The sequence below is a fragment of the Azospirillum agricola genome (genome assembly GCF_020005195.1).
GTDB classification, from domain to species: Bacteria; Pseudomonadota; Alphaproteobacteria; order Azospirillales; family Azospirillaceae; genus Azospirillum; species Azospirillum agricola.
Window position 1 is genome coordinate 667,638 of the sequence record NZ_JAIFZR010000005.1, and the last position, 110,913, is coordinate 778,550.

The following is a 110,913-nucleotide window of genomic DNA, read 5'->3' on the forward strand; positions in this document are numbered from 1 at the left end:
TGCAACGGCGGCGCCTATGCTTAACCGGCCATTAACCGTCGGAGCGGTAGATTGCCGCAGGACGGCAACGATCACGGGCGGCAGGGATTTCCGATGTCCAGCACCACCAGCACGGACGCCAACACCGACAGCGCCGACGTCACCGCCCGGCTGACGCAGATCGGTGACCGGACCAGCCTGATGGTGATCGACGCGACGCTGCGCACGGCACACGCCGACGGCGTCAAGCCCCTGCCCGGCCTGACCGCCGCCGGAGCCGCCGACGAGGTGCGCGAACTGGCCCGCCGGATGCTCCAGGCCACCCGCGACTTCCGGGCGGTCCTCCACGAAGCCGCGGAATAACGCCCTTCCGATCTTTGCGGCGCGTCATGACCGGGACAAGCCCGGTCATGACGGACGATGCCGAAAAGCGGCCGTTTCCGCGCCGAGCCCTTACGGATCGATCCCGGCCAGCTCGCAGACCCGCGCCCACTCGTCGTCGGCGACCGGGCACACCGACAGCCGCGACTGGCGCACCAGCGCCATGTTCTGCAACAGCGGGTCGGCCTTCATCTGCTTCAGCGTGACCGGCACCTTCACCGCCTTCACCGGGGCGACGTCGACCATGCCAAAACGGCCCGCCGGGTCGCTGGGGTCGGGGTAGTAGGTGCGGGCGATCTCCACCACGCCGACCACCTCCAGCCCCTCGTTGGAGTGGTAGAAGAAGGCGTGGTCGCCGACCCGCATGGCCTTCAGGTTGTTCGCCGCCTGGTGGTTGCGCACGCCGTCCCAATGGGTGCGCCCGTCGGCAACCATGCGGTCCCACGAATATTTGAACGGTTCCGACTTCAGCAGCCAATGGGCCATCACCGGGGCACTCCCGCTCAGGCCTTCGGGTAGACGCGGCGCCAGGGCCGGATCACCACGCTGTCGAAGAGGCCAGCCTTGGCGTAGGGGTCGTTGTCGGCGAAGGCCCGCGCCTCGGCGGCGTCGGCGCAGTCGAGGATCAGCAGGCTGCCGACCATGCCCTGGCCGTCGTCGGACAGCAGCGGGCCGGCGGCGAACAGGCGCGCCGCGTTGGCCTCCAGATACTCCAGGTGGGCGGCGCGGTTGGACGCGCGGATGTCGGCGGCGCCCGCCTTGTCGGTGCAATGGAACATGTACAGCATCGAGGAACTCCTCCCGTTCGGTCGGGCGCGAGCCTAGCGCAGGCGGCGACCGGGGAAAAGCGTCAGCCGAGGCCGTGCCCGACGCTCCGGCGGGATGTCAGACGCCCTCGCCACGGAAGGGCCGCGCCAGCAGCCCGTCGATGGTCTCGTCCAGCCCGGCGCCCCGGTTGAGGATGGCGTCCACCGCGGCGCAGATCGGCATGTCGACCCCCAGCCGCCCGGCCAGCCCGACCACGGCGGCGGCGGTGTAGACGCCCTCCGCCACCGAGCGACGCTCCGCCAGGATGTCGGCCAGCGCCCTGCCCTCGCCCAGCGCCGCCCCCAGCGACATGTTGCGCGATTGCAGGCTGGAGCAGGTCAGCGTCAGGTCGCCCAGCCCCGACAGCCCCATCAGCGTCTCGGCCCGCCCGCCGAGCGCCAGCGCCAGCCGGGTGATCTCGGCCAGCCCCCGCGTGATCAGCGCCGCCCGCGCGTTGTCGCCCAGCCGGCGGCCCTCGACCACGCCGCAGGCGATGGCCAGCACATTCTTCACCGCCCCGCCGATCTGCGAGCCGACGACGTCGTCCGAACGGTAGGGCCGGAAGGTGCGGCTGCCCAGCGCCGCGACCAGGGCGGCGCCGAGTTGCGCGTCGTCGCAGGCCAGCGTCACCGCCGTCGGCAGCCCGCGCGCGACCTCCGCCGCGAAGGTCGGGCCGGAAAGGATCGCCACCGGCGTCCCGGCCGGCAGCGCCGCCGCCACCGCCTCGCTCATCAGCGCGAAGCTGTCCAGCTCGATGCCCTTGGCGCAGACGATCACCGGCACGCCGGGCCGCAGCAGCGGGGCCAGCCGGGCGCAGACCGCGCGGGCGTGCTGGGCGGGCGACACCAGCAGCAGCGCGTCGCAGGCGCCGGCCTCGGCGAGATCGCCGGTCACCGCCAGCTCGGCCGGCAGCGGCACGCCGGGCAGGTAGTCGCGGTTCTCGCGCTGTCGCGTCATCGCCTCGACCACCGCCGGCTCGCGCGCCCACAGCAGCGCCTCGCGCCCGGCGCGCAGGGACGCCAGCGCCAGGGCGGTGCCCCAGGCGCCGCCGCCGACGACGCCGATGCGGTGGATGGGGGGGAGAGCGGGGGTCGTCATGGAAGACTGTCCTTCGGGATAAGGTCGGTCGGGTGGCGGGTGGGGGGAGCGGGCGACGCCCCTCTCCCACAAGGGGAGAGGGGCTGTTCATCAGCCCTGCGCTTCGGCCGCCAGGGCCTCCTTGACCGCCGGGCGGGCGGCGACACGCTCCACGAAGGCGGCCAGATTCGGCCAGGACGCCAGATCGATCCCGACGCGCGGCGCCCAGCCCAGCACGACGAAGGCGTAGACGTCGGCCACCGTGAACGCCTCGCCGGTCAGGAAGGGCTTGCCGTCGAGCTGGCGGTCGAGCACGCCGAACTTGGCGGCCAGCGTCTGCTTGACGATCTCCTTGTAGGCGTCCGGGGTGTTCGGGCGGAACAGCGGGCTGAAGGTCTTGTGCAGTTCGCTCGACACGAAGTTCAGCCATTCCTGCACGCGGTAGCGCGCGATGGTCCCGGCCGCCGGGATCAGGCCGCTTCCGGGCGCCTTGTCGGCGACGTACTGCACGATCACCGGCCCTTCGGTGAGGATGCCGCCGTCGCCCAAGGCCAGCGTCGGCACCTGTCCCTTGGGGTTGACGGCGAGGAAGTCGCTGCCGTCCTCCAGCACCTTCTTCGCCAGATCGACCTTCACCAGATCGAAGGGCAATCCGGCCTCGCGCAGCACGATGTGGGGCGAGAGGGAGCAGGCGCCGGGCTTGTAATAGAGCTTCATGTCCAGGGTCCCGTGTGGGTGAGGGGCTCAGAACCCCAGAGGTAGCGCGCTCCGCGCCTCCAGGCCAGCCCCCGTCGCGCTCCCCCCCTCAGGCCTCGGCCAGACGGCGCCCGCCGGCGGCGTCGAACAGGTGCAGCGCGCCCGGCTGCGGCGCCACCGTCAGGCGGTCGCCCTCGCGGCAGGCCGGCAGGCCGGCCATGCGGACGACCAGCGACTCGCCGTCGGGCAGGCGGCCATAGACCACGGTGTCGGCGCCCAGCGCCTCCACCAGCTCCACCAGGATCGACGAGGCGCCGGGGGCATCGGCCGCCGCCAACGCCAGATGCTCGGGCCGGATGCCGAGCTTGACGGCGCGGCCGGCGTCGGCGACCCGCGGGGCGGCGAGCGGCAGCCGGGCGCCGCCCGGCATGGCGATGCCCACCCCCTCCGCGTCGATGCGGCCGTCCAGCACGTTCATCGGCGGCGAGCCGATGAAGCCGGCGACGAACAGGCTGGCCGGGCGCTGGTAGACCTCCAGCGGCGTGCCGATCTGCTCGGCGACGCCGTGGTTCATCACCAGGATGCGGTCGGCCAGCGTCATCGCCTCCACCTGGTCGTGGGTGACGTAGAGGCTGGTGATGCCGAGCCGGTCCTGCAACCGCTTGATCTCGACGCGCATCTGGGTGCGCAGCTTGGCGTCGAGGTTGGACAGCGGCTCGTCGAACAGGAAGGCCGAGGGCTCGCGCACGATGGCGCGGCCCATGGCGACGCGCTGGCGCTGGCCGCCGGAAAGCTGGCTCGGCCGGCGGTCGAGGAAGCGGCCGAGTTCCAGGATCTCGGCGGCCCTGGCGACGCGGCTCTGGATCTCCGGCTTGGGGATGCCGCGGATCTTCAGGCCGTAGGCCATGTTGTCGAAGACGCTCATGTGCGGGTAGAGCGCGTAGTTCTGGAACACCATGGCGATGTCGCGGTCCTTGGGGTCGAGCCCGTTGACGACGCGGCCGCCGATGGCGATCTCGCCGCCGGTGATGCCCTCCAGCCCGGCGACCATGCGCAGCAGGGTGGATTTCCCGCAGCCGCTGGGGCCGAGCAGGACGAGGAACTCGCCGTCCTGGACGGCGACGTCGATGCCCTTGATCGCCTCGACCGGGCCATAGGACTTGCGGACGTTTCGGATGTCTACGGTTGCCATTGCTATTTCTCGCTGTCCACGAGGCCCTTGACGAACCAGCGCTGCATGAAGACCACCACGGCGACCGGAGGCAGCATCGCCAGCACGGTCGTCGCCATGATCAGGTTCCAGTCGTTGGCGGCCTCGCCGGTGCCGATCATCTTGGTGATGCCGATGACGATGGTCTCCATGTCCGCGCTGTTGGTGATCAGCAGCGGCCAGAGATACTGGTTCCAGCCATAGATGAAGAGGATGACGAACAGCGCCGCGATGTTGGTCTTCGACAGCGGCAGCACGACGTCGAGGAAGAAGCGCAGCGCCCCCGCCCCGTCGATCCGGGCGGCCTCCACCAGCTCGTCCGGGATGGTCAGGAAGAACTGGCGGAACAGCAGCGTCGCGGTGGCCGACGCGATCAGCGGGATGGTCAGCCCGGCGTAGCTGTCGATCAGCCCGAGGTCGGCGACCACCTTGTAGGTCGGGATGATCCGCACCTCCACCGGCAGCATCAGCGTGATGAAGATCATCCAGAAGAAGGCCATGCGGAAGGGGAAACGAAAGAAGGCCACCGCGTAGGCGGAGAGGATCGAGATGGCGATCTTGCCCAGCGCGATGGTCAGCGCCATCACCAGGCTGTTCAGCACCATCACCCGCACCGGGGTGTAGGAGGCGCGGGCGCCGTGGCTCTCGCTCCAGGCCTGGGAATAGTTGTTGAAGGCCTCGCCGCCCGGGGTCAGCGGCAGGTTGCCGCGCCCGATGGTGGCCGAATCCCAGGTCGAGCCGATCAGCGTCACGTAGATCGGGAAGGCGAAGATCAGAACGCCGACGATCAGCACGACGTGGGGCACGAGGTCGATCAGCCGGCGTCCGCTGCTGTGGGATGGGGTCATGCGTAATGCACCTTGCGCTCGACGAAGCGGAACTGCACCGCGGTCAGCGCGATGACGATGACCATCAGGATCACCGATTGGGCCGAGGAGGCGCCGAGGTCGTTGTTGACCACGCCGTCCTGGTAGACGCGGAAGATCAGCGTCTCGGTCGCCTTGCCGGGGCCGCCGTGGGTCAGGGCGTGGATGGTGCCGAAGGTCTCGAAGAAGGCGTAGACCATGTCGACCACCAGCAGGAAGAAGGTGGTCGGCGACAGCAGCGGGAAGGTGATGGTCCAGAAGCGCCGCACCGGCCCGGCGCCGTCGATGCTGGCCGCCTCCATCACCGAGCGCGGGATGGCCTGGAGCCCGGCCAGGAAGAAGATGAAGTTGTAGGCGACCTGCTTCCAACTCGCCGCCAGGATGACCATGATCATCGCCTGGGTGCCGTTCAGCCGGTAGTCCCAGTCGAGCCCCAGCCGGTTGAGCAGTTGGCCGAGCGAGCCGATCTCCGGGTTGAAGATGAACATCCACAGCACGGCGGCGACGGCCGGCGCCAGCGCGTAGGGCCAGATCAGCAGCGTCTTGTAGGCACGCGCCCCCTTGATCTTCGAATCGGCCAGCACCGCCAGCAGCAGCGCCACGCCGAGCGACAGGACCGTGACCGAGACGCTGAAGATCGCGGTGGTCTTCAGCGTCTCGACGTAGTTCGGGTCACGCAGGATGACCTCGAAATTCTCGAACCAGACGAACTCGCTGCGCAGGCCGAAGGCGTCCTGGATATGGACCGACTGCCAGATCGCCTGGGCCGCCGGCCAGATGAAGAAGATCAGCGTCACCGCCACCTGCGGCGCCAGCAGCAGATAGGGCAGAAGCTTGTTTCCGAAGATCACGCGACGCTGCAAGGGCGGGCCTCGTTCAAGATTTTTCTATTTTACACAGATGAACACAGATAGACACAGATGAACAATATTATAAATACCAGCCATTCTCTTTCACTGATGCTCATAAAAAAACAGAATCGATGATCTAATAAATCTGTGTTCATTAAAAATCTGTGTTTATCTGTGTCTGGAAAAGACCCCGCCCCGGCATGACCGGAACGGGGAAGCAGACACGCCATTCTCAGTTCTTGTTGGCGCGCTCGAAGTTGCGCAGCACCACGTTGCCACGCTGGACGGCGGCGTCGAGCGACTGCTGGACCGGCTGGCCCTGGAAGGCCTTCTCAAGCTCCTCCTGGATGATGTTGCGGATCTCCGGCAGGTTGCCGAGCCGCAGCCCCATCGTGTTCTCGGTCGTCGGCGTGCGGGTGAGCTGCTTCGCCGGCACGTCGGCGCCGGGGTTCTTCTCGTAGAAGCCCTCGGCCTTGGCCAGTTCGAAGCCCTTGAAGGTCACCGGGACGTAGCCGGTGTCCATGTGCCACTTGGCGTCGATCTCCGGCTTGGCGAGGTAGGTGAAGAACTCCGACACCGCCTTGTACTCGGCCGGGGTCCGCTTGGGCGAGGTCATCACCCAGAAGGCGGCGCCGCCGATGATGCCGTTCTTCGGCTCGCCCTTGATCTGGTCCGGCCAGTAGGGCAGCGGGGCGGCGCCCCAGGCGAAGGTCGCCTCCTTGGCGATGCGGCTGCGCAGGCCCGACGAGGCGTGGATGATCGCGCATTCGCCCGACGGGAACAGGCCGTCCGGCTTGTTGTCGCGGCCGCCGTAGCGGAAGGTGCCCTCCTTCTGCATGTCGACCAGCGTCTGGACATGCTTGACGTAGAGCGGCGCGTTGATCTTCAGCTCGGCGTTCAGCCCGCCGAAGCCGTTGGCCTGCGAGGCGAAGGGCGTGTCGTGGATGGCGCCGAGCTGCTCGAACTGCGCCCAGGTCGGCCAGGAGGTGGTGAAGGGGCAGGCGATCCCGGCGACCTTCAGCGTCTTCGCCGCCTCGATCAGCTCCGGCCAGGTCGCCGGCGCCTTGTTCGGGTCGAGGCCCGCCTTCTGGAAGGCGTCCTTGTTGTAGAACATGATGTTGGTGGAGCTGTTGAACGGCAGCGCCATCATCTTCCCGTCCTTGGACGAGTAGTAGCCGCTGACCGCCGGGATGTAGGCCTTGGGGTCGAGCGACGCGCCCGTCTCCTGCATCAGCTGGTGGACCGGCTTCACCGCCGGTCCGGCGGCCAGCATGGTCGCGGTGCCGACCTCGAACATCTGCACGATGTGCGGCGCGTTGCCGGCGCGGAAGGCGGCGATGGCGGCCTGCATCGTCTCCGGGTAGCTGCCCTTGAAGGAGGGGTTGACCTGGACCTTGTCCTGGCTGGCGTTGAAGCCCTTCACGACGTCTTCGAGCTGGCCGCCGAGCGGCTGCGGCAGCCCGTGCCAGAACTCCACGACGGTCTTCTGCTGCGCGAGGGCGGCGCCCGAGGACAGGCCGGCCGCAAGAGCGAGGGCGGCGGTCGCGAGGCCGAGCGTGCGGCGGGTCAACATGCGGTGGATCTCCCTGTCACGATTGAGTTTCGTGGTTGTCTGGATGAGGCTTGCGGGTTGCCGTCCCGCGACGGTTTGGTGAAGTTTCCGTGGCAACCGCATACGGGGATGCTCGCCCACTCACGCCATGCCAACGGCGACGGCCCCGCCGCCGGGCGGCGCGAGGCTGGAAAAGGCACAGGGATGGGCGAACGAATCGGCAGCGCACGGCCGATGCGGCATGACGGAAACCTCCCCAACGCTCTTGCTCGGGACCTTCTGGTTCCCGTTAAGGGAAGCCTGCGCGCGCGGGGGGCATCCTGTCAATCAGCCGTCTGAGATACGCGGGCCAATGAACCCAGGCTGATAAGTCGTCTTGAAAAGCCTCTCTCCTCGGGGGGAAGAGGCTTTTCACGCATGAAACACCGCGTTGCCCACGGGCCGCCCTCACATCACCGGACGGCGCCCGGCGGTCAGGGTGCGCGCCAGCAGCGACTTCAGCAGCGCCGGGTCGCACGGCTTGTGGAGCAGGCGCAGACCCGAACGGTCGACGCTGCGCAGCCGGTCCGGATCGGTGTCGCCGGTGACGATCACCCCCGGCACCCGCCGCCCGCAGCGGGCGCGCACCGCCTGGATGGCGTCGATGCCGGTTTCCGGCCCGGACAGGCGCAGGTCGGACAGCACGAGATCCGGCGGCGCCGCCGCATCCAGCCCGGCGACCGCCTCGTCGATGCCGCGCACCGGAATCACGTCGTATCCCCAGCCGCGCAGCAGCAGCCCGATGCCCTCAAGCTGCATGGCGTCGTCCTCGATCACCAGCACGGTGCCGGTCTCGGCCGAGTCCCCGTCCGCCGCGTCGTCGGCGCCCGGATCGTCCACGTCGGTGCCGGCGTCGGCCAGCGGCACCTCCACCACGAAGACCGAGCCGCGCCCCGGCCTGGAGCGCAGCGTCACCGGGTGGCCGAGCGCCTCCGCCAGCCGCCGCACGATGGCCAGCCCCAGCCCGAGCCCCTGCTTGCGGTCGCGCCCCGGGTTGCCGAGCTGGTGGAAGTCCTCGAAGATCGCCGCGTGGTTGGCCGGGTCGATGCCGATGCCGGTGTCCCACACCTCGATCAGCAGCCGGTCCTTCCGGCGCCGCGCCGCCAGCAGCACCCCGCCGCTCTCGGTGTAGCGGATGGCGTTGGACAGGATCGGGCGCAGCAGCCGCTCCAGCAGGGTCGGGTCGCTGGTGATCTCGACCCCGGCCGGGCGGACGTTGAAGCGCAGCCCCTTGGCCTCGGCCTCCGGCCCGAACTCCTCCAGCATCTGGCCCAGCGTCTCGTCGACGGGGAAGCCGCGCGGCTGCGGCACGACCAGACCGGCCTCCAGCGCCGAGACGTCGAGCAGGGCGCGCAGCAGCGTCTCGCCGCCGATGATCGACTGTTCCAGCTTGTTGCCCAGCTCGACGCTGGCCGGGTCGGTCAGCCGCATCATCAGCAGGTGATGGAACAGGTGCATCGCCTGGAAGGGCTGGCGCAGGTCGTGGCTCGCCGCCGACAGGAACTTGCCCTTGGCCGTGCGCGCCCGCTCGGCGTCGGCGCGGGCGCGGGCCGCCTCCTCCTGCGCCGCCGCCAGCCTCGCGGCGTCGGCGTCGCCGATGGCGGCCACGCCGGTCACCGTGCCGTCGGCGTCGCGCACCGCCGTCAGCGTCAGCGCGCCCGTCGGCAGCACGCCGGCCACCGTCGCCGAGGCCCCGGTCACCGCCACCCGCCGCCGCTGCCCCTCGACGAGCTGGGCGAGCGCCGCCGGCACCCCGGCCTGGGCCAGGGTCTTGCCCTCGACCTCCTCCGGCTGCTGGCCGAGCGCCGCCGCGAAGGCCCGGTTCACCACCAGAAGCCGTCCCTGCGCGTCGAGCAGCGCGTGCGGCGCCCCGTTCGCCGACAGCAGCGCGTCCAGCCAATCCTCGCGTTTCGTCGTATGGCTTCCGTTCAGAGGCATGGCTGTATACTCGGTGAGGATTTTGGAACGGTGGAAGAAGAACGGTGGCAGTACCACTCCTTTATCTTGTCCCTCGATCGATCGTGTCAAATCCGACCTGAGTCGACCCCATGGGAGAAAATTGGCACGAACCCTATAGGCCGTCCGGCAGGGGCATAGGCTTGGCCATGACGAATCGGTGTGGAGATTGGCGTCTCCGGGCGGGCGGGCTATAAGGACGCATGGTGTCCCGCCGCCCCGCCCCGCCGCGCCGACCGAAGCGCTCCGCCGCCCAGAAGCCCAAGCCGCCTCGCGCCTTGGAGGTCGTCGGGCTGCCGGTGCCGCTGGAACTGCGCGAGAGCGCCCGGGCCACCCGGATGACGCTGCGGGTCGATCCCGGACGCGGGCTGGTCCAGGTGGTGATCCCGGTCGGCGTGTCGGAGACCGACGCCCGCCATTTCATCGGCCGCCACGACGGCTGGCTGCGCGCGCGCATCGCCGCCCTGCCGCCCTCGCTGCCCTTCGAGGACGGCGCCTCGATCCCCTATCTCGGGGCCGAGCACGCGATCCGCCACACCCCCGAGCTGCGCGGCGCGACCCGGATCGAGGACGGCGTCCTGCTGGTCGGCGGGCAGGCCGGGCACGTCGCCCGCCGCGTCCGCGACTTCCTGGTCAACGAGGCGCGCCGCGAACTGGCCACCCGCGCGCGGGAGAAGGCCGCGACCATCGGCGCGCGGGTGGCCGCCGTCACCGTGCGCGACACCAAGAGCCGCTGGGGAAGCTGCTCCTCCACCGGCCGGCTGTCCTTCTCCTGGCGGCTGATCCTGACGCCGGAGCCGGTTCTGGATTACGTCGTCGCCCACGAGGTGGCCCATCTGCGCGAAATGAACCATTCCGCCCGCTTCTGGGCGCTGTGCGCCAGCCTCACCACAGGGATGGGGGCCGCCGGGGTGGAGACGCCGCGCGCCTGGCTGAAGGCCAACGGCACGCGCCTGCTGCGCTACGGCTGAGGACGCGCGCTTTTTCCCGCGCGGAATGGTTTCGTCTGATAGAGTGCGGCCGCGCTTCCGCTGCCGGCCCGATTCCCGCCCATGCCACGTCCCGATTCGCTCGTCATCCGCGTCCTGCTGACGGCGCTGGTCGCCTTCGGCCCGTTGTCCACCGACCTCTACCTGCCGTCGCTGCCGACATTGGTGCGGCTGCTCGACACCGACATCGCCACGGTGCAGCTCACGCTGTCGGTGTTCCTGGTCGGCTTCGCGGTGTCGCAGCTCGTCTACGGGCCGATGTCCGACCGCTTCGGGCGGCGGCCGACGCTGCTGGTCGGGATCGTCATCTATCTGGTCGCCAGCGCCGCCTGCGCCCTGACCAATGACATCCACGGGCTGATCGCCGCCCGCTTCTTCCAGGCGCTCGGCGCCTGCTGCGGCCCGGTGGTGGCGCGCGCGGTGGTGCGCGACGTGTTCGGGCGCGACCGGGCGGCCACCGTGCTCGCCTACATGGCGATGGCGATGGCGCTCGCCCCGGCGGTCGGGCCGATCCTCGGCGGCGTGGTGACCGAGCTGTTCGGCTGGCGCGCCAACTTCGTGCTGCTCGCCGGCTTCGCGACCCTCATCCTCGCCGCCGTCTGGAGCCTGCTGGCCGAGACCAACACCCACCGCGACGAGGAGGCGCTGCAACCCGGACGGCTGCTCGCCAACTACGCCCTTCTGCTGCGCAACCGGGCCTTCGTCGGCCATGTGCTGGTGGTCGCCTGCTCCTACAGCGGCATCTTCGCCTTCATCTCCGGCTCCTCCTTCGTGCTGATCGGGCGGCTGCATTTGTCGCCCGCCGAATACGGCATGAGCTTCGGCACGGCGGTGCTCGGCTACATGGCCGGCTCCTTCCTGGCCGGGCGGCTGACCGGCCGGCTCGGCGGGCCGCGGATGGTGCGCATCGGCACGGCGGTGTCGCTCGTCGGCGGGCTGGTGGGCGGCGCGCTGGCGCTGGCCGACGTCCTGCACCTCGCGGCCATCCTGGCGCCGGTCTTCCTCTTCATCCTGGGGGCCGGGCTGACCCTGCCCAACGCCACCGCCAACGCGGTCGGCCCCTACCCGACCATGGCCGGGCTGGCCTCCTCGCTGCTGGGATTCGCCCAGATGACCATCGCCGCCATCGTCGGCATCGGGGTCGGCCACCTGCACGACGGCACCCAGCTGCCGATGATGGGCGCCATCGCCGCCGTCGGGCTGGGCGCGGTGACGGCGCACCGGCTGCTGGTCAGTCCCGCGGACGCGGCGAGGCGATCCGCCTGACCCGGCCATCGCGGCTGCGGGCCCGGTTCCAGGCGCGGCCGCCGTCGCGGTGGCTCTCCTTGTCCATGTCGGGGAACCAGCCCAGCAGCAGGGAGAAGACGATCGTCACCGCCAGGCACAGCCCGAGCCCCATCCCGGCCAGCATGTAGTAGCCGGCGCCGCAGGCGATGCCGAGCGACCCCGCCACCCAGATCACCGCCGCCGTGGTCGCCCCGCGCACGCTGTCGCCCGAGCGGAACATGACGCCGGCGCTGATGAATCCGACCGCCTGCGCCACCCCCTGGATGACGCGGACCGGGTCGCTCCGCCCCTCGTCGCCCGGCGCGGCGAGCCCGCTGTAGAACTCCAGCGCCACCAGCGTGGTGACGGCGGAGCTGATGGCGATCAACGTGTGCGTGCGCAACCCCGCCGCCTTGCCCCGCATCTCGCGGTCCAGCCCGAGCAAAGCCCCGCAGAAGGCCGCCGCCAGCAGCCGCAACCCGATCTCCTCCAGCGTCAAAACATCGGTCAAGCCCATGAAAACGCTCCGGTTTTTGTGACACTCCGGTGACCTGCCACTTTTTTGGGGCGCGTCGCATTTTTCACTTTGAATCCGCGTTCGTTGGATCTATGTAACGCGAACTCGCAAGCGCACGTGCCGCTGGCCCGCCCCTCGATTTCCCGAGATGTGGTTATGCAACGACGTAACGCGTGATCCCCGACCGTCCCTTAAACAAGGCGGCGTCTTGGAGGTTACGATGGTTCATGTTGTTGTGGGCGAGCCCGTGCTCGTCCGTCTCCGATTTTCCAGACTTCTGGTGCAAACCGACAGGACAGGGTCCTGTACGGGGCAATCCAGTATCGGCGGCCTTTACGCCTGACCAGCAAGAACCGCTGCTGGTCCGCTGAGCGTTAGGCCGCTCCGATCCCCCGACTCCGCCTTATCCTATCCATCATCTTGCGTCCCAGGAGACTGAGATGAACCAGAAGATCGCGCGCTTTTTCGATGAGCAGCGCCCGCAGACCCCGTGCCTCGTCGTCGACCTCGACGTCGTCGAGCAGAACTACAACGACCTGCACGATGCGCTGCCCGACGCCCGCATCTTCTACGCGGTGAAGGCCAACCCGGCCGCGGAGATCCTGTCGCTGCTGGCGCGCCTCGGCTCGGCCTTCGACTGCGCCTCGGTCCCGGAAATCCAGATGGCGCTGGCCGCCGGCGCCACGCCCGAGCGCATCTCCTTCGGCAACACCATCAAGAAGGAGGGCGACATCCGCCGCGCCTTCGAGCTGGGCGTCCGCCTGTTCGCCTTCGACAGCGAGCCGGAGCTGGAGAAGATCGAGCGCGCCGCCCCCGGCGCCCGCGTCTTCTGCCGCATCCTGACCTCGGGCGAGGGCGCCGAATGGCCGCTGTCGCGCAAGTTCGGCTGCGATCTGCCGATGGCCCGCGCGCTGTTGCTGAAGGCCCGCGACATGAACGTCCAGCCCTACGGCGTGTCGTTCCACGTCGGCTCGCAGCAGAAGGACCTGATGCAGTGGGACCACGCCATCTTCCAGGTGGCGCAGCTGTTCCGCGAGCTTGAGATCCTCGGCGTCGACCTCGGCATGATCAACCTGGGCGGCGGCTTCCCGACCCGCTACCGCACCGACGTGCCGGAATGCACCGCCTACGGCCAGGCGATCTTCGACTCGCTGCGCACCCACTTCGGCAACCACCTGCCGGAAACCATCGTCGAGCCCGGCCGCGGCATGGTCGGCAGCGCCGGCGTGATCGAGAGCGAGGTCGTCCTGGTGTCGCGCAAGTCGGCCGAGGACACCAAGCGCTGGGTCTATCTCGACATCGGCAAGTTCGGCGGCCTCGCCGAGACGATGGACGAGGCCATCCAGTACCCGATCGAGGTGCTGGGCGACGACCTGACGGGCGAGCGCGAGGGCGTGATCCTGGCCGGTCCGACCTGCGACTCGGCCGACGTGCTGTACGAGCGCGCCGACTACCCGATGCCGATGGACCTGAAGGCCGGCGACCGCGTGCGCATCCACGCCACCGGCGCCTACACGACGACCTATTCGGCCGTCTGCTTCAACGGCTTCGAGCCGCTCAAGCATTACTGCATCTGAGGCCGCGCGGGGCTTCGGCCCCGCCGCTGTTCAGCGTCCGGCGATCCGTCGGCCGTCCATCCCGGCCGGCGGATCGAAGGGCCCCTGGGGAACAGCTGGCAAGACAAAGCAGCGTCCGGACAATGAAAAAGGGCCGCATCCCGATCGGGAGCGGCCCTTTTTGTCGTCTGCCCTGTCGTCCGGGGCGCTCATTCGCGCCAGAACGGCTTGGACATTTCCTGGTCGGCGTCCAGACGGCTGAAGCCGATGTCCTGGAGCATGCGCTCGTCGAGACGGCCGAGCTCGCGGCGGGTCACGATGCGCTGGCGCCACAGGCCGAACATGTTGGAGGCGCTTTCGACGATATGGGCGAAGGACAGGGTGCCGCGGCCGGCATCGGCCGAATGCAGGAGGGTTGCCATGATGGTGATTCCTATTGTCTTGTTTTACGAGGGGTTCGCCGGCGAGGCGATCACGTCCTCTGTGTGTGGAAAGATAATTACGCCGTTTCGAGGCTCATTGCCACCCCCTTCGGCAACATGCCCGCTTTGCAGGCAACGAGTAACTGGCTGTGGAATGTCACCGATCTGTGGCAGAACTGTCATTCCATACACTTATCGTTCGCTCGGCCCACAATGGACGCCCCCTGGACAATAACGCCCGTCTTGGGCCATGCTTTGTTTTACTTACGGAAGATACGACGCTCATCATGATCGACACCATCGGCTTCGACGGCGACGACACGCTGTGGCACAACGAATCGCTCTTCTCGATGACGCAGGAGCGCTTCCGCGCCCTGCTCGCCCACAGCGCCGACCCGGCCGACCTCGACCGCCGGCTGCTGGAGGCGGAACGCGCGAACCTGCGGCTCTACGGCTACGGCATCAAGGGCTTCGTCCTGTCGATGATCGAGACCGCCATCGCCGTCACCGACGGCCGCGTGCCCGCCCGCGACCTGCAAAGCCTCGTCGATTTCGGCAAGGCGATGCTGGAGCATCCGGTGGAGCTGCTGCCCGGCGTCGCCGACACGGTGGTGGCGCTGGCCGGCCGCTACCGGCTGGTCCTGGTCACCAAGGGCGACCTGTTCGACCAGGAGAGCAAGATCGCCCGCTCCGGCCTCGCCGACCGCTTCGACGCGGTGGAGATCGTCAGCGAGAAGGACCCGGCCAGCTACCGCCGGGTGCTGGAGCGCCACGGCGTCGATCCGGCGCGCTTCGTGATGGTCGGCAACTCGGTGCGCTCGGACATCCTGCCGGTGCTGGCCGTCGGCGCCCACGCGGTCCACGTCCCCTACGCCATCACCTGGGCGCACGAGGAGGCCGCACCGCCCGACGAGCATTACCGCCGCATCGACACCGTGCTGGAACTGCCGCCGCTGCTGGCGGCGTGGTGAGGAGGATCCCGTCGTGACCACGCTTTCCCCGCTGCCCACCGACGCGGCGCCGGAGACCGGCGCCCCCGCCGCCGAGCGGCTGCTGTCCGGCGCCCCGGTCTTCACGACCTGGAACGCCTACGAGTCGCCCGACGGCAAGCGCTTCGCCGGGACATGGCGCTCCACGCCCGGCGCTTGGCGGATCGTCTACGACGAGTGGGAGTATTGCGAGATCCTGGAGGGCGAGAGCGTCGTCGCCCACGACGACGGCCGGTCCTGGCGGCTGACGGCCGGCGACCGCTTCGTCATCGAGCCGGGCTTCCAGGGACGCTGGACGGTGGTCGAGACGACGACCAAGCGCTACGTCGTCATCCTGCCGTAGAGACACCGCTCCCTCTCGTCATGCCCGTGCCAGGCACGGGCATGACGTGTCGGAAGAAGAGGAAGCCGAGCGATGCCTCCGCGTCCTCTCAGCCGATGCTGGAACTCGCCGCCGGTGCGCTGGCGTGGTTGAGAACGGTGACCGCCTTGCGGCTCATTTCGACGACGAGCACCGCGAGCATCACCAGCGAGGCGACCAGCATCAGGCGGGCAATGTCGCGAACATGGGCGCGCTTCTTCGCACCGGCGCGGCGTTGCCGCTGCATCAGGCGGGTGCGGGCGGCCTCGCGGCGGCTTTCCAGCCGTTCCTCGATCCAATCGGTCGCCGACATGACGCCCTCCCGCTTCGGTCATCGTATCAATTCGATTGGCTTTTATATAAAATTTTACGCGAATGCGCAAGAGGGCTCCGCAACCCGGCACTCCGCGCCAAAGAAAAAGGCCGCCCCCGAGGGAGCGGCCTTTTTTTTGCGGCGGAAGCCGACCGATCAGCGCGAGTAGAACTCGACGACCAGGTTCGGTTCCATCTGGACCGGGTACGGCACGTCGGCGAGCAGCGGCGCGCGGACGAAACGGCCCTTCAGGTTGCCGCCCTCGACCTCCAGATAGTCGGGGATGTCACGCTCGCCGGAAGCCGAGGCCTCCAGGATCAGCGCCATCTGCTTCGACTTGGCCTTGACCTCGACGACGTCGTTGTCCTTCAGGCGGGCCGAGGCGATGTTCAGGCGGCGGCCGTTGACCAGGATGTGGCCGTGGTTGATGATCTGGCGCGCGGCGAACGGGGTCGGCGCGAACTTCATGCGGTAGACCACCGCGTCCAGACGGCGCTCCAGCAGGCCGATCAGGTTCTCGCCGGTGTCGCCCTTGCGGCGGACGGCCTCGGCGTAGATGCGGCGGAACTGCTTCTCGCCGATGTTGCCGTAGTAGCCCTTCAGCTTCTGCTTGGCCATCAGCTGGAGGCCGTAGTCCGACGGCTTCTTGCGGCGCTGGCCGTGCTGGCCGGGACCGTACTCGCGCTTGTTCAGCGGGCTCTTGGAACGGCCCCAGAGGTTGACGCCGAGGCGGCGGTCGATCTTGTACTTGGACTCTTGACGCTTGCTCATGACTCTCACGTCCTCGTTGGAACACGAGTTGATGTTGTCCCGGTAGTTCCGCCAGCCTTGCGGCAACGGACGGGGCGCGCGCGCGAGGGCGCACACCCGCTTTCCCAGGAGGTGAAGGCGCGCACTATACGCATCCGCGCCCCTGAGTCAAACGCCGCGTCGCGGCAGGGCACGCATCGCCGGGTTCCGCTTGCGCCGCCCTCCGCTTTGCGCTCCCCTGCCGGCGGACGACGTGCGAAGAGGCGGGGCGATGGAACGGGTGGAGTGCGTGGTGGTCGGGGCCGGGGTGGTCGGGCTGGCGATCGCCCGGCGGCTGGCGCGGGCCGGACGCGAGGTGATCGTGCTGGAGGCCGCCGACGCCATCGGCACCGGGACCAGTTCGCGCAACTCCGAGGTCATCCACGCCGGCATCTACTACCCGACCGGCAGCCTGCGCGCCCGGCTCTGCGTCACCGGGCGGGACGCGCTCTATCAATACTGCGCCGAGCATGGGGTGGAGCACCGCCGGCTCGGCAAGCTGATCGTTGCGACCGAGGACGGCCAGCTCGCCCGGCTCGACGCGATCCGCGCCCAGGCCGCCGCCAACGGCGTCACCGACCTGTACGCCATCGACGCCGCCACCGCCCGCCAGTGGGAGCCCAACCTGCGCACCGTCGGCGCGCTGGTCTCGCCCTCCACCGGGATCGTCGACAGCCACGGGCTGATGCTGGCCCTGCTGGGCGACGCCGAGGATTCCGGCGCCATGCTGGCCCTGCTGAGCCCGCTGGAGCGCGTCCACCGTGAGACGGGCGGTTTCGTGCTGGAGGTCGGCGGCGCCGAACCGATGCGGCTGGGCTGCGCGACGCTGGTCAACGCCGCCGGGCTCGGCGCCTGGGCGGTCGCGTCCGGGCTGGAGGGCTTCCCGGCCGGGCATCTGCCGCCGCGCGTGCTGGCCAAGGGCAACTACTACGCGTTGGGCCAGGGCCGCTCGCCCTTCTCGCGCCTCGTCTACCCGGTGCCGGTCGATGGCGGGCTGGGGGTGCACCTGACGCTCGACCTCGCCGGGCAGGCGCGTTTCGGGCCGGACGTCGAATGGCTGGCGGACGCCGACGCCCCCGTCGACTACGCGGTCGATCCGGCGCGGGCCGACGCCTTCTACGACTCGGTGCGCGCCTATTGGCCCGGCCTGCCCGACGGGGCGCTGGTGCCGGCCTATTCCGGCGTGCGCCCCAAGCTGAGCGGCCCCGGCCAGCCGCAGCGGGATTTCGTGATCCAGGGGCATGAAACCCACGGGATTCCGGGGCTGGTCAACCTGTTCGGCATCGAATCGCCGGGTCTGACCTCCTGCCTCGCCATCGCCGACGCGGTCGCCGGGCTGCTCGATCGCTGACGGGATCCTTGACCGGCGGAGCGCGTCCCCCAATCTAGAGGATATGGCAGCGCCGAAAGCCTTTTGGGCTGCCCTTCGCCGGACGCCGGAAACGGGTCCTTGTTCCGTGCAACTCGCTCGCACCAAGAGGAGGATGCGCCCGTGACGACACGCCTGTCGCTCTTCAACAGCCCGCTGTTGCTGGGCTTCGACCAGTTCGAGCGCACGCTCGACCGGATCGCCAAGAATTCCGCCGAGGGCTATCCGCCCTACAACATCGAGCAGATCGGCGACGACGGCCTGCGCATCACCCTCGCGGTGGCCGGCTTCACCTCCGAGGACCTGTCGGTCCAGATCGAGGACAACCAGCTCGTCATCCGCGGCCGCCAGACCGACGACAAGTCGCGCCTGTACCTGCATCGCGGCATCGCCGCCCGCCAGTTCCAACGCAGCTTCGTGCTGGCCGACGGGATCGAGGTGATCGGCTGCTCGCTCGACAACGGGCTGCTGAACATCGACCTGACGCGCCCGATGCCCGAGCCCAAGGTCCGCACGATCAAGATCGAGCAACCCCGCGCCGCCGGCTCGCCGGGGCCGCAGACGATCGACGTCGCCGCCGACCGCCAAGGATCCTGACCATGACCACGACGCACCCCCTGCTCGCCCAGTTGAGCCATCTCTCGCCGCAGGACTTCGCGGCCTTCGGCCTGGGCCACGTCGCCTATGTCCGCCCGGTGGAGGTCGACGGCGAGACCGCCTTCTCCATCCACGCCGCCGACGGCACGCCGCTCAGCGTCATGCCGGAACGCGACGTCGCCTTCGCCGCCGTCCGCCAGAACGACATGGAGCCGCTGAGCGTCCATTGACGCCCGGCGCCCTCCCGCCACCGGCGATGGGCCGGTCCGCCCCCGCCGGGCGGACCGGCCTTTTCCATTGCGGGCGATGGCGTGCCTTTCCTATGGAAATTCCCTATGGGAATCCGGAGGCGGGCGTGGAATCTGGTTTCTTGCCTGGACCGCCACCTGTTGTATGGTGCGTTCGGCGATAACATTCGGACGGCGCCGCGCGCGCGTTGGGAGTGATCGGGGTGGAGGGCGACACAGGTCAGATCGAGACGGATGCGGCGAAGGCCGCCGCCAGCGGCGACGAGGCCAAGCGCAAGACCTGGGACGACGAGGCCCGCGACTCGCTGCACATCCTGCCGCTGTCGAGCATCCCGCTGGAGACCCCCGGACTCCAGCACGCCCGCCTGATCAAGAACGTCCGCCTCCAGACCGTCGTCGAGATGTTCCGCGACGCCCAGACCGGCAGCGGGCAGGTGGTGCCGCGCCACATCCCGGCCTATTTCGAATCCTACAAGGAGGAGGTCGAGCGCGATCTGCTGAAGATCGAGAAGATCGCCACCGCCTCCAGCTTCGACGTCTACTCCTCGCGCATCGAGCTGCGGCGGATGAACATCGACGTCAACAGCGTCGAATCCCTGACCCTGTCGGACCGCAAGAAGGCGGAGCTGACCAGCTACATGCGCGTCTTCACCCGCCCGTTGATGGAGTATGTCTACGGGCAGGAGGAGGTGCAGGTCGCCGACGTCAGCGACATCATCCGCATGTTCGCCACCCCCAACCGCGACGAGGCCCTGCGCAACCTGCGCATGATGGCCGACCGGCTCGACATCGGCCTGACCGAGATCCCCCAGTTCCTGGAGGAATACGGCGACATCTTCCTATCGCTGGCCTATTTCCGCAAATGCCTGGACGAGATCGTCCCCGAGGTCCAGCGCTTCGTCACCTGGATGGGCGAGATCCGCAGCTCCGCCGAGGTGAAGCGCGACCCCCGCCAGATGAAGATGCTGGACGAGATCGCCAACGACCTGACCGACATCTCGACCTCGATCACCGGGCGGTTCGAGAGCTTCGACAACCGGTCGAAGGACTTCTGGAACGACATCAACGCCGACACCTTCCGGGCGATCCGCGAGCTGATCGCCTCCCACCACGTCACCATCGGCGGCGTGCTGTGCGGGCTGGCGGTGAAGATGAACCTGTGGAAGAGCCGCTTCCTGCGCGGCGGCGGCGGTCCCAACCGCCGGATGGAGTTCGTGAAGTCCGAGATCCTGCCCGGCCTGTCGCACATCAAGGCGCTGGAGCAGTCGGCCCGCAGCTCCCACGTCTGAGGCTTTCCGTCGCCGCCCGGCCCGTCGGGCGTCCGGCGCGCGCCATCCGCGGCTCCCGGAACATGAAAGATTTGTCATCCTTCCCCGCTCTGTGAGGCCCCGCCGCGCACCCCCATATGCGCGGCGGCTTCACAGAACGGAGGACTTCCAATGGGCCTGTTCGACAAGTTCAAGGGCGCCGCCCCCCTGGAACTCACCCCCCGCCGCGCGCTGGCGGTGTCGTTGATCCAGTGCATGGGATCGGACGGCGAGATCGACCCGGAGGAGGTGGCCCACCTCGTCTCGGTGCTCGGCCGCAACGCCACCCGCGACGAGTTGGACCGCTGCCTGAAATACGCCCGCAGCACGCCCCCCGCCGCCTTCCTGCAAGAGATCACGCCCCGGCTGGACCAGAAGCAGCGCCTGTGCATCCTGCTGAACATGATCGACAGCGCCATGGCCGACGGCGAGGCCGAACCCGGCGAGCGCGACCTGATCATCCAGTACCAGCAGGCCTTCGGCCTCGACGACGCGACGATGGAGCCCTACTTCAACGCGCTGGTCGCCAAGAACGACCGCAGCGTGCTCGGCGCCTGATCCCGGCAACGGGGAAAGCGGCAAGGAAGACGGAGGGCGGCGGTTGCCATCGGCGCGCCGCCCGATCATCCTGACAGCACGCTGTCAGGAGGGGGTGTGTATAGAAGGGGGCGTGCCGGCGCGAACCCTTCCTCCCCCTCCCCTCTTGTCAGGAGCCTGTTCCATGAGCGCCACCCCCACGGCCATCGCCAACGTCGCCGTCTGGTTCGAAATCCCGGTCGCCGACCTTGCCCGCGCCGTCCACTTCTACGAGACGGTCTTCGCCGTCACGCTGCGCCAGGAAGGCTGCCCCAGCGGCATGGCGACGCCCATGGCGATCTTCCCGGCCGACGACCGGAACGCCGTCACCGGCGCCCTGATCCAGCACGAGAGCTGCACGCCCGGCGCCAGCGGCGCCACGGTCTACCTGAACGGCGGCGACGACCTGTCGGTTCCGCTGGCCCGCGCGCTGGAGGCCGGCGCCACCCTGGTGGTACCGAAGACGATCATCACCCCCGAGATCGGCTGGTTCGCCCAGTTCATCGACAGCGAGGGCAACCGCATCGGGCTGCATTCGCCGCACTGACCGCCGGTCCAAAGCCGCCGATCCGGAAGCCGCCGCCATGCGCCGCGCCGACCGCCTGTTCCAGATCGTCCAACAGCTCCGCAAGGGCCGGCTGGTGACGGCGGCCGAGCTGGCGCGGCGCCTGGAGGTCTCCGAACGCACCGTCTACCGCGACATGCGCGACCTGATCGGGTCGGGCGTGCCGGTGGAGGGGGAGGCCGGCGTCGGCTACCTTCTGCGCGACGGCTACGACCTGCCGCCGCTGATGTTCACCCGCGACGAGGTCGAGGCGCTGGTCGTCGGCGCCCGGCTGGCCCGCGCCTGGACCGGCGGCGAACTGGCCGAGGCCGCCGCCCGCGCCCTGGAGAAGGTCGAGGCGGCGGTGCCCGAGGCCCGGCGGCGCGAGCTGGCCGACAGCCGGCTGTTCGTCCCCGATTTCGGTTTCCCGGTCCCCCTGCGCGAGCGGATGGACACGCTGCGCGCGGCGATCAACGGCCGCCGCGTCGTGCTGTTCGACTACCGGCGCGAGGACGGAACCCATTCCGCCCGCTCGGTCCAGCCGCTCGGGCTGTTCTTCTGGGGCAAGGTGTGGACGCTCGGCGGCTGGTGCGAGCTGCGCGAGGATTTCCGCAGCTTTCGCCTCGACCGCATGGACGCGCTGCACCCGCTGGAGCGCGGCTTCGACGAGACGCCGGGCCGCAGCCTGTCCGACTACATCGCCCTGTGGAGCGGCTGCCACTGACCGGCGCCGGTTGTCGGCGGCCGGCCAGCGGCGGCCCGTTCCGTTACGACTTGGCCGGCAACAGGGCGGCCGCGCGCGCGGCGAGCAGCGCCGCCGCCTGGTCCGCCGCGACACGGGCCCGCGCGTCCTCCAGCCAGGGGCCGGCCGTTTCCGCCGCCGCCCCTTCCAGCTTGCCGAGCACCTCGACCGTCGCCACCAGGTCGCCGGAGGCGATCAGACTGCCGGCCTGTTCCAGCAAGCTGGCCGCGTTGCGCACCTCGCCGCCGCTGAAGCTCGCGGTGCGCAGCAGGTCGGCGGTGCCGGACAGCAGCGACCAGACCTGCTCGTAGAGACCCGGCCCATCGGTGGCCGGCGCGGCGGCCGTTTCGGCGCTTCCCTCGGCCGGGGCCGCCGCCGGAGGCGTGGCGACCTCCGCGGCGGAGGCCGGAGCCGCCTGGGCCGCTTGCGCGGCCTGCGCCGCCTTGGCGGCCTCCTCGGCGGCGGCGCGCAGGTCGGCGGCCAGTGCCTGGGGAACCACCAGCAGGAATCGCTCGGTCAGGTCGCCCGCGGTGGGGATGCCGGTCGCGGCGCGCGGCGCCAGACCGTCCAGCGCGGCCTGCAACGTGGCGTCGGCGACGCCGGAGGCGCGGACGGCGACCAGCTGCGCCGCGAAGGGATCGGAATCCGCCAGGGCGGCGGTGAGCTGCGCGATGGCCAGCGCGCCGAACGCCTTGGCGTCGGGCAGCGCCGCGATCTTGCGGTCGAGCGCGCCGAGGCTGGCCTCCAGCGCCGTCACCCGGTCGGCCAACGGGGCGCCCGCCGCCGCCACCACGCCGAGCCGGCTCTCGACCGTGCCGATCCGTCCGTCCAGAGCCTGGGCGGCGCTGGCCTGCCGGCGGAGGTCGGGCGACCAGTAGGGCAGGCTCGCGGTCGCCGCCAGTCCGGCGGTTCCCAGCAGCGCCGCGACGACCGCCAGCGCGAAGGCGCCCGACGAACGCACCGGAGCCGGAGCGGCGGACGGCAGGGTTTGTCCGGTGGAAGCCGGGCTGGCGGCGGGGGTCGGGGATTCGACCGTTTCACTGGAAGCAGAGGACACGACCGTCTCCATGGCGGAAGGAACTGCGGGATTGGGGGCTGGGCTGGCGGTGCGCTCCGGCTCGACGGCGGCATCCGCGGCAAGCGCCGGGGGCGGTTCGGAAACGGCCGCCGGGCCGGAAGCGGGCTCCGGTTCGGACGGGACGGGAGCCGCCGGGGATTGGCTCACCGCGGCCTCGGCGGGCGGCTCCGCCGCCGGGTCGGCAGCGGCAGCGACGGGCTCGGGATTGGGGGCAAGAGAAGGCTCCGCATCGGCGACCTCCAGGCCGCCGGCGGCCGTTTCCGAAGCGCCCTCCGCCGGCTTCCCATCGGAAGCAGCGTCGGGCGGCGCGCCCGGAGCCTCGCCGGAAGCCTCGGCCGGGGCGATGTTGTCACGCAACGAGGGACGCTTCCTTGAGGCCATCACTTCACCCTTCTGACAATCGCCGCGAGAACCTCGATCTCATCGTGCGCCGCCGAGCGGGGCGCGTAGGCGCCGACCCATTCGCCGGCCGTGAAGGCGTCGACATGGACGGTGCGCTGGCCGATGGCCGGAGCCACCGGCTCCCCGAAATCATGCAGCACCGCCTCGATCTCCTTGCCGGCGGCGGTTCGGCGATCGACCCGCGACGGCACCAGCAGGCAGGCGGGGCGGCGGTCGTCGCGCAGGCTGCGCGCCCGCCGCAGCAGGTCGATCGCCTTGGCCGTCGCCTTCAGGTCGGCGCCGCTGGCGGTCACCGGAACGACGAACAGGTTGGCCCCGACCAGCGCGTTCAGGGTCGCATCGCCCAACTGCGGCGGCAGATCGACGACGACAAAGTCGTGCCCGGCCTTCAGCTCGTCGACCGCCGCGTTCCAGGCCGCCGAACCGGCGCCGCCCGCATCCTCGAAGGGGTGGGAGCGGACGCCGACCCCGAGCCGGCCCTTGGCGCCCCAGTCGGTCGCCGTGCCCTGCCCGTCGGCATCGACGAGGACGACCTTCGCCCTCCCGCCGCTCGCCAGAGCGCAGGCTACATTGACGGCCACCGTGCTTTTGCCGGTTCCGCCTTTCAGGTTGCCGACCGCGACAATCTTTCCAGACATGGAGAAACGGTAACGCAGATATCTTTCGAAAGAAAAGCGCGGACGTGCACAAAAGAGTTAACCCGAGCGCGTTTTCCCGGCACCGCAACAAACCGGCACCGCCCGCCCACACCCCGGCCGAAACCGGGCGCAACCTCGGGCGGTCCTGGATGTTTCATGCCGGCCGGACGCCGGCGCGACGGCACACGAGACCGGCGAGGCGCTTTTTGGAAGGACACGCCAAGCGGGCATCAAGCGTCCCTCAGCGTTCTTCGCAGGCAGACTTTCCCAGGGAATCTGATAGGGGTACCTCTTTTTTTCCTACAAAGATAAAATAATTCTTATCAATGTTTATCGGATTTCTTGGGAAAATCGGAGCACCAAAGGAGTACCGCCGCCTTGCGACCATATGTTGACTTTGTCTCTTCAAAATTCGACCGACCAATTAACCTTGATTTAACCATAAACGGGCTATTCCAAAGCAGCGGCAAGGATGGGCGCAGCACGCGCCGGCCCCGGCCCGCTTCGTGTGGGAGCCTGTCGACGCCATGACCCTTCTGGCACGCCTCTTCGTTCTGGTCCTGCTCGCCGTGCTGCCGGCCATCGGCATCCAGCTCCACGGCGTGCTGACGCTCCGCGCCGAGCGCGAGGCGGAGATCGTGACCCAGGCCGAACGCCTGCTGCATCTGGTCGAAGGCGAACAGGCCCGCATCATCGACAGCGCCCACCTGATGATCACCGCCGTGACCGAGGCGTCCTTCCTGCGCAGCGGCGACACCGCGCGCTGCCAAGCCTACCTGCAACGGCTGGCCAGCCGCTCCGCCGACTACCGGACGATCACCGTGGCCGACGCCGGGGGGCGCGTGCTGTGCAGCGGCAACCTGAACAACCTGGACGCCTCGCTGGCCGAGCAGCCGCATTTCCGCCGCGCCCTGGCCGGGAACAGCTTCGTCGTCGGCGAATGGATGCCGGGCGGCGCGCAGGCCAACGGCGGCGAACTGCCGGTCGCCGCCCCCTTCCACGACGACGAGGGCAACACCGCCGGCGTGGTCACGCTGTCGCTCGACGTGCCTTGGCTGACCGCCAACTTCGCCGCGCGGCCGCTGCCCGAGAACGCCACCCTGACCGTCACCGACCGCGCCGGCACCATCCTGGTCACGCTGCCGGCTGGCGCCGGCCAGCCCGGCCAGCGCCTGCCCGAGTCCCAGATGGCGCTGCTGCGCGCCGACGCGATCGGCGTGACCACGCTGGAGGGGCTGGACGGCGTGCCGCGCGTCACCGCCTTCTCCCCGGCGGACAAGGGCGTTCCCGACCTCTTCATCAGCGTCGGGATCGACCAGCGGACGGCCATGGGCGCCGTGGACAGCGCCACCCGCGACGGCCTGATCCTCACCCTGCTGGGCTTCCTGGTCGCCGCCGCCGCCGCCTGGATCGGCGGCACCCTGTTCATCCGCCGCCCGGTCGGCGCGCTGGTCCGCGCCGCCCGCGACTGGAGCGCCGGGGAGACGGCGACCCGCGCCAACCTGTCCGACCGCTCGTCGGAGATCGGCCAGCTCGGCCACGCCTTCGACGCCATGGCCGACACGGTGGAGGCGCGCGCGGTGGAGCTGCGCCGGTCCGAGCGCCACACCCGCGCCGTGCTCGACGCCCTGCCGGCCTTCATCGGCGTGCTGACCCCCGACGGCGTGATCGCCGAGGTCAACCACGCCGCCGCCGAGGCCGCCGGCCTGCCGGCGTCGCGCATCGTCGGCCGCCCCTTCGAGGAGATGTGCTGGCTGTACCTCAACGAGCCCGGCCGCGACCGGCTGCGCGCGGCGCTGGCCCGCGCGGCGACCGGACGGACGGAGCGCTTCGACGCCGACATCCGGCTGGCCGGCGGCCGCGCCCGCACGCTCGACGTCGGGCTGACGCCGATGTTCGACACCGACGGCCGCATCACCCACCTGATCGCGTCGGGCCTCGACATCACCGAGCGCACGCGCACCGAGGAGGCCCTACGGGTCGCCGAGGAGCGTTTCCGCACCGGCCTGCGCAACTCCGGCGTGGTGGTGTTCAACCAGGACCGCAACCTGCGCTACAGCTGGGCGCACGCCTCGATGCTCGGCCACAGCCCGGAAGCGATGATCGGCCGCACCGACCACGACCTGTTCGAGCACGCCGAGGACGCCGACCGCACCACCGCCCTGAAGCGCCGCGTGCTGGAGACCGGCGAGGGCGCCCGCGCCGAGATCCGCATCCGCTGCAAGGGCGAGGACCGCTTCTTCGACCTGACCGTCGATCCGCTGCGCGTCGGCAACCGGGTGGAGGGCGTGACCTGCGCCGCCGTCGACGTCACCGGCCGCAAGCAGGCCGAGGCCGAGCTGTCCCGCCTGCGGGAGGAGGCCGACCGCGCCAACGAGGCCAAGTCGAAGTTCCTCGCCGCCGCCAGCCACGACCTGCGCCAGCCGGTGCAGTCGCTCTACCTGTTCGCGGCGGCGCTGGCCGACCGGCTGCAAGGCCATCCCGGCCTGCCCATGCTGGAGAACATGCGCCAGGGCCTCGACACGCTGAAGGGTCTGCTCGACGGGCTGCTCGACATGTCGCGGCTGGAATCGGGCAGGATCGTCGCCGCCCCGACCGACGTGCGGCTCAACCAGCTTCTCGGCCGGCTGGTCGCCGAGTACGGCCCGCGCGCGGCGCAGAAGGGGCTGGAGCTGCGCGCCATCCCGACCCGCGCCTGGGTCCGCACCGACCCGGCCCATCTGGAGCGCATCCTGCGCAACCTGATGGAGAACGCCCTGCGCTACACCCACAGCGGCCGCGTGCTGCTCGGCTGCCGCCGCACCGCCGAGGGCGTCCGGGTCGAGGTGTGGGACAGCGGCGTCGGCATTCCGGCCAACCGGCTGGAGGACATCTTCGAGGAGTTCACCCAGCTCGGCGAGCCCAACGCGCGCGGCCTGGGGCTGGGGCTCGCCATCGTGCAGCGGCTGTCGCGGCTGCTCGGCCACCGGGTGACGGTGCGCTCCACCGAGGGCAAGGGCTCGGTCTTCGCGGTCGAGCTGCCGCGCGTCGTGCTCGCCGCCCCGCCGCGCGCCGCCCACCGCCCGGGCCACGCGTCGGGCCACGGGTCGGGCACTGCCGCCGCCGCCGCATCGCTGGCCCTGCGCTCGGTCGCCAACGACGAGCCGTCGAAGGGCGGCGCCTCCACGTCGGGCAAGGGCGTGGTGCTGGTGATCGACGACGAGGCGATCATCCTGCTGGGCCTGAAGGCGATGCTGGAGGGCTGGGGCTACGACGTGCTGACCGCCAAGTCGGGCGACCAGGCGCTGGAGCGCCTGCGCGCCGACGGCCGCCGCCCGCAGATCGTGCTGGCCGACTACCAGCTCCAGCGCGGCCGCACCGGCCCGGAGGCGCTGGTCGCGGTGCAGGATCTGGTGGGCAAGGACGTGCCGGGCATCATCCTGACCGGCGACACCGCGCCGGAACGCCTGCGCGAGGCCGAGCGCAACGGCTTCCGCATCCTGCACAAGCCGGTGTTCCCCAACGACCTGCGCCGCATGATGGCGAGCGCCGGCGCGGCCTGAACGCCGGTTTCCACGGTCGATGCCGCGTCAGGCCGCCGCCCGCGGCCGGCGCGGAGCCTTGCCGCCCTTGCAGGGGCTGTAGCCGCCGGGCGCCAGCTGCCCGAAGGTGATCCCCGTCGCCTTGGCGATCTCCGGCAGGCCGCCCAGCCCCAGCTCCCGCGTCGCCGCCAGGGCGATGCGCCCGCAGGCTTCGGCGTCGCTGCCGGCCCGGTGGTGGTCGAGCGCGATGCCGAGGAAGTCGGCGAGGTGGTTCAGCTTGTGCGCGGTCAGCGCCGGCCAGGCCCGCCGCGCCAGCACCACCGTGCACAAGTAGGAGCAGGCCGGCCAGTCGAGCCCGTAGTCGGTCAGGGTGTGGCGCAGCACGCTGAGGTCGAAGGCGGCGTTGTGGGCCAGCACCAGCCGCCCCTCCATGCGGTCGCGCAGGCGCGCCCACACCGCCGGAAATTCCGGGGCGTCGGCGACGTCCTCGGCGCGGATGCCGTGGATGACGGTGTTGAAGGGGTTGAAGCGCATCTCGCGCGGGCGGATCAGATGCTCCTCGGTCTCCGTCACCCGCCCGTTCTCGATCCAGGCGACGCCGATGGAACAGGCGCTGGTGCGCAGTTCGTTGGCCGTCTCGAAATCGATGGCGACGGCAAGACCCTCGGTCTCGAACAGGGGAAGCGTCGCGCCACGAACGGTCATTGGCATTCTCACAGGCGGATCAGGCGGGCGACGTCGGCGGGCAGCAGCCCCTCCGCCGCCATCAGGCGCACCTTGAACAGGCTGGCCACCGCCATCGAGTCGGTGATCTCGCCACGCATCGCCATGGCGACCGCCTCGGCGAAGGGAACCCGGCGGGTCGCCAGCACCTCAGTGTCGTCGGGGCAGGCGTCGCCCTGCTCCAGCCCCCAGGCGAGGAAGGTGTAGGCCACCTCGTCGGTGATGCAGTTGGACAGGTGAAGGGTCATCAGCGGCAGCCAGTGGCGCGCCGTCTGGCCGGTTTCCTCCAGCAGTTCGCGGGCCGCCGACTCCTGCGGATCGACGCCCTTCGCACCGCCCCCCTCCGGGATCTCCCAGCTGTAGCGTTCCAGCGGGAAGCGGTACTGGCCGACCAGGGTGACGTTCCCGTCATCGTCGATGGGAACCACGCCGGTGGCGAGGCTGCGCGGGCGGACCACCCCGTAGATTCCCGGATTGCCCTTCGGCGTCAGCACTTTGTGCTCGATCACCTCGATCCAGGCGTTCTCGTACTTGGTCGTGCTGGTCAGCACGGTCCAAGGATTGCCGGTGTCGTGCGGCACGCGAAACCCTCCGTCGGTTGCGTTCGGACTATAGGTGGGCGGGCCCGCCGCCGCAACGGGAGCACCGACGATCAAAACTTGGGCAGACTCGCTAAAATTTTCCCAGAATTGGGCTCAATCAAAAGAAAATCGTTAAATATTGGTTTCTTGACAGGCAAGTTCGACCTTCTTACTTCTATATTGCAGGATAGAAAGGGGCAAGCAACGCCCCGCGATGATTCGTCTAAAATTTGTTTTATCTCGGGCTCGATCGGAGGAAGGCAGGGTCTTGGTCCCGCGCGACATCGAACGCTGGCACAACCCGGATTGGCGCACCCGCCTGGAAGCTTGGTGGGAAGGCTACGACCTGTCCAAGCTGCCGCGTCCGGGCAGCCGCCCCGGCGCCCGTTCGGCCCGCGACCACCGCCCGGCCCCGCAGCCGGTCGACAGCCTGGGCACCGCCCTGCCGGTCGCCGGCCCGGCCTCGCCGCTCCCGGCGGCCTCCGTCGACGATGCCGAACTCGACCGCCTGTCGCTGATGCAGCTCGACCGCCACGGCGAGCCGGTGTGGTCGCCGGCCCGCACCGAGGGCGCGCAGTTCCTGTGGGGAGAGGACCAGACCGGACCGGGCGACGCCCAGTGGGTGGTCGATGCGGCGCGCCCCTTCGGGCTGAACGCCGCCAAGAGCGTGCTCGACCTGTCGGCCGGTCTGGGCGGGCCGGCGCGCGCGCTGGCGACCGCCTGCGACACCTGGGTGACCGGGCTGGAGCCGTCGCCGCTGCTGGCAAAGATGGCGATGGACCGTTCGAGGACGCTCGGCCTGTCGAAGAAGGCGCCGATCGCCCATTACGACCCCGAGCATTTCAACCAGGCCGGCAGCTTCGATCTGGTGATGGCCGACCGGATCGTCCACCGGGTCCGCGACAAGGAGATGCTGCTCGACCGCATCGGCGAATGCGTCAAGCCGAAGGGCGGCATCCTGATGTTCGACTACGTCATCGACGGCACACCCGGTTCCTGGGACAACTGGAACGGCTGGCGGGAGGAGGAGCCGCTGGACGTCTATCCCTGGACCGGAACCCGTCTGGCCGACGAGCTGACCCAGCGCAACCTCGACCTCCGCATCACCGAGGACTTGACGCAACTGCACCGCCGCCAGATCGTCGAGCGCGTCCGCAAGCTGGGCGAGGCGCTGAAGACCAGCGTCCCCGGCTCCCGCGTCCTCACCGCCCTGTCGCGCGAGCTGAAGCTGTGGTGGGCCCGGCTCCAGGTGCTGGGCAACGGGCTGCGCTTCTGCCGCTACGTGGCGATGAAGCCGGCCTGAAGGCGCGATCCGAACGCGCGATCCGAACGCGCGAACCGAACTCCTGGCCTGAACCGAAGTTCCGCCCCAATACCCACACCGCGCCTGTTGACACATCCGCCGCGACGACTTGCGGCGGCGCGCTTGTCTTCCAATCCGCTCCGGTACTTCCAAGTGGTCGTACCAGTATGGTCCGAATTCACCACCTTCCGCCATTGTGTTCCCGCGCCCGAAACAGGCCCGCCAGAGCCCGGCCATTCCCTTGCATTCTTGGGATCGCGACTTAGATCCTGTGCGAAATTTGCACGGGACGCCAGCCCGATCCCAAGCCCGATCCCCAAGCGTCGCCTGCGATCACCGGACTCCGTCGCCGAGAACACAAAAGCCAAGGAGGGTTCCCGTGACCACATTCACCGGTCAGGACACGTTGAAGACCCGCCGTTCCATCGCGGTGGGCGGCCACAGCTACGACTATTTCAGCCTGAAGGCCGCCGAGGACTCGGGGCTGGGCGATCTGTCGCGGCTGCCCTTCTCGATGAAGGTGCTGCTGGAGAACCTGCTGCGCTTCGAGGATGGCCGGACGGTCTCCGTGGACGACGTGAAGGCGGTCGCGCAGTGGCTGGTCGACAAGCGGTCCGACCGCGAGATCGCCTACCGCCCGGCCCGCGTGCTGATGCAGGATTTCACCGGCGTGCCGGCGGTCTGCGATCTGGCGGCGATGCGGGAGGCGATGGCGTCGCTCGGCGGCGACCCGGCGAAGATCAACCCGCTGGTCCCGGTCGATCTCGTCATCGACCACTCGGTGATGGTCGATTTCTTCGGCGGCAAGGACGCCTTCCAGAAGAACGTCGACCTTGAGTTCGAGCGCAACCTGGAACGCTACGCCTTCCTGCGCTGGGGCCAGAAGGCCTTCGACAATTTCCGCGTCGTGCCGCCCGGCACCGGCATCTGCCACCAGGTGAACACCGAGTATCTGGCCCAGGTCGTCTGGACCGATTCCGACCCGTCCGGCAAGCCGGTCGCCTACCCCGACACGCTGGTCGGCACCGACAGCCACACCACCATGGTCAACGGCCTCGCGGTGCTCGGCTGGGGCGTCGGCGGCATCGAGGCCGAGGCGGCGATGCTCGGCCAGCCGATCTCCATGCTGATCCCCGAGGTCGTCGGCTTCAAGCTGACCGGCAAGCTGAGGGAGGGCACCACCGCCACCGACCTCGTGCTGACCGTCACCCAGATGCTGCGCAAGAAGGGGGTGGTCGGCAAGTTCGTCGAGTTCTTCGGCCCCGGACTCGACGGGCTGACCCTGCCCGACCGCGCCACCATCGGCAACATGGCGCCCGAATACGGCGCGACCTGCGGCATCTTCCCGATCGACGCCGAGACCATCCGCTACCTGACCTTCACCGGCCGCGACGCCGACCGCGTGGCGCTGGTCGAGGCCTACGCCAAGGCCCAGGGCATGTGGCGCGAGCCGGACAGCCCCGATCCGGTCTTCACCGAGACGCTGGAACTCGACATGGGCACGGTCGAGCCGTCGCTGGCCGGGCCGAAGCGCCCGCAGGACCGCGTGCCGCTGTCGGGTCTGGCGCAGGGCTTCGCCACCGACATGGTCGAGGCGTTCAAGGCCGACGATCCCAAGAAGGCCGTCCCGGTCAAGGGCAGCGACTACAGCCTGGAGCAGGGCGCCGTGGTGATCGCCGCGATCACCTCCTGCACCAACACCTCCAACCCGGCCGTCCTGGTCGCCGCCGGGCTGGTCGCCAAGAAGGCGGTCGAGAAGGGGCTGACGCAGAAGCCCTGGGTGAAGACCTCGCTGGCGCCCGGCTCCCAGGTCGTCACCGACTATCTCGCCAAGGCGGGCTTGCAGCCCTACCTCGACCAGATCGGCTTCAACATCGTCGGCTACGGCTGCACCACCTGCATCGGCAACTCCGGCCCGCTGCCCGACGCCATCGCGGCGGCCGTGGAGGAGGGCAACCTCGTCGTCGGCGCCGTGCTGTCGGGCAACCGCAACTTCGAGGGCCGCGTCAACCCGCACACCCGCGCCAACTACCTCGCCTCGCCGCCGCTCTGCGTCGCCTACGCGCTGGCCGGCAACCTGCTGGTGGATCTGACCAGGGATCCCATCGGCACCGGGTCGGACGGGCAGCCGGTCTACCTCAAGGACATCTGGCCGAGCAACCGCGAGGTCCAGGACGCCATCGCCGCCTCGCTGACCGCCGACATGTTCCGCAGCCGCTATTCCGACGTCTTCAAGGGGCCGGAGCAGTGGCAGGCCATCGCCACGGCCGAGGGCCAGACCTACCAGTGGCAGGACAGCTCGACCTACGTGAAGCTGCCGCCCTTCTTCGCCGACCTCGGCAAGACCCCCGGCGCGGTGTCGGACGTCAAGGGCGCCCGCGCGCTGGCGGTGCTCGGCGACTCGATCACCACCGACCACATCTCCCCGGCCGGCTCGATCAAGAAGACCAGCCCGGCCGGCGAGTATCTGCTGAGCTACCAGGTGCGCCCGCAGGACTTCAACAGCTACGGCGCGCGGCGCGGCAACCACGAGGTTATGATGCGCGGCACCTTCGCCAACATCCGCATCAAGAACGAGCTGGTTCCCGGCGTGGAGGGCGGCGAGACCAGGCACTACCCGTCGGGCGAGCGGCTGCCGATCTACACCGCCGCCATGCGCTACGCCGACGAGGGGGTGCCGCTGGTCGTCGTCGCCGGCAAGGAGTACGGCACCGGCTCGTCGCGCGACTGGGCGGCGAAGGGCACCAAGCTGCTGGGCATCAAGGCGGTCATCGCCGAGAGCTTCGAGCGCATCCACCGCTCCAATCTGGTCGGGATGGGCATCCTGCCCTTGCAGTTCAAGGACGGCATCACCCGCGCCTCGCTGAAGCTGGACGGCTCCGAGAGTTTCGACATCGTCGGCATCGAGAACGGCCTGCGTCCGCGCAAGGACGTCGACCTGACCCTCACCCGCGCCGACGGCAGCAAGGAGTTCTACACGCTGCTGCTGCGCATCGACACGCTGGATGAGGTCGAATATTACAAGAACGGCGGCGTTCTGAACTATGTGCTACGGAACCTGGCCGCGTAATAGTCAAATCGTCACAATCGAGACAAGGGCCGCTTCCGAAAGGAAGCGGCCTTTCTCGTTCGTGAAAACATTCGGAACCCTTCCAGTCGACGACAAGACCGGCCGGACACATGGCTCGCATTCGCGGCCATCATGACGGTTTGGGTTGGCGGGAAAAGCGCCGATGTGCTTTTAAAAGCGGCAACAACGGCAGCGCTTACGATACAATGATTGTCCGAATGTCCGTCTCTCCAATGATAACGAACGCCACGGCGTCACCCCCTGGGCCCGGCCCGAAGCATCCTCCACACGGCGCTTCCTGACCGGAGCCGCCCGTCTTCGATTTTTGCCCAACCGGCGGAACAATCCGACCCCACCGGGCGTCAATGCTCAGCGGAGCCGCCGCACCATCTCCAGCGGCCGAACCGGGAGCCGCCCGGTCGTCTCAAAAAAGGTATGACCACCATGTTTTGCTACGGCATCGTCGCCGCATCGCTCGGCGTCCTCCTGCTGTCGGGCATCGGCTTCAGCCTCCAGCTCCCCTCGGGACTGGACAAGCCCCAGACCGCCGACGACACCAAGAGGCGCGCCCAGACCGAAGACATCATGGGGTGACGGGAGCGCTCATGGTTTTGAGACACGGATGAACACGAATGGAGCCGTCACCTCCGATCCGTGTCCATCCGTGAGCCGGCGCAGCCGGCATCCGTGTTCATCCGTGTCAAACCCTCCCCCCTGACAGAGCGCACGACGGACCATCCGGCCCCTCTTCCCCATGGAGGAGGGGCTTTTTTCATTCAGAGGCTTTGTCCGCAAAAGAAAGCCCCCGCCGGAGAACTCCGGCGGGGGCCAACTTCACAGCGGACCGTAACCGCGCAAGCTTACGCCGCGACGACCTCGACCTTGTCCGCGACGTCCTGAAAGGCCGGGATCTGGTCGAAGTTCATGTAGCGGTAGACCTCGGCGGCCTTCTCGTTCACGACGCCGACCTGGGCCAGATACTCCTCGTTGGTCGGGATCTTGCCCAGCAGCGCCGCGACGGCGGCCAGTTCGGCCGACGACAGGTAGACGCGGGTGTCGATGCCCAGACGGTTCGGGAAGTTGCGGGTCGAGGTCGAGATCGCGGTCGAGCCCTTGCGGATCTGCGCCTGGTTGCCCATGCACAAGCTACAGCCCGGCATCTCCATGCGGGCGCCGGCCTTGCCGAGCGTGGCGTAGTAGCCTTCCTCGGTCAGCATCATCGCGTCCATCTTGGTCGGCGGCGCGATCCACAGGCGGGTCGGGATGTCCGACTTGCCGTTCAGGATCTTACCGGCGGCGCGGAAATGGCCGATGTTGGTCATGCAGGAGCCGATGAACACCTCGTCGATCGTGTCGCCGGCGACCTCGGCCAGCGTCTTCACGTCGTCCGGGTCGTTCGGGCAGGCGAGGATCGGCTCCTTGATGTCGGCCAGATCGATCTCGATCACCGCCGCGTAGTCGGCGTCGGCGTCCGGCTGCAACAGCTCCGGCTTGGCGATCCACGCCTCCATCGCCTTGATGCGGCGCTCCAGGGTGCGCTTCTCGGCGTACCCGTTGGCGATCATCCACTTCATCAGCGTGATGTTGGAGGTCATGTATTCGATGATCGGCGCCTTGTCGAGGTGCACCGTGCAGCCCGCCGCCGAGCGCTCGGCCGAGGCGTCGGACAGCTCGAACGCCTGCTCGACCTTCAGGTCGGGCAGCCCCTCGATCTCCAGGATGCGGCCGGAGAAGATGTTCTTCTTGCCCTTCTTCTCGACCGTCAGCAGGCCGGCCTTGATGGCGTAGAGCGGGATGGCGTTGACGAGGTCGCGCAGCGTGACGCCCGGCTGCATCGTGCCCTTGAAGCGCACCAGCACCGATTCCGGCATGTCGAGCGGCATGACGCCGGTGGCGGCGGCGAAGGCCACCAGACCGGAGCCGGCCGGGAAGGAAATGCCGATGGGGAAGCGGGTGTGGCTGTCACCGCCGGTGCCGACGGTGTCCGGCAGCAGCAGGCGGTTCAGCCAGGAGTGGATCACGCCGTCGCCCGGACGCAGCGCGACGCCGCCGCGGGTCGAGATGAAGTCCGGCAGCTCGTGGTGCATCTTCACGTCCACCAGCTTCGGGTAAGCGGCGGTGTGGCAGAAGGACTGCATCACGAGGTCGGCCGAGAAGCCCAGGCAGGCCAGATCCTTCAGCTCGTCGCGGGTCATCGGGCCGGTGGTGTCCTGCGACCCCACGGTGGTCATCTTCGGCTCGCAGTAGGTGCCGGGGCGCACGCCCTGGCCTTCCGGCAGGCCGCAGGCGCGACCGACCATCTTCTGGGCGAGGCTGAAGCCCTTGCCGCTGTCGGCCGGGGCGGCCGAGTGGCGGAACAGGGTCGAGGCCGGCAGGCCCAGCGCCTCGCGGGCGCGGCCGGTCAGGCCGCGGCCGATGATCAGCGGGATGCGGCCGCCGGCGCGCACCTCGTCGAAGATCACCTCGGACTTGACGGTGAATTCGGCGATGACCTCGCCGTTCTTCAGCGCCTTGCCCTCATAGGGGCGCAGCTCGATCACGTCGCCCATGTCCATCTTGCCGACGTCCAGCTCGATGGGCAGCGCGCCCGCGTCCTCCATGGTGTTGTAGAAGATCGGGGCGATCTTGGTGCCGAGGCAGACGCCGCCGAAGCGCTTGTTGGGGACGAAGGGGATGTCCTCGCCGGTGAACCACAGGACCGAGTTGGTCGCCGACTTGCGCGAGGAGCCGGTGCCCACCACGTCGCCGACATAGGCGATCAGGTTGCCCTTCTTCTGGAGCTCGGCGAGCTGCTTCGTCGGGCCGCGCATGCCCGGCTCGTCGGCCTCGATGCCGGGGCGCGGGTTCTTCAGCATCGCCAGCGCGTGCAGCGGGATGTCCGGGCGCGACCAGGCGTCGGGGGCCGGCGACAGGTCGTCCGTGTTGGTCTCGCCGGTCACCTTGAAGACGGTCAGCGTCAGCGAGGCCGGGACCTCCGGACGCGCGGTGAACCACTCGGCGTCGGCCCAGGATTGCAGAACCGCCTTGGCGTTGCCGTTGCCGGCGTCGGCCAGCGCCTTGACGTCGTGGAAGAAGTCGAAGACCAGCAGGGTCTTCTTCAGCCCCTCGGCCGCCGCGGCGCCGCACTCGGCGTCGGAGAGCAGGTCGATCAGCGGCTGGACGTTGAAACCGCCCAGCATGGTGCCGAGCAGCTCGGTGGCCTTGACGCGCGAGATCAGCGGGCTGCTGTCCAGGCCCTTGGCGACGGCGGCCAGGAAGCCGGCCTTGACGCGGGCGGCGTCGTCGACGCCGGCCGGAACGCGGTGGGTGACGAGGTCGAGGAGGAACGCCTCCTCCCCGGCCGGCGGAGCCTTCAGCAGGTCGATCAGGTCCGACGTCTGCTTGGCGGAGAGCGGCAGGGCCGGAATTCCAAGGGCGGCGCGTTCGGCCGCGTGCTGGCGGTAGGCTTCGAGCACGGCTGGGTTCCTCGCAAATGAAAGGCCGGCCCTTGGACAGGACCCCTGAGACGGCCCGCTTGACTTCAATTCGGCTTTATATCCGCGCGCAAATCAAAGAGCAAGGGGGCGCGTCCACTTCCCCTGATCGGTCACACGATGAAGAAACCGAGAGGTTTGAACTGGTATTACCTGTCCTTGGTATGACCATTCGGACCGACAACCTTACTTTAGACCTGCCGCTTGTTCGGCCGTCAGGATCACGATTCCATCCTCGTCGGCAAACACCACGTCGCCGGGCCGGACCGTGGCGCCGGGCAGTTCGGCGGGCACGTTGGCCAGCCCCTGGTCGCGGCGGGTCGAGGCGCGCGGGGTCGCCGCCAGCGCCTTGACGCCGAGGTCGAGCGCCGCCAGCTCGGCGACATCGCGCACGCAGCCCCAGATGACCACGCCGGCCCAGCCGTTCCGCACCGCCGAGGCGGCGATCATGTCGCCCATCAGCGCGCAGCGCAGGCTGCCGCCGCCGTCCACCACCAGCACCCGCCCCGCGCCGGGGGTGGCCAGCAGCTCCTTGACCCGCGAGTTGTCCTCGAAGCACTTGACGGTGACGGCCGGACCGGAGAAGCGCGTCACCGCGCCGAAATCCCGGAAGCCCGGCAGGACGAACCGGGCGTCGTCCTTGAAGCGGTCGAACAGGTCGCAGGTGGCAACGAAGGTCATCCCGGCAACTCCACGCGGTGAGGATCGATGCCGACGTCTTGCGCCAAGGCCCGGTTCAACGCAAGAGGGCATCGGGACGCGGGGAACGGACACCGCCGCCATGTGTTGAACGGTCGCCATGACCGTGTCCCCGCTCCTCCCCCCGCTCCTCACCACCTCGGCCGGAACGCCGCGCCGCGTCGGGGTCGAGCTTGAATTCGCCGATCTCGACGCTCCGTCGGCCGCCACCGCCGTGCGGACGCTCTACGGCGGCAGCGTCACCATCGAGAATCCGCACCGCTGCGCCGTGACCGGCACCAGCCTCGGCGACTTCACGGTGGAGCTGGACATGCGCTCCGCCCACCCCGGCAAGGGCGGAACGAAGCTGCTCGACCCGCTGCGGCCGCTGTGGGGCAACATCGGCAGCCTGGTGATGCCCTTCGAGATCGCCACCCCGCCCATCCCCTTCGACCGGCTGGGCGAGCTGGAGGCGCTGGTCGCCAGCCTGCGCGATCGCGGGGCGGCGGGGACCGAGGCCAGCCCGCTCTTCGCCTTCGGCCTGCATTTCAACCCGGAGGTGGCGCGGACCGACGGCGACTACATCCTCGACCACCTGAAGGCGTTCCTGATCCTGGCGCCCTGGCTGCGCGGGGAGATCCGCGTCGACCCGACGCGCCGGCTGTCCGGCTTCATCGCCGCCTTCCCGCCGGCCTACGCGGCGATGGTGGCCGATCCCGGCTACCGTCCCGACCGCGAGCGGATGATCGACGAGTATCTCGCCGCCAACCCGACCCGCAACCGCGAGCTGGACCTGTTCCCGCTCTTCGCCCACATCGACCCGGAACGGCTGGCCGCCGCCGGCGTCAGCGACCCGCATGTCCGGCCGCGCCCGACCTTCCATTACCGGCTGCCCAACGCCCGGCTGAGCGACCCCGGCTGGTCGCTGGCCGCCGACTGGAACCGCTGGGTGGCGGTGGAGGAGCTGGCGGCCGACCGCGAGCGGCTCGACCGGCTGGGCGCCGACTACCGCGACTTCGCCGCCCGCAGGGCGCTGGACGACTGGGCGCGGGAGGCCGGCCGCCGCATCGCGCCGCGCCCGGCGGCCGGCTGAGGAACGCACGGCCATGGCTGTCCTGCCCGGCACCGCAAGACCCCTGGTGGGGATCACCGCCTCGGTCCATGGCAGCCGGATCGCCTGGTGGGCGAACCGGCTGGCGCTGCGCCGGGCCGGGGCCTCGGCGGTGCGCATCACGGCGCGCGATCCCTACCCGATCGACCGGCTCGACGCGCTGGTGGTCGGCGGCGGCGACGACATCGACGCCGCCCTCTACGGCGAGACGGCGCGGCCGCACATCCGCATCGATCCGGAGCGCGACCAGCTGGAGATGCGCGCGCTGGATTGCGCCGCCAAGCTGGGGCTGCCGGTGCTCGGCATCTGCCGGGGCTCGCAGATGATCAACGTGCACCGCGGCGGTTCGCTGCACGTCGACATCCACGAGATCTACGAGGAGGCGCCGCACATGCGCACCGTCCTGCCGCGCAAGCGCATCCGCATCGAGCCGGACAGCCACCTCTACCGCATCCTCGGCATCGCCGAATGCCGGGTGAACGCGCTGCACCACCAGTCGGTCGACCGGCTGGGCGACGGCCTGCGCGTCGTCGCCCGCGAACGGGCCGGCGTCGTCCAGGGCATCGAGGCGGCCGCCGAGCCCTTCCTGATCGGCGTGCAGTGGCATCCCGAATATCTGATCACCGACAGCCGCCAGCAGGGGCTGTTCCGCCAGCTCGTGGCGGCCGCCATGGGCGCGCCCGGTCTCGGCGAACCGCTGTCCGGCGCTCTGCACGCCGCCGACTGAGCCGCCAACCCGATTGACGCAAGTCGGATCACTCGCACGACTTGACGCAAGTCGGGTGGACCACACCCGGATCGCTGCGGAAACGGAAACGGGCGCGCCGGATCGTCTCCGGCGCGCCCGTCGTCGCGCGAGGCCCGCCCCACGGGGGAGCGGGCCGAAAGCGGTCCTTACTGGCTGCCGTCCGGGCCGCAGTTCGGGGTGCCCGGCGGGCAGTGGGTGCCGGTGGCGGTCTGGTTGTCGCGCGGGATGTTGCTGCCGGTGTTGTTGCCCATGCCCGACGGCGCGGTGGTGACGCCCGGCATGCTGCTGCCCGACGAGTTGCCCGACCAGCTTCCGCTCGACCCGGCGGTGCCGTTGGGGGTGCCGGGCGCGTTCAGCGGACCGCCGGTGGTCGAGCCGGCCTGCGGGGTGGTCGTGGTCCCCGGATAGTTCGGGCTGGACGGCGACGACGACATCTGGGCCATGGCCGAGCCGGTCATCAGGAGGACCGCCGAAACGGCGCCGATCATCACGTTACGCATGCTCGAATTCTCCTCATCTGGTGACGGCGCCTCACGCTCGGGCGCCTTTTTCCGAAAGAAGCCGGAACTGGTTTCCCGCCCCCGGCGAAGCGGGACGGCCGGGAGGCACCAGCCTCTTGCACCCATCCCCAACAGGCGGAGGCCGACATGGTTGCCCCTCCATCCAGTCTTTTCGACAAAAGCAACGGCGCCGCCGGACCTGCCCCGAAAGCTCCGGGCGGGCGCGTGGAACAGGAGCGGCGGCGGGGGGTTGCATCGGCAGCGCATCACCGCCGAGCCGCCCCGCACCATGCCCGACGATTCCCCCAACCCGCCCTTCCGGACCCGCCCCGGCGCCGATGGCCCGGTCCTGCGCCCCGGCGACACCTGCTGGCGGATCGAGCGGGCCGGGCGGCTGGCCGTCCTTGTCGACGGCGCCGCCTTCTTCGCCGCCGCCCGCGCCGCCATGGAAGCGGCGCAACGGTCGATCCTGCTGGTCGGCTGGGACATCGAGCCGCGCATGCGCCTGGACCCCGACCGGCCGGAAAATCTCGGCCAATTCCTCGCCCGGCTGGTGCGGGAGCGCCCGGAGCTGCGGGTGCGGGCGCTGAAATGGGACATGCCCTTCCCGATCACGCTGGAGCACCCGCACGAGCCGCTGGAGGACCTCGACCACAGCACCGGCCGGCGCCTGAACGCGCGGCTGGACGGCGAGCTTCCGGTGGGCGCCGCCCAGCACCAGAAGATCCTGGCGATCGACGACGCGCTGGCCTTCTGCGGCGGCATCGACCTGGCCGGCGACCGCTGGGACACGCCGGAGCACCGCGACGACGAGCCGCGCCGCCGCTGGCCGACCGGCGAGCCCTACGCCCCGCGCCACGATGTGATGATGATGGTGGACGGCGCGGCCGCCGGGGCGCTGGCCGATCTGGCGCGCGAACGCTGGCGCCGCGCCACCGGCGAGACGCTGGTCCCCTGTCCGCCGCCGGATCCCGATCCCTGGCCGGCGCAGGTCGTTCCCGACCTGACCGGCGCCACCGTCGGCGTGTCGCGCACCGTGCCGGAAGCCGCCGACCATCCGGCGATCCGCGAGAGCGAGGCGCTGATCTTCGCCGCCATCGCCGCGGCGGAACGGACCATCTATCTGGAGAACCAGTATTTCGCCTCGGCCGCCATCGCCGACGCGCTGGCCCGCCGCCTCGCCGAGCCGGACGGGCCGGAGGTCGTGCTGATCCTGCCGATGGAAAGCCCGAGCTGGTTCGACCGCATGGCGATGGATACCACGCGCTCGGTGGCGCTGCGCTGCCTGCGCGAGGCCGACCGCCACGGCCGGCTGCGGGCGATGACCCCGGTCACGCCGGCGGGGACCGGCATCGTCGTGCATTCGAAGATCGTCGCGGTGGACGGGCGGCTTCTGCGGATCGGCTCGTCCAACCTCAACAACCGCTCGATGGGCTACGACACCGAATGCGACCTGACGGTGGAGGCCGCGCCGGGCGACCACGCCATCGCCGAGGCCATCGTCGGCACCCGTGACCGGCTGCTCGCCGAGCATCTCGGGGTGGAGCCCGCCACCCTGTCCGCGACCGTGAAGGAAACCGGCAGCCTGATCGCCGCCATGGACCGGCTGGACAAGCGGACCGGCCGCCGTCTGGTCCCGCTGCCCGCCACCGATCCCAGCCTGACCGAGCAGGCCTTCGCGGCGCTGCGCATCGCCGACCCCGGCACCCCGGACGAGGCGTGGGCGGTGTGGAAGCGGATCCCGCTGCCGGCCCCGGCGCGGCCGGTCCTGAACGCGGCGGCGGCGGCCCTGATGACGGCTGGAATCGCGCTCGGCGTGTGGGGGGCGGTGCGGACGCTGGATGCCGCGGGGATGCAGGAGGGGCCGGAGGAGTGAGCGCCATCCGGCCCTCACCCGTCCCCGCGCCCCCTCCGATCAGGGCCGCGTTTCGGCCACGGTCCCGTCGTCGGAGATGACGATGTCGACCCGGCGGTTCTGCTGGCGGCCGGCGTCGTTGCTGTTGGAGGCCACCGGCTGCGCCTCGCCGAGACCCTGGGTGATGATGCGCGACGGGTTCACGCCGCGCGCGGTCAGGCCGTCGCGCACCGCCTGGGCACGGGCCTCCGACAGGCGCAGGTTGCTGTCGGCGTTGCCGGTGCTGTCGGTGTGCCCCTCGATCCGCACGGTGCGGGCCGGGTAGCGCTGCATGAACTGGGCGAGCCGGTCGATGCGCTCGTAGGCGCTGCTGGTCAGCTCGGCCCGGCCGGTGGCGAACAGGATGTCGCCCAGCGTCATCACCAGCCCGCGCTCGGTCCGCTCGGCCTGAAGGTCGCGGAGCTGCTGCTCCAGCTCGCTGTTGCGGGCCTGGAGGCGGTAGCTGTCGGCGTTGGCGACGACGTTCTGCGCGCCCTTCACCCCCGCCGTCTCCTGCGCGATCTGCACGCGGCGGCTGGTGAGGTAGGCCTGATGATCGACCTCGACCGCGCCGCCGCCCTGGTTGCGCACGGCCTCGGCCTGGCGCAGGGCCTCCTCGGCGCGGCGCAGCTCGAGCGGCGCGTTGGCCGCGACCTGCGGGTTGCTGGCGGCGGCGTTGTAGTCCTGGCGGGCCTGGATCAGGGCCGCGGTGTCCATCGAGCCGGTGGCGCAGCCGGCGACGCCGGCACCCAGCCCGGCCAGAACCAGCAGGGTACGCGTGGCGCTCATCGTCCTCATGGCCGGACCTCCGGATAGGTGTAGGTGCTGCCCCAGCTCGTTCCGTTGTTCATCGGGACCACCCCGTTGGACACGGGCGGCAGCGTGCTGCCGGAGACGGGCGGCGCCGTCACCGCCGGAGGCGGCGTCATGGCGGACTGGGGCGCCGAGCGGGGAATCGCCTGCTGCTGCACGGCGGCGGCGGCCTGCTGGGTGACGGCGCGCTGGGACTTCGCGGTCGCCAGCTCGGCGTCGGCCTGGGCCTGCTCGGCGAGCTGGCGGGCGCGGGTGCGCTCGTCGGCGCGCATCGCGTCGTCGGCGGCGGCCAGCTTGTTGCGGGCGGCCTGAAGCTCGACCGGGGCGTATTGCAGCGCGTTGGCGCGCTCGGCCGCCGCCACGGCCTGCGAGGAGGCGCCGAGCTGGGCGGTCGGCGGCGGGACGTCGGTGGCGCAGGCGGCGAGGCCGAGCGCGGCCGAGAGGGCAGCCACGGCCACGGGCCAGCGGCGCGGGGGTGAGGGGGTCCGGGTCATCGCGTGACGTTCCTTGTTTGCCGAAGGATCATGTCCTTTCGGATGGATCGTCCCGGAAACGTCCGGCGGCGGGGAAAGTTCCGCCCACGCCCGACCGTCCCATTCAACCGCCGCCCGTCAGGCGGGTCTGGCGGCGGTGCAGCACGACGCGCAGGACATAGGCCAGCAGCAGCCCGGCGAACAGCAGCAGAGCCCCCGGCACCATCAGGTCCGCCACCCAGGGAAAGCCGATCCGCACCAGATAGCCGGTGGTCGCCAGCACCAGCGCCCACAGGGCCGACCCGACCGCCGAATAGGCGAGGAACACCGGCATCCGCAGGCCGCAGGCGCCGGCCGGGACCGAGATCAGGGTGCGCAGCCCCGGCAGCGGCTGGCACAGCAGCACCGCCACCCCGCCGCGCCGGGCGAACCATTCGGTGGCGCGGTGGACCTGCTCGGGCCGCACGGTCAGCCAATGGCCGTGGCGGCGCAGGAACGCCTCGAACCGCTCGCGCCCCATCCAATGGGCCGGCAGGTACCAGACCAGTTCGCCGACCGCCGACCCCAGGCCGGCGGCCAGCGCCACCAGCAGCAGGTTGAACTCGCCGCTGGCCGCCCCCATGCCGGCCAGCGGGATCACTGTCTCGGCCGGCACCGGCGGCAGCACGCGGGCCAGGACCAGCATCAGGAAGATGCCGGCGTAGCCGAGCTGCTGCACGATCTGGATGATCCATTCGGTCATGATGGGTACGGGGGCTATCCGGACGGACGGTGATCCTTCGACAACCGGCGGGCGCGCCCGCCGTTCCAAAACCGCCGTTCCGAAATCGTTGGCCCCAACCGGGCAAGGCGTCATGGTGCGGAGACGCGACCCCGCCCGGTTTGATCCCGGTCAAGGCGTTGGACCGGCGGATGCGATGGGATGGGCATCATGACCGCACCGCTGCTTCTCTCCGCCCTGCTCCTGTTCCTCAGCCACGCCGTGCCGTCCTGGCCGGGGGTCCGGCCCGCCCTGATGGCGCGGATGGGCCGCCCCGGCTTCATGGCCCTGCATTCGCTGGGATCGCTGCTGACGCTCGGGCTGTTCGTCCTCGCCTACCGCGCGGCCGACGGCGGCGGCGTGCTGTTCGTGCCGGCCGGCTGGGCGGCGCCGCTGGTGGCGCTGGTCATGCCGCTGGCCTTCCTGCTGCTGGTCGCCCGCGTCACCACCCGGTTCGGAACCCTGGACGCTCCCAACCCGCCGCGCGGGATCTACCGGATCACCCGCTGCCCCGGCAGCCTGGGGCTGCTGCTGTGGGCGCTGGCCCATCTGAACGCCACGGGGGACGAGCGGCGGGTCGTGCTGTTCGCCACCATGGCGGCCATCGCCCTGTTCGCCATCGTCAAGAACGACACGGTTCTGCGCCGTGGCGCCGGTGGGCGGGCCTACCGCGCCGAGACCTCGATCATCCCCTTCCTGGCGCTGCCCGGCGGGCTATGGGCGGCGCTGGCCGAGTTCGGCTGGCTGCGGCTGGCCGGCGGGCTTGCCGCCTACGCCGCCATGCTGGCGGTGCATCCCTGGCTGTTCGGCGTCAGCCCCCTCTATTGGATGAATTGAGCGGGACGCCCGCCGCCCGCGCCTGTTGAAGGCACGGACAACGGAAACAGGGGCGCCTTCCATGAAGATCCGCGAGATCATGACCCACGACGTGCAGACCGTGCGGCCGGACGACAGCATCCGCCGCGCGGCGGCGCTGATGGACGAGTTGAACGTCGGCATCCTGCCGGTGTGCGACGGGCGCACGCTGGTCGGCGTCCTGACCGACCGGGACATCACCATCCGCGCGACCTCCGCCGGGCTGACGCCCGACCGCTGCACCGTCGCCGAGGTGATGACCGCCAGCCCGCGCTACTGCTACGAGGACGATCCGGTCGGCAGCGTCACCGAGCTGATGGCCGGGCAGCAGATCCGCCGCGTTCCGGTGGTGGACCGCAACGACCGGCTGAGCGGCATCGTCTCGCTGGGCGATCTCGCCACCGACGCCAAGAACGACCGCGCGGTCGGCGACGCGCTGGAACGCATCTCCTCCCCCTCGCGGCCCGACCGCGACTGACCTCATTGACCAAGGGAGCCATTGCCATGGACGAGGATTCCCGCATCCGCGCGCGCGCCCACGACCTGTGGGAACGCGACGGACGCCCGGACAACCGCCATCAGGAGCATTGGGCGCAGGCCGAGCGCGAGATCGCGGAGGAGGAGGCCGTCAACGGCCCCGGCGCCGGCATCCAGGTCCCCGACAACGCCAGCACCCGCGTCCTGCGCGAGGCGGCGGAACACATCGCCGGAAAGACGGAAAGCTGACGCCGGCCGTTCGAGCGATCAAAAGATATCGTGCGTGATTCTGACACGGATGAACACGGACAGGCACAGATGAACAATGATGACGCCTCCGCTTTCATGGAAGAGGCCTGACCGGCAGAGCCGAGGCTCTTCCATGTTCATCCGTGTCTGTCTGTGTTCATCCGTGTCCAAACAACAATCGAACGGCCGTCACTCGGCCGTCAGGCTGACCGCTTCCATGCCCTTTTCGCCCTGGCGGACGGTCATCCGCACGCGCTGGCCGTCGTCGAGACCACGCAGACCCGCGCGCTCCAGCGCCCGCGCCGGGATGAACACGTCGCGCCCGCCATCGTCCGGGGCGGCGAAGCCGAAGCCCTTGCTGCTGTTGAACCACTTCACGGTGGCGGTCATCTCGCTCGTCGGGCCGGAATCCCGAGCCCCGCCGCGCTCGCCGCGCGGGGCGAAGTCGCGCGGCGCCCCGCGCCCGCCACGGTCGGGTCCGCCACGGTCGAAGCCACCCCGGTCGCCCCCACGGTCGCCGAAGCCGCGATCGCGCGAGCCGTAATCGCGCGGACCGCCTCGGTCACCCCCGCGATCGCCAAAGCCACGATCACCGAACCCGCGCTCGCCGAAACCACGGTCCGGGCCGCGCGAACGCTCCGGCATGCGCGGGCGCGCGGGCGTGGCGGTCGACAGATCGACGGAATGCAGCGCGCTGACCTGCTTGCCCTTGCGGTCCTCGACGAGGTCGACCACGACGGTGGCGCCCTCCGGCAGGGTCGCGTGGCCGGCCGGCACGACGATGGAGGCGGGAAGCAGGGCGTCCTTGCCCTCCTCGCCAAGCTTGACGAAGCCGAAGCCGCGCTCCGGGTCGAACCATTTGACGGTGGCCGTCACCTGGGTGCCAACGACGTTGGGCTGGCGATAGACATGCTGACGGGGCGGCTGACGGCTCATGGGAAACCCGAACTCCAACGGACTGTAACGGCGCCCACGGACCTCGCGGGCGCGCCTGGAAGACACATCGCCCGCCGAGGCCGGATTGGCAAGGCGCAGTTGCGCGAATCCGGGCGAATCCGGGCGAAAGCCACCCGAAATCACCGACGGGAGCTCAAGCGGACAAGTGCTCGGGCACCGGCGGCGGTTCGCGCGGCGGCACCGGGATGGGGGCCGGCGGCTCGCCCATCGGCGGACGCGACGGGTCGCCCGGCATCGGCAGCGGCGGGGTCGGCAAGGGGGTGTCGCCCGGCGTCGGGGCCGGCGGGTAGGGTCCGAGATGCATCATGCGTGTCGTCTCCAAGAATATCCAGAAGAGGGGATCAGCCGCCGCTGCCGCCGGGGGTCGACAGCGACAGGCGGCGGGCCTCGCCCAGGCTGTCCATGCAGCGGGTCTCGTCGCCGTCCCTGGCGGCGGCGCGGGCGGCGGTGACCAGGGATTCGAGCTGCGCGTTGCGCGCCGCCTGTCCCATCGTGTCGCCGGCCCCGCCGCTGCCGCCGGGCATGGCGCCCTGCGCCGGGTTCGAGCCGGCGTCGGGCCGCACCGCCGGAGCGGTCGGCATGTTGCTGGCGCCCGAACGCGGCGGGTCGATCACCGCGCGGTCGCCGACGGCGGGCGGCGCGATCAGGCCGCCCGACTGCGCCAGCCGCTCCGACGAGGCGGCGCCGCCGCCGCCGCCCGCCGCGTCGCTCCGCGCGCTGGAGCCGGCGCTGCCCGGCGGCGCCGGCACGGCGGTCGGCGGCGGCTGGGTGGACAGGCTGTGGTCGGCGGCAAACTGCTCGACCATCGCCCCGCAAGTCTGCTGGGCCGCCGCCGGCAACGCCGCCAGCATGGCCAAGCCGGCGACCAGCGCCGCCCCGCGTCCCGCCTGTCCCGTCGACGTCGGTTCTGCTCGCATGGTCGGCTCCCTGGTTTGCTGCGGGGGGGTACGATGGGGGGTGAGGACAGCCTCCCTCCATCAACGGCGAAACCGCCATGCCGGTTCCCGGAACACGGGATCCCGCGTCTTCACAGGGCGGACGTGTGAAAAGGCGATCCCGCCATGCGCGTTGCTCATTTCGCGGGCGGATGGCGAGCGTCGTAGAGTGCCGGCCCCCTCAACGATTCGTGCTTTCCCCATCATGATCGCAAACATGGCCGCGCTCGGCGCGGCGCTGTGCTGGGCCGCCGGCGGGCTGATCGCCATCGGGCCGGTGCGGGCGCTGGGCTCGGTCGCGTTCAACCGGCTGCGGCTGACCGTCGTCGCCACCGGCCTGCTGATCGCCACCGGACTGCTCGGCGGATGGCAGACGCTGGACAGCGCCGCGGTCCTGACGCTGGCCCTGTCAGGGGCGATGGGCATCGTGATGGGCGACCTGGCGCTGTTCTGGTCGCTCAGCCGGCTGGGGCCGCGCCGCAACGTGGTGATCTACGCCGCCAACGCGCCGCTGACGGCGCTGCTCGGCTGGATCGTACTGGGCGAGGCGCTGGGCACCTGGACGGCGCTGGGCATTCTGCTGGTCACCGCCGGGGTCATGCTGGCGGTGGCGCTGCGCTCGGGCTCCACCCATTCCTGGGAGGCGGTGCAGGGCAGCCTGCTGGCCGGCGTCTGCGTCTGCCTCGTCGCCGCCTGCGGGCAGGCGGTCGGCTCGGTCATCGCCAAGCCGGTGATGGCGGCCGGCGCCGATCCGGTCGCCTCGGCGGCGGTGCGCGTCACCACGGCGGCGCTGATGCTGACCGCCATCGGGCTGCTGCCGGGGCAGCGGCTGGGCTTCGGCCCCGGCCTGACGCCGCGCATCGCGCTCCAGGTGGTCGGCAACGGCTTCATCGGCGTCGGGCTCGGCATGACGCTTCTGCTGGTCGGGCTGGCCCATGGCAACGCCGGGGTCGTCGCCACCCTGTCGGCGCTGAGCCCGGTGCTGATCCTGCCGATGCTGTGGATGCTGACCGGCCAGCGGCCGGGCCTGGGGGCCTGGGCCGGCGCCCTGGTCGCGGTGGCCGGCGTCGCCCTGATCGTCAACCGCTAGCTTGACCCCCGCGGTCAGATGGCCGCCTCCACGGTGCCCGGCAGGGCGGCGCGGATGGCCTGCGTCGCGCGGTTGAAGGCGTCGCGCAGTTCGCCCTTCAGCGCCGGCGCGTCCTCGCGCTCCTGCTCGCAGGCGTGCTGCACGGCGCGGGCCAGCCGCGACAGCTCGACCATGCCGAGGTTGCCGGCCAGGGACACCATGGCGTGCGCGTCGAAGCCGGCCGCCTTCGCGTCGCCGGTCTCCAGGATGCGGTCGACCCGCTGCGCCAGCTCGCCCAGCGTGCCGGCGACGAAGCGCGGCATCACCTCCGGCCCGAGCGTGTCGGCCAGCGTGTCCAGCGTCGAGCGGTTCAGCACCGGCTCGGCCGGCTCGCTCCCCGCCGTCACCGTCGCCGGAACCTGCGGAGCCGGCCCCAGCCAGCGCTCGACGGCGGCCAGCAGGGTGTCGCGCTCGATCGGCTTGGTGACATGGTCGTTCATCCCGGCGTCGAGGCAGAGCTGGAGCTGGTCGGACAGGGCGTTGGCGGTCAGCGCGATGATCGGGATGGAGCGCCGCGGGTCGTCCAGCCGGCGGATCGCCGCCGTCGCCTGCACCCCGTCCATGCGCGGCATCTGCATGTCCATCAGCACGAGGTCGAACGCGCCGTCGCGCACCGCGGCGACCGCCGCCAGCCCGTCCTCCACCACCTCGACCGTGTGGCCGGCCTTGCACAGGATGGAGGAGGTGACGATCTGGTTCATCGGCACGTCCTCCGCCAGCAGGATGCGGGCGGCGCGGCGGGAGACCTCCGGCGCCGGCCGGTCGGCCGGCCCCAGCACCTCCGCCGCCACCGGCAGCGGCAGCTCGAACCAGAAGGTGCTGCCGACGCCGGGGCTGCTCTGGAAGCCGATGCGCCCGTCCATCAACTCGGACAGCTGCTTGGAGATGATCAGCCCCAGCCCGGTCCCGCCATAGCGCCGGGTGGTGGAGCGGTCGCCCTGGCTGAAGCGCTGGAACAGGTTCGGCTGCTCGGCGAGCGGGATGCCGGCGCCGGTGTCGCTGACCGAGAAGCGCAGCGGCGCCGCCCCGCTCTCCATCCGGTCGGCCGACAGCAGCCCGACCGACAGCAGGATCGAGCCGCGCTCGGTGAACTTCACCGCGTTGCCCAGCAGGTTCAGCAGGATCTGGCGGATGCGCGCCTCGTCGCCGCGCACGAAGCGCGGCACCGACGCGCCGAGCGCCAGTTGCAGCAGCAGCCCCTTCTGGGAGGCGGCGTTGCTCATCAGATCGCGACAGTCGCGCATCAGCCGGTGCAGGTCGAAGGCGCGCTCCTCCAGCTCCAGCTTGCCGGCCTCGATCTTCGAATAGTCCAGGATGTCGCCGATGATCGCCAGCAGCCCGCGCCCGGCCTCGCGCTGGAGCGCCACATACTGGCGCTGCTCCGGCGTCAGCTCGGTGCCCAGCAGCAGGTCGGCGAAGCCGATGACGCCGTTCAGCGGCGTGCGGATCTCGTGGCTCATCGCCGCGAGGAATTCGGACTTCACGCGGTTCGCCGCCTCGGCCTCGGCGCGGGCCTCGTGGAGCTGCTCCTCATGGAGCTTGCGCTCGGTGACGTCGCGGACGGCGGCGATCACCGTGAAGGCGCCGGTGGCGTCCAGCGCCGGGCGCATGCTGGTCTCGACCCACGGGAACCGGCCATCCCGGTGGCGGGCGCGGTGGATGACGGTGAGCGGCGGCGAGCCCGGCTCCAGCCCGGCGAAGGCCGTGGCCGCGTATTCCCGGTCGTCGGGGTGGATCAGCGATCCCGCCAGACGGCCGACCACCTCCTCCGGACCGCGGCCCAGCAGGTCCCGCGCCGACGGCGAGGCGTAGGCGATCTCCCCATCCGCCCGCAGCACCAGGATCATGTCGGTGACGTTGTCGGCCAGCAGCCGGTAGCGCGCCTCGCTCTCCGCCATCCGCAACTCGGCGTCGCGGTGGCGCTGCTCGCGCAGCAGCAGCGCGCCCAGGAACAGCGTGCCGCAGGGCAGCATGGCCAGGAAGGGCAGCGCCGTCTTGGCGAACACGTCGGCCATCAGGTCCCAGCTCGGCAGCAGCAGCAGGGTCGACAGCGACGACCCCGACAGCAGCACGCCGAGCGCCGCCATATGGGACAGGCGCAGCGTCATGCCGCGGCGGCGGACCCAGAAGGCGAAGCCCAGCCCCACCAGCAGCGAGGCCGCGGCGTTGGCGACCCCCGCCGCCATCCCCACCCCACCGAGCCAGGCCCGGTAGCCGCCGGCGACAAGGCTGGTCATCACCGCGGCGAGCGGCCCGCCGAACAGCGCCGTCAACCCGATCAGGGGCGCGCGCGCGTCGATGAAGATTCCCGGCCCGATGTGGATCGGGTGGACCATGGAGAAGATCGCCGTCAGCCCCATGAACAGGCCGAACAGCCCCTGCCGCGCCAGATTCCCCCAGCCCGAGGAGCGGCGGACGATGAATGTGTAGGCGAGAACGACGAAGGCGCTCGCCGCGATGTTCTCGGCGAGGTCGTAGGTCATCGAGGAGAAATCGCCCAGCATCGTCCCGGTGCCCGCCCGTCCGCTTCCGTGGCCAACCACCGACCCCTCGCCGGTCCAGCACGGGAGCGAACGGATCGACCAGTCTTATACCACGCAAGCGGGTGGGAGAACCGTTAAAGCTCGGCGGACCGGCAGGGTGGCGAAGCCGCGGGGGCGGGGGGCGGGGGGCCGCCCCGCCCTTTCCTCACGCCTGGAGCGCCGCCCACATCTCGCGGTCGCGCTCGGCGGTCCAGATGCGCGGGTCGTCGATGCCGCCGGCCTCGTCGTAGGCGCGGGAGACGTCGAAGGGCAGGCAATGCTCGAAGATCACCCACTTGCCGAAACGCGGCTCCAGCGCCGACCGCGTCCGCGCGAAGGCATCCCCCAGCGAGGCGCCGGCCGCGCGCGCCTGCGCGACGGAGCCGTACATGGCGGTCAGGAACGCCTTGGTCTCGGCGATCGCCTCGGCGCAGAGCGCCGGCGTCGTCAGCGCGTTGCCGCGCCCCGGCACCAGCTTCTCCGGCCCGAGCGCCGACAGCCGGTCGAGCGTCGCCGGCCACTCGCGCAGATAGGCGTCGCCGGTGTAGGGGGTGGCGCCGTACTCCACCAGATCGCCGGAGAACAGCACCTTGGCATCGGGCAGCCACGCCACCGTGTCGCCCTTGGTGTGGCCGCGCCCGAGCTGCATGATCTCGACCCGCGTCCTGCCCATCCACAGCGTCATGCGGTTCTCGAAGACGATGGTCGGCCAGGTCAGGCCGGGGATCGAGTCCGCCCCCTGGAACAGGCGTGGGAAGCGGCCGAGCTCGGATTCGTAATCCTGCTGGCCGCGCTCGACGATCAGGTCGTGGGTGTCGCGGCTGGCGATGATGTGGTCGGCGCCGTAGCCCGACGCGCCGAGCACGCGCACCGCGTGGTAGTGGGTCAGCAGGACATACTTGATCGGCTTGTCGGTGACGCTGCGCACCTTGGCGATGACGTCCTCGGCCATGCGCGGGGTCGCCTGGGCATCGATCACCATCACCCCGTCGTCGCCGACGATGATGCCGGTGTTGGGGTCGCCCTCGGCGGTGTAGGCGTAGGCGCCGGGCGCCAGCTCGGCGAAGGTGACGGTCTTCGGCTCCAGGTCGCCGGTGGAGGCGAAGGCCTTGGCCGGCGCGGTGGTGGTGGACATGGTTGGTGCTCCCAGTTCGTGTCGGCGGAGCAAGAAGCGAAAAGCCCTTCTCCCCTTGCGGGAGAAGGGTTGGGATGAGGGGTATCCGCCGCAGGCGGAAGATTTGCGCCCCCTCACCCCCCCTCTCCCACGAGGGGAGAGGGGCTTTCCCGATTGCCCCGTTTCGTGTGTCTTGGCTCGTGTGTCGTTGCTCCTGGCCCTCAAAGCCCCAGATAGGCTTGGCGGACGCGCTCGTTGCTCAGCAGGGCGGCGCCGCTGTCGCTCAACACTATCTCGCCGGTCTCGATGACGTAGCCGCGGTCGGCGATGGCCAGCGCGGCGTGGGCGTTCTGCTCGACCAGCAGGATCGTCGTGCCCTCGCGCTTCAGCCGCTGCACCGCGTCGAAGATCTCGGCGACCAGCAGCGGCGCCAGCCCCATGCTCGGCTCGTCGAGCAGCAGCAGGCGCGGCTTGGCCATCAGCGCGCGGGCGAGCGCGACGATCTGCTGCTGCCCGCCCGACAGGGTGCCGGCCGGCTGGTCGCGCTTGACCTTCAGCATCGGGAACAGCGCGTAGAGCCGCTCCAGATCCTCGGCCGGCCTGCCGCTGCCGCGTCGGAAGGCGCCGAGCCGCAGATTGTCCTCGACCGATTGCGGCCCGAAGAGCTGGCGGCCCTCCGGCACCTGCACCACCCCCTCGGCGACGCGGCGCGACGCCCGCATCCGGGTGATGTCGCAGCCGTCGAACCTGATCGCCCCGCTCGACGCCGGATGGACGCCGGACAGCGTGCGCAGCAGCGTCGTCTTGCCGGCCCCGTTGGCGCCGACCAGCGCCACCAGCTCGCCCTCGCGCACCGTCAGGCTGGCGGATTTCAGCGCGTGGATGCGCCCGTAATGGCTGTTGAGGCCGTCTATTTCGAGAAGCATGGTCTCCGGTCCCCCTACGGCGCCGCGCCGAGATAGGCGGCGACGACCTCCGGGTTCGCCGCCACCTCCGCCGGGGTGCCCTCGGCAAGCTTGCGCCCGTGGTTCAGCGCGGTGATCCGGTGCGAGATGCCCATCACCATCTTCATGTCGTGCTCGACCAGCACGATGGTCACGCCCTCGGCGGCGACCCGCTTGATGACCTCGTCGATCTCGCGGCTCTCGGTGGCGTTCAGCCCGGCGGCCGGCTCGTCGAGCAGCAGCAGCTTCGGCTCCGCCGCCAGCGCGCGGGCGATCTCCAGCCGCTTCAAGGCGCCGTAGGGCATCGAGGCGGCGTCGGCGTCGAGGTATTTCGACAGGCCGACCGCGGCCATCAGCTCGGCGGCGCGGTCGCGCGCCTCCGAATCCTTGCGCACCAGCGAGGGGAAGCGGAACAGCGCCGGCAGCAGCCGGGTGTCCAGATGCAGGTGCCGCCCGACCATGACGTTCTCCAGCGCCGTCATGTTGAAGAAGATCTGGAGGTTCTGGAAGGTGCGCGACATGCCGCGCGCCGCCAGCTTGTAGGGCGCCTGCCCCGACACGTCGGCCCCGTCGAACAGCACCCGCCCGCCCGACGGCTTGTAGACGCCGGTGACAAGGTTGAAGAGGGTCGTCTTGCCCGCCCCGTTCGGCCCAATGATCGAGTGGATGTCGCCCGCCGCGACGGTGAAGCTGAGGTCGCCGATGGCGAGCACGCCGCCGAACTCGCGGCTGAGATGCTCGACCCGCAGCAGCGGCGGGCCGGAGCGGCGGTTCAGCGGCACCGCGTCGGCGGCCAGTTCCGGATCGGTCAGCATGTTCATGCCCGCCTCCGCGTCGGGATCAGAGCGGCCAGGGTGGGCAGCAGCCCCTTGGGCATGAAGACCATCGTCGCCATCAGGATCGCCCCCAGCACGATCTGCTGGTAGTCCTGGAACATCGTCAGCAGCTGCGGCAGCAGGGTCAGCACCACCGCCCCGACCACCGCCCCGAAGGTGGAGGCCATGCCGCCGAACACCACCATCGTCACCAGCTCGATCGACTTGAAGAAGTCGGCCTTGGCCGGGGTGATCAGGCCGGCGTAATGGGCGAACAGGCTGCCCGCCACGCTGGCGAAGACCGCCGACAGCACGAAGACCAGCACCTTGAAGCGCGCGGTGTCGACGCCGACCACCTCGGCCGCGACCTCCGAGCCGTGGACGGCGCGCAGCGCCCGGCCCATCGGGCTGTCGATCAGGTTCAGCGACAGCCAGACCACGCCGAACAGCAGGGCGCCGACCACCCAATACCAGACCTTCTCGCCGTACAGCTCGAAACCGAAGACGCGGAAGGGCTCGACCGTCATGCCGTCGGGGCCGCCGGTCAGGCCGCTCTCCGTGCGCAGCACGATGGAGACGATGATGCCGATGCCGAGCGTCGCCATCGCCAGGTAATGGCCCTTCAGCCGCAGGATCGGCTTGGCGACGACGAAGGCGAGCAGCCCGACGAAGACCGCCCCGGCGAGCAGCGCCAGCACCGGCGGCCAGCCGTAGGTTCCGGCCAGCACGCCCGATGCGTAGGCGCCGATGCCGAAGAAGCCGGCGTGGCCCAGGCTGATCTGCCCGGCGTAGCCGATCAGCAGGTTCAGCCCGACGCAGACCACGGCGTTGAAGCCGGCGAGGATGGCGACGTCGAGGTAGAAGTTGTTGGGCAGGAAGGCCGGCAGGATCGCGATGATGGCGCCCATCGCCAGCAGGCCGGTCAGGCGCCCATGGAGGATGTTCTGCATGAAGGGTGTCCTCGGAGGCACGGGTCGTTACACGCGCTCGGTGCCGCGCTTGCCGAACAGCCCGTTCGGCATGAAGAGCAGGACGGCCAGGATGATGACGAAGGCGACCGCGTCCTTGTAGGCCGACGACAGGTAGCCGGCGCCCAGCGCCTCGGCGACGCCGACGATCAGCCCGCCGGCGACGGCGCCCGGCCCGTGGCCCAGCCCGCCGAGCACGGCGGCGGTGAAGCCCTTCAGCCCCAGCATGATGCCCATCTCGGTGTAGGAGAAGGTGATCGGCGCCACCACCGCGCCGCCGATGGCGCCGAGCGCCGCCGACAGCGCGAAGGAGGCGAGCACCACCCGCTTGACGTCGATGCCGACGAGCTGGGCGGCCAGCCGGTTGTGCGAGGTGGCGAGCATCGCCTTGCCGGTCAGGGTGCGGTTGAAGAACAGCCCGATGGCGACGATCAGCACCGCCGCGCAGCCGACGACCCACAGCGACTGCGGCTGCATCGAGGCGCCGAGGATGTGGATCGGCGTCTCGCCGGAGAAGGCGTCGAGCCGCTTGAAGTCCTTGCCCCAGACCAGTTCCGCCACGCCGCGCAGGAAGATCGAGGCGCCGATGGTGATGATGATCAGGGTGACGGTGGAGGCGTTGCGCGCCCGCTCGACCGCGAATTTGGCGACCAGCACGCCGACCAGCATGGCGCCGCCGCAGCCGATCAGGATGGCGAGCGGCAGCGGCACGCCGGACGCGGTCAGCGTCGCCGAGGCCATGCCGCCGATCATGATGAACTCGCCCTGGGCGAAGTTGATGACGTGGCTGGCGTTGTAGATGATCGAGAATCCGAGGCCGGCCAGCGCGTAGATCGCGCCGATGGTCAGCCCCGACAGCATGTATTGCAGCAGTTCCGCGAACATGGCCGTTCTTCCACGATTAGCGAACGTCCCCCTCCCCCGCCCAGCTCTCGCGCAAACCTATGGTTTGCGCTGACGCGGTAGGCGGACCTCCAGTCCGCTGAGAGCGGGGGAGGGTCGGGGTGGGGGCAAGTAAACCGGTGGGGGCGCGAGGCGGGAGCGCGTGTGCAGGGTGGTGCCGGTCGCGAAAAGCGCACCAAGCCAGGGGGGCCTCGCCCCCACCCCGGCCCTCCCCCGCTGGGCGGGGGAGGGAGCGTGGCAACGCCCCTACTTCAGCAGCGCCCAGTCGCCCTGCTTGACCTCGACCATGTGGAAGGCGTCGAGCGTCAGGCCCATGTGGTCCTTGGGGGTCATCGTCACGGTGCCGCCGGTGCCGACATAGCCCTTGGTCTGCTCGATGGCGTCGCGCAGCTTGGCCTTGTCGGTGCCGCCGGCCCGCTTGACCGCGTCGAGCGCGATCATCAGCCCGTCATAGGCGTGGCCGGCGAAGGTCGACACCTCGGAGCTGAAGGCCTCCTCGTAGACCTTGGTGAACTCGGTCACGACCTTCTTCTGCGGATCCTCCGACGGGAGCTGCGCCGCGACCACCAGGCCGGCGGCCGGCAGCCGCACGCCCTCGGCCGCACCGCCGGCCAGCCGGATGAACTCCTTCGACGCCACGCCATGCGACTGGTAGAGCGGCAGCGCGATGCCAAGCTGGCGGTAGTTCTTGGTCACCACCGCCGGCCCCTGCCCCAGCCCGAACACCAGCACGGCCTGGGCCGCCGCGTTGTTGCGGATCTTGGTGAGCTGCGCGGTGACGTCGGTGTCCTTGGCGCCGTAGGTCTCGTCGGCGACCAGCTCGATCCCGCGCTCCTTGGCGACGGCGACGGTCTGCTCGCGGCCCGACTTGCCGAAACCGGAATCCTCGGAGATCAGCGCCAGCTTGGTCAGCCCGCGCCTCTTCATGTCCTCCATGACCTTCTCGGCGGCCATGCGGTCGGTGTGCGGGGTCTTGAACACCCACTTCTTCACCGGCTCGACGATCACGACGGCGCCGGCCAGCGAGATGAAGGGCACCTCGGCGCGCTCGACCAGCGGCACCGCCGCCATGGTCGCCGCCGTCGTCGTGCCGCCGACGATCACGTCGACCTTGTCGCTCTCGATCAGCCGCTTGGTGAAGGAGGCCGCCTTGTCCGCCGCGCCGCCGTCGTCGTAGACGGTGAGCTGCACCGGCCGGCCGGCGACGCCGCCCGCCTGGTTGATGCGGTCGGCGTACAGCTCCAGCACCTTCTTTTCCGGGTCGCCCAGGAAGGATGCCGGGCCGGTCGCCGAGACGATGGCGCCGACCTTGATCGGGTCGGCGGCCGACGCCGTCCCCGCCATGGCCCCCAGGGTCAGGCCGACGATCGCGGCCATGGTGGAGAGCAAGCGATTGCGCATGGTTTCCTCCCGTCTTGTTGCGCCCTTCGTTGAACCGAAGGACGATTTGCCGAACATAATGTTTCAAACGAAATGATTTCGGAAGAAAAAATTCACTGCCGCCCGGTCACGGATTTTTCCGGATGTTGCGTGCCTCCCCCGATGCGGCGCGGTTCCGATCCGTTCGAGAGGTTCGTTCCGGCCTTCGATTTCGTGACACATTTTTCTTTTGATGAATGCAAACTAGTGTATCACATTATTGATTGTCAAACGGAAAGTCCGGACACCCCCATATCCCGCCGCCCAATGCACGCCCACGGCGCATGGCGCTGGCCCTGACCGGGGCGGGTTGCGTATACAGGGGCGCCCGCACCGTCTCGCAAAAAGGACGCCCCGTCCGCATGGCCCGCCCGCGCCGTCTCGAAGATCTCGCCGCCCAGTTGACCGACGCGGTCGCCCCGCGCGCGAAGTCGTTGATCATCACCGTCTATGGCGACGCGATCCTGCCGCACGGCGGCTCGGCGTGGCTGGGCGGGCTGATCGACCTGATGGCGCTGTTCGGCATGAGCGAGCGGATCGTCCGCACCTCGGTGTTCCGGCTGTGCAAGGACGACTGGCTGACCAACACCCAGATCGGCCGGCGCAGCTTCTACCGGGTCACCGACAGCGGCAAGGAACGCTTCGCGGCGGCGGACCGGCGCATCTACGCGCCGCTCGTCCGCGACTGGGACCGCGGCTGGGACCTGCTGATGGTGCCGCCCAACAGCCTGGACGCCGAGACCCGCGACGCGCTGAAGCGCGAGCTGGTCTGGCAGGGCTTCGGCGCCGCCTCGCCCACCGTCTACGCCCACCCCAACTGCGACGAGGCGGCGATGCGCCGGCTGCTCGCCGAGCTGGGGGTCGCCGACCGCATCGTCCACATGAAGGCGACGCTCGACCGCTCCAGCGGTTTCGGGTCGCTGCGCGATCTGGTGCGCGGCTGCTGGGACGTGGATCAGCTCGAACACGACTACGTCGCCTTCCTGGATCGCTTCCGGCCGCTGTGGGCGGCGCTCGACACGGCCGACCAGCCCGACCCGCGCGCCAGCTTCGTGGCGCGGACGCTGATGATCCATGATTTCCGCCGCATCCTGCTGCGCGACCCGATGCTGCCGCCCGACCTGCTGTCGGCCGACTGGCCGGGGCAGGAATCGCGGATGCTGACGCGCAACCTGTACCGGCGGCTGACCGCCCCGTCGGACGCCTACCTGATGTCGGTCCTGACCACCGCCAACGGCCCGCTGCCGGAGGCGCAGCCCTCCTTCTACGCCCGCTTCGGCGGCCTGCTGGAAGGCGAGCCGGCCGCCGCCATCGGCTGACGCGCCCCGCCCACCCTCACGATTAGCAGACCGCCCCGCGCCTCCCCCGTGCCTGCGCGCGGCGGCGCGGCGACCACCGATTCGATACATCGACCACGCGCCATCCGAAGCCATGGCGATGAATTGATCTGGATCAATTCCGCTCATTTTCGAATTATCTGTTTCTTTTCAATGCAATGACCATAATTCAAGCACGATTCAATACGATACAGATACAATTGATGATCCAGAATTTCTGTGTCATAAAAATCCCCACAAGGCGCCAATGGACAAACGCGAGCGCCCACCGGATTTGAGGAGGAAACGCCCCATGGCCAAGGACTACACCCCCATCGCCAACACGATGGAGTTCCCCCCGGACACCCCGCAGCCGAACGTCTACCCGCTGTCCTGGGAATCCCACACGAAGAAGCTGGAGGAGGTCTACGCCGCCGCCCAGCGCGAGAACTGGGACCCGGCCAAGCTGCCGTGGGACAGCTTCGACGTCACCCGCTACAGCTGGGAGGAGCGCGAGGCCATCGCCTATTGGTGGACGATCCTGTCGGTGTTCGACGCCTCGGCCCCGCCGGTCTTCGCCCACGCGCTGATCAAGACCTATGAGGTGCACGAGGAGGATCCCGTCCGCCGCTGCTTCTTCTCCGTCACCCGCGACGAGCAGAACCACGAGCACATGTGCGGTCTGGCCATCACCAGGCTGCTGGAGGCGACCAGCCCGCTGACCCACGTGCCGAAGACCGACCTCGGCCGCCGGCTCCAGCGCAACGCCCACTGGCTCTACTACAACGGCGGGCGCTACTGGGACGGCTACAAGAAGGCGGTGCCGAAATACTCGCTGGCGGTGCTGTTCAGCTCCTTCCTGATGGGCGAGATCGCGGCGGCGACCATCTTCCACCAGATGGCGGCGGGCTGCACCGAGCCGGTCTTCAAGGAGGCCTTCCGCAACATCGGCCGCGACGAGGGCCGCCACATGGCGATCTGCATGTCGGTGATGGAGCGCGACTACCCGCACCTGCTGGTCGAGGACCGCGCGATCATCACCAAGCAGATCCGCGCCGGCTACCTGTTCCTGTCCGCCGTGCTGTTCGAGCCGCCGCCGCAGTTCTGGGACCTGCCCGACGACTTCATCGCCACCCAGCGCGAGGCCGAGGCGATCGCCCGCAACGCCGGCTTCCACATCCCCGACTACGAGGCCAAGAAGGAGAACTGGCGCAACGCCATGCTGAACCTGAAGGGCGTGCTCGACCGCTACGGCATCCCGTTCCCGGCGATCCCCGAGGTCGGCATCACCGGCGAGGAGGTCCGCGACATCGACATGGACGAGATCATCCCGGTCTTCTGAGGCGCTGCCTTTCCTTTTCCAATCCCGCCCAGACGCCGACGTCGAGCCCTTCTCCCCTTGTGGGGCGCATCCCGGAGGACGCCAGAGGCGTCCGATAGGTGCGCGGGTTGGGATGAGGGGGATTCCGCCGAAGGCGGAAAGATGCGCTTCGCCCCCTCATCCCACCCGCTCTCCCTTATGGAGAGGGGCTCGAACGAGTGTCTCTGGGTGTTCCCACGCTTTCTTTGAGGATTCCCCGGTGAGCCGAATCCGCCTTCACCCCTCGGGCCGCACGGTGGACTGCCGCGACGGCGAGACCGTCCTGTCGGCGCTGGAGCAGGCCGGCTACGCCCTGCCCAACAACTGCCGCGCCGGGGCCTGCGGCGAATGCAAGGTCAAGGTGCTGGAGGGCCAGTTCGACCAGGGCATGGTGCTGGATATGGCGCTGTCGCGGGCCGAGCGGAAGGACGGCTACGGGCTGATGTGCATGGCCAAGCCGATCTCCGACGAGCTGGTCATCGAGTTTGGCACCGCCGACGCCAAGCCCAAGCTGTTCCCCCCGCGCGAGAACGCCCCCTTCGTCGTCACCGACCGCATCCCCCGCACGCCGCGCATCGTCGAGCTGCGCCTGCGCCCGCTCGGCCAGCCGCTGCGCTACTGGCCGGGCCAGTATGTGATGCTGGGCGACGCCTCGGCTGGGGCGCCGCCGCGCTGCTACTCCATCGCCAACGCCCCGCGCCCGGACGGCGAGATCGTCCTCCAGGTCACCCGCGTCGACGGCGGCCCGACCAGCAACTGGATCCACGACAGGCTGGATGTGGGCGCCACGGTCCGGCTGTCCGGCCCCTACGGCACCTTCATCGGTGACCCGTCGGTCGACAGCCCGGTGCTGTGCATGGCCGCCGGGTCGGGCTTGGCGCCGATCCTGGCCTTGACCGACGCGGCGCTGCGCCGGGGCTACCGCCCGCCGGTGACGCTGCTGTTCTCCGCCTCCACCATGGCGGACGTCTACGAACGGGGGCTCCTGTCCTACTGGCAGGCGAGGCACCGCAACTTCAAGGTCCAGGTGACGCTGACCCGCGAGCCGCGGGAAGGCGGGCTGACGGGACGCATCCCGGCGATCCTGCCCGGCCTGTTCCCCGACCTGTCCGGCCACGCGGTCTTCATCGCCGGCAGCCCGGCCTTCGTCGAGGGCTGCGCCGCCGCCGCCCGCGCGCTGGGCGCCCGGGAGGACCAGATCCACAGCGAAGGCTACGTCTCCCAGCACATCCCGGAGGCGCCGCCGCCCGAACGGCTGATGGCCGGCGCGCTGGCTTGAGGCACCCCCGCGACAGGGAAGGCGGACGCCTCATCCACATTGTTCCCAAATATGGAACCTGCTAATCTGCGCCCATGCAGATCATCGCCCGGCGGTCGCTGAAACAGTTCTGGGACCGCCACCCCCAGGCGGAAGCCCCGCTGGAAGCTTGGTACGCCCAAGTGAAGAGCGCGGCTTGGCAATCGCCGGCGGATATCAAGCGCGAGTTCGGCAGGACGGTGGACTTCGTGGGCGACAACCGCGTGATCTTCGATATCGGCGGCAACAAGTACCGCCTGATCGTGCATGTCGCCTACCGCTTCAAACGCGTTCTCGTGAAGTTCGTCGGCACGCACAAGGATTATGACAGCATCGATCCGGAGACCGTCTGACATGGACATCCGCCCGCTGAAGAACGAATCCGACTACGATTGGGCTCTTGCCGAGATCGAGCCCTATTTCGTGACGGAGCCGGAGCCGGGAACTCCCGAGGCCGACCGCTTCGACCTGCTGGCCCTGGTGATCGAGCGGTACGAGGACGAACATTGGCCCATCGACCCGCCGGACGCACCGGACGCGTTGCGCGCCCGCATGGAACAGACCGGAAAGCAGCAGAAGGACTTGGCCGAACTGCTCGGCTCCAAGGCCCGCGCGTCGGAGGTGTTGAACCGGCGCCGTCACCTGACTCTCGAGCAGGCGTGGGTGCTGCACCGGGAATGGCGGATCCCGGCCGAAGCCCTGATCCGCCCCTACCCGCTCCGCCGCCGGCCGGACGCGACACCGACCTGACCCGTCACGGCCCGTCGTAGCGCACCACCTCCTGGTCGATGGCGCCGAAGACGCTGGCGCCGGCTTCGTCGAACAGCTCGATCCGCACGCGGTCGCCGAAGCGCAGGAAGGGCGTCCGCGGCGCGCCGGTCGCGATGGTCTCGATGGTGCGCAGCTCGGCGAGGCAGGAATAGCCGACGCCGCCCTCGGCCACCGGCTTGCCGGGGCCGCCGTCCAGCTTGTTCGACACGGTGCCCGAGCCGACGATGCTGCCCGCCGCCAGATGGCGGGTCTTGGCGGCGTGCGCCACCAGCGTCGGAAAGTCGAAGGTCATGTCGGTGCCGGCGTCGGGGGTGCCGAACAGCGCCCCGTTCAGCCGCGTCACCAGCGGCCGGTTGACCTTGGCGCCGTCCCAGGACCCGCCCAGCTCGTCCGGAGTCACCGCGACGGGGGAGAAGCTCGACGCCGGCTTCGACTGGAAGAAGCCGAAGCCCTTGCCCAGCTCCGCCGGGATCAGGTTGCGCAGGGACACGTCGTTGACCAGCATCAGCAGCCTGATGTGGCCGCCCGCCGCCGCCGCCGGCACGCCCATCGGCACGTCGTCGGTGATCACCGCGATCTCGGCCTCGAAATCGACGCCCCAGGCCTCGGTCGCCGCCGGGATCGGGTCGGTCGGCGCCAGGAAGCCGTCGGAGCAGCCCTGGTACATCAGCGGGTCGGTCCAGAAGCTCGGCGGCATCTCGGCGCCGCGCGCCTTGCGCACCAGTTCCACATGGTTGACGTAGGCCGAGCCGTCCGCCCACTGGTAGGCGCGCGGCAGCGGCGAGGCCGCCAGCGCCGGGTCGAACGCCTCGCCCGCCGCCGGGTCGGCGTTCAGGTCGCGGTAGACCGCCTCCAGCCGCGGCGCCATGGCCGCCCAGTCGTCGAGCGCCGCCTGCAACGTCGCGGCGACGGCGGGCACCGGTTGGGCGCGGGACAGGTCGCGCGACACCACGACCAGGGTTCCGTCGCGCCCGCCCGCCTTCAAACTCGCCAGCTTCATCCTCTGTCTCGCTCCCTGTCGTTGCGTCGGTCACCGGAGCCCCCGTTGCGGGAGCCCCGGCCGTCCGGCTTTCTCACTTCGCCTTCCAACTGTCGACGTAGCCCGCCCATTCCGTCGCCTCCATCGGCTCCAGGACGTCGAGCGGGTCGCGGGTATCGATCATCACCGCGACCTCGTCGGTGTCCTTGCGCTCGTGCTTCTGGGCGACCTCGTAGGCCTTCGGGTGCGGGCCGTGCGGGAAGCCCGAGGGGTGGTAGGTCACCATCCCCGGATGGATGTTGTCGCGCGAGAAGAACTGGCCGCGATGATAGAACAGGACCTCGTCGTAATCCTCGTTGGAATGGTAGTAGGGCAGCTTCAGCGCCTCCGGATCCGATTCGATCGGGCGCGGCACGAAGGTGCAGACGATGAAGCGGTTCGCCACCCAGGTGCTGTGGGCCGAGGGCGGCAGATGGTAGCGGTGGCTCATCAGCGGCCGGATGTCGCGCCAGTTCAGCCGCACCGGCGCCAGATCGCCGTGCCAGCCCACCGCGTCCAGCGGGTTGAACGGGTAGGTCATCGAGCAGACCCGGCCGCGCTTGCGGACGCGCACCTCGGTCTCGCGCTCGCTCTTCTGCGACTGGAAGGCGTCGTCGAGTAGCGGCACGTCGAGCACCGCCGGGTCGAAGATGGCGTGGGTGCCGACGATGCCCTTGGCCGGCAGCCGGTAGGCGTCGCCGGTCGCCTCGATCATCAGGACCATGACCGGGCCGTCGGTCTCCAGCCGCCAGGCGGTGTTGCGCGGCAGGACGACGTAATCGCCCTCGCGGACCTCCAGATGGCCGTAGTCGCAGAACAGGTGCCCGCCGCCCTGGTGGAAGAACAGCAGGTCGTCGCCGTCGGCGTTGCGGACCAGATGCTCCATCCTGCCCTCGAAGCGCCACAGCCGCACCTGCGTCGCGCCGTTGCCCATCAGGCCGGGGGCGGCCAGCGGGCAATCCTGCGCGCGCTCCAGATGGTTCAGGTCGAAGGCGCGCGGCCGCAGCGGTCCGTCGAAGCGGATCCAGCCGGTCGGCGGGTGGGCATGGTGCATCTGGGTCGCCGGGCCGAAAAAGCCCTCGCGCCCCATCTCGCGCTCGTAGGTGCCGACGGGCAGCCGCACATGGGCCTGCCGAGTCGCGGTTCCCTCCAGCTTCGGAAACGAAATCCAGTTCTTCATGGCGTCCTCCCGTCGGGCGTTGGCGGGGCGTTCGGGCACCCCGGATTGTCGGTCCCCATGATTAGTTTCGTTTGAAACTGTTGCAAGCATAAAATTCCCGGGCAGGATGGAATCGGACAACCGCCACGCAGCCGCCACGAAGCCTCCGCCCATGCCGTCCACCCGCCGCCCCGCGCCCGACAGCGCCGCCCCCGACAGCGCCGATCCGGCGGCGCTGCACCTGACGCGCTTCCTGCCCTACCGGCTGTCGGTGCTGGCCAACACGGTCAGCCACACGGTGGCGAAGCTGTACGACAAGCGGTTCGGCATCACGATTCCCGAATGGCGCATCATCGCCGTGCTGGGCGGCGGCGAGACGCTGAGCGCCGGCGAGATCGCCCAGCGCACCGCGATGGACAAGGTGCAGGTCAGCCGGGCCATCAGCCGCATGCTGGATTCGGCGCTGATCCTGCGCGAATCGGGCGACACCGACCGCCGCAAGGCGTTGCTGACCCTGACACCGAAGGCGCTGGCGATCTACGCCGAGATCGTGCCGATGGCGCTCGCCTACGAATCCGACCTGACCGACGCCCTGCCGGAGGAGGAGCGCGCCCTGCTCGACCGGCTGCTGAACCGGTTGCAGGCCCGCGCCGACCAGCTGGCGGCCCCCGCCGCCCGCGCCGCCGCCCCCGCCGGGGCGGCCCTGGAGGCGGCGGAGGACTGACCGCCGCCCCGGCGCCGTTTCCTACGCGCCCTTGACCTGATAGAGCGGCTGGCTGCTGCCGGCGTCCACGCGGGGGCGGTCCGGCTCCACCGCCTCCAGCGGCGCGCAGGCGGTCATGGTCGCCAGCGAACGGATGGCGAGGCGCTGGTACTCCTGTGTCCCCTCGGCCTTCCAGGCGATCTCGTCGTCGCGCAGCGCGCGCACCACCTTGGCCGGCAGCCCGGCGACCAGCGAGCGCGGCGGCACCTGGAAGCCGGCCTTGACGAAGGCCATGGCGGCGACGATGGAGTTCTCGCCGATCACGGCGCCGTCCATGATCACCGCGTTCATGCCGACCAGCGCGCCGCGCTTCACCACGCCGCCATGCAGCACCGCGCCGTGGCCGACATGGCCGTCCACCTCGACCACCGCGTCCTCGCCGGGGAAGGCGTGCAGGGTGCAGTTGTCCTGCACGTTGCAGCCCTCCTCCAGGATGATCCGGCCGAAGTCGCCGCGCAGGCTGGCGCCGGGGCCGACGTAGCAGCCGGGGCCGACCACCACGTCGCCGATCAGCACGGCCGCCGGATGCACGAAGGCGGTCGGGTGGATGACGGGAACCACGCCGTCGATGGCGTAGACGGTGGGACGCGGCAGGCTCATGGACGGGACCTCTCTCCGGTCATCTCTGGCAAGGCGACCGACGCTACACCGGCGTCCCTGTTCGCGATACCGATTTTCCGTCATGGTAACCATGCCGGTATCGCGCCGCCCCCAACCCAGCCCGCACGCCGTGGGAAGGCTTGATTGGTATCAGTTGAAACTGTATCATCAGCAACAATAACAATCAGCCAACAAACCTTCCAAGAACCTTCCAAGGTCATCCCCAGGGGGAAACGCCGATGCACGCCACCTACAGCTACCCGAGCTATCCCTACACACCGTCGGAGGAACAACGCACCGGCACGGTGCGCCGCCACCCGGTGGTGGTCGTCGGCGCCGGCCCCGTCGGGCTGACCGCCGCGCTCGACTTGGCGCGGAAGGGCGTGCCGGTGGTGGTGATCGACGCCGAGGACACCGTCAGCGTCGGCAGCCGCGCCGTCTGCTACGCCAAGCGCGCGCTGGAGGTGTGGGACCGGCTGGGCGCCGGCCGGCGGATGATCGACAAGGGGGTGGTGTGGAAGATCGGCAAGGTCTTCAACGGCGACGGGCTGGTCTACCAGTTCGACCTGCTGCCGGAGCCCGACCACAAGATCCCGGCCTTCATCAACCTCCAGCAATATTACCTGGAGGATTATCTGGTCGCCGAGGCCCGCAAGTCCGATTTGATCGAGCTGCGCTGGCGCTCGCGGGTCGTCTCGCTGCGTCAGGAGGACGACCACACCGTCCTCCAGGTCGAAACTCCGGACGGCATCCACGCGGTCGAGGCCGATTGGGTCATCGCCTGCGACGGCGCGAAATCCACGATCCGCAAGACGCTGGGGCTGGAGTTCCAGGGCGAGGTGTTCAAGGACCGCTTCCTGATCGCCGACGTGGTGATGAAGGCCGACTTTCCGGCGGAACGCTGGTTCTGGTTCGACCCGCCCTTCCACCGCCGGCAGTCGGCCCTGCTGCACATGCAGCCCGACAATGTCTGGCGCATCGACTTCCAGCTCGGCTGGGACGCCGATCCGGAGGAGGAGAAGAAGCCGGAGCGCGTCATCCCCCGCCTGAAGGCGATGCTGGGCGAGGACACGCCGTTCGAGCTGGAATGGGTGTCGGTCTACACCTTCCAGTGCCGACGGCTCGAGCGCTTCCGCCACGGGCGCGTCTTCTTCGCCGGCGACTCGGCGCACCAGGTCTCGCCCTTCGGCGCGCGCGGCGCCAATTCGGGCGTGCCGGACGCCGACAATCTCGGCTGGAAGCTGAAGCTGGTCATCGACGGGCTGGCACCCGACAGCCTGCTCGACAGCTATTCCGACGAGCGGGTGGCGGCGGCCAGGGAGAACCTTCTGAACTCGACCCGCTCCACCGACTTCATCACGCCCAAGAGCGCCATGAGCCGCATCTTCCGCGACGCCGTGCTGGAACTGGCGGCGGAATACCCCTTCGCCCGCTCGCTGGTGAATTCCGGCCGGTTGTCGACCCCGACCACCTACAGCGGCAGCCCGCTGAACACACCGGACAGCGACGCCTTCGCCGGCCGCATGGTGCCGGGCGCCCCGGCGACCGACGCGCCGGTGGAGAGAAGCGACGGGCAGGCCGGCTGGCTGATGGACGCGCTCGACGGGCGCTTCGTCGTGCTCTACGGCGCCGGAACGGAGCCGGTTCCGGCAGAGGCCGCCGAGGTGCTCGACCGGCTGGCCGCCGGGCCGCTGCCGCTGGTCTGGCACGCCGTCACCGACCGCCGGCGCGGCCTCGCCAACGAGTTGGTGGATTGCGCCGGCCGCGTCCGCGAGCGCTACGACCTGTCGCCCGGCACCGTCTACCTGATCCGCCCCGACCAGCATGTCGCCGCCCGCTGGCGCCGCTTCGACGCCGCGGCGCTGATCGCCGCGCTCGACCGCGCCACCGGCCGCCAACCCACCGGCCGCTGACCCACCGGCCGCTGACCTGTTTTTTCCCGAGGAGAGATCCCCCATGGCCACGCTCGCGACCGACAACCGGCTCGCCAACCCCGATGATTTCTACCAGGCCCTGATCGACAGCCACCGCGACCTGACGGCGGAGCAGAGCGCCGCGCTGAACGCCAAACTGGTGCTTCTGCTCGCCAACCACATCGGTGATTCGGAGGTGCTGACGGAGGCGTTGCGGATCGCCCGCAGAGGCGCCCCGTAAGGGGCTTGTTCGGCATCGGAAAAGGATTCTACAACAAGGGGAAGGCCGATTTTTCGCGGAGGAGCGGAGCCCGGACGCGCCCGTCTCCCTCCGCATTTTCGGCCACCCCCGCCGGGCCGCGCCCGGTTTTGTCCGGCGGGGGGCGCGAAGCTCGACCGGAACGAGGATTCCCAGCGATGTCGAACCAACACAAACAAGCCATGGATGCGGTCCTGCAAGCCGCCGCGCACGACATCGTCGCCACCCTGAAAGAGCGCGACGTCGAGGACCGCCACAGCGAGGAGGCCGATCTCGCCGTGCTCGACGTGGCGATCCTGCACGCCTACCGTGTCTTCATGCGGATCTGCGAGGAGAACGGGCTGGAGGTGGACGCCGGCTATTTCGCCGACCTCGCCGCCGACCTCGCCGAGGAGGTCGCCCAGGACGAGGATTGATCGTCACTGGCCGATGCGTGCCCCCACCCCGACCCTCCCTCGCCAACGCAGGGGAGGGTCGGGGTGGGGGCAAGAGACTTCCCGCACCCGAAAGCCCCGCCCTTGTCCGCCCCCCATTTCTCCCCCGACGTCGCGGTGATCGGCGCCGGCCCCGCCGGGCTGATGGCGGCCGAGGTCGCGGCCTCCGCCGGGCTGCGCGTCGTGGTGTTCGACCACATGCCCACCCCGGCGCGCAAGCTGCTGCTGGCCGGGCGCGGCGGCCTCAACCTGACCCATTCCGAGCCGCTCGACCGCTTCCTGCCGCGCTACGGCGCGCAAGCGCCGCTGTTCCGCGACCTGCTGGCCGGATTCTCGCCGGACGACCTGCGCGGCTGGGCCGCCGGGCTCGGCATCGAGACCTTCGTCGGCAGCAGCGGCCGGGTCTTTCCGGTACAGATGAAGGCGTCCACCCTGGTGCGCGCCTGGCTGCGCCGGCTGGGCGGGCTGGGGGTGACGCTGCACGGCCGCCATCGCTGGACCGGCTGGGACGCCGACGGGCGGCTGGCCCTGACCGGCCCGGACGGCGCCGCCGTCACCGCCGCCCCGCGCGCCACGCTGCTGGCGCTGGGCGGGGCGAGCTGGCCGCGCACCGGCTCCGACGGCGGCTGGACCGGCATCCTCGAAGCGCGCGGGGTGGAGATCGCGCCGCTGCGCCCGTCCAACATGGGCTTTGAGGTCCCCTGGTCCGACCATCTGCGCGAGCGATTCGCCGGCCAGCCGGTCAAGAGCGTCGGCCTGTCCTTCGCCGGCCGCCGCCTGAAGGGCGAGTTCGTCATCACCGAAACCGGCATCGAGGGCGGCGCCGTCTACGCGCTGAGCGCTCCCTTGCGCGACGCCATCGAGGCGGAGGGCTGGGCCGGGCTGACGCTCGACCTGCTCCCCGACATGCCCGAGGCGGAACTGCTGAAGCGCCTGCGACGCCGGGGAGCCGAGTCGCTGGCGACCTTCCTGAAGAAATCGCTGTCGCTGTCCGGCCCGCGCGCCGCCCTGCTGCGCGAGTTCGCCCCGGCCGCCGCCCTGTCCGACCCGGCGGCGCTGGCCCGCGCGATCAAGGCGCTGCCGATGGTGCTGACCGGCACCCGTCCCATCGACCGCGCGATCTCCAGCGCGGGCGGCGTGGCGCTCTCGGAACTGGACGAGACGTTGATGCTGAAGCGCTTGCCCGGCACCTTCCTGGCCGGCGAGATGCTGGACTGGGAGGCGCCGACCGGCGGCTATCTGCTGCAAGGCTGCTTCGCGATGGGCGTCGCCGCCGGTCATTCCATCAAAAATTGGATCAATTAGATTTAGTATTTTTATCTAATTTTCCCCGAAGATCACTAAGCTCGGTGAACAGCCTATCAACTGTCTGCCACATAGTCTCGCCGGGATTTTTCTCTTTTTGTACAAATCGATGCGCTGCGTTTCCTACATTTAGGGTAAATCGAGTGCGCGTGGGCACATGAGTCCTAAGAGTTGCCATTGCAAGCTCAACACTTCGCACCCCCACATCTAGAGCATGCGCAATTTGTTCCGCCGAATAACTCTCCCTTGCAAGCTGTCTAACTCGGCTTGCCTGATCTCGAGATAAACCATTGGTAGGCCGCAAATATCTAGTACGGGCTCCTTCTTGAAAAGGTCCCTGTGGCGGAATGCTTTTCACATCGGACAACCTAACCTCCAGACGCAAGAAAGCCATATGTCTAATGACTTAATGTGCCAAAGATTGATTTCCAAGAGAGCAACGTACGGTCATTTGAATTTTTTATCTTTCGAGCAAATTCAAAGAGATACAGAAAGATATTTATTTGCCTTCGAATGAGTTTCTCTATCGCACACCGTTGTGCCCGTAATCATACTGCACCCGCGGCGCGCTGCCGCCGCCGGTCAGCTTGTCGATCAGCGAGCCGATGCCGCTGTCGGCGCGCTGGGCGGGCGCCGTAGGGGTCGGCCCCGCCGGACGGCCCGCCGGAACATCCGCCGAGGCGACCGGCACGGTCCAGGCGGGCGCCCCCTCCACCCCCGGCAGCGGGCGCGGCGGCCGGCCGGCGTGGGCGTCCAGCATGAAGTCGCGCCACAGCTTGGCCGGCAGCGTGCCGCCGGTGACCTTCTTCATCGCCTCGTTGTTGTCGTTGCCGAGCCAGACCCCGGCCACCAGATCGGCGGTGAAGCCGACGAACCAGGCGTCGCGGTACTCCTGCGTCGTGCCCGACTTGGCCGCCGCCGGGCGGTCGAGCCGCGCGCTCTTGCCGGTGCCGAACTCGATCACCCCGGCCATCATGCGGGCGATCTGCACCGCGTGGGCCGGATCGACCACGGCGCCGCCCCCGCCGCCCTGCCGGCGGTAGAGCAGCGTCCCGTCGCGGTCCTTGATCTCGGTGATGGCGTAGCCCCAGACCGGCGCCCCCCGGTTGGCGATCCCGGCGTAGGCGCGCACCAGCTCCAGCAGCGACACCTCGCTGGTGCCGAGCGCCAGCGACAGATCCTTGGTCAGCGGCGAACCGATGCCGAGCGCCGAGGCGACGCGGCGAACCCGCTCGGTGCCGATGCGGTCGACCAGCCGCACCGTCGCGGTGTTGGAGGAATGGGCCAGCGCGGTCGCCAGCGTGATGGTGCCGCGGAACTTGCCGTCGTAGTTGCCGGGGCTCCAGTTGGCGATCTGGACTGGCGCATCCTCGATCAGGCTGTCGGGCGACCAGCCGGCCTCCAGCGCCGCCAGATAGGCGAAGGGCTTGAAGGCGGAGCCGGGCTGGCGCAGCGCCTGGGTGGCGCGGTTGAACTCGCTGCTGTCGTAGTCGCGGCCGCCGACCAGCGCGCGAACCGCACCGTCCGGGGTCATCGCCACCAGGGCGGCCTGACGGGCGTTGGCGGCCGGGCCGGCGGTGGCCAGCAGGGCCTCCAGCCGCTGCTCGGCGGCGCGCTGCATCCTCAGGTCCAGCGTGGTGCGGACGATGACGTCGCCATGCTCGGGGCCGACGAAGCCCGACACCAGATCGGTCACCCAGTCGGCGAAGTAACGCCCGTCGCCGCCCGGCTTGCGGCGCGGCGACGGCGGGGCGTTGCGGGCGGCCTCGACCTCCTGCGCGGTGACGAAGCCGGCGGCGACCATGGCGTTCATGACGATGCGGGCGCGCTCGGCCGACTCGTCGGGGTTGGAGGTCGGGGCGTAGCGCGACGGCGCCTTCAGCAGCGCCGCCAGCACCGCCGATTCGCGCAGATCGACCTGGGTCGCCGGCTTGCCGAAATAGGTGCGCGAGGCCGCGTCCACCCCGAAGGTCCCGGCCCCGAGATAGACGCGGTTCAGGTAGGCGGTGAGGATTTGGTCCTTGGTGAAGCGGTGCTCCAGCCACAGCGCCAGCATCGCCTCCTGGATCTTGCGGCGCAGCGACTTTTCGGGCGTCAGGAACAGGTTCTTGGCGAGCTGCTGGGTGATGGTCGAGCCGCCCTGCGTCGCCCGGCCCGAGCGCCAGTTGACGTAGACGGCGCGCATCAGCCCGATCGGATCGATGCCGAAGTGGCTGTAGAAGCGCCGGTCCTCGATGGCCAGCACGGCGTTGACCAGATGCGGCGGCAGGTCCTTGACGCCCAGCGTCGTGCCGTGCAGATCGCCGAATCGGGCGAACTCGCTGCCGTCGGCGGCCAGCACGGTGATCGAGGCACGCCGCTCGAACTGCGCCACCTTGGAGATGTCCGGCAGATCAAGCGCGAACCAGGCCAGCACGGCGCCCAGCCCGATGCCGCACCAGATCGCCGCGACCAGCCCCCACTGCACCAGCCGGGACAGCCACGACCGGCCGCCACCGCCGTTCGGGCGCGGCGCGGAGCGGCGCGGCGGCGGGGCCGGGGGCTTGCCGGCGACGGGCGGCCGGGGCGGTGGTGGTGCCTTGGGCGGCCGGGCTTTGCCGCGCGGCAGCTTGGGCAGCGACAGCGCCGGCATCGACCGGGCCTTGCCGGCCAGCCGGTCGAGCGGCGTCGGCTCGTCCCGGGTGCGGACGGGGCGCGGTCCCGCGAAAAGCTGATCCGGTCGGTCGGCGGTCACGGTGCGCTCGCTGCCCCTCTGGCGTGGTACGGCGGTGTGGGTGGGATGGATTGTTCAGGCCATATAACGCCCACCCCGGCCGGGCCGGAAGAGCGCGATCGCCACGCCGAAGATTTGTCTCGCGACCGTGGCGAAAGAATGACGGTTTGTGCAATCGGGGGGCGGAAGGGGGAGCGGGCGAACCCAACGGCCTCCGCGCGTGTTGTTCCCGCATCACCGCCTGTTCCGGAGAGCCCCGCGATGCCCAAGCCCCTGACCCTGTCCATTCCCCACTCGCTCGGCCGGGCGGAGGCGAAGCGGCGGCTGGCCGACGGGCTGGGCGACGCGCGGGCGCGGCTGGGCGCCGTCGCCACCAGCATCGACGACCATTGGGAGGGCGACCGGCTGGCCTTCCGCGTCGTCGCCCTGGCCCAGACCGTCACCGGCCGCATCGACGTCGCCGACGACCGGGTCGACGTCGAGGTCGAGCTGCCCTGGGCGCTCGGCATGCTGGCCGACAAGTTGAAGACCAAGCTGACCCGCCAGGGCACCCTGATGCTGGAGAAGAAGTGACAGCCGCCGGCCTCAGCCGATCAGCCCGTGCTTCTTCAGCATGCCGCGAAGCTGGTGGTAGCCGAGGCCGAGCGCCTGCGCGGTCTGGCGCTGGTTGAAGCGGTTGCGCTCCAGCGCGTCGCGCAGCTTGGCCGCCTCGAAGGCGCGCACCTCCTCCAGAATGCCGGACGGCGCCTCGCCGCCTCCCTCCCGCTCTGACGGCGGGCCAACGCCCGGTTCCGCCGGCGGTTCCGGCGCCGGGCGCCGCTCCACCGGCCGCCAGGGCGAGGCGAAGGGGTCGAGGACGATCGTCCCGACCGCCTCGTCCGGGTCGGCGGCGGCGACGGAACGCTCCACCGCGTTGCGCAGTTCGCGCACGTTGCCGGGCCAGGGGTGGCCTTGCAGGGCCGCCAGCGCCTGCGGGGTGAAGCCGGGGAACAGCGGCCGCTCCAGCTCGCGCACCATGCCCAGCGCGAAATGCTCGGCCAGCGGCGGGATGTCCTCCGGCCGGGCGCGCAGCGGCGGCAGCGTCACCACGTCGAAGGCCAGACGGTCGAGCAGGTCGGCGCGGAAGCGGCCGGACTCGGCCAGCGCCGGCAGGTCGGCGTTGGTGGCGCCGACGACGCGCACGTCCACCGTCGCGGTGCGCCCGCCCACCCGCTCGATCTCGCCATACTCCACGGCGCGCAGCAGCTTCTCCTGCACGGCGGGCGAGGCGGTGGCGAGTTCGTCGAGGAACAGGGTGCCGCCGTCGGCCTGCTCGATCCGGCCGATCTGCCGCCGCGTCGCCCCGGTGAAGGCGCCGGCCTCGTGGCCGAACAGCTCCGAGTCGAGCAGCGATTCGGGCAGCGCCGCGCAGTTCACCTTCACGAAGGGCCGGTCCCAGCGCCGCGACAGATAATGCAGGCGGGCGGCGATCAGCTCCTTGCCGGTCCCGCGCTCGCCGATCACCAGCACCGGCCGCTCCAGCGGCGCCACCCGCGAGACATGCTCCAAGGCCTCACGGAAGGAGGGGGATTCGCCCAGCAGGGGTGGCGGCGTGTCCGGCATCGCTCCATTCACCATTGTTTCGCCAATTCAGCGACTCTATCGCCTTATCGACGATGCGGCAACCGGCGGTGGGAATGGACAAACCCAGTCCAGGCAAGGGAAAGCCTGGACCGGAGCCGTTTGGCACGGTGGTTGCGATAGGGGATGCCAACGGAAGGAGATCACCGCATGACCGACTTCAGCGACTTTCGCCGCCGCTACGGCACCGACACCGCCCCGCTGGCCCGCCGCGTGCGCCAGTTCCTGCGCACCCGCCCGGCGGAAAGCTGGCTGTTCTTCTTCGGCGGCATCGTCGTCGGCGCGATTCTCGGCTGACCGGCCGGCGGCCGACCGCCCGGCCTTCATCAAGCCGCTTTGATTGACCATGGCCCGCCGCATGGGCCGACCACAGGGACCCGACCATGAGCATCTTTTCCCGCCTGACCGACATCATCCAGTCGAACCTGAACTCCCTGCTCGACCGCGCCGAGGAGCCGGAGAAGCTGATCCGCCTGATCATCCAGGAGATGGAGGACACGCTGATCGAGGTCCGCTCCTCGACCGTGAAGATCATCGCGGAGAAGAAGGAGATCGAACGCCGGGTCGCCGACCTGCGCCGCGAGCGCGACGAGTGGGAGCGCAAGGCCGAGATCGCCCTGACCCACAACCGCGAGGATCTGGCGAAGGAGTGCCTGCTGGCCAAGTCGAAGATCGCCGAGCAGGCCGACACGCTGACCGAGCAGCTCATCCATGTGGAGGCGGCGCTGGCCAAGGCGAACGACGACCTGGGCCGGCTCCAGGCCAAGCTGACCGACGCCAAGACCCGCGAGAAGGCGCTGGCCGCCCGCGCCCAGACCGCCGCCAACCGGGTCAAGGTGCGCTCCACCCTGCACGACGAGCGCATCAATGAGGCGTTGCAGCGCTTCGAGCAGGTCGAGCGGAACCTCGACGAGCTGGAGGGCCGGGTCGAATCCTACGACCTCGGCCGCGCCCGCAACCTGACCGAGGAGATCGCCGAGCTGGAGGCCACCCACAAGGTGGAAGGCGAGCTGGCCGCCCTGAAGGCCCGCATCGCCGCCCGCCGAGGGAGCTGAGGAGCCGGGCACGGGCGCTGAACGGCCCCTCTCCCCAAAAGGGAGAAGGGCCGATGTCAGCGCCCGCGACTCCACCCGCTCCCCCTCAGCAACGACAAGAAAGGCCAATAAGCCATGGGGTTCTTCGGTTTCGTCATCGCGGTGCTGTTCATGGTGGTGGTGGCGCCGATCTGGATCGTCTTCCACTACATCACCCAATGGCGGTCCCAGCGCGGGCTGACGGCCCAGGACGAACAGATGCTCGCCGAGCTGTGGGAGATCGCCAACCGCCTGGAAGGCCGCATCCAGTCGCTGGAGCGCGTGCTCGACAGCGAGGCGCCGAACTGGCGCAACAAGACCTGACCGCCTGAACACCGTCTCATCAAGGAAGGACCGAGCCGTCATGGACCGCCCGTCCCCCCATCACTCCCCCTACGAATCGCCCAACCCGCACCGGCTCTACCGCAACAAGGAACGCGGCATGCTCGGCGGGGTCTGCGCCGGCGTGGCCGATTATTTCGGCGTGCGGCCGGCCGTGATCCGGCTGGCGGTGTTCATCGGGATGTTCTTCTTCGCGTTTCCGCTGATCGTCGCCTACGTCATCGCGGTGATCGCGCTGCCGGTGCGTCCGCCGCAGCTCTACCGCAACCCGGAGGAGGAGGCGTTCTGGCGCGCGGTTTCGACCAAGCCGGACCGGACGCTCGCCGGGCTGACCCAGCGCTTCCGCGACTTCGAAAAACGAATCACGGGCGCCGAGGCGTACGTCGCCTCGAAGGAGTTCGAACTGAACCGGGCGATCCGCGATCTGGACCGCTGACCGCCGATCACTGACCGTTGACCGCGCCGGGGAAGACCCGACCGGCGCTGCTGGCCTTACCGGCGCTGGCGGCGGCGGTCGCGGATGCGGACCGGCACCGGCTTCGGCGTCGGGAGCGTGGCGATCACCCCGGCCAGAACCGCGGCCATCGCACCACCGAGCAGAATGAGATCCATCATTGGCCCTCCACCATCGATCCCCAGCTTGCCTCCCCCCATCGTGGAGCAAGCTGGTTACAACATGGTAGTGAAAAGAGAGGATGACAACACTCCCCCGATGAGACACCGGACGGGGGGAGAAGGCAATGACCCAGATCACACAATTTGGTCACGAACGGCCGCCTTCCCACCATCCGCCGCCGGCGATCGCCCAGCCCCTACCCCTGGTAGGGCTCGGCGCCGGTGATGGCGAAGCCCTTGTTCTCCGGGTAGCGGGCGTGCAGCTTCTCCCGCGCCTTCTTCTCGTCCAGGCCCCAGACCAGGATGCGGCGCCCGCGCTTCCAGCCCTCCAGCGCCACGGGGTCGAGCTGGGCGTTGACCTTCGCGGCGTACTCGCCGTTCACCACCCGCAGGATCCAGCCGGCATCGGCCCGCGCGCGGCGGTCGTCCAGCACATAGACCCGGCGGTCGTTGGATCCCGCCGCCTTCAGCCGCTGCTCCAGCTCCTCGCAGCCCATGTCGACCGAGTTGCGGCGGCGGCGGGCGTCGCGCAGGTCGCGCGCCTGCTGCAAGGTCGTCCGCGCAACCTTCCTGATGCGCTCCACCTGCGCCTGCTTGCGCGCCACCGCGTTGGCGATGCGCTCCTCCGACGTCTTCAGCCGGCGCATCGCCAGCAGCAGCGACACCGCCAGCGAGGCGAGCCCCACCAGGGCGGCGAACACATAGGGCATGGTGGCTCCTCCCTCGCTTCTCAGCCCGCCTTGGCGACCGGCGCCGCGGCCGCGCCGATGTCCTGCATGCGGGTGACGACGTAGCCGAAGGCCGGCGGGTAGCGCCGCTCGATCTCCGCCCGCGCCTCGGCCATCGACTTGGCCCACACCTCGATGGACTGCGGCTGCGCCCAGCTCGAATCGATCAGGGCGTGTTCCTTCTGCTGGAAGGTCGAGGTGCCGACATATTTGTTGGCCACCATGGCGAGGTAGCAGGGCGTCCCCGCCACCTCCTCGCCGACCAGACGGACGAGGCGCTCGCCGGACTGCTGCGCTTCCTTGATCCGGCGCTCCAGCGACGCCCGGCGGCCCAGCAGCTCCTGGACGGCGCCGTCGGCCTCGCGCAGCTCGCCGACGCGGTCGGCGCGGCGGGCCTCGAACAGCGTCTCCATCTTGGCGCGGCGGGCGATGACGTCGCGCACGCCCGACGTGCCGTGGCGCTTTTCGATCATCCGCTCGCCACAGACGATGACGAGCTGCCCGATGCCGAACCCCAGCCCGGCAAGCCCGAAGGCGGTGATCAGAGCGTTCGTGTAGTCATGCCACATTCAGGTGCGCCCGGTTCGGCCTCAACGCCAACCCTAGGATTATCGCGCGCGAACACGCCGTTCAACGGTGGCGCTGCAACGAATTCCTTCAGAGTCTAACGAAATTGCTTCGGTCCGCCCCTCCGCGCCCCGGCGAAGGATTTTCGCCGCACCCTCCCGCGCCATGGATCGTTGAAAGCGGCTCGGGCGTTTCGCCACTCGGCCCTTGCCTTGCGGACGGGCGACGCATAAGGCTCCAGGAACCGTGAGCCTGGCCTTTCTCCCGGAAAGACGGCCCAGCGGCACGGCCAAGGACGGAAACGGCGATGGAAGCGAGCATGACCGACCGCGAGCATTCGACGAAGCTGCGCGCCCTGACCATGGGCGCGCTTGGCGTCGTCTACGGCGACATCGGCACCAGCCCGCTCTACACCCTGCGCGAATGCCTGACCCAGGGCGGCGGGTTCGACCTGTCGCCCGACGTGATCCTCGGGGTGCTGTCGCTGATCTTCTGGGCGCTGGTGATCACGGTGACGGTGAAGTACGTCATCTTCGTCATGCGCGCCGACAACCAGGGCGAGGGCGGCATCCTGGCGCTGACGGCGCTGGCCCTGCGCGGGATGCGGCCGGGACACCGGCGGACCGCCACCGTGATGGCGATCGGCGTGATGGGGGCGGCGCTGTTCTACGGCGACAGCCTGATCACCCCGGCCATCTCGGTGCTGAGCGCGGTGGAGGGGCTGAAGGTCGTCGCCCCGGTGTTCGAGGACTACGTCATCCCGATCACCGTCACCATCCTGATCCTGCTGTTCGTGCTGCAAAGCTTCGGGACGGAGAAGGTCGGCAAGCTGTTCGGCCCGGTGATGCTGGTGTGGTTCGTCACGCTGGGCGTGCTGGGCATCCGGCAAATCCTGAAATACCCGGACGTGCTGGGCGCCATCTGGCCGGGCCACGCGGTGGAGATGCTGTTCGAGCATGGCTGGAAGGGCTATCTGCTGCTCGGCGCCGTCGTGCTGGCGGTGACGGGGGCCGAGGCGCTCTACGCCGACATGGGGCATTTCGGCCGCAAGCCGATCCGGCTGGCGTGGTTCGGGCTGGTCCTGCCCTCGCTGCTGCTCTGCTATTTCGGCCAGGGCGCGCTGCTGCTGCACGAGCCGGACGCCATCGAGAATCCCTTCTACCATCTGGCGCCGGACTGGGCGCAGGTGCCGCTGCTGGTGCTGGCGACGGCGGCGACGGTCATCGCCGGCCAGGCGGTGATCTCCGGCGCCTATTCGGTCACGCTCCAGGCGATGCATCTGCGCTACCTGCCGCGCATGGAGGTCCGCCACACCTCGGAGCACGAGAAGGGCCAGATCTACATGCCGCAGCTCAACTGGCTGCTGCTGGCCGGGGTGATCGCGCTGGTGCTGAGCTTCCAGACCTCCAGCAACCTCGCCGCCGCCTACGGCATCGCGGTGACCGGCACCATGGTGGCGACCACGCTGCTCGCCTACAAGGTGGCGCGCAGCCTGGGGCGCTGGACGCTGTGGCAGGCCGGGCTGGCGCTGATCGTCTTCCTGTCGATCGACGGGGCCTTCTTCTTCTCCAACCTGATCAAGGTCGAGGAGGGCGGCTGGTTCCCGCTGGCGGTGGGGGCGGCGGTGTTCCTGCTGATGGCAACGTGGCGGCGCGGGCGCGAGGTGGTGCGGGCGCGGCTGGCCGAGGACGCGCTGCCGCTCGACTCGCTGCTGGAGCGCCTGAAGGGCGGCTCGATCCAGCGGGTTCCCGGCACGGCGGTCTTCCTCACCGGCAACCCGCGCGGCCTGCCGCCGGGCCTGCTGCACAGCCTGAAGCACTACAAGGTGCTGCACCAGCGGATCGTGCTGCTGACCGTCGACATCCAGGACGTGCCGCACGTTCCCGACAGCCAGCGCTACGAGCTGAAACCGCTGTCGGCCGGCTTCTTCCGGCTGATCCTGCATTTCGGCTTCAAGGACGAGCCGGACATCCCCAACGCGCTGGAGAAGAGGAAGATCCCCGGCCTGCCCTTCGAGCCGATGGAGACGACCTATTTCGTCAGCCGCGAGACGCTGATCCGCTCGCACCGGTTGGCCGGGATGCCGCGCTGGCAGGAGCCGCTGTTCATCTTCCTGTCGAAGCTGTCGACCAGCGCCTCGGAGTATTTCTGCATCCCGCCCAACCGCGTGGTCGAGCTGGGCATGCAGCTGGAGATCTGAGGGACTTCCGGCCGGGCAGGACGACGCCTGGACGGCCGGCGTCGAGGCCGGCCGAACGGCCCCTCCGGCCAGCCCCGGAGCTTGCCGCCGCGACTCGGCGTTCCTTCGGAGCCGCCCGCCTGCTATACCTCCTTCGGACGCGCGGCGGCGCCCGCTGGCATGGGGGATTCGGTGGGGGTGGAGGATCGTTTGGGCGGGGGCGGGCCACGGCTCGACCCACGGGAACCGCGCCCACGGGAACCGCGCCGGGAGGACGACCCCGCGCGACCGTCCCGGCTGCCCCCGGCGCCGGCCTTTCTGACCGCCAGCCGGCCGGGCGGGGGGCCGGGCCGGGCGCCCGCGCCCGCCATGCCTCCCTGCGCCGCGCCCGCGCCGCTCGACGCCGCCATCCCCGACACCCACGTCCCCGACACCTGGGTCCCCGACGCACCCGTCCCCACCCCGCCGCCGCATCTGCCGGAACCACGCCTGCGCGGGGCGCTGAACCCGCTGCTGGGCGCCGCCGCCCCGGTGCTGGACCTCGCCATGGGCCTGCGCGACCGCATGACCCACGACGCTCCCGACGGCGTGCGCGATCAGTCCCTGGCGGCCATCCGGCGCTTCGAGACGGACGGCGCCGCCGCCGGCCTGACGCCCGAGGAGATCCGCGTCGGCCGCTTCGCGCTGAGCGCCACGCTGGACGACGTGGTCCGCGCCGCCCCCTGGGGGGCCCGTTGCGCCTGGGCGAAGCAAGGGCTGGTCGCCGAACTCGCCCCCGACGCCGGCGGGGCCGACCGCTTCTTCGACCTGCTCGACACCATGCTGGGCGACCCGCGCCTGCACCGGCGCGAGCTGGAGCTGTTCTACGCCTGCCTGTCGCTCGGCTTCGAGGGCCGCTACCGCGACAAGCCGCGCGGCGCCCACGACCTCGCCCATCTGCGCGACGAGCTGTACCGCATCCTGCGCCGGGCGCGCGGCGAGCCCAGCCCCGGCCTCTCCCCCGCCGGGCAAGGGACGGCCATGGCGGGATTGGCCGGGCGCTTCCGCCCGCTGGGCGGCGGCCTGCCGTCCTGGCTGGCCTGGGCGGCGGTGGGGCTGGGCCTCGCCCTGCTCCACACCCAGCTCTCCGCGTCGCTGGAGCGGCAGGCCGGCCCGGTGGCCGCCCGCATCGCGGCGCTGCTGCCCGACGGCCCCATCGAGATCGCCCGCCTCGCCCCGCCGCCGCCGCCGACCGCCGGCCCGGCGCTGATCGCCCGCGTCACCGCCCTGCTCGCCCCGGAGATCCGCACCGGCGCCATCGAGGTGCTGGCCGGGGAGGACGGCGCCCTGGTCATCCGCGTCCCCGCCGCCGCCATGTTCGCCACCGGCAGCGAGGCGGTGAAGGCCCGCCACCGCGCCATCGTCGACCGGGTCGGACAGGCGCTGGCGCCGGAGGCCGGCCGCGTCCTGGTGGCCGCCCACACCGACGACCAAACTCCGGGCAACGGCCGCTTCCCCACCGCGCGGAGCCTGACCGACGCGCGGGCCGAGGCCGTGCGCGCCCTGCTGGAACGCCAGCTCGGCCCCGCCCGCCTGTCGGCGGAGGGGCGCGCCGACGCCGAGCCCATCGCGCTGAACGACACGCCCGCCGGGCGCGACAGCAACCGGCGGATCGACATCCGCCTCTACCCGCAGTGAGCCGGCCGCCATGACCGTGCCCCGCCCGCCCCGCCACCCGGCCCCCGGTTCCGCCGCCCGGCCCGCCACCCGCCCGGCCGCCCGCCCGCACCGGCCCCGCGCGGCGGGCCTGCCGGCCAGCCTGCGCTGGGGCGTCTCGCTGGGCGGCGTGCTGGCCCTGGGCTTGAGCGGCTGGCTGCTGGTCCCGCAGGCCGTGCCCGGCGCCGACTGGACCGAGCGCCTGCTGCCGCTGCTGCTGGCGCTGGCCGGCTGGGCCGCCGCCAACCGCGCCATCGACCGCCGCGAGCGCGCCGCCAACGCCCGGCTGGTCGAGGCGCTGGCCGCCGCCCGCGATCCCGACCTGAAGGCGTCGCTCGACGAGCTGGGCAGCGTGCGCGAGCGCCTCGACGCCGTGCTGGCCCGGCTGAAGACGCAGAAGTTCGGCGCCGGCCTGACCGGCCGCTACCTCTACCAGCTTCCCTGGTATCTGGTGATCGGCGCGCCGGGATCGGGCAAGAGCACGGCGCTGGCCAACGCCCGGCTCGGCGCCCCGCTGGCCTCCGGCGACATCGCCGAGCCGATCGCCAACCTCGGCGGCACCCGCAACTGCGACTGGTGGTTCACCGACCACGCGGTTCTGATCGACACCGCCGGGCGCTACACCACCCAGGACAGCCGCCGGGCGGTCGACGGGCGGGTGTGGTCGGGGCTGCTCGACCTGCTGAAGACGCACCGGCCGCGCCAGCCGGTCAACGGCGTGCTGGTCACCGTCAGCCTGACCGATCTGGCCGCCTGGAGCGACGCCGAGCGCCACGCCCACGCCATCACCATCCGCCAGCGCCTGAACGAGCTGCGGACGCATCTGGGCCTGCGGGTCCCGGTCCATGTCGTGCTGACCAAGGCCGATCTGGTCGAGGGGTTCGCCACCTTCTTCGACCCGCTCGACCGCGCCGGCCGGACGCAGGTCTGGGGCATGACCTTCCCGGCGGAGGAGGCGCCCGACGGACCGCTGCCCGCCTTCCACGCCCTGTTCGCCGATCTGGTGCGGCGGCTGGACGAGCGGCTGCTCGACCGGCTGCACCAGGAGCCGGACATCCGGCGGCGCAGCGCCGCCTTCGCCTTCCCGCTGCGCATCGCCGAGCTGGAGACGGCGCTGGCCGATCTGGTCGACACCGCCTTCGCCTCGGAGTCCGGCGAGGAGGTGCCGCTGCTGCGCGGCATCCACCTGACCAGCGCCACCCAGACCGACCGTCCCACGACCGTCGACGAACCGGCCGAAACCTATTTCCTCGACCGGCTGCTGCCGGAGCGCGTCTTCCCCGAGGCCAACCTCGCCGGGGTCGACCGGGCGCTGGAGCGCCGCCAGCGCCGCGCCGGCGCCTTGTCGGCCGGCGCGGCGCTGGCCGCCGGGCTGCTGCTCGGCGGCTTCTGGCTGCACAGCCGCGACGGCAACGCCGCCCTGCTGGAGCGCGCCGACGAGGCCGCGCGGTCGGTGGAGGAGGCGCTGCGCCCGCTCGACACGGCGCCGCGTTCGCTGACGCGGGTCGACGACACCGACGTCGCCGCGATCCTGCCGGCGCTGGACGGCCTGCGTGCCCTGCCGCTCGGCCATGCGGAGCGCGGGGACTGGGCGCCGCCGGGGCTGGCCGGCGGGCTGTACCAGGGCCACCGCATCGCCGCCCCCGCCCGCGAGGTCTACCAGCGGGCGCTGCGCACCCTGTTCCTGGCACGGATCGCCCTGCGGTTGGAGGAGCAGCTGCGCACCAACTGGGCGCGGCCGGACCTGCTGCGGCTGGCGCTGCGCGCCTACCGCATGGTCGGCGGGCAGGAGCCGATGGACCGGGCCTACCTCGCCGAATGGCTGGCGATCGACTGGCAGCGCACCCTGCCCGGCCCGGCCAACGACGCCCGCCGCCGCGCGCTGGGCGACCATCTGGCCGCCCTGTTCGAGGCCGGCTTCGCGCCGGTCCCCCCCGACGACGCCCTGGTCGCCCGCGTCGGCGAGGTGCTGGCGCAGGCCGAGCCCGCGCGCGCCGCGACACCGGCCCCGTAAGGCTCCCATGATCCTCGGCATGGGAAGCGCGGGCCGGAGAGCGTCCGGCCATTTCCGCGGCGTCGGCTTTCACGGCAAGGTGCCGGCACGCGGCGATTTCGTCGGCCACGGCCTGCCGCGCGAGGTGCTGGAGCCGTGGGACGGCTGGTTGGCCACGGCGCTCGCCGAGACGCGGCGGCGGCTGGGCGGCGGCTGGGAGCGCTGCTTCGCCGGCGCCCCCGTCTGGCGCTTCGCCCTGTCGGCGGGCCTGTGCGGCGACGCCCCGCTGATCGGCGTGCTGAGGCCAAGCGCCGACCGGGTCGGTCGCCTCTACACCTTCACCATCGCCGCCGCCCTGCCGGACACGCTGGATTTGAGCGCCGCTCCGGGCGCCTGCACGGCCTGGTTCACCCGCGCCGAGGCGATCGCCACCGGCGCCTGCCGGACCGGAGCCGACGTGGAGGGGCTGCCGGCCCGGCTGGCGCTTCTCGGGCGGCCGGAACCGGAATGCCCGCACCCGATCGCGGTCGCCCTGGTCCGACGACTGGCCGGGCCGCTGGCGGCGGGATCGAGCCTGTGGTGGACGCGGGGGGGCGGGGACGTCGAGCCGTCGCTGCTGTCCTGCCGCGGCCTGCCCGGCGGCGCCCGGCCGACCGCCATGCTCGACGGCGCCTGGGACCGCTGGGGATGGGAGGACGGGGACGTCGCGCGGGGCTGAAGGGTTCCCCTTTCGACCGGCGCTCCCGCTCAGCGAAGGCGAACCGGCCGAATCAGGCGGCGGCGACCTCGTTCATGCTGCTTCCGGGTCCGGGCACCGGAGGGCGCCCTCTGGCGTTGCGCGCGCAAATCGGCCAGACTGACCGACGGAACCGCAAGGACAACCGCGCGGCAGGAGAGACCGGCCCGTCATGATCACGCTCTACACCTTCCCCTCGCCCAACGGGCGCAAGGCGTCCGTCCTGCTGGAGGAGCTGGGCCTGACCTACCACCTCCACAAGGTCGATCTGGTGGCCGGCGAGAACAAGCGGCCGGAGTTCCTGGCGATCAGCCCGATCACCAAGATCCCGGCGCTGGTCGAGGAGCTGCCCGGCGGCCGGAGCCGCCGCCTGTTCGGGTCGGGCGCCATCCTGCTGCATTTCGCCGAGCGCACCGGCCGCCTGATGCCCGAGAGCCTGGACGACCGCGCCGAGGCGCTGAGCTGGCTGATGCTGGGCATCAGCGACCTCGGCCCCACGGCGGTGGACATGCTGCGCTTCTCGGTCCGCGCGCCGGAGAAGATCCCCTACGCCATCGACCTCTACAAGGGCGAGCTGATGCGCTGCTACGGCGCGATGGACGACCGGCTGGCCGTGGCCGAGTATCTCGCCACCAGCTATTCCGTCGCCGACATCGCCTGCTTCCCCTTCATCGCCGCCGCGGCGGTCGCCGGGGGCGGGCTGCTCGACCGCTTTCCCAACCTGAAGCGCTGGCACGACGCCGTTGCCGCCCGCCCGGCGGTGCAGCGCGGCATGGCGGTTCCCGAATAGCGCCCTATCTTCCGATTCCTCATCGAAAACGGCCCGCAAGGGTCCCAGAACAGCGTCAGAGACATGCCGATCAACAACCGAATCGCCGCCTTCCAGGACGACATGACCGCGTGGCGGCGCGACATCCACGCCCATCCCGAACTGGGATTCGAGGAAAACCGCACCGCCGACCTCGTCGCCGCCAAGCTGACCGAATTCGGCATCGCGGTGCATCGCGGCCTGGGCAAGACCGGCGTGGTCGGCACCCTGAAGGGGCTCGGCACCGGCAGCGGGCGCGCCATCGGGCCCCGGACCATCGGCCTGCGGGCCGACATGGACGCGCTGCCGATGCCGGAGGCCAACGATTTCGACTACGCGTCGCGCCATCCCGGCAAGATGCACGCCTGCGGCCATGACGGGCACACCACCATGCTGCTCGGCGCCGCCCGCTATCTGGCGGAGACGCGCAACTTCGACGGCACCGTCCACTTCATCTTCCAGCCCGCCGAGGAGGGCCAGGGCGGCGGCCTGAGGATGATCGAGGAAGGGCTGTTCACCCGGTTCGACTGCGAGCAGATCTACGGCCTGCACAATTGGCCGGAACTGCCGGCCGGCCAGATCGCCGTGCATCCCGGCCCGGTGATGGCCGCCGCCAACCAGTTCGAGATCACGGTGAGCGGCCACGGCGCCCACGCCGCCATGCCCCACCGCAGCATCGATCCGGTGCTGGTCTCCGCCCACATCATCACGGCGGCGCAGAGCCTCGTCAGCCGCGGCACCGACCCGGCCGACAGCGCCGTCGTCTCGATCACCGTGGTCGATGCCGGCACCGCCGCCAACGTCATCCCCGACAGCGCCATCCTGCGCGGCACCATGCGGACCTTCTCCGAGGCCACCCACCGCCGCATCCAGGAGCAGTTCGCCCGGTTGGTGGCGAGCATCGCCGAGGGCTTCGGCGCCCAGGCGGTGCTGAATTTCCGCCCCGGCTACCCGGCGACCGTCAACAGCGAGCCGGAGGCGCGCGTCGCCGCCGCCGCCGCCGCCAAGGTGGTCGGCGACGAGAACGTGATCTGGGCGCCGGCCCCGACCATGGCGGCCGAGGATTTCGGCTACATGCTGAAGGAGCGGCCGGGCGCCTACATCTGGCTCGGCCATGGCGGGCACGGCGGGCCGGGCTGCCGGCTGCACAACCCGCACTACGACTTCAACGACGCCATCCTGACGACCGGCGCCAGCTATTGGGCGTCGCTGGTCGAGACCATCCTGCCACGGAGCGCCTGACCCGCATGACCCGCCGTCCCCCGGCCCGCCGCCGCCTCGCTCCGCTCCTTTTTCTCGGCATCCTGACCCTGACGGCCTGCCAGACCAACGGATCGAACCGGACGGCGGACGGGGGACTGCTCTCCGCCGACGCCGCTCCCGGAACCTACTGGCAGGGCGACCGCAGCCTCGCCGCCGAGCGTGCCTACGTCGTCGCCCGCAGCGACCAGGACTGGAGCGAGCTGTGGGCGAGGGTCGGGGAGGCTGTGCCGTCCTCGCTGCCCGGCGACCGCATGGCGGTGGCGGTGTTCCTCGGCCCCCGCGACACCGCCGGCTATTCGGTCAGCATCGACCGCGCCCGCACGGTGGAGGGCGGGGTGCAGGTCGGTTTCCACGAGCGGGTGCCGGGTCCGGAGCAGGTGGTGGCGCTGACCCAGACCAGCCCCTACGCCGTCCGCCTGCTGCCGCGGGTCGAGGGAAAGGCGACGTTCCAGCGGGACAGATAAAGGTTGATTGAAAGCCCCTCTCCCCTCGTGGGAGAAGGGCTTGGAATCCGTCCTCACACCCGCCCGTCGGCCGCCTCCCGGTCGAAGCGGCGCAGCGCCTCCTCCAGCTTCCACTGGATCCGCGCCTTCTCGCTGCGCTCCAGCACCACCCGGCAGCCGGCCGACGGCGCCGCCACCGCTCCCGCACACTCCGCAGCCGCCCACAGGCTGTCGCCGGGCAGGAAGCTGTGCTCCAGGCTGGCGCGGGCCAGCCCCACCAGATCGGCGTAGCCCAGCCCGAACTCCGTCACCCCGCGTTGCAGCTCGTTGGTCAGGTCGATGCGGCTGACGCCCTCGTCGTCGGTCGAGAGCACCGTCGGCACGCCGGCCGCCCGGTAGAGCGGGAAGGGATGGTCCTTGCCCGCCACGCCGAGGATCAGGTCGTTGCTGGTCAGGTTGATCTCCACCGCGACCTTGCGGGCGGCCATCACCCGCAGAAGCCCCTGCGGGTCGTCCTCGTACATCAGGTCGACGCCGTGGCCGATGCGCTTGGCCCCGGCGATTTCGACCGCCTTGCGGATGTGGTTGCGCAGCTCCTCCGGCGGGACGAGGCCGAGCGTCAGCTCGCCGGCGTGCAGCGCCACGTTGGTGCCGGGGAAGCGGCGGCGCGCCTCGGCGATCATCCGCATGTGCAGGTCGTAGTCGGACAGCGCGGTCGGGTTGTCCTCCGGCGCCACGAAGTTCAGGCCGGCGACGCGCGGCTCCGCCGCCGCCAGCATGGCGTTGAACAGGGTGCTGGCGAAGACCGGGCCGGGCGCCTGGGTGCGCGAGACCTGCTGGATGTAGCGCACCGACACGCCGCAGCCGGGACGGGCCGCCGGGGTGCCGCAGCCGAGCAGGGAGCGCATGCGCGCCTCCGCCGCGTCGATGTCGGCCCTGGCCTGCGGGATCAGTCCGGGCAGCCCGGCGGCGGTCAGCCGGTCGGCCATGGCCGGCAGATCGCCGGTCCAGGGCTGCTGCTTGCCGATGGCGGCGGCCATCCAGGTGCGGAAGGACACCATCAGCTCGACATGCTGCTCACCCTGGCGGCCGGCGCGGTCCACGACCTCGGCCAGCAGATCGCCGGTGGAATCGTTGGCGGCGCTGAATCGGCCGAAGGTGGCGAAGAACTGGTCGTGCAGGCTGTAGCCCGACACCGGCAGGGCGGAGCGGGTCGACAGCGCGTTGACCGCCATCGGGTAGAGCACCGAATCGGGAATCACCACGGCGGCGGCCGGGCGGGGATCCTGGGCGGTGGTGCCGCAGGGCGCGGCCTTGGTCGGCGCGACCAGGGACTTGCTCTTGACGTCGAAGCAGAGATTCTCCGCCGCCGCCAGCCGCAGGTAGGTCTCGGCGTAGACGGCGCCGGTCAGGTGGCTGTGGAGGTCCGCCCCCTTCGGCATCGCGTGGAGGAAGGCCCGCAGCTCCGGCGGGCTGTGGCGCACCGCCTCGAACCGCCTGGCCGCCGCCGAGCCGGCGACGTCCATCGCCGCGCCGCCAACCTGCCCATTCCCCACCGGCCCGTTCCCCGCCGTGGCGCATCCCACCAGCAGCAGCGCCGCCAGGGCGGACGCCGCGACGCCGGACTTCACTCTCTTCATGCAAGGCACTCCCGCGTTTCGTCTTTTGCGGGAACCTTGTTCCTGATAATCGCCCATCCGCAATGCGGCGTCCCGCACCGAAGGGCTGTGGAGCCGCGGCAATTCGGCTATGGTGCGGAATCCTTGGAGTTCCAGCCGATTCCGGAGCCGCCCGCGATGACCGACACGCCCGCCCCCACGCTGCTCGACGCGGCCCGCCTGTTCCGGGCCAACGATCTTGCCGGCGCCGAGGCGATCTGCCAGACGGTGCTGGCGACCGACCCGCACAACGCCCAGGGGCTGCATCTGCTGGGGCTGATCGCCGCCCACACCGGCCACGCCGACGACGCGCTCTCCCTCTTCGCCCAGGCCATCGCCGAGCAGGGCAGCGACCCGTCCTTCCACAACAGCCGGGGCAGCCTGCTCTTCCAGCTCGGCCGCGCGGCGGAAGCCGAGGAGGCCTTCCGCGCCGGCCTGTCGATCAACGCCGGCTTCCCGGAGCTGCACGGCAACCTCGGCAACGCGCTGAAGGCGCTGGGCCGGCTGGAGGAGGCGGCGGAGAGCTTCCGCGCCGCGCTCGACCTCAAGCCGGGCGCGCCGGAGATGCATCATTTCCTGGCATCCACCCTGCGCGAGCTGGGCGAGCTGGAGACGGCGGAAACCCATCTGCGCACCGCGCTCGACCTCGCCCCCGACTATCTGGAGGTGCACTACACCCTGGCCGAGCTGCTCGCCACCCGCGGCCGGCTGGAGGAGGCGGAAACCGCCTTCCGCACCGTGCTGGCCGCCGCCCCGCGCTTCGTGCCGGCGCAGGTCGGTCTGGCCCATGTGCTGCAAAGCCTCGACCGCGCCGCCGACGCCATCGAGGCGATCGAGGCGGCGCGCGAACAGGCCCCCGACCACCCGCTGGTCCAGTTCACCCGCCGGCTGATCTACTCCAACGCGGTGCCCGGCTGGCACCTGCCGATGATCAACGATTTCGAGCGCAACGACGCCTACAAGCACTCGCTGGAGCGCGCGGTGAAACCGGACTCCCTCGTGCTGGAGATCGGCACCGGGTCGGGCATCGTCGCCATGATGGCGGCCCGCGCCGGGGCGCGAAAGGTCGTGACCTGCGAGGTCAACCCGATCCTGGCCCGCGTCGCCAAGGAGACCGTCGCCAACAACGGCTACGCCGACCGCGTCACCGTGGTGCCGCGCCTGTCGACCCAGCTCACCGTCGGCGAGGGCGGCGACCTGCCGGAGAAGGCCGACGTCTTCGTGTCGGAACTGATCAACATCGGCATGCTGGCGCCGCGCATGCTCTCGGTGCTGCAACACGCCCGCACCCATCTGGTGAAGCCGGGCGGCGCCATCATCCCGCGTGCCTCCACCGTCTACGCCATGCTGATCGAGACGCCGGAGCTGGCCCGCATCAACCCGGTCAAGCGCATCGACGGCTTCGACATGTCGAGTTTCGACGTCTTCCGCTCCCCCGGCTACCAGCAGATCGACCTCGGGGCCGACGCCCACAGCGCGCTGTCCGAGCCCTTCACCGCGCTGGATTTCGACTTCACCCGCAACATGCCGGAGGAAGGCGAACGCGAGATCGACGTCACCGTCACGCAGGCCGGCACCTGCCACGGCGTCGCTTTCTGGTTCGACCTCTTCATGGACGAGGAGGTCGTCTACAAGTCGGAGAGCCAAGCACGCACCAACCACTGGAAGCAGGCGATGACCTTCCTCGACGTGCCGATTCCGGTGCAGCCCGGCGACACGCTGCGGGTCGTCGCCCGCTACGACAACAACCAGATCTCCTTCGGGATCGGCGGATGAGGCCGTTCGGCGGGGAGCCCCCGGTCGACCGGCGCGCCGTCGCCTCCTGGTGCCTCTACGACTGGGCGAACTCCGCCTACAACACCATCATCACCACCTTCGTCTTCTCGGTCTATTTCGCGCGCGGCGTAGTCGGCGATCCGGTCGCCGGAACCTCGCGCTGGAGCGTGGCGATGACCGTCGCCGGGATCGCCATCGCCCTGCTCAGCCCGGTGCTGGGCGCCATCGCCGACCGCAGCGGCCGGCGCAAGCCGTGGATGGCGCTGTTCACCGGCATCACCGTGCTGCTGAGCGCGGCACTCTGGTGGGTGGAGCCCGACCCGTCCTTCGCGCTGTTCGCGCTGGTCTGCGTCGTCGTCGCCACCGTGTCCTTCGAGCTGGCCAACGTCTTCTACAACGCCACCCTGCCCGGCCTGGTGCCGGCGCGGCTGCTCGGCCGGGTGTCCGGCTGGGGCTGGGGGATCGGCTATTTCGGCGGGCTGGTCTGCCTCGTCGTCGCGCTGTTCGGCTTCGTGAAGGCCGAGGCGCCGCTGTTCGGGCTGCTCGGCGCCGCCTGGGACGATTGGGGGCCGCAGGCCAACATCCGCGCCACGGCGCTTCTGGTGGCGGTGTGGTACGGGCTGTTCGCCCTGCCCTATTTCCTGTGGGTGCCGGACGAGCCGTCGAGCGGGCGGCCGCTGGGGCAGGCGGTACGCGAGGGCATCGGCATGCTGGGCCGCACGCTGCGCGAGGCGCGGCGCTACAAGCAGACCGTCCGCTTCCTGGTCGCCAGCGCCTTCTACCGCGACGGCATCAACACCATCACCGCCTTCGGCGGCATCTTCGCCGCCGGCAGCTTCGGCATGGGCTTCGAGGAGATCGTCATCTTCGCCATCGCGCTCAACGTGGTGGCGGGGGCCGGCGCGATCGGCTTCGCCTGGATGGACGACCGGGCCGGGGCCAAGCCGGTGATCCTGCTGGCGCTGCTCGGCATGACCGCCTTCGGCGTGCCGTTGCTGCTGGCGACCGACAAGCTGTGGTTCTGGGTGCTGGCGCTCGGGCTCGGCGCCTTCTTCGGGCCGGCGCAGGCGGCGGGGCGGTCGATGATGGCGCGCCTCGCCCCGCCGGGCATGACCACCGAGATGTTCGGGCTCTACGGCCTGACCGGGCGCTTCGTCGGCTTCTTCGGACCGCTGCTGTTCGGGCTGGCGACCGAGGCCTTCGCCAGCCAGCGCGCCGGGATGGGAACGGTCCTGGTTTTCTTCGTGGTCGGGTTCGTGCTTATGATGGGGGTGCGCGAACCGGACCGGTCGCGTCAGAACGCCGCAGCCTGAGAGCTTTCCAGGCCGGATCCTGTTACCCTCGCGGTTGTTGCACTGCACAATTTCGAGGCCGAGAGGCACGAGCCATGCTGCACATCAAGGACATCGAAGCGTTCGCCCGCATCAACGAGGCGTTGAACGAGAAGGCGGAGAAGGATTCGCCCGGCGGGGAAGCCGCGTCATCGGAAGAGGCGGAGGCGGCCCGCCTGCGAAGACTGGCCACGCTGCCGCTGCTGCCCTGGGGCCGCTTCGCCCGCAAGCGCTGACGAACCGGTGAACAACCAAATAATCCCTCTCCCGGGGCGGGAGAGGGTTTAGGGACCGGAAACGACCGATCAGTGCCGGAAGTGGCGCATCCCGGTCAGCACCATCGCCAGCCCCTTCTCGTCCGCCGCCGCGATGACGTCGGCGTCGCGGATCGAGCCGCCCGGCTGGATCACCGCCGTGACGCCGGCTTCCGCCGCCGCCAGCAGGCCGTCGGCGAAGGGGAAGAAGGCGTCCGACGCCACCACCGAGCCCTTGGTCAGCGGCTCGGCCAGACCGGCGGCCTTGGCGGCCTCGGCCGACTTGATGGCGGCGATGCGGGCGCTGTCGACGCGGCTCATCTGGCCGGCGCCGACGCCGACCGTGGCGCCGTTCTTGGCGTAGACGATGGCGTTCGACTTGACGTGCTTGGCGACGCGGAAGGCGAAGAGCAGGTCGGCCAGCTCCTGCTCGGTCGGCGCGCGCTTGGTGACGACCTTCAGCTCGGCCGGGTTGACGCGGCCGGAATCGCGGTTCTGCAACAGGAAGCCGCCCGACAGCTGCTTGACCATCATGCCGGCGTCGGCCGGGTTCGGCACGTCCTTGGTCAGCAGAACGCGCAGGTTCTTCTTGGTCGCCAGCAGGGCGCGGGCCGCGTCGTCGGCGTCCGGGGCGATCACCACCTCGGCGAACAGCTTGGAAATCTCCTCGGCCGTCGCGGCGTCGAGCGAACGGTTCACCGCGATGATGCCGCCGAAGGCGCTGACCGGGTCGCACAGCAGGGCCGAACGGTAGGCGTCGAGCAGGCTGGTGCCCTGGGCGACGCCGCAGGGGTTGGCGTGCTTGATGATGGCGACGGCCGGCTGCTCGAACTCGGCGACCAGCTCGAAGGCGGCGTCGGTGTCGTTCAGGTTGTTGTAGGACAACTCCTTGCCCTGGAGCTGGACGGCGGTCGCGACACCGGGGCGCTGGTCGCCGGTGACGTAGAAGGCGGCCTGCTGGTGCGGGTTCTCGCCGTAGCGCAGGGTCTGCGCCAGCGAGCCCGACAGGGTGACGCGCGGCGGGAAGGTCTCGTCCAGCTCGCCGGCCAGCCAGGTGGAGATGGCGGCGTCGTAGGCGGCGGTGCGGGCGTAGGCGCGCTGGGCCAGCTTGCGGCGCAGCCCCAGCGTGACGCAGCCGTCGTGGGTCGCCAGTTCGTCCATCACCGCCTCATAGTCCGACGGCTCGGTGACGATGGTGACGAAGTCGTGGTTCTTGGCGGCGGCGCGGATCATCGCCGGCCCGCCGATGTCGATGTTCTCGACGCAGTCGTCGTAGTCGGCGCCCTTGGCGACCGTCGCCTCGAAGGGGTAGAGGTTGACGACGACCAGATCGATCGGCGGGATGTCGTGCTGCGCCATCGCGTCGGCGTGGATGTCGCGGCGGGCCAGGATGCCGCCATGGACGCGCGGGTGCAGCGTCTTGACGCGGCCGTCCATGATCTCCGGGAAGCCGGTGTGGTCGGAGACCTCCTTGACCGGCACGCCGGCCTCGGCGAGGCGCTGGGCCGAACCGCCGGTCGACAGGATCTCGACGCCCTTGGCGGCCAGCGCCTGCCCCAGCGCCACCAGACCGGTCTTGTCGGACACGGAAATCAGCGCGCGGGCGATGCGGACCTTGTCGGGGGCGGGGGCGTGGTTGGCTTTCGGCGGGCTCATGGCGTGATCCTGATCGGGTTTGCGTTGTCCAGACGCGGAAAGCCCGAAGGACACGGATGAACAGGATGAAGAAAAGCACGGACGGACACGGATCAAAAATTCATCTGTGTTTATCTGTGTTCATCTGTGTCAGATCCTGCTTTTCCGAACAGAGATTCGACACAGATGAACACAGATAAACACAGATAGAAAAATCCGTGTCCGTCCGTGCCCAATCCGTGTTCATCCGTGTCCCAAACCCCACTCACGGAAGCAAGCGGGTCCGGCCACCGCGGATGGGCGGGATTTACGCCGCCTTGCGTTCGCGGCGCAAGGCCCATTTCACCGTGATGCCCTCGGGTCCGCTATGCCCCTGCATCACGATCTGGCTGGTCCGGCGCGGCTCGTCGCCGCTGCCCATGTAGATGCTCTCGGCCAGTTCCAGCACCGCCCCGGTCGCCCGCATCCGCCAGACGTTGCCGCTGGGCAGCCGCAGTTCGACCTGCGCGCCGCCCTGGATCAGGGCCGGCTGCACCTGCGGGTGCAGGTGGAAGCGGATGGCGAAGGGCTGGCCGGTCGGGGTGGCGCCGATCACCGGCTCCAGCGTGTCCTCGCCGCGCAGATCCTCGCCGTTGTCGGCGAGATAGACCCGCCGCCGGTGCAGGAAGCCGAAGCCCTTGCTGTAGCCGTTGTGGGTGGCGACGACCAGCACGGCGCCGTCCGATTCCTGGCGCTCGCAGCCGACATGCGACGGGCGGCGGCCGAGCCCGCCGTTTTCCAGCACCTCGGCCGAGTTGGTGTCGGCGATCACCACCGTCGAATGCGCCGCCGAGCCGGCCAGCGCCGCGCGCCAGCGCCCGCGCTGCGACGGGTGGCTGCCGCAATTGACGATCAGCCGCTCCTTGCCGACGGAGACCTCCATCGAGAGGATCCCGGCGTGGGCGGTGCGGTCGAGCCCCGGAGCCGGCGGCGCCCCGGTGTCGAGCAGGGCCAGCGTCCGCCCGGCGATCAGCCGCTCGAAGCCGGTGTGCGGCGCGCTCTTCAGCGGGCGGCCGCGGGCGTCGGCCTGGGCCAGCACGGTGTCGACCAGCCCGGCCTCCTCCTCGCGCCCGCCGTTGAACAGGGCGAGCCCGCCGTCGGCGTGGCGGAAGAAGCGCAGCGCCGGGGTCATCCGGTCGATGGCGTGCTGGAGCGATTCCGGCACCTCGGCGCGGGCGACTCGCAGGACGGCGCGCATGTCGATCAGGTCGCGCAGCACCCGCAGCTGGACCGAGGGGTTGCGCTCGACATGGCCGCCGTCGGGCAGGATCTGGCGGGGCAGCTCGCGGTCGAGCAGGCGCAGCGCCTCGTAGCCGGCCTTCTCGTGGTCGGGCAGGCAGAAGCCGCCATAGACCAGCCCCTTGAGCGCCACCACCAGCCGCTCGCCGTCGAGCGCGCCGGGCAGCACGCGGCCGAGATGGCGGACCTGCCGGGCGAGATTCTCGAAGACCCGCGCGCGGAACTCGTCGTCGGCCGAGGCGCAGTAGAAATCATGCAGCCCGATCCAGTTGGCGACCCGAGCGCCCAGGATGTCGGGCGCCCAGCTCTGGGCGTTCCAGCCGCCGTTGTGGTCGAGCCAGGACCAGACCAGCACGCGGGCGCGCCGCCGCGCCATATCGCCGCCGACCGCCCGCAGGTCGCGCATCCAGTCGAAGCCGTGCAGCGCCCGCAGCCAGCCGGCGCTGGCGCCGGGCAGGCGCCAGTTCGGCTCGCCGATGGGATCGACGGCGACCGCCTGCCCGGCGAAGCGCAGCACCCCGGCGAGGATGGCGGAGCCGTCGCCGGCGTCGCCCGGCCAGGGATCGGGCGGGATGACCGCCAGGGCGCCCGGCGCCCGGCCGCCCAGCATCAGCGCGTAGAGCGGGTTCCCATAGGCGAGCCGGGCCATCCCGTCGCGCAGCCGTCCGAAACCGTCACCCATCGCCCGGACTCCTTCAGGACCGCGGACGGCGGGACGGGCCGGCGGGCGACAAAATGACGATGCGGGGGAGCGCAGGCGAAAGCATGACTGTTGTCGTATCAATTCACCGCCGCCACCGCAAGACGATGACGTCTTATTCGGGCCGTCGTCGCAGCCGTGCCACAAAGAAACCATCGATGCCGCCGAGATCGGCGAGCATGCCGGGCAGCGAGCGGACCTCGCCCTTCTCGTTGATCGGTTCCGACAACCCACCCAGCTCGGCGGGCGTCACCGGCCAGCGCTCGACCCGCCCGTCGCGGGCCAGCAGGCGGGAGATCTGCGCCTCGCCCTCCTCCGGCTGGATCGAGCAGGTGCAGTAGACCAGCGTGCCGCCCGGCTTGACCAGATCGACCGCGCGGGCCAGCAGGCGGCCCTGCGCCTTGGCCAGCTTGGCGATGTCGTCGGGCGTCTTGACGCGCAGGATGTCGGGGTGGCGGCGCACCGCCCCGGTCGCCGAGCAGGGCGCGTCGAGCAGCACCGCGTCGGCCGGGCCGCCCTCCGGCTCCCAGGTGGCGGCGTCGGTGGCGACCAGCTCGGCCTCCAGCCGCAGGCGCTTGAGGTTCTCGGTCACCCGCTCCAGCCGCTTGGCCGAACGGTCGAGCGCGGTGACGCTCGCCCCCTGCGCCACGAGCTGCGCGGTTTTGCCGCCGGGCGCGGCGCAGAGATCGAACACCCGCTTGCCGCGCAGGTCGCCGAACAGCTTGGCCGGCAGCGAGGCGGCCAGATCCTGCACCCACCAGGCGCCCTCGTCGAAGCCCGGCAGCTCGGTGACGGAGCCGCCCGAGGCGCGGCGCAGCGAGCCGGTCGGCAGCAGGGCCGCCTCCAGCCGCTCGGCCCAGCCGGCCGGGTCGTCCTTCACCGTGAGGTCGAGCGGCGCCTCGTGCAGATGCGCCTCGACGATGCCGCGCGCCTTGGCCGTGCCGTAGGCGGTGCGCCAGGACAGCCACATCCAGTCCGGCGTGTTCAGCCGGCCGGCGTCCTGCTGGGCGGCCAGCGCCGGCCCCTCGCGCCCGATGCGGCGCAGCACGGCGTTGATCAGCCCCTTGTAGGGGGCGGCGTTGCGCGCGGCGGCCAGTTCCACCGCCGTGTCGACGGCGGCGTGGGCGGGGGTGTTGAGGAAGACGAGCTGCGCCGTTCCCAGCCGCAGCATGTCGTGGATCGCCGCCTTGGGCAGGCCCGGCTTGGCAAGGCAGGCCTGGATCAGCTCGTCGATCTGGCCCAGCCGGCGCAGCACGGTGGCGACCAGCAGGCGGACGAAGCCGCGGTCGCGCGGCTCCAGCCCGGCGAGGTCGGGGTGCGCGTCGAACGCGTCGTCGAAGGGAACGGACTTGCGCAGCACGTCGCGCAGCAAGTCGAGCGCGACGCCGCGGGCGGCGAGGGTGGTGTCGGTCATTCCGTTGATCTAGCGCGCCCGGCGGCGGGAGTCGATGGCGCAATCATCCTCTTCCGCCCCGTGGCAACGCTTGCCACGGGGCGGAAGAGGGAATGTTCAGCCGATCGGCACGCCGTCGATGGTCAACGAACCGTCCGCGGCCCCAACCTGGACCGTCTGGCCGTCCTTGACGCGGCCCTCCAGGATCATCGTCGCCAGCGGGTTCTGCAACGACCGCTGGATCACCCGCTTCAGCGGGCGCGCGCCATAGACCGGGTCGTAGCCGGCATCGGCCAGCCATTGCGTCGCCGCCTCGTCCACCGCCAGGGTGATGTCGCGCTCGGCGAGCATCTTCGTCAGGCGGCCGAGCTGGATGGTGACGATCCCGCCCATGTGCCGGCGGTCGAGCCGGTGGAACAGCAGGATCTCGTCCAGGCGGTTCAGGAACTCCGGCCGGAAATGGGCACGGACCGCCTCCATCACCTCGTCGCGGACGGCGGCGCTGTCCTGGCCCTCCGGCTGGTCGGCCAAGGCCTGCGAGCCGAGATTCGAGGTCATGATGATGACCACGTTGCGGAAATCCACCGTCCGCCCCTGCCCGTCGGTCAGCCGCCCGTCGTCGAGCACCTGGAGCAGCACGTTGAAGACGTCCGGGTGGGCCTTTTCCACCTCGTCGAACAGCACGACCTGATAGGGCCGGCGGCGCACCGCCTCGGTCAGCGCCCCGCCCTCCTCATAGCCGACATAGCCGGGAGGCGCGCCGATCATGCGGGCGACCGAGTGCTTCTCCATGTATTCCGACATGTCGAGCCGGACCATGGCGGTCTCGTCGTCGAACAGGAACTCGGCCAGCGCCTTGGTCAGCTCGGTCTTGCCGACGCCGGTCGGACCCAGGAACAGGAAGGAGCCGATCGGCCGGTTCGGGTCCTGCAAGCCCGCGCGCGCCCGGCGCACCGCGTTGGACACGGCGACGATGGCCTCCTCCTGGCCGATGACCCGGCCGCGCAGGCGGCTTTCCATCGCCAGCAGCTTCTCGCGCTCGCCGGCCAGCATCTTGTCGACCGGCACGCCGGTCCAGCGGCTGACGACGCCGGCGATGTCGCTCTCGCGCACCTCCTCGTTCAGCATGCGGTTGGCGGCGTGCTCCTCGGCGGCCTTCAGCGCGGTCTCCAGGCCGGGGATGACCCCGTAGGCCAGTTCGCCGGCGCGGCCCCAATTGCCGTCGCGCTGCGCCGCCTCCAGCTCGGTGCGGGCCTTCTCCAGGTCCTCCTTGATCTTCTGCGCGCCCTGGAGCTGGTCCTTCTCGGCTTGCCACTTGGCGGTCAGCGCGGCGGATTCCTGCTCCAGATCGGCCAGCTCGCGCTCCAGGTTGCCGAGACGGTCCCTGGAGCCCTGGTCGGACTCGCGCTTCAGCGCCTCGCGCTCGATCTTGAGCTGGATGATTCGGCGGTCCAGCTCGTCGATGGTCTCCGGCTTGCTGTCCACCGCCATGCGCAGGCGGCTGGCCGCCTCGTCGATCAGGTCGATGGCCTTGTCGGGCAGGAAGCGGTCGGTGATGTAGCGGTTGGACAGGGTGGCCGCCGCGACGATGGCGGCGTCGGTGATGCGCACGGCGTGGTGGAGTTCGTAGCGCTCCTTCAGGCCGCGCAGGATGGAGATGGTGTCCTCCACCGTCGGCTCCGGCACGAAGACCGGCTGGAAGCGCCGGGCGAGTGCAGCGTCCTTCTCGATGTGCTTGCGGTACTCGTCGAGCGTGGTGGCGCCGACGCAATGCAGCTCGCCGCGCGCCAGCGCCGGCTTCAGCATGTTCGAGGCGTCCATGGCGCCGTCGGCCTTGCCGGCGCCGACCAGCGTGTGCAGCTCGTCGATGAAGACGACGATCTCGCCGGCGGCGGCCTGGATCTCCGACAGGACGGCCTTCAGCCGCTCCTCGAACTCGCCACGGTACTTGGCGCCGGCCACCAGCGCGCCGAGGTCGAGCGACAGCAGCTTCTTGTTCTTCAGCCCCTCCGGCACGTCGCCCTTGACGATGCGCTGGGCCAGCCCCTCGACGATGGCGGTCTTGCCGACGCCGGGCTCGCCGATCAGCACCGGGTTGTTCTTGGTGCGGCGCGCCAGCACCTGGATCGTGCGGCGGATCTCCTCGTCGCGGCCGATGACCGGGTCGAGCTTGCCCTCGCGCGCCGACGCGGTCAGGTCGCGCGCGTATTTCTTCAGCGCGTCATAGCCCTGCTCGGCGCTCGCCGTGTCGGCGGTGCGGCCCTTGCGGACGTCGTTGATGGCGCTGTTGAGCCCCTGCGGGGTGACGCCGGCCGCCTTCAGCAGCCGGGCCGAGGGCGTGCCGTCGGCCATGGCGAGCGCCAGCAGGATGCGCTCGGCGGTGACGAAGCTGTCGCCGGCCTTCTGCGCGATCGTCTCGGCCTCGCCGAAGACGCGCGACAGTTCGGGGGAGAGGTAGAGCTGCCCGGCGCCGCTGCCCTCGACCTTCGGCTGCTTGTCCAGCTCGGCGTCGACGGAGGCGAGCGCCATCGCCGGGTCGCCGCCGGCGGCGCGGATCAGGTTGGCGGCCAGCCCCTCCTTGTCGTCGAGCAGGGTCTTCAGCAGATGCTCGGGCGTCAGGCGCTGGTGGCCCCGACGCGTGGCGAGGGTCTGCGCGGCCTGGACGAAGCCGCGGCTGCGCTCGGTGTATTTCTCGAAATCCATGGCGTGCTCCCTTATCTCCGCCGACCGTCCGCGAGGCAGCCCGGTCGTACCGATCCACATGAAACGTGCGATCCGCAAGGATGCTGCCAAAGATGTAGGCAGCGGCCGACGCCATGCAAGACCATCGGCCACACGGGGGCTTGCGGGGGCCAGACCGGCCGAAGGAGGTAGCCGACGCCGGCGCTTTCCCGCCGGATTCCCGGCCGATCGGATCACTTACGCGCCGCCGACGCCGGCGCTAGACTGCGCGGCGGTCACATCAGGGAACGGCAAGGGACGGGAGTTCATGACGGCCATCGCCACCCCCCGCAAGACGGCCCGCGACGCGGCCGACCCGGCGGCCACAGCGTCGGCCGCCAAGCCGGCGCCGCGCCCGCTGCTCGCCGCCCTGCTGCGGCTCGCCTGGATCGGCCGTGGGCTGTGGCACCGGGTCGCGCGGCCGCTGACCATGGGGGTGCGCGCCCTCATCCTCGACGAATCCGACCCGACCGCCGCCCGGATCCTGCTGATCCGCCACAGCTACGTCGGCGGCTGGCACATGCCCGGCGGCGGCGTCGGCAAGGGCGAGACGCTGGCCGAGGCCATGCGCCGCGAGGTGCGGGAGGAGGTCGGGCTGAGGGTGGAGGGCGAGACGCCGCCGTTGGGAATCTACGCCCGCTTCCGCAACGGGGCGAGCGACCATGTGACGGTCTTCGTCGTGCGCGGCTGGAGCGGCACGCCGAAAGCCGACGGGGTGGAGATCGTCGAGGCGCGCTTCTTTGCCGTCGACCGGCTGCCCGCCGACCTGAGTCCGGCGACCCGCCGCCGGCTGGAGGAGTTCCTCGGCGGCAAGCCGCCCGCCGCACGCTGGTAGCGCGGTTCCGGACGGGGTGGGGTCGCCCGCCGGACCGGCGCGTTGGGCGGAGCGGCCGGACCGCCCATCGGACCGGTTGACAGAGCCGATCCCACCCACTCATTGTGCAGTGCAATGAACCCCACCGTCGCCGCCATTCGCCGCCACCCCGTGAAGGGGCTGAGCGGCCAAGAGCTGACCGCCGCCGATCTGGCTCCCGGCCGGCCTCTTCCGCTCGACCGCCGTTACGGGCTGCTGCATGGGCCGGCCGCCCTGGACACGGACGCGAAGGGATGGCGCCCGCCGTCCGATTTCTTCACGCTGGACCGCACCGGGAAGCTGGCGCTGCTCGACACCGAGTTCGACGAGGCGACCCACTCGCTGATCGTCCGGCGCGGCGGGCGGCAGGTGTCGCGCGGAAGGCTCGACCAGCCGATGGGCCGCACCCTGCTGGAGCAGTTCTTCGCCGCCTATCTGGCCGGCACCGTGCCCGGCATGCCGCGTCTGGTCGAAACGGCGCCCGGCGGCGCCTTCGGCGACAGCGAGGAACCGTCGCTGGTCCTGCTGAATCTCGCCAGCCTGCGCGACCTGGAGGAACGGATCGCCAAGCAGCCGGTCGATCCGCGCCGCTTCCGGGCCAATCTGCTGATCGACGGGCTGAATCCGTGGGTGGAACGGTCCTGGATCGGAACGACGCTCGCGGTCGGTGGCGCGACGCTGACCATCGTCGAGGCGATCGAGTGCCGACCGGCCTACGACGTCAATCCCGCCAGCGGAGCGACCGATCTCAATCTGCTGCCGCTCATGGAGCGCGGCTATGGCCACACGCAGATCGCGCTGCGCGCCCGCGTCGTCCACGGCGGCCGGATCGCCGTCGGCGATCCGGTGTCACCGGAACAGGCGGGGTAAAGCCGGGAGTCTCCTCCCTCAGGCGTTGACCGCCGCCCGCTCCTCGGCGCCGTCGGCCTCATCCTCGCCGCCCTGCTGATCCTCGTCCTCGGACGAGGCCGCCGGGCTGCCCTGCGCGTGGGCATGGCTGCTGCCGGGCTGGCCGCCGCGCTGGCGGTTTTCCGATTCCTGGATCTGGTTGATGATGCGGAGATAGTGCTCCGCGTGCTGGAGATAGTTCTCGGCCTGCACCCGGTCGCCCGACGACATCGCGTCACGCGCCAGCGCCTGGTATTTCTCCTGGACTTGCCACGCGTTGCCGCGGATGCGCACGTCCGGACCGTTGCTGTCGAAGGTCTGATGACGCAGCGGAACGTTCTGGCGCCGGTTGGCGTTGCCGCCCCCGCCACCACCGCCGCCGCCGCCACCACCGCCCCCGCCGCTGTTGCCACGACCGCGCGAACGCCTGGAGTTCGGTCCCTGTCTCATTCGGCTCTTAAGGCCCCATGCAAGAGAAGCGCATTCCCCGGAACGCCCGGCCGGCCATCCCGGCCGCCAAGCCCGCCGTGGAGACCGTCCACGGATGAGTCACGGGGATCAAACGACGCGTCCGCAGCAAGTGCGGCGGGCGTGGTGGTCAACGCTCGGCAAAGAAGCGGTCCGAGGCCAAGAACCCCACAATCCCTTATGTTCGCGGTCGTGTACCGCACACTAACCGCCAACGCCCGGCAATCCAACCTTTTTTTTGGGTTACCCGGATCATGCCCGGTCGTTCCGGCCCCGAACACATCGTTCGATTCCACCAAGATCGCGGAGCCGCGCTATGTCCGCGATGCCCTGTGCGGCGAACAGATCGGCCACATCCGGAGCTTGCCCCTGCCCCACCTCGACGGCGACCAGCCCGCCGGGCACCAGGAGCGCCGGCAACTGTGCCGCGATGATCCGATAGGGATCCAAACCATCGGCGCCCCCATCGAGCGCGCGCCGCGGGTCGTGCTCCCGCACCTCCGGGGCCAGCGTGGCGATGTCGGCCGTCGGAATGTAGGGCGGGTTGGAGACGACGATGTCGAAACGGTCCGCGATGCCGCTGCCCCAATCGCCGGTCTGGAAGCGCGCCCGCGCGGCCAGCCGATTGCGCTCCGCGTTGCCGGCCGCCGCCTCGACCGCCAGCGGGCTGAGATCGACGCCGAGGCCGCTGGCGTTGGGCAGTTCGGCCAGCAGCGCCAGCAGGATGCAGCCCGTTCCGGTTCCGAGATCGAGCAGGCGGAGACTGGCATTCCTGTCGGGGATCGCCTTCAGCACGGCTTCGACCACGGTTTCCGTGTCGGGACGCGGCTCCAGCGTGTCGGGGTTGAGGGCGAGGTCGATGGTCCAGAACTCGCGATGGCCGAGGATGCGGCCGACCGGCTCATGGGCCGCGCGGCGGTCGATCAGGGCCAGGGCGCGGGCGGTGTCGGCTTCGGAAACAGATTGTTCCGATTTCGTAATGAAGTCGGTCCGGGTAAGGTTCAGCGCGTGTTCCAGCAGGTAGCGCGCGTCGAGATCCGGCGTGTCGATGCCGGCCTCGCGCAACCGCGCCTCGGCAAGCCGCCGCAGGGCGTGGAGAGTCATGGCTTGCCTGTTCCTTCCCATTGCGACACCAAATCCCCTCCCCCGCCCAGCGGGGGAGGGGAACAAGGCGCCAGGACGATCGCTCACCCCAGCTCCGCCAGCCGGGCGGCTTCGTCTTCGGCGACGAGCGCGTCGACGAACTCGTCGAGCGCCTCGCCGGTCATCATCTTGTCGATCTTGTAGAGCGTCAGGTTGATGCGGTGGTCGGTCACCCGCCCCTGCGGGAAATTGTAGGTGCGGATGCGCTCCGACCGGTCGCCGCTGCCGACCTGGCTCTTGCGGTCCGCCGCGCGGGCGGCGTCCTTCTCGGCGCGCTCGCGGTCGTAGAGCCGGGCGCGCAGCACCTTCAGCGCCTTGGCCTTGTTCTTGTGCTGCGACTTCTCGTCCTGCTGGCTGACGACCAGCCCGGTCGGCAGGTGGGTGATGCGCACCGCGCTGTCGGTCGTGTTCACCGACTGGCCGCCGGGCCCCGAGGAGCGGAACACGTCGATGCGCAGATCCTTCTCGTCGATGTGGATGTCGACCTCCTCGGCCTCCGGCAGCACGGCCACCGTCGCGGCGGAGGTGTGGATGCGGCCCTGCGCCTCGGTCGCCGGCACGCGCTGCACCCGGTGGACGCCCGATTCGAACTTCAGCCGGGCGAACACGTTGCGGCCGGTGATGTTGGCGGTCGCCTCCTTGTAACCGCCGATGCCGGTCTCGCTGACGTCCATCGCCTCGAAACGCCAGCCGCGCAGGCCGGCGTAGCGGCGGTACATCTCGAACAGTTCGGCGGCGAACAGCGCCGCCTCGTCGCCGCCGGTGCCGGCGCGCACCTCCAGGATGGCGTTCTTCTCGTCCGCCTCGTCCTTGGGCAACAGCGAGACCTGGACGCGCCGCTCGAAATCGGGGATGCGCTTGGAGAGGTCGCGGAACTCCTCCTCCGCCATCGCCTTCATCTCGGGGTCGCCGTCGGGGTCGGCGATCATCTGGGCGAGGTCGGCGGCCTCGGCCTTGACCTTCTTCAGCTCGGCGATGGCCTCGGCGATCGGGGTGAGGTCGGCGTACTCCTTCGACAGCCGGGCGAACTCGCCCGACTCCGCCAGACCGGCGGCGAGCGCGTCGCGCAGCTCGTCGTGGCGGGCCACGACCCTATTGAACTTCTCGTCCAGGCTCACGTCGCTCGTCCTCTTCGCGTTCCACAGCGCTCGTCCCGTCCAGACGGAACAAGCGAAACAACAGCCGTTCGGCCGCGGCCCGTTCGGCCAACCCAACCCCGTCATGGTCGGCCGCCAGCGCCCGCAGCACCTCCGACGGCCCGTGCAGCAGCCGGTTCACCAGCAGCCGCGTCGCCGAGGCGGCGTCGAGGTCGCCATGGTCGCCCAGCAGCCGCCGCCGCTCCGCCTCGAAATGCGCGCGCAACGCCGCCACGGCGGGCACGGCGGCGCGCTCGGCGCGGTCGCGGGCGAAGGCGGCCAGCGCCTCGTCGACGATGGTCCAGGCGGCTTGGGTCGCCGCCTCGCGCCCGACGCGGCCCTTCAGGGCCACCCGCTCCAGGTCGGCGAGGTCGTAGACGAAGGCGCCGTCCATGCCGGCGACCGCCGGTTCGACGTCGGACGGGATCGCGGCGTCGACCACGAACACCGGGCGGCGGCGGCGGCGCTTCAACGCCGCCTCCATCATCCCGGAGGTCAGGATATAGCGCCCCAGCCCGGCCGCGGTCACCACGATATCGGCCCCGGCCAGCGCGGAGTCGAGATCCGCCCAGGGCGCGAAATGCCCGTCGAGCCGCCGCGCCGCCGCCTCGGCCCGGCGGTCCACCGGGGCGGTGACGGTCAGCCGCGGCAGACCGGCCTCGCGCAAGCCATCGAGCACCAGCGTGCCCATGTCGCCGAGCCCGATCAGCAGGGCGCTGCAACGCTTCGGGTTGCCGTGCAGGTCGCGCGCCACCTGGACGGCGGCGGCGGCCAGCGAGGTGGCGCCCTCGGCGATCGGCGTCTCGCTGCGCACCCGCTTGGCGGCGGCGTAGGCGGCCTGCATCGCCGCCTCCAGCTCCGGCCCGGTCAGCCCGGTGGCGGCGGCGGTGCGGTGGGCGGCCTTGAGCTGGCCCAGGATGTGCGGCTCGCCGACGATCTGGCTGTCGAGCGAGCAGGCCACCGCGAACAGGTGGCGCACCGCGTCGAGCCCGGTGCGGGTGTAGAGCTGGTCGCCGAGATCCGGCGTCGGCAGCCCGACCCGCTCGGCCATCAGCCCGGCGATGGCCAGCGCCGCCTCGTTGGGGCGTTCGTGGACGGCCTGCACCTCGACCCGGTCGCAGGTGCTGAGCCACACCGCCTGCGTCACCCCGGCGGCGCGCAGACGCTCCAGCATGCCCGGCACCTCCGCCTCGTCGGTCGCGAGACCGTCGCGGATCGCGCCGGAGCAGGTGCGGTGGCTGGCGCCGATGACGAAGTAGGAGGTGGTGGTCACGCCGGTGGTCGTTTCGTCCCTGCCCGTCGCGGAGGTTCGCGCGTTGGCCGATGTTTATTGAGACACAGATGAACACAGATAGACACAGATAAATATGATAGAAAACCTGTACACCGATTTCAGCTCGCGCGAAATCCGACGCGCTTCATGTTCATCTGTGTCTATCTGTGTTCATCTGTGTCAAACAATTTACCCCACCGCGACAGACGCCGCCTTGGCCGTCTCGATCTCGGCGGCCTTCTTCTCGACCAGGCCGACGAGGTGGTCGACGATGTCCTTGTCCTTCAGCCGGTGGTCGGTGACCCCCGACAGGTAGATCTGGTGGGTGTTGTTGCCGCCGCCGGTCAGGCCGATGTCGGTCTCGCGCGCCTCGCCGGGGCCGTTCACCACGCAGCCGATCACCGACAGGGTCAGCGGCGTCGTGATGTGGGCCAGACGCGCCTCCAGCAGTTCCACCGTCTTGATGACGTTGAAGTTCTGCCGCGCGCAGCTCGGGCAGGAGATCACCGTCACGCCGCGCCGGCGCAGGCCGAGCGACTTCAGCATCTCGTAGCCGACCTGCACCTCCTCCGCCGGCTCGGCCGACAGGGAGACGCGCAGCGTGTCGCCGATGCCCGACCACAGCAGCATGCCGAGCCCGATGGACGACTTCACCGTCCCGGCCCGCAGGCCGCCGGCCTCGGTGATGCCGATGTGCAGCGGGTAGTCGCAGGCCTCGGCCAGCGCCTGGTAGGCGGCGACCGCCAGGAAGGTGTCCGACGCCTTCACCGAGATCTTGAACTCGCGGAAGTCGTTGTCTTCCAGAATCTTCGCGTGGTTCAACGCGCTCTCGACCATCGCCTCGGGGCAGGGCTCGCCGTACTTCTCCAGCAGATCCTGTTCCAGCGAGCCGGCGTTGACGCCGATGCGCATCGAGCAGCCGTGATCCTTGGCCGCCTTCACCACCTCGCGCACCCGTTCGGGCGAGCCGATGTTGCCGGGGTTGATGCGCAGGCAGGCCGCCCCGCTCTCCGCCGCCTCGATGGCGCGCTTGTAGTGGAAATGGATGTCGGCGACGACCGGCACCGACACCTGTTTCACGATGTCCTTCAGGGCCAGCGCCGATTCGCGGTCGGGGCAGGAGACCCGGACGATGTCCACCCCGACCCGTTCGGCCGCCTGGATCTGCTCGACCGTCGCCTTCACGTCGGTGGTCGGCGTGTTGGTCATGGTCTGGACCGAGATCGGCGCGTCGCCGCCGACGAGCACGTTGCCGACCCGGATCTGGCGGGACTTGCGGCGGAGGATCTGGCGGTAGGCACGCACGGTCATGGCAGGGGCCTCAAGACAGCGTCGGGGGGCGACGACAGGGATCCGGGATCCGTGTGTGCGCACACGGCCGGGGTCACGTCAGAAGTACGGTCCCCCGCGGCGGATTCAAGCGCCAGTTCCAGGACACAGGGTTCCGTGACGCAGGGGGGCCGTGACGCAGGACGCTCAGCGCCCGGCAGGGCGGACGACACCATGGGCGTCGATGGAGACGTCGCGCAGCACCTGACCGACCGAACCGAGCGGGCCGCTCTCCGCGCCGTCGGCGACCACCACAAGGCCGCCGGCGTTGCCGGTGCGCACCCGCACCCCGGCCTTGTCGGGAACGCGGTAGGTGTCGCCAGGCTTCAGCACACGGGTGAAGATGATCTCGCTGCCGTCGCGGATCTGCAACCAGCTCTCCTGGGTCGCCTTCAGGACGAGCCGGACGTTCTGGTATTGCAGGCCGTAGACCTTGGCGTTCGGGTTGGCCGGGGCCGCTTCCGCCGGGCGCGGGGCCGGGGCGGCCGGCGGCGGGGCGGCGGCCAGCGGCGGGGCGGCGGCCAGCGGCGTCGGCTCCTGCGGCGAACCCTCGTCGTCGTCCTCCGCCGGGGGCGGCGGCACGTTGGTCACCCCCGCCGGAGCGGGCGTCTGCGGAACCGGAGCCGCCGACGGCGGCAGCGCCGCGACGGCGGGCGGCTTGGCGGGCGGCAGGGGCGGCGCCACCACGGGCGACGAGGCCCCGGCCGGAGCGGGGGCCGGCGCCGCCGGGGCGGCCAGCGGGGCGGCCAGCGGGGCGGAGGTAGTCGCCGGGGAAACGGGAGGGGGCGCGGCGACGGAAGCGGACGGCGCAGCGGCCGGAAGCGGAGCCGTGGAGGGCGGCAGCGCCGCCGTCTGCTGGGTGGCGGGCTGGGGAGCGGCCGCCGGGGCCTGCTCACCGGACGGCGCGGCGCCGCCCCTGAACGGCAGCGTGTCGAGCAGCGACACCAGCCGGTCGGGCAGCGCCGGCACCAGATCGGCCATCGACCGGTCGGTCGCCGACAGATAGTACCAGCCGCCATAGACGATGCCGCCCAGCACCAGCGTCATCAGCAGCAGCGTGCCGCCGGGAACCCGCTCCTCCGTCGCCGGGGTCGGCAGGTACAGCTCCTGCTGGCGCAGGGCCCCCGCCGCCTCCTCCTTGTAGCGGGCGACGATGCTCTCCGGGTCGAGCCCGAGATACTCGGCGTAGGAGCGCAGGAAGCCGGCGGCGTAGGCCGCGCCCGGCAGATCCTGGAAACGCCCGTCCTCGATGGCCTGGAGATACGGGTAGCGGATGCGCAGCATCGACGCGACGTCGCGCAGCTCGTGCCCCATGGCGATGCGCGCGTCGCGCAGCGTTTCGGAGACGGTGGGACCGGCCGGAACCGGGGCGTAATCGTCGAAAAGCTTGCGCTTGGCCATGGAATTGCCGTCTCGCTGGGTCGGGCATCCCCGCCGGGGACGCGCAAGCGGAATGGGTACGACAAGCCGCCCCGGCGACGCAACCGGATTGAGGCCGACCGGATTGAAGCTCTCAGATCAGGACGCCGTGGTCGCGGGCGAAGGTCTTCAGCTTGTCGCGCAGGCTGTGGTCGGCGCCGAGATACAGGCCGGACATGTATTGCCGCAGCGCCGCCACGTCGAGCGAGCGCAGCATCGTCTTCACCGGCCCGACCGAGGGCGGCGCCATCGACAGCGTGCGGAAGCCGGCGCCGATCAGCGCCATCGCGTCGAGCGGCCGTCCGGCCATCTCGCCGCACAGGCTGAGCGGCACCTTGTGCTTGCTGCACTCGTCGACCAGCCGGCGCATGACGCACAGCATCCCCGGCGACAGCGCGTCGTAGCGGGTCGAGGTGCGCGGGTTGCCGCGGTCGGCGGCGTAGAGATACTGCATCAGGTCGTTGGAGCCGACCGACAGGAAATCGACCTTGGGCAGCAGGGCCGGCAGCTGCCACAGCAGCGACGGCACCTCGATCATCGTGCCGACGCGCAGGCGGCTCGGCGGCTCGACGCCCTGCCCGGCCTGCCGCTTCAGCTCCAGATCGAGCAGGCGGCGGGCGGCGGCGAGCTCGGCGACCTCGGCGATCATCGGGAACATCACCGACAGCGGCCGCCCGGCGGCGGCCAGCAGCAGCGCGCGGAGCTGCTGGCGCAGCAGCGACGGGTGGTCGAGCCCGATGCGCACCGCGCGCCAGCCCAACGCCGGGTTCTCCTCCTCGCCGCCGGTCATGTAGGGCAGCATCTTGTCGCCGCCGACGTCGAGCGTGCGGAAGACGATGGGCTTCTCGCCCGCCTCGTCCATGATCCGGGAGTAGAGTTCGGTCTGCGCCTTCACGTCCGGGTAGGAGGCGCGGACCATGAAGGGGATCTCGGTGCGGTAGAGGCCGATGCCCTCCGCCCCGCTGGCCTGGAGATGCGGCAGGTCGATCAGCAGGCCGCAGTTCAACTGGATCGAGATCGGCACGCCGTCGCGCGTCACCGAGGGCAGGTTGCGGATCTCCGCGTACATCTGCTCCTTGCGGTGTTGCAGGGCGACGCTGTCGGCGAAGGCCATCTGGATGTCTTCGGCCGGGCGGATGAAGACCTGCCCGTGGTCGCCGTCGACGATCAGCTGGTCGAGCGCCTCGATGCGGTTCAGCGCGTCGGCCGCCTGCACCACCGGAATGTTCAGCGCGCGGGCGACGATGCAGACGTGGCTGGAGGGCGTCCCCTCCTCCAGCAGCAGGCCGCGCAGCCGCGAGCGGTCATAGTCCAGAAGCTCCGCCGGCCCCATCGAGCGCGCGACCAGGATCATGTCGTCCGGCTGCGTCGCCCCGTCGGCGCTGGAGGTCTTGCCGGCGAGGTGCTGGAGCAGCCGGTTGGTCAGATCCTCGAAATCCTGCAAGCGCTCGCGGATGTAGGGATCGGTCAGGTGGCTCATGCGGGCGCGGGTGTCGTTCTGCACCTGCTGCACCGCCGCCTCCGCCGTCAGGCCGGCGCGGATCGCCTCGCGGATGCGCGACAGCCAGCCGCGGTCCTCGGCGAACATCCGGTAGGTCTCCAGGATGTCGCGCGGCTCGCCCAGCCCGGCCAGCGTCGCCGCCTCCAGCAAATCGTCGATGGCGCTGTGCATGGTGACGAGCGCGGCGTTGAAGCGCTCCAGCTCGGCCTCGGCGTCCTCGGCCACCAGCTGGCGGATGGTCAGCTGCGGGCGGTGGATCACCGCCAGCCCCATGGCGAGGCCGGGGCTCATGGCCACGCCCGACAGGCGGGCCGGCAGCAGCACCGGGTCGCCGGAGGTCGACACCTCCGACGCGCCGACCAGTTCGCTCTGGGCGACCAGCTCGGCGACCACCATGGCGATGGTCTGGAGGCTCTCGACCTCCTCCTCGACGTAGGGGCGGCGGTCCTTGTGCTGGATCACCAGCACGCCGCGCACCTTGCCGCCGCGCAGCACCGGCACGCCGGCCATCGACAGGAAGGGATCCTCGCCGGTCTCCGGCCGGTAGGCGAAGCTGGGGTGCGAGGGAGCGTTGTCGAGCGCCAGCGGCCGGGCGTGGCCGGCGATGTAGCCGACGATGCCCTCGCCGACCCGCAGGCGGGTGTTGTGGACGGCGGTCTTGTTCAGGCCCTCGGTGGCGAACAGCTCCAGCACCTCGCCAGCGCGCATGACGTAGCAGGAGCAGACGTCCGCCCGCATCTCCGCCGCGATCAGCGTGACGATCTTGTCCAGCCGCTCCTGCCCCGACCCCGACCCGGCCATGATGTCCCGCAGATGGGCCAGCAGCCGGCGCGAGGAGGCGCCGTCGAAGCTGGGACCGGCCGTCAGGTCGAGGGTGCTGGTCATCGCTACAACGCTCCCAGAGCCGTGGGCGTCTCCGCCACCTCCGCCACTTCCGCCCCGTCCGAGGATGCCCCATCGGCGCCACGGCGCGCCAGCGCCGTTTCGGCCTGGGCGATCAATTCGGCCAGGATGTCCGTCACCGGCTGCTCGCGGGTGACGAGGCCGACGCTCTGGCCGGCCATCAGGGATCCGGTTTCGACGTCGCCGTCGATCACCGCGCGGCGGAGCGCGCCGGCCCAGAAATGCTCGATCTCCAGCAGCCCCTCGTCGCGGGTCAGGGCGCCGGCGTCGACCTTGGCGATGACGGCGCGCTGAAGCTCCATGAAGGCCTTGCTGCCGGCGTTGGCCAGCGCACGGACCGGGATCACCGGAAAGCGCGGGTCGATCTGCACCGACACCTGGGCGTCGCGGGCCGACGCGCGGATGAAGGTCTGCTTGAAGTTGGCGTGCGCGATGGATTCGCCGGCGCAGACGAAGCGCGTGCCGATCTGCACGCCGGCCGCCCCCAACTCCAGATAGGCGACGATCGCCTCGCCGCGCCCGATGCCGCCGGCGACGAAGACCGGGACCTCGCGCAGGTCGGGCAGGATCTCCTGCGCCAGCACGGTGGTGGAGACCGGGCCGATGTGGCCGCCGGCCTCGGTGCCCTCGATCACCAGCGCGTCGGCGCCCTGGCGGACCATGCGCCGGCCGCTGACCAGCGTCGGCGCGAAGGTCATCGCCTTGGCGCCGCCGTCCTTGATGCGGCGCAGCGTGGCGCCGGACGGAAAGCCGCCGGCGATGACGACATGGCCGACCGCCTGCTCGCGGCAGACGTCGATCAGCCGGTCGAGTTCCGGGTGCATGTTGATGAGGTTGACGCCGAACGGCTCCGCCGTCAGCGCCTTGGTGCCGGCGATCTCCGCCGCGAGCTGGTCCGGCGCCATCGACCCGCAGGCCAGGACACCGAAACCGCCGGCGTTCGAGATCGCCGAGACCAGATGCCGCTCCGACACCCAGCTCATCGCACCGCCCATCACGGCGGTGCGCGTGCCGAGGAAGGCGCAGCCGCGCGCCCACAGCCGGTCGAGCCGTGCCCTTGCCGCCGTTACGGTCGCCGCCGTCTCGGTCATGCCCGGCTCTCCCTTCCCTGTTTCCTCAACGCAGCGTCAGGCGGCGTCGAGGCCATAGGCGGTGTGCAGGGCGCGCAGCGCCAGCTCCGCGTACTCTTCGGCGATCAGGACCGAAATCTTGATCTCGGAGGTCGAGATGAC

The 110,913-nt window shown here is 70.4% G+C and carries 106 protein-coding genes (1 of these 106 cut by a window edge); 51 read left to right on the forward strand and 55 right to left on the reverse strand.

All coding sequences use genetic code 11. The features are described 5' to 3' along the window. Positions 1–93 precede the first annotated feature (93 nt). Positions 94–342: a hypothetical protein gene (locus tag JN22_RS18085; protein ID WP_143268353.1), complete on the forward strand. Its 249-nt coding sequence runs from the start codon at positions 94–96 to the stop codon at positions 340–342. A gap of 90 nt (positions 343–432) precedes the next feature. On the opposite strand, the gene JN22_RS18090 is transcribed toward JN22_RS18085, so the two are convergent. The 9 genes from JN22_RS18090 to JN22_RS18130 all read right to left on the reverse strand — a co-directional run bounded on the left by JN22_RS18090 (position 433) and on the right by JN22_RS18130 (position 9,396). Then, a complete protein-coding gene (locus JN22_RS18090; protein WP_085555279.1) occupies positions 433–846 on the reverse strand; it encodes an EVE domain-containing protein in 414 nt (137 codons plus the stop codon). A 17-nt stretch (positions 847–863) separates the two neighbouring features. Further along, complete coding sequence (locus JN22_RS18095; protein WP_085555280.1) at positions 864–1,148, reverse strand: YciI family protein; 285 nt, start codon at positions 1,146–1,148, stop codon at positions 864–866. 97 nt (positions 1,149–1,245) lie between these two features. After that, positions 1,246–2,265 (reverse strand): NAD(P)H-dependent glycerol-3-phosphate dehydrogenase, encoded by a 1,020-nt coding sequence (locus JN22_RS18100; protein ID WP_085555281.1) that lies wholly within the window; start codon positions 2,263–2,265, stop codon positions 1,246–1,248. Between the two features lie 90 nt (positions 2,266–2,355). Beyond that, positions 2,356–2,961 carry a glutathione transferase GstA gene (gstA, locus tag JN22_RS18105; RefSeq protein ID WP_085555282.1) on the reverse strand — a complete coding sequence of 202 codons (606 nt, stop codon included), beginning with the start codon at positions 2,959–2,961 and terminating at the stop codon, positions 2,356–2,358. Between the two features lie 88 nt (positions 2,962–3,049). Further along, entirely contained in the window at positions 3,050–4,132 is a 1,083-nt protein-coding gene (locus JN22_RS18110) for a sn-glycerol-3-phosphate import ATP-binding protein UgpC (protein ID WP_085555283.1), read from the reverse strand. Positions 4,133–4,134: 2 nt separating this feature from the next. Beyond that, positions 4,135–4,998, reverse strand: a complete 864-nt coding sequence (gene ugpE, locus JN22_RS18115) for a sn-glycerol-3-phosphate ABC transporter permease UgpE (protein ID WP_085555284.1) — start codon at positions 4,996–4,998, stop codon at positions 4,135–4,137. Next, the gene (gene ugpA / locus JN22_RS18120; protein ID WP_085555285.1) at positions 4,995–5,879 is read right to left on the reverse strand and encodes a sn-glycerol-3-phosphate ABC transporter permease UgpA; all 885 of its coding nucleotides are present in this window, start codon (positions 5,877–5,879) and stop codon (positions 4,995–4,997) included. The genes ugpE and ugpA overlap by 4 nt, the downstream gene beginning before the upstream one ends. 220 nt (positions 5,880–6,099) lie before the next feature. Then, positions 6,100–7,440: a sn-glycerol-3-phosphate ABC transporter substrate-binding protein UgpB gene (ugpB, locus tag JN22_RS18125; protein ID WP_085555286.1), complete on the reverse strand. Its 1,341-nt coding sequence runs from the start codon at positions 7,438–7,440 to the stop codon at positions 6,100–6,102. Between the two features lie 426 nt (positions 7,441–7,866). After that, complete coding sequence (locus JN22_RS18130; protein ID WP_085555287.1) at positions 7,867–9,396, reverse strand: ATP-binding protein; 1,530 nt, start codon at positions 9,394–9,396, stop codon at positions 7,867–7,869. A 221-nt stretch (positions 9,397–9,617) separates the two neighbouring features. Between JN22_RS18130 and JN22_RS18135 the strand changes: the two genes are divergently transcribed. Together JN22_RS18135 and JN22_RS18140 are read left to right on the forward strand one after the other, a co-directional pair. Further along, positions 9,618–10,385: a M48 family metallopeptidase gene (locus JN22_RS18135; RefSeq protein ID WP_085555288.1), complete on the forward strand. Its 768-nt coding sequence runs from the start codon at positions 9,618–9,620 to the stop codon at positions 10,383–10,385. Between the two features lie 81 nt (positions 10,386–10,466). Beyond that, a complete protein-coding gene (locus JN22_RS18140) occupies positions 10,467–11,669 on the forward strand; it encodes a multidrug effflux MFS transporter (RefSeq protein WP_085555289.1) in 1,203 nt (400 codons plus the stop codon). Here the strand turns inward: JN22_RS18140 and JN22_RS18145 are convergent. Continuing rightward, on the reverse strand, positions 11,635–12,186 hold the full coding sequence (locus JN22_RS18145; protein ID WP_085555290.1) for an MgtC/SapB family protein: 552 nt from the start codon (positions 12,184–12,186) through the stop codon (positions 11,635–11,637). The genes JN22_RS18140 and JN22_RS18145 overlap by 35 nt on opposite strands. A 440-nt stretch (positions 12,187–12,626) precedes the next feature. Between JN22_RS18145 and JN22_RS18150 the strand changes: the two genes are divergently transcribed. Then, positions 12,627–13,763, forward strand: a complete 1,137-nt coding sequence (locus JN22_RS18150) for a type III PLP-dependent enzyme (RefSeq protein WP_085555291.1) — start codon at positions 12,627–12,629, stop codon at positions 13,761–13,763. A gap of 188 nt (positions 13,764–13,951) precedes the next feature. On the opposite strand, the gene JN22_RS18155 is transcribed toward JN22_RS18150, so the two are convergent. After that, the gene (locus JN22_RS18155; RefSeq protein ID WP_085555292.1) at positions 13,952–14,164 is read right to left on the reverse strand and encodes a DUF1127 domain-containing protein; all 213 of its coding nucleotides are present in this window, start codon (positions 14,162–14,164) and stop codon (positions 13,952–13,954) included. 287 nt (positions 14,165–14,451) lie between these two features. On the opposite strand from JN22_RS18155, the gene JN22_RS18160 reads away from it, so the two are divergent. Further along, positions 14,452–15,135, forward strand: a complete 684-nt coding sequence (locus tag JN22_RS18160) for an HAD family hydrolase (protein WP_085555293.1) — start codon at positions 14,452–14,454, stop codon at positions 15,133–15,135. A 13-nt stretch (positions 15,136–15,148) separates the two neighbouring features. Continuing rightward, positions 15,149–15,496: a cupin domain-containing protein gene (locus JN22_RS18165; protein ID WP_085555294.1), complete on the forward strand. Its 348-nt coding sequence runs from the start codon at positions 15,149–15,151 to the stop codon at positions 15,494–15,496. 88 nt (positions 15,497–15,584) lie between these two features. Here the strand turns inward: JN22_RS18165 and JN22_RS18170 are convergent, their stop codons facing one another. Together JN22_RS18170 and rpsD are read right to left on the reverse strand one after the other, a co-directional pair. Beyond that, positions 15,585–15,827, reverse strand: coding sequence for a hypothetical protein (locus JN22_RS18170; protein ID WP_085555295.1), 243 nt, complete (start codon positions 15,825–15,827; stop codon positions 15,585–15,587). A 156-nt stretch (positions 15,828–15,983) separates the two neighbouring features. Next, positions 15,984–16,598: a 30S ribosomal protein S4 gene (gene rpsD, locus JN22_RS18175; RefSeq protein ID WP_085555296.1), complete on the reverse strand. Its 615-nt coding sequence runs from the start codon at positions 16,596–16,598 to the stop codon at positions 15,984–15,986. A gap of 250 nt (positions 16,599–16,848) precedes the next feature. Here rpsD and JN22_RS18180 point away from each other — a divergent pair, with 250 nt between their 5' ends. The 7 genes from JN22_RS18180 to JN22_RS18210 all read left to right on the forward strand — a co-directional run bounded on the left by JN22_RS18180 (position 16,849) and on the right by JN22_RS18210 (position 21,981). After that, the gene (locus JN22_RS18180) at positions 16,849–17,967 is read left to right on the forward strand and encodes an NAD(P)/FAD-dependent oxidoreductase (protein ID WP_085555297.1); all 1,119 of its coding nucleotides are present in this window, start codon (positions 16,849–16,851) and stop codon (positions 17,965–17,967) included. Between the two features lie 141 nt (positions 17,968–18,108). After that, positions 18,109–18,582 (forward strand): Hsp20 family protein, encoded by a 474-nt coding sequence (locus JN22_RS18185; protein WP_085555298.1) that lies wholly within the window; start codon positions 18,109–18,111, stop codon positions 18,580–18,582. A gap of 2 nt (positions 18,583–18,584) precedes the next feature. Continuing rightward, positions 18,585–18,812 (forward strand): DUF1150 family protein, encoded by a 228-nt coding sequence (locus tag JN22_RS18190; RefSeq protein WP_085555299.1) that lies wholly within the window; start codon positions 18,585–18,587, stop codon positions 18,810–18,812. A gap of 221 nt (positions 18,813–19,033) precedes the next feature. Next, a complete protein-coding gene (locus tag JN22_RS18195) occupies positions 19,034–20,119 on the forward strand; it encodes a hypothetical protein (protein WP_396021951.1) in 1,086 nt (361 codons plus the stop codon). 150 nt (positions 20,120–20,269) lie between these two features. Continuing rightward, the gene (locus JN22_RS18200; RefSeq protein WP_179166183.1) at positions 20,270–20,695 is read left to right on the forward strand and encodes a tellurite resistance TerB family protein; all 426 of its coding nucleotides are present in this window, start codon (positions 20,270–20,272) and stop codon (positions 20,693–20,695) included. Positions 20,696–20,858: 163 nt separating this feature from the next. Continuing rightward, positions 20,859–21,260, forward strand: a complete 402-nt coding sequence (locus JN22_RS18205) for a VOC family protein (protein WP_085555300.1) — start codon at positions 20,859–20,861, stop codon at positions 21,258–21,260. A gap of 37 nt (positions 21,261–21,297) precedes the next feature. Continuing rightward, entirely contained in the window at positions 21,298–21,981 is a 684-nt protein-coding gene (locus JN22_RS18210; protein WP_085555301.1) for a helix-turn-helix transcriptional regulator, read from the forward strand. Positions 21,982–22,024: 43 nt separating this feature from the next. Here JN22_RS18210 and JN22_RS18215 read toward each other — a convergent pair whose 3' ends face one another. Further along, entirely contained in the window at positions 22,025–23,056 is a 1,032-nt protein-coding gene (locus tag JN22_RS18215) for a hypothetical protein (protein WP_143268354.1), read from the reverse strand. Positions 23,057–23,457: 401 nt separating this feature from the next. Next, positions 23,458–24,117, reverse strand: coding sequence for a ParA family protein (locus tag JN22_RS18220; RefSeq protein WP_085555303.1), 660 nt, complete (start codon positions 24,115–24,117; stop codon positions 23,458–23,460). Between the two features lie 527 nt (positions 24,118–24,644). Between JN22_RS18220 and JN22_RS18225 the strand changes: the two genes are divergently transcribed. Next, positions 24,645–27,659 (forward strand): PAS domain-containing protein, encoded by a 3,015-nt coding sequence (locus JN22_RS18225; protein ID WP_085555304.1) that lies wholly within the window; start codon positions 24,645–24,647, stop codon positions 27,657–27,659. 27 nt (positions 27,660–27,686) lie between these two features. On the opposite strand, the gene JN22_RS18230 is transcribed toward JN22_RS18225, so the two are convergent. Further along, positions 27,687–28,343 carry a 3'-5' exonuclease gene (locus tag JN22_RS18230; RefSeq protein WP_085555305.1) on the reverse strand — a complete coding sequence of 219 codons (657 nt, stop codon included), beginning with the start codon at positions 28,341–28,343 and terminating at the stop codon, positions 27,687–27,689. An 8-nt stretch (positions 28,344–28,351) separates the two neighbouring features. After that, complete coding sequence (locus JN22_RS18235; RefSeq protein WP_085555306.1) at positions 28,352–28,942, reverse strand: NUDIX domain-containing protein; 591 nt, start codon at positions 28,940–28,942, stop codon at positions 28,352–28,354. A gap of 268 nt (positions 28,943–29,210) precedes the next feature. Between JN22_RS18235 and JN22_RS18240 the strand changes: the two genes are divergently transcribed. The 3 genes from JN22_RS18240 to JN22_RS18250 all read left to right on the forward strand — a co-directional run bounded on the left by JN22_RS18240 (position 29,211) and on the right by JN22_RS18250 (position 33,909). Then, a complete protein-coding gene (locus tag JN22_RS18240; RefSeq protein WP_223677780.1) occupies positions 29,211–30,245 on the forward strand; it encodes a class I SAM-dependent methyltransferase in 1,035 nt (344 codons plus the stop codon). A 379-nt stretch (positions 30,246–30,624) separates the two neighbouring features. Beyond that, a complete protein-coding gene (acnA, locus tag JN22_RS18245; protein ID WP_085555308.1) occupies positions 30,625–33,315 on the forward strand; it encodes an aconitate hydratase AcnA in 2,691 nt (896 codons plus the stop codon). Positions 33,316–33,750: 435 nt separating this feature from the next. Further along, entirely contained in the window at positions 33,751–33,909 is a 159-nt protein-coding gene (locus tag JN22_RS18250) for a hypothetical protein (protein WP_179166184.1), read from the forward strand. A 266-nt stretch (positions 33,910–34,175) separates the two neighbouring features. Here JN22_RS18250 and acnB read toward each other — a convergent pair whose 3' ends face one another. Both acnB and rraA read right to left on the reverse strand, forming a co-directional pair. Further along, a complete protein-coding gene (acnB, locus tag JN22_RS18255) occupies positions 34,176–36,770 on the reverse strand; it encodes a bifunctional aconitate hydratase 2/2-methylisocitrate dehydratase (protein ID WP_085555309.1) in 2,595 nt (864 codons plus the stop codon). Between the two features lie 204 nt (positions 36,771–36,974). Then, positions 36,975–37,469 carry a ribonuclease E activity regulator RraA gene (gene rraA, locus JN22_RS18260; RefSeq protein WP_085555310.1) on the reverse strand — a complete coding sequence of 165 codons (495 nt, stop codon included), beginning with the start codon at positions 37,467–37,469 and terminating at the stop codon, positions 36,975–36,977. A gap of 118 nt (positions 37,470–37,587) precedes the next feature. Here rraA and JN22_RS18265 point away from each other — a divergent pair, with 118 nt between their 5' ends. After that, positions 37,588–38,559, forward strand: coding sequence for an amidoligase family protein (locus JN22_RS18265; protein WP_085555311.1), 972 nt, complete (start codon positions 37,588–37,590; stop codon positions 38,557–38,559). Between the two features lie 13 nt (positions 38,560–38,572). After that, complete coding sequence (locus tag JN22_RS18270; protein ID WP_085555312.1) at positions 38,573–39,304, forward strand: gamma-glutamyl-gamma-aminobutyrate hydrolase family protein; 732 nt, start codon at positions 38,573–38,575, stop codon at positions 39,302–39,304. 167 nt (positions 39,305–39,471) lie between these two features. On the opposite strand, the gene JN22_RS18275 is transcribed toward JN22_RS18270, so the two are convergent. Continuing rightward, on the reverse strand, positions 39,472–39,825 hold the full coding sequence (locus JN22_RS18275; RefSeq protein WP_143268355.1) for a hypothetical protein: 354 nt from the start codon (positions 39,823–39,825) through the stop codon (positions 39,472–39,474). Between the two features lie 250 nt (positions 39,826–40,075). Between JN22_RS18275 and JN22_RS18280 the strand changes: the two genes are divergently transcribed. Beyond that, a complete protein-coding gene (locus JN22_RS18280) occupies positions 40,076–41,701 on the forward strand; it encodes a phospholipase D-like domain-containing protein (protein ID WP_223677781.1) in 1,626 nt (541 codons plus the stop codon). A gap of 39 nt (positions 41,702–41,740) precedes the next feature. On the opposite strand, the gene JN22_RS18285 is transcribed toward JN22_RS18280, so the two are convergent. From JN22_RS18285 to JN22_RS18295, 3 genes are all read right to left on the reverse strand, one after another. Then, the gene (locus tag JN22_RS18285; protein ID WP_085555314.1) at positions 41,741–42,517 is read right to left on the reverse strand and encodes an OmpA family protein; all 777 of its coding nucleotides are present in this window, start codon (positions 42,515–42,517) and stop codon (positions 41,741–41,743) included. After that, positions 42,514–43,026, reverse strand: coding sequence for a DUF4398 domain-containing protein (locus tag JN22_RS18290; protein ID WP_085555315.1), 513 nt, complete (start codon positions 43,024–43,026; stop codon positions 42,514–42,516). The genes JN22_RS18285 and JN22_RS18290 overlap by 4 nt, the downstream gene beginning before the upstream one ends. Before the next feature lie 103 nt (positions 43,027–43,129). Next, positions 43,130–43,747, reverse strand: coding sequence for a DedA family protein (locus JN22_RS18295; RefSeq protein ID WP_085555316.1), 618 nt, complete (start codon positions 43,745–43,747; stop codon positions 43,130–43,132). 189 nt (positions 43,748–43,936) lie between these two features. Between JN22_RS18295 and JN22_RS18300 the strand changes: the two genes are divergently transcribed. The 3 genes from JN22_RS18300 (at position 43,937) to JN22_RS18310 (ending at position 45,346) form a co-directional block, all read left to right on the forward strand. Then, positions 43,937–44,602 carry an NnrU family protein gene (locus JN22_RS18300; protein ID WP_085557225.1) on the forward strand — a complete coding sequence of 222 codons (666 nt, stop codon included), beginning with the start codon at positions 43,937–43,939 and terminating at the stop codon, positions 44,600–44,602. Between the two features lie 61 nt (positions 44,603–44,663). Next, positions 44,664–45,098: a CBS domain-containing protein gene (locus JN22_RS18305; RefSeq protein ID WP_085555317.1), complete on the forward strand. Its 435-nt coding sequence runs from the start codon at positions 44,664–44,666 to the stop codon at positions 45,096–45,098. A 26-nt stretch (positions 45,099–45,124) separates the two neighbouring features. Continuing rightward, on the forward strand, positions 45,125–45,346 hold the full coding sequence (locus tag JN22_RS18310; protein WP_085555318.1) for a DUF2934 domain-containing protein: 222 nt from the start codon (positions 45,125–45,127) through the stop codon (positions 45,344–45,346). 189 nt (positions 45,347–45,535) lie between these two features. Here the strand turns inward: JN22_RS18310 and JN22_RS35250 are convergent, their stop codons facing one another. The 3 genes from JN22_RS35250 to JN22_RS18330 form a co-directional block, all read right to left on the reverse strand. Further along, positions 45,536–46,282 (reverse strand): cold-shock protein, encoded by a 747-nt coding sequence (locus tag JN22_RS35250; RefSeq protein WP_085557226.1) that lies wholly within the window; start codon positions 46,280–46,282, stop codon positions 45,536–45,538. Between the two features lie 154 nt (positions 46,283–46,436). Beyond that, complete coding sequence (locus JN22_RS18325; RefSeq protein WP_179166185.1) at positions 46,437–46,610, reverse strand: hypothetical protein; 174 nt, start codon at positions 46,608–46,610, stop codon at positions 46,437–46,439. 34 nt (positions 46,611–46,644) lie between these two features. Then, positions 46,645–47,220 carry a hypothetical protein gene (locus JN22_RS18330; RefSeq protein ID WP_085555319.1) on the reverse strand — a complete coding sequence of 192 codons (576 nt, stop codon included), beginning with the start codon at positions 47,218–47,220 and terminating at the stop codon, positions 46,645–46,647. A gap of 235 nt (positions 47,221–47,455) precedes the next feature. Between JN22_RS18330 and JN22_RS18335 the strand changes: the two genes are divergently transcribed. Beyond that, the gene (locus JN22_RS18335) at positions 47,456–48,328 is read left to right on the forward strand and encodes a DMT family transporter (RefSeq protein ID WP_223677782.1); all 873 of its coding nucleotides are present in this window, start codon (positions 47,456–47,458) and stop codon (positions 48,326–48,328) included. 14 nt (positions 48,329–48,342) lie between these two features. On the opposite strand, the gene JN22_RS18340 is transcribed toward JN22_RS18335, so the two are convergent. The 7 genes from JN22_RS18340 to JN22_RS18370 form a co-directional block, all read right to left on the reverse strand. After that, the gene (locus JN22_RS18340; protein WP_223677783.1) at positions 48,343–50,910 is read right to left on the reverse strand and encodes a hybrid sensor histidine kinase/response regulator; all 2,568 of its coding nucleotides are present in this window, start codon (positions 50,908–50,910) and stop codon (positions 48,343–48,345) included. A gap of 145 nt (positions 50,911–51,055) precedes the next feature. Continuing rightward, positions 51,056–52,024 carry an MBL fold metallo-hydrolase gene (locus JN22_RS18345; protein ID WP_085555321.1) on the reverse strand — a complete coding sequence of 323 codons (969 nt, stop codon included), beginning with the start codon at positions 52,022–52,024 and terminating at the stop codon, positions 51,056–51,058. Between the two features lie 200 nt (positions 52,025–52,224). Next, complete coding sequence (locus tag JN22_RS18350) at positions 52,225–52,929, reverse strand: ABC transporter ATP-binding protein (protein ID WP_085555323.1); 705 nt, start codon at positions 52,927–52,929, stop codon at positions 52,225–52,227. Positions 52,930–52,943: 14 nt separating this feature from the next. Beyond that, entirely contained in the window at positions 52,944–53,768 is an 825-nt protein-coding gene (locus JN22_RS18355) for an ABC transporter ATP-binding protein (protein ID WP_085555324.1), read from the reverse strand. Beyond that, positions 53,765–54,712 carry a branched-chain amino acid ABC transporter permease gene (locus JN22_RS18360; RefSeq protein ID WP_085555325.1) on the reverse strand — a complete coding sequence of 316 codons (948 nt, stop codon included), beginning with the start codon at positions 54,710–54,712 and terminating at the stop codon, positions 53,765–53,767. The genes JN22_RS18355 and JN22_RS18360 overlap by 4 nt, the downstream gene beginning before the upstream one ends. A 27-nt stretch (positions 54,713–54,739) precedes the next feature. Continuing rightward, complete coding sequence (locus tag JN22_RS18365; RefSeq protein ID WP_085555326.1) at positions 54,740–55,615, reverse strand: branched-chain amino acid ABC transporter permease; 876 nt, start codon at positions 55,613–55,615, stop codon at positions 54,740–54,742. A gap of 264 nt (positions 55,616–55,879) precedes the next feature. Continuing rightward, positions 55,880–57,034 carry an ABC transporter substrate-binding protein gene (locus JN22_RS18370; protein ID WP_085555327.1) on the reverse strand — a complete coding sequence of 385 codons (1,155 nt, stop codon included), beginning with the start codon at positions 57,032–57,034 and terminating at the stop codon, positions 55,880–55,882. Positions 57,035–57,414: 380 nt separating this feature from the next. On the opposite strand from JN22_RS18370, the gene paaX reads away from it, so the two are divergent. From paaX to JN22_RS18395, 5 genes are all read left to right on the forward strand, one after another. Beyond that, a complete protein-coding gene (gene paaX / locus JN22_RS18375) occupies positions 57,415–58,371 on the forward strand; it encodes a phenylacetic acid degradation operon negative regulatory protein PaaX (RefSeq protein WP_085555328.1) in 957 nt (318 codons plus the stop codon). Positions 58,372–58,681: 310 nt separating this feature from the next. Beyond that, positions 58,682–59,710 (forward strand): hypothetical protein, encoded by a 1,029-nt coding sequence (locus JN22_RS18380; RefSeq protein ID WP_085555329.1) that lies wholly within the window; start codon positions 58,682–58,684, stop codon positions 59,708–59,710. Positions 59,711–59,948: 238 nt separating this feature from the next. Next, positions 59,949–61,007, forward strand: coding sequence for a 2Fe-2S iron-sulfur cluster-binding protein (locus JN22_RS18385; protein ID WP_085555330.1), 1,059 nt, complete (start codon positions 59,949–59,951; stop codon positions 61,005–61,007). Between the two features lie 74 nt (positions 61,008–61,081). Then, positions 61,082–61,378 carry a type II toxin-antitoxin system HigB family toxin gene (locus JN22_RS18390; RefSeq protein ID WP_085555331.1) on the forward strand — a complete coding sequence of 99 codons (297 nt, stop codon included), beginning with the start codon at positions 61,082–61,084 and terminating at the stop codon, positions 61,376–61,378. 1 nt (position 61,379) lies between these two features. Then, complete coding sequence (locus JN22_RS18395; protein WP_085555332.1) at positions 61,380–61,775, forward strand: helix-turn-helix domain-containing protein; 396 nt, start codon at positions 61,380–61,382, stop codon at positions 61,773–61,775. 4 nt (positions 61,776–61,779) lie between these two features. Here JN22_RS18395 and JN22_RS18400 read toward each other — a convergent pair whose 3' ends face one another. Together JN22_RS18400 and JN22_RS18405 are read right to left on the reverse strand one after the other, a co-directional pair. Then, the gene (locus tag JN22_RS18400) at positions 61,780–62,796 is read right to left on the reverse strand and encodes a fumarylacetoacetate hydrolase family protein (RefSeq protein WP_085555333.1); all 1,017 of its coding nucleotides are present in this window, start codon (positions 62,794–62,796) and stop codon (positions 61,780–61,782) included. Between the two features lie 73 nt (positions 62,797–62,869). Next, positions 62,870–63,994: a homogentisate 1,2-dioxygenase gene (locus JN22_RS18405; RefSeq protein ID WP_085555334.1), complete on the reverse strand. Its 1,125-nt coding sequence runs from the start codon at positions 63,992–63,994 to the stop codon at positions 62,870–62,872. Between the two features lie 151 nt (positions 63,995–64,145). Here JN22_RS18405 and JN22_RS18410 point away from each other — a divergent pair, with 151 nt between their 5' ends. Continuing rightward, positions 64,146–64,697, forward strand: coding sequence for a MarR family winged helix-turn-helix transcriptional regulator (locus tag JN22_RS18410; RefSeq protein WP_085555335.1), 552 nt, complete (start codon positions 64,146–64,148; stop codon positions 64,695–64,697). 21 nt (positions 64,698–64,718) lie between these two features. Here JN22_RS18410 and JN22_RS18415 read toward each other — a convergent pair whose 3' ends face one another. Beyond that, complete coding sequence (locus tag JN22_RS18415; RefSeq protein ID WP_085555336.1) at positions 64,719–65,336, reverse strand: transferase hexapeptide repeat family protein; 618 nt, start codon at positions 65,334–65,336, stop codon at positions 64,719–64,721. Positions 65,337–65,575: 239 nt separating this feature from the next. Here JN22_RS18415 and JN22_RS18420 point away from each other — a divergent pair, with 239 nt between their 5' ends. The 4 genes from JN22_RS18420 to JN22_RS18435 all read left to right on the forward strand — a co-directional run bounded on the left by JN22_RS18420 (position 65,576) and on the right by JN22_RS18435 (position 69,247). Further along, a complete protein-coding gene (locus JN22_RS18420) occupies positions 65,576–67,249 on the forward strand; it encodes an FAD-dependent oxidoreductase (RefSeq protein WP_085555337.1) in 1,674 nt (557 codons plus the stop codon). A 43-nt stretch (positions 67,250–67,292) separates the two neighbouring features. Continuing rightward, entirely contained in the window at positions 67,293–67,490 is a 198-nt protein-coding gene (locus JN22_RS18425) for a DUF2783 domain-containing protein (protein ID WP_085555338.1), read from the forward strand. Between the two features lie 176 nt (positions 67,491–67,666). Beyond that, positions 67,667–67,924 (forward strand): hypothetical protein, encoded by a 258-nt coding sequence (locus JN22_RS18430; RefSeq protein ID WP_085555339.1) that lies wholly within the window; start codon positions 67,667–67,669, stop codon positions 67,922–67,924. 102 nt (positions 67,925–68,026) lie between these two features. Next, positions 68,027–69,247, forward strand: coding sequence for a BaiN/RdsA family NAD(P)/FAD-dependent oxidoreductase (locus tag JN22_RS18435; RefSeq protein ID WP_085555340.1), 1,221 nt, complete (start codon positions 68,027–68,029; stop codon positions 69,245–69,247). Positions 69,248–69,770: 523 nt separating this feature from the next. Here the strand turns inward: JN22_RS18435 and JN22_RS18440 are convergent. After that, positions 69,771–71,981, reverse strand: a complete 2,211-nt coding sequence (locus JN22_RS18440) for a transglycosylase domain-containing protein (protein WP_085555341.1) — start codon at positions 71,979–71,981, stop codon at positions 69,771–69,773. A 240-nt stretch (positions 71,982–72,221) separates the two neighbouring features. Between JN22_RS18440 and JN22_RS18445 the strand changes: the two genes are divergently transcribed. Then, positions 72,222–72,533 (forward strand): polyhydroxyalkanoic acid system family protein, encoded by a 312-nt coding sequence (locus JN22_RS18445; protein ID WP_085555342.1) that lies wholly within the window; start codon positions 72,222–72,224, stop codon positions 72,531–72,533. Between the two features lie 12 nt (positions 72,534–72,545). On the opposite strand, the gene pspF is transcribed toward JN22_RS18445, so the two are convergent. Next, positions 72,546–73,562, reverse strand: coding sequence for a phage shock protein operon transcriptional activator (gene pspF, locus JN22_RS18450; protein ID WP_085555343.1), 1,017 nt, complete (start codon positions 73,560–73,562; stop codon positions 72,546–72,548). A 168-nt stretch (positions 73,563–73,730) separates the two neighbouring features. On the opposite strand from pspF, the gene JN22_RS18455 reads away from it, so the two are divergent. The 4 genes from JN22_RS18455 (at position 73,731) to pspC (ending at position 75,431) form a co-directional block, all read left to right on the forward strand. Then, positions 73,731–73,877, forward strand: a complete 147-nt coding sequence (locus tag JN22_RS18455; protein ID WP_179166186.1) for a hypothetical protein — start codon at positions 73,731–73,733, stop codon at positions 73,875–73,877. A gap of 86 nt (positions 73,878–73,963) precedes the next feature. Next, on the forward strand, positions 73,964–74,635 hold the full coding sequence (gene pspA / locus JN22_RS18460; RefSeq protein WP_085555344.1) for a phage shock protein PspA: 672 nt from the start codon (positions 73,964–73,966) through the stop codon (positions 74,633–74,635). A 114-nt stretch (positions 74,636–74,749) separates the two neighbouring features. Continuing rightward, positions 74,750–74,977 carry an envelope stress response membrane protein PspB gene (gene pspB / locus JN22_RS18465; protein WP_085555345.1) on the forward strand — a complete coding sequence of 76 codons (228 nt, stop codon included), beginning with the start codon at positions 74,750–74,752 and terminating at the stop codon, positions 74,975–74,977. Positions 74,978–75,017: 40 nt separating this feature from the next. After that, complete coding sequence (gene pspC, locus JN22_RS18470) at positions 75,018–75,431, forward strand: envelope stress response membrane protein PspC (protein WP_085555346.1); 414 nt, start codon at positions 75,018–75,020, stop codon at positions 75,429–75,431. A gap of 56 nt (positions 75,432–75,487) precedes the next feature. Here pspC and JN22_RS34960 read toward each other — a convergent pair whose 3' ends face one another. From JN22_RS34960 to JN22_RS18480, 3 genes are all read right to left on the reverse strand, one after another. Then, the gene (locus JN22_RS34960; RefSeq protein WP_263300937.1) at positions 75,488–75,610 is read right to left on the reverse strand and encodes a hypothetical protein; all 123 of its coding nucleotides are present in this window, start codon (positions 75,608–75,610) and stop codon (positions 75,488–75,490) included. 197 nt (positions 75,611–75,807) lie between these two features. After that, the gene (locus JN22_RS18475) at positions 75,808–76,320 is read right to left on the reverse strand and encodes a hypothetical protein (protein WP_085555347.1); all 513 of its coding nucleotides are present in this window, start codon (positions 76,318–76,320) and stop codon (positions 75,808–75,810) included. Between the two features lie 20 nt (positions 76,321–76,340). Next, on the reverse strand, positions 76,341–76,907 hold the full coding sequence (locus JN22_RS18480) for a hypothetical protein (protein ID WP_085555348.1): 567 nt from the start codon (positions 76,905–76,907) through the stop codon (positions 76,341–76,343). Between the two features lie 305 nt (positions 76,908–77,212). On the opposite strand from JN22_RS18480, the gene JN22_RS18485 reads away from it, so the two are divergent. From JN22_RS18485 to JN22_RS18515, 7 genes are all read left to right on the forward strand, one after another. Continuing rightward, positions 77,213–79,105 carry a potassium transporter Kup gene (locus tag JN22_RS18485; RefSeq protein WP_211099671.1) on the forward strand — a complete coding sequence of 631 codons (1,893 nt, stop codon included), beginning with the start codon at positions 77,213–77,215 and terminating at the stop codon, positions 79,103–79,105. A gap of 348 nt (positions 79,106–79,453) precedes the next feature. Continuing rightward, the gene (icmH, locus tag JN22_RS18490) at positions 79,454–80,761 is read left to right on the forward strand and encodes a type IVB secretion system protein IcmH/DotU (RefSeq protein ID WP_085555349.1); all 1,308 of its coding nucleotides are present in this window, start codon (positions 79,454–79,456) and stop codon (positions 80,759–80,761) included. Between the two features lie 10 nt (positions 80,762–80,771). Beyond that, positions 80,772–82,793, forward strand: a complete 2,022-nt coding sequence (tssM, locus tag JN22_RS18495) for a type VI secretion system membrane subunit TssM (protein WP_085555350.1) — start codon at positions 80,772–80,774, stop codon at positions 82,791–82,793. A 19-nt stretch (positions 82,794–82,812) separates the two neighbouring features. After that, a complete protein-coding gene (gene tagF / locus JN22_RS18500) occupies positions 82,813–83,490 on the forward strand; it encodes a type VI secretion system-associated protein TagF (protein ID WP_085557229.1) in 678 nt (225 codons plus the stop codon). Positions 83,491–83,680: 190 nt separating this feature from the next. After that, positions 83,681–84,298 carry a glutathione S-transferase family protein gene (locus JN22_RS18505; protein WP_085555351.1) on the forward strand — a complete coding sequence of 206 codons (618 nt, stop codon included), beginning with the start codon at positions 83,681–83,683 and terminating at the stop codon, positions 84,296–84,298. A 63-nt stretch (positions 84,299–84,361) separates the two neighbouring features. Further along, positions 84,362–85,558: a M20 aminoacylase family protein gene (locus JN22_RS18510; RefSeq protein WP_085555352.1), complete on the forward strand. Its 1,197-nt coding sequence runs from the start codon at positions 84,362–84,364 to the stop codon at positions 85,556–85,558. 5 nt (positions 85,559–85,563) lie between these two features. Continuing rightward, positions 85,564–86,043 (forward strand): protease complex subunit PrcB family protein, encoded by a 480-nt coding sequence (locus JN22_RS18515; RefSeq protein WP_085555353.1) that lies wholly within the window; start codon positions 85,564–85,566, stop codon positions 86,041–86,043. 53 nt (positions 86,044–86,096) lie between these two features. Here JN22_RS18515 and JN22_RS18520 read toward each other — a convergent pair whose 3' ends face one another. Next, positions 86,097–87,662, reverse strand: coding sequence for an adenosine deaminase family protein (locus JN22_RS18520; protein WP_085555354.1), 1,566 nt, complete (start codon positions 87,660–87,662; stop codon positions 86,097–86,099). 156 nt (positions 87,663–87,818) lie between these two features. On the opposite strand from JN22_RS18520, the gene JN22_RS18525 reads away from it, so the two are divergent. From JN22_RS18525 to JN22_RS18535, 3 genes are all read left to right on the forward strand, one after another. Continuing rightward, entirely contained in the window at positions 87,819–89,456 is a 1,638-nt protein-coding gene (locus JN22_RS18525) for a tetratricopeptide repeat protein (protein ID WP_085557230.1), read from the forward strand. Next, a complete protein-coding gene (locus JN22_RS18530; protein WP_396022004.1) occupies positions 89,342–90,769 on the forward strand; it encodes an MFS transporter in 1,428 nt (475 codons plus the stop codon). The genes JN22_RS18525 and JN22_RS18530 overlap by 115 nt, the downstream gene beginning before the upstream one ends. Positions 90,770–90,843: 74 nt before the next feature. Beyond that, a complete protein-coding gene (locus JN22_RS18535) occupies positions 90,844–91,023 on the forward strand; it encodes a hypothetical protein (RefSeq protein ID WP_085555356.1) in 180 nt (59 codons plus the stop codon). A 69-nt stretch (positions 91,024–91,092) separates the two neighbouring features. On the opposite strand, the gene purH is transcribed toward JN22_RS18535, so the two are convergent. The 4 genes from purH to clpB all read right to left on the reverse strand — a co-directional run bounded on the left by purH (position 91,093) and on the right by clpB (position 98,750). Continuing rightward, entirely contained in the window at positions 91,093–92,697 is a 1,605-nt protein-coding gene (purH, locus tag JN22_RS18540) for a bifunctional phosphoribosylaminoimidazolecarboxamide formyltransferase/IMP cyclohydrolase (RefSeq protein WP_085555357.1), read from the reverse strand. A gap of 286 nt (positions 92,698–92,983) precedes the next feature. Next, positions 92,984–94,636 (reverse strand): heparinase II/III family protein, encoded by a 1,653-nt coding sequence (locus JN22_RS18545; RefSeq protein ID WP_085555358.1) that lies wholly within the window; start codon positions 94,634–94,636, stop codon positions 92,984–92,986. 133 nt (positions 94,637–94,769) lie between these two features. After that, positions 94,770–96,068: an RsmB/NOP family class I SAM-dependent RNA methyltransferase gene (locus JN22_RS18550; RefSeq protein ID WP_085555359.1), complete on the reverse strand. Its 1,299-nt coding sequence runs from the start codon at positions 96,066–96,068 to the stop codon at positions 94,770–94,772. Positions 96,069–96,164: 96 nt separating this feature from the next. Further along, on the reverse strand, positions 96,165–98,750 hold the full coding sequence (gene clpB, locus JN22_RS18555; RefSeq protein WP_085555360.1) for an ATP-dependent chaperone ClpB: 2,586 nt from the start codon (positions 98,748–98,750) through the stop codon (positions 96,165–96,167). A 286-nt stretch (positions 98,751–99,036) separates the two neighbouring features. On the opposite strand from clpB, the gene JN22_RS18560 reads away from it, so the two are divergent. Together JN22_RS18560 and JN22_RS18565 are read left to right on the forward strand one after the other, a co-directional pair. Continuing rightward, positions 99,037–99,603, forward strand: coding sequence for an NUDIX domain-containing protein (locus JN22_RS18560; RefSeq protein WP_085555361.1), 567 nt, complete (start codon positions 99,037–99,039; stop codon positions 99,601–99,603). 114 nt (positions 99,604–99,717) lie between these two features. Beyond that, a complete protein-coding gene (locus JN22_RS18565; protein ID WP_085555362.1) occupies positions 99,718–100,491 on the forward strand; it encodes an MOSC domain-containing protein in 774 nt (257 codons plus the stop codon). A gap of 18 nt (positions 100,492–100,509) precedes the next feature. Here the strand turns inward: JN22_RS18565 and JN22_RS18570 are convergent, their stop codons facing one another. The 9 genes from JN22_RS18570 to JN22_RS18610 form a co-directional block, all read right to left on the reverse strand. After that, entirely contained in the window at positions 100,510–100,959 is a 450-nt protein-coding gene (locus JN22_RS18570; protein WP_085555363.1) for a DUF4167 domain-containing protein, read from the reverse strand. A 270-nt stretch (positions 100,960–101,229) separates the two neighbouring features. Further along, positions 101,230–102,081 carry a peptide chain release factor N(5)-glutamine methyltransferase gene (prmC, locus tag JN22_RS18575; RefSeq protein WP_085555364.1) on the reverse strand — a complete coding sequence of 284 codons (852 nt, stop codon included), beginning with the start codon at positions 102,079–102,081 and terminating at the stop codon, positions 101,230–101,232. Positions 102,082–102,164: 83 nt separating this feature from the next. Next, complete coding sequence (gene prfA / locus JN22_RS18580; RefSeq protein WP_085555365.1) at positions 102,165–103,238, reverse strand: peptide chain release factor 1; 1,074 nt, start codon at positions 103,236–103,238, stop codon at positions 102,165–102,167. Continuing rightward, complete coding sequence (gene hemA / locus JN22_RS18585; protein ID WP_085555366.1) at positions 103,213–104,529, reverse strand: glutamyl-tRNA reductase; 1,317 nt, start codon at positions 104,527–104,529, stop codon at positions 103,213–103,215. Before hemA ends, prfA begins: the two co-directional genes overlap by 26 nt. Before the next feature lie 189 nt (positions 104,530–104,718). Continuing rightward, on the reverse strand, positions 104,719–105,840 hold the full coding sequence (gene ispG / locus JN22_RS18590) for a flavodoxin-dependent (E)-4-hydroxy-3-methylbut-2-enyl-diphosphate synthase (protein ID WP_085555367.1): 1,122 nt from the start codon (positions 105,838–105,840) through the stop codon (positions 104,719–104,721). 165 nt (positions 105,841–106,005) lie between these two features. After that, complete coding sequence (locus JN22_RS18595; protein WP_085555368.1) at positions 106,006–107,259, reverse strand: helix-turn-helix domain-containing protein; 1,254 nt, start codon at positions 107,257–107,259, stop codon at positions 106,006–106,008. A 112-nt stretch (positions 107,260–107,371) separates the two neighbouring features. Continuing rightward, the gene (ptsP, locus tag JN22_RS18600) at positions 107,372–109,663 is read right to left on the reverse strand and encodes a phosphoenolpyruvate--protein phosphotransferase (protein WP_085555369.1); all 2,292 of its coding nucleotides are present in this window, start codon (positions 109,661–109,663) and stop codon (positions 107,372–107,374) included. Positions 109,664–109,665: 2 nt separating this feature from the next. Further along, positions 109,666–110,772, reverse strand: coding sequence for an NAD(P)H-dependent flavin oxidoreductase (locus JN22_RS18605; protein WP_085555370.1), 1,107 nt, complete (start codon positions 110,770–110,772; stop codon positions 109,666–109,668). Between the two features lie 36 nt (positions 110,773–110,808). Next, positions 110,809–110,913, reverse strand: the final stretch of a protein-coding gene (locus JN22_RS18610) for an aspartate kinase (RefSeq protein ID WP_085555371.1). 1,131 nt of this gene lie beyond the right edge of the window; the window shows 105 of its 1,236 coding nt (coding positions 1,132–1,236); the start codon falls outside the window, past its right edge — the gene reads right to left on this strand; the stop codon is at positions 110,809–110,811.

Excerpts from the sequence above, each read along its gene's own strand:
- JN22_RS18085 (WP_143268353.1), top strand. The coding sequence starts at position 94 with ATGTCCAGCACCACCAGCACGGACGCCAACACCGACAGCGCCGACGTC.
- JN22_RS18090 (WP_085555279.1), bottom strand. The coding sequence starts at position 846 with ATGGCCCATTGGCTGCTGAAGTCGGAACCGTTCAAATATTCGTGGGAC.
- JN22_RS18095 (WP_085555280.1), bottom strand. The coding sequence starts at position 1,148 with ATGCTGTACATGTTCCATTGCACCGACAAGGCGGGCGCCGCCGACATC.
- JN22_RS18100 (WP_085555281.1), bottom strand. The coding sequence starts at position 2,265 with ATGACGACCCCCGCTCTCCCCCCCATCCACCGCATCGGCGTCGTCGGC.
- gstA (WP_085555282.1), bottom strand. The coding sequence starts at position 2,961 with ATGAAGCTCTATTACAAGCCCGGCGCCTGCTCCCTCTCGCCCCACATC.
- JN22_RS18110 (WP_085555283.1), bottom strand. The coding sequence starts at position 4,132 with ATGGCAACCGTAGACATCCGAAACGTCCGCAAGTCCTATGGCCCGGTC.
- ugpE (WP_085555284.1), bottom strand. The coding sequence starts at position 4,998 with ATGACCCCATCCCACAGCAGCGGACGCCGGCTGATCGACCTCGTGCCC.
- ugpB (WP_085555286.1), bottom strand. The coding sequence starts at position 7,440 with ATGTTGACCCGCCGCACGCTCGGCCTCGCGACCGCCGCCCTCGCTCTT.
- JN22_RS18130 (WP_085555287.1), bottom strand. The coding sequence starts at position 9,396 with ATGCCTCTGAACGGAAGCCATACGACGAAACGCGAGGATTGGCTGGAC.
- JN22_RS18135 (WP_085555288.1), top strand. The coding sequence starts at position 9,618 with ATGGTGTCCCGCCGCCCCGCCCCGCCGCGCCGACCGAAGCGCTCCGCC.
- JN22_RS18140 (WP_085555289.1), top strand. The coding sequence starts at position 10,467 with ATGCCACGTCCCGATTCGCTCGTCATCCGCGTCCTGCTGACGGCGCTG.
- JN22_RS18145 (WP_085555290.1), bottom strand. The coding sequence starts at position 12,186 with ATGGGCTTGACCGATGTTTTGACGCTGGAGGAGATCGGGTTGCGGCTG.
- JN22_RS18150 (WP_085555291.1), top strand. The coding sequence starts at position 12,627 with ATGAACCAGAAGATCGCGCGCTTTTTCGATGAGCAGCGCCCGCAGACC.
- JN22_RS18155 (WP_085555292.1), bottom strand. The coding sequence starts at position 14,164 with ATGGCAACCCTCCTGCATTCGGCCGATGCCGGCCGCGGCACCCTGTCC.
- JN22_RS18160 (WP_085555293.1), top strand. The coding sequence starts at position 14,452 with ATGATCGACACCATCGGCTTCGACGGCGACGACACGCTGTGGCACAAC.
- JN22_RS18170 (WP_085555295.1), bottom strand. The coding sequence starts at position 15,827 with ATGTCGGCGACCGATTGGATCGAGGAACGGCTGGAAAGCCGCCGCGAG.
- rpsD (WP_085555296.1), bottom strand. The coding sequence starts at position 16,598 with ATGAGCAAGCGTCAAGAGTCCAAGTACAAGATCGACCGCCGCCTCGGC.
- JN22_RS18180 (WP_085555297.1), top strand. The coding sequence starts at position 16,849 with ATGGAACGGGTGGAGTGCGTGGTGGTCGGGGCCGGGGTGGTCGGGCTG.
- JN22_RS18190 (WP_085555299.1), top strand. The coding sequence starts at position 18,585 with ATGACCACGACGCACCCCCTGCTCGCCCAGTTGAGCCATCTCTCGCCG.
- JN22_RS18200 (WP_179166183.1), top strand. The coding sequence starts at position 20,270 with ATGGGCCTGTTCGACAAGTTCAAGGGCGCCGCCCCCCTGGAACTCACC.
- JN22_RS18205 (WP_085555300.1), top strand. The coding sequence starts at position 20,859 with ATGAGCGCCACCCCCACGGCCATCGCCAACGTCGCCGTCTGGTTCGAA.
- JN22_RS18210 (WP_085555301.1), top strand. The coding sequence starts at position 21,298 with ATGCGCCGCGCCGACCGCCTGTTCCAGATCGTCCAACAGCTCCGCAAG.
- JN22_RS18220 (WP_085555303.1), bottom strand. The coding sequence starts at position 24,117 with ATGTCTGGAAAGATTGTCGCGGTCGGCAACCTGAAAGGCGGAACCGGC.
- JN22_RS18225 (WP_085555304.1), top strand. The coding sequence starts at position 24,645 with ATGACCCTTCTGGCACGCCTCTTCGTTCTGGTCCTGCTCGCCGTGCTG.
- JN22_RS18230 (WP_085555305.1), bottom strand. The coding sequence starts at position 28,343 with ATGACCGTTCGTGGCGCGACGCTTCCCCTGTTCGAGACCGAGGGTCTT.
- JN22_RS18250 (WP_179166184.1), top strand. The coding sequence starts at position 33,751 with ATGACCACCATGTTTTGCTACGGCATCGTCGCCGCATCGCTCGGCGTC.
- rraA (WP_085555310.1), bottom strand. The coding sequence starts at position 37,469 with ATGACCTTCGTTGCCACCTGCGACCTGTTCGACCGCTTCAAGGACGAC.
- JN22_RS18265 (WP_085555311.1), top strand. The coding sequence starts at position 37,588 with ATGACCGTGTCCCCGCTCCTCCCCCCGCTCCTCACCACCTCGGCCGGA.
- JN22_RS18270 (WP_085555312.1), top strand. The coding sequence starts at position 38,573 with ATGGCTGTCCTGCCCGGCACCGCAAGACCCCTGGTGGGGATCACCGCC.
- JN22_RS18275 (WP_143268355.1), bottom strand. The coding sequence starts at position 39,825 with ATGCGTAACGTGATGATCGGCGCCGTTTCGGCGGTCCTCCTGATGACC.
- JN22_RS18285 (WP_085555314.1), bottom strand. The coding sequence starts at position 42,517 with ATGAGGACGATGAGCGCCACGCGTACCCTGCTGGTTCTGGCCGGGCTG.
- JN22_RS18290 (WP_085555315.1), bottom strand. The coding sequence starts at position 43,026 with ATGACCCGGACCCCCTCACCCCCGCGCCGCTGGCCCGTGGCCGTGGCT.
- JN22_RS18295 (WP_085555316.1), bottom strand. The coding sequence starts at position 43,747 with ATGACCGAATGGATCATCCAGATCGTGCAGCAGCTCGGCTACGCCGGC.
- JN22_RS18300 (WP_085557225.1), top strand. The coding sequence starts at position 43,937 with ATGACCGCACCGCTGCTTCTCTCCGCCCTGCTCCTGTTCCTCAGCCAC.
- JN22_RS18305 (WP_085555317.1), top strand. The coding sequence starts at position 44,664 with ATGAAGATCCGCGAGATCATGACCCACGACGTGCAGACCGTGCGGCCG.
- JN22_RS18310 (WP_085555318.1), top strand. The coding sequence starts at position 45,125 with ATGGACGAGGATTCCCGCATCCGCGCGCGCGCCCACGACCTGTGGGAA.
- JN22_RS35250 (WP_085557226.1), bottom strand. The coding sequence starts at position 46,282 with ATGAGCCGTCAGCCGCCCCGTCAGCATGTCTATCGCCAGCCCAACGTC.
- JN22_RS18325 (WP_179166185.1), bottom strand. The coding sequence starts at position 46,610 with ATGATGCATCTCGGACCCTACCCGCCGGCCCCGACGCCGGGCGACACC.
- JN22_RS18330 (WP_085555319.1), bottom strand. The coding sequence starts at position 47,220 with ATGCGAGCAGAACCGACGTCGACGGGACAGGCGGGACGCGGGGCGGCG.
- JN22_RS18335 (WP_223677782.1), top strand. The coding sequence starts at position 47,456 with ATGGCCGCGCTCGGCGCGGCGCTGTGCTGGGCCGCCGGCGGGCTGATC.
- JN22_RS18345 (WP_085555321.1), bottom strand. The coding sequence starts at position 52,024 with ATGTCCACCACCACCGCGCCGGCCAAGGCCTTCGCCTCCACCGGCGAC.
- JN22_RS18350 (WP_085555323.1), bottom strand. The coding sequence starts at position 52,929 with ATGCTTCTCGAAATAGACGGCCTCAACAGCCATTACGGGCGCATCCAC.
- JN22_RS18355 (WP_085555324.1), bottom strand. The coding sequence starts at position 53,768 with ATGAACATGCTGACCGATCCGGAACTGGCCGCCGACGCGGTGCCGCTG.
- JN22_RS18360 (WP_085555325.1), bottom strand. The coding sequence starts at position 54,712 with ATGCAGAACATCCTCCATGGGCGCCTGACCGGCCTGCTGGCGATGGGC.
- JN22_RS18365 (WP_085555326.1), bottom strand. The coding sequence starts at position 55,615 with ATGTTCGCGGAACTGCTGCAATACATGCTGTCGGGGCTGACCATCGGC.
- JN22_RS18370 (WP_085555327.1), bottom strand. The coding sequence starts at position 57,034 with ATGCGCAATCGCTTGCTCTCCACCATGGCCGCGATCGTCGGCCTGACC.
- paaX (WP_085555328.1), top strand. The coding sequence starts at position 57,415 with ATGGCCCGCCCGCGCCGTCTCGAAGATCTCGCCGCCCAGTTGACCGAC.
- JN22_RS18380 (WP_085555329.1), top strand. The coding sequence starts at position 58,682 with ATGGCCAAGGACTACACCCCCATCGCCAACACGATGGAGTTCCCCCCG.
- JN22_RS18390 (WP_085555331.1), top strand. The coding sequence starts at position 61,082 with ATGCAGATCATCGCCCGGCGGTCGCTGAAACAGTTCTGGGACCGCCAC.
- JN22_RS18395 (WP_085555332.1), top strand. The coding sequence starts at position 61,380 with ATGGACATCCGCCCGCTGAAGAACGAATCCGACTACGATTGGGCTCTT.
- JN22_RS18400 (WP_085555333.1), bottom strand. The coding sequence starts at position 62,796 with ATGAAGCTGGCGAGTTTGAAGGCGGGCGGGCGCGACGGAACCCTGGTC.
- JN22_RS18405 (WP_085555334.1), bottom strand. The coding sequence starts at position 63,994 with ATGAAGAACTGGATTTCGTTTCCGAAGCTGGAGGGAACCGCGACTCGG.
- JN22_RS18410 (WP_085555335.1), top strand. The coding sequence starts at position 64,146 with ATGCCGTCCACCCGCCGCCCCGCGCCCGACAGCGCCGCCCCCGACAGC.
- JN22_RS18415 (WP_085555336.1), bottom strand. The coding sequence starts at position 65,336 with ATGAGCCTGCCGCGTCCCACCGTCTACGCCATCGACGGCGTGGTTCCC.
- JN22_RS18420 (WP_085555337.1), top strand. The coding sequence starts at position 65,576 with ATGCACGCCACCTACAGCTACCCGAGCTATCCCTACACACCGTCGGAG.
- JN22_RS18425 (WP_085555338.1), top strand. The coding sequence starts at position 67,293 with ATGGCCACGCTCGCGACCGACAACCGGCTCGCCAACCCCGATGATTTC.
- JN22_RS18430 (WP_085555339.1), top strand. The coding sequence starts at position 67,667 with ATGTCGAACCAACACAAACAAGCCATGGATGCGGTCCTGCAAGCCGCC.
- JN22_RS18445 (WP_085555342.1), top strand. The coding sequence starts at position 72,222 with ATGCCCAAGCCCCTGACCCTGTCCATTCCCCACTCGCTCGGCCGGGCG.
- pspF (WP_085555343.1), bottom strand. The coding sequence starts at position 73,562 with ATGCCGGACACGCCGCCACCCCTGCTGGGCGAATCCCCCTCCTTCCGT.
- JN22_RS18455 (WP_179166186.1), top strand. The coding sequence starts at position 73,731 with ATGACCGACTTCAGCGACTTTCGCCGCCGCTACGGCACCGACACCGCC.
- pspA (WP_085555344.1), top strand. The coding sequence starts at position 73,964 with ATGAGCATCTTTTCCCGCCTGACCGACATCATCCAGTCGAACCTGAAC.
- pspB (WP_085555345.1), top strand. The coding sequence starts at position 74,750 with ATGGGGTTCTTCGGTTTCGTCATCGCGGTGCTGTTCATGGTGGTGGTG.
- pspC (WP_085555346.1), top strand. The coding sequence starts at position 75,018 with ATGGACCGCCCGTCCCCCCATCACTCCCCCTACGAATCGCCCAACCCG.
- JN22_RS34960 (WP_263300937.1), bottom strand. The coding sequence starts at position 75,610 with ATGATGGATCTCATTCTGCTCGGTGGTGCGATGGCCGCGGTTCTGGCC.
- JN22_RS18475 (WP_085555347.1), bottom strand. The coding sequence starts at position 76,320 with ATGCCCTATGTGTTCGCCGCCCTGGTGGGGCTCGCCTCGCTGGCGGTG.
- JN22_RS18480 (WP_085555348.1), bottom strand. The coding sequence starts at position 76,907 with ATGTGGCATGACTACACGAACGCTCTGATCACCGCCTTCGGGCTTGCC.
- JN22_RS18485 (WP_211099671.1), top strand. The coding sequence starts at position 77,213 with ATGGAAGCGAGCATGACCGACCGCGAGCATTCGACGAAGCTGCGCGCC.
- icmH (WP_085555349.1), top strand. The coding sequence starts at position 79,454 with ATGCCTCCCTGCGCCGCGCCCGCGCCGCTCGACGCCGCCATCCCCGAC.
- tssM (WP_085555350.1), top strand. The coding sequence starts at position 80,772 with ATGACCGTGCCCCGCCCGCCCCGCCACCCGGCCCCCGGTTCCGCCGCC.
- tagF (WP_085557229.1), top strand. The coding sequence starts at position 82,813 with ATGGGAAGCGCGGGCCGGAGAGCGTCCGGCCATTTCCGCGGCGTCGGC.
- JN22_RS18505 (WP_085555351.1), top strand. The coding sequence starts at position 83,681 with ATGATCACGCTCTACACCTTCCCCTCGCCCAACGGGCGCAAGGCGTCC.
- JN22_RS18510 (WP_085555352.1), top strand. The coding sequence starts at position 84,362 with ATGCCGATCAACAACCGAATCGCCGCCTTCCAGGACGACATGACCGCG.
- JN22_RS18515 (WP_085555353.1), top strand. The coding sequence starts at position 85,564 with ATGACCCGCCGTCCCCCGGCCCGCCGCCGCCTCGCTCCGCTCCTTTTT.
- JN22_RS18520 (WP_085555354.1), bottom strand. The coding sequence starts at position 87,662 with ATGAAGAGAGTGAAGTCCGGCGTCGCGGCGTCCGCCCTGGCGGCGCTG.
- JN22_RS18525 (WP_085557230.1), top strand. The coding sequence starts at position 87,819 with ATGACCGACACGCCCGCCCCCACGCTGCTCGACGCGGCCCGCCTGTTC.
- JN22_RS18535 (WP_085555356.1), top strand. The coding sequence starts at position 90,844 with ATGCTGCACATCAAGGACATCGAAGCGTTCGCCCGCATCAACGAGGCG.
- purH (WP_085555357.1), bottom strand. The coding sequence starts at position 92,697 with ATGAGCCCGCCGAAAGCCAACCACGCCCCCGCCCCCGACAAGGTCCGC.
- JN22_RS18545 (WP_085555358.1), bottom strand. The coding sequence starts at position 94,636 with ATGGGTGACGGTTTCGGACGGCTGCGCGACGGGATGGCCCGGCTCGCC.
- JN22_RS18550 (WP_085555359.1), bottom strand. The coding sequence starts at position 96,068 with ATGACCGACACCACCCTCGCCGCCCGCGGCGTCGCGCTCGACTTGCTG.
- clpB (WP_085555360.1), bottom strand. The coding sequence starts at position 98,750 with ATGGATTTCGAGAAATACACCGAGCGCAGCCGCGGCTTCGTCCAGGCC.
- JN22_RS18560 (WP_085555361.1), top strand. The coding sequence starts at position 99,037 with ATGACGGCCATCGCCACCCCCCGCAAGACGGCCCGCGACGCGGCCGAC.
- JN22_RS18565 (WP_085555362.1), top strand. The coding sequence starts at position 99,718 with ATGAACCCCACCGTCGCCGCCATTCGCCGCCACCCCGTGAAGGGGCTG.
- JN22_RS18570 (WP_085555363.1), bottom strand. The coding sequence starts at position 100,959 with ATGAGACAGGGACCGAACTCCAGGCGTTCGCGCGGTCGTGGCAACAGC.
- prmC (WP_085555364.1), bottom strand. The coding sequence starts at position 102,081 with ATGACTCTCCACGCCCTGCGGCGGCTTGCCGAGGCGCGGTTGCGCGAG.
- ispG (WP_085555367.1), bottom strand. The coding sequence starts at position 105,840 with ATGACCGTGCGTGCCTACCGCCAGATCCTCCGCCGCAAGTCCCGCCAG.
- JN22_RS18595 (WP_085555368.1), bottom strand. The coding sequence starts at position 107,259 with ATGGCCAAGCGCAAGCTTTTCGACGATTACGCCCCGGTTCCGGCCGGT.
- ptsP (WP_085555369.1), bottom strand. The coding sequence starts at position 109,663 with ATGACCAGCACCCTCGACCTGACGGCCGGTCCCAGCTTCGACGGCGCC.
- JN22_RS18605 (WP_085555370.1), bottom strand. The coding sequence starts at position 110,772 with ATGACCGAGACGGCGGCGACCGTAACGGCGGCAAGGGCACGGCTCGAC.